General features: G+C 32.9%; 84 protein-coding genes and 1 pseudogene (1 of these 85 cut by a window edge). 57 read left to right on the top strand and 28 right to left on the bottom strand.

From position 1 onward, the window contains the following. Positions 1–851: 851 nt before the first annotated feature. From J1D01_RS08720 to J1D01_RS08670, 11 genes and pseudogenes are all read left to right on the top strand, one after another. Positions 852–1,916: an endonuclease gene (locus J1D01_RS08720; protein WP_421150561.1), complete on the top strand. Its 1,065-nt coding sequence runs from the start codon at positions 852–854 to the stop codon at positions 1,914–1,916. A 618-nt stretch (positions 1,917–2,534) separates the two neighbouring features. Further along, positions 2,535–3,676 (top strand): IS3 family transposase gene (locus tag J1D01_RS08715; RefSeq protein WP_421150560.1). Its coding sequence is split into 2 segments (ribosomal slippage): positions 2,535–2,796 and positions 2,796–3,676, totalling 1,143 coding nucleotides; the frame shifts between segments, so codons are not numbered across the junction. Positions 3,677–3,808: 132 nt separating this feature from the next. Further along, positions 3,809–3,913: pseudogene (locus J1D01_RS08710) on the top strand (two-component regulator propeller domain-containing protein); the annotation flags it as partial. A 396-nt stretch (positions 3,914–4,309) separates the two neighbouring features. After that, entirely contained in the window at positions 4,310–5,746 is a 1,437-nt protein-coding gene (locus tag J1D01_RS08705) for a sialate O-acetylesterase (protein ID WP_421150559.1), read from the top strand. 118 nt (positions 5,747–5,864) lie between these two features. After that, the gene (locus tag J1D01_RS08700) at positions 5,865–9,980 is read left to right on the top strand and encodes a hybrid sensor histidine kinase/response regulator transcription factor (RefSeq protein ID WP_421150558.1); all 4,116 of its coding nucleotides are present in this window, start codon (positions 5,865–5,867) and stop codon (positions 9,978–9,980) included. A gap of 352 nt (positions 9,981–10,332) precedes the next feature. Then, positions 10,333–11,379, top strand: a complete 1,047-nt coding sequence (locus J1D01_RS08695) for a T9SS type A sorting domain-containing protein (protein ID WP_421150557.1) — start codon at positions 10,333–10,335, stop codon at positions 11,377–11,379. A 201-nt stretch (positions 11,380–11,580) separates the two neighbouring features. Continuing rightward, positions 11,581–13,788 (top strand): DUF2334 domain-containing protein, encoded by a 2,208-nt coding sequence (locus J1D01_RS08690; RefSeq protein WP_421150556.1) that lies wholly within the window; start codon positions 11,581–11,583, stop codon positions 13,786–13,788. Positions 13,789–13,821: 33 nt separating this feature from the next. Beyond that, the gene (locus J1D01_RS08685) at positions 13,822–16,857 is read left to right on the top strand and encodes a SusC/RagA family TonB-linked outer membrane protein (protein WP_421150555.1); all 3,036 of its coding nucleotides are present in this window, start codon (positions 13,822–13,824) and stop codon (positions 16,855–16,857) included. Positions 16,858–16,870: 13 nt separating this feature from the next. Then, complete coding sequence (locus J1D01_RS08680) at positions 16,871–18,373, top strand: RagB/SusD family nutrient uptake outer membrane protein (RefSeq protein ID WP_421150554.1); 1,503 nt, start codon at positions 16,871–16,873, stop codon at positions 18,371–18,373. A 123-nt stretch (positions 18,374–18,496) separates the two neighbouring features. Continuing rightward, positions 18,497–19,666 (top strand): glycoside hydrolase family 88 protein, encoded by a 1,170-nt coding sequence (locus J1D01_RS08675; RefSeq protein WP_421150553.1) that lies wholly within the window; start codon positions 18,497–18,499, stop codon positions 19,664–19,666. A 3-nt stretch (positions 19,667–19,669) separates the two neighbouring features. Then, on the top strand, positions 19,670–22,084 hold the full coding sequence (locus J1D01_RS08670; RefSeq protein ID WP_421150552.1) for a glycoside hydrolase family 2 protein: 2,415 nt from the start codon (positions 19,670–19,672) through the stop codon (positions 22,082–22,084). A gap of 90 nt (positions 22,085–22,174) precedes the next feature. Here the strand turns inward: J1D01_RS08670 and J1D01_RS08665 are convergent, their stop codons facing one another. The 3 genes from J1D01_RS08665 to J1D01_RS08655 form a co-directional block, all read right to left on the bottom strand. Next, positions 22,175–23,371, bottom strand: a complete 1,197-nt coding sequence (locus J1D01_RS08665) for an IS256 family transposase (protein ID WP_421150551.1) — start codon at positions 23,369–23,371, stop codon at positions 22,175–22,177. 289 nt (positions 23,372–23,660) lie between these two features. Next, positions 23,661–23,936 carry a hypothetical protein gene (locus tag J1D01_RS08660; protein ID WP_421150550.1) on the bottom strand — a complete coding sequence of 92 codons (276 nt, stop codon included), beginning with the start codon at positions 23,934–23,936 and terminating at the stop codon, positions 23,661–23,663. A 373-nt stretch (positions 23,937–24,309) separates the two neighbouring features. Continuing rightward, complete coding sequence (locus tag J1D01_RS08655; protein WP_421150549.1) at positions 24,310–25,536, bottom strand: phage integrase SAM-like domain-containing protein; 1,227 nt, start codon at positions 25,534–25,536, stop codon at positions 24,310–24,312. A gap of 483 nt (positions 25,537–26,019) precedes the next feature. Between J1D01_RS08655 and J1D01_RS08650 the strand changes: the two genes are divergently transcribed. The 23 genes from J1D01_RS08650 to J1D01_RS08540 all read left to right on the top strand — a co-directional run bounded on the left by J1D01_RS08650 (position 26,020) and on the right by J1D01_RS08540 (position 56,607). Next, the gene (locus J1D01_RS08650) at positions 26,020–27,600 is read left to right on the top strand and encodes a hypothetical protein (RefSeq protein WP_421150548.1); all 1,581 of its coding nucleotides are present in this window, start codon (positions 26,020–26,022) and stop codon (positions 27,598–27,600) included. Continuing rightward, positions 27,597–29,282 (top strand): hypothetical protein, encoded by a 1,686-nt coding sequence (locus J1D01_RS08645; RefSeq protein ID WP_421150547.1) that lies wholly within the window; start codon positions 27,597–27,599, stop codon positions 29,280–29,282. Before J1D01_RS08650 ends, J1D01_RS08645 begins: the two co-directional genes overlap by 4 nt. 4 nt (positions 29,283–29,286) lie before the next feature. Next, on the top strand, positions 29,287–30,390 hold the full coding sequence (locus J1D01_RS08640) for a DUF4238 domain-containing protein (RefSeq protein WP_421150546.1): 1,104 nt from the start codon (positions 29,287–29,289) through the stop codon (positions 30,388–30,390). 89 nt (positions 30,391–30,479) lie between these two features. Next, positions 30,480–30,893, top strand: coding sequence for an HYC_CC_PP family protein (locus J1D01_RS08635; protein ID WP_203255973.1), 414 nt, complete (start codon positions 30,480–30,482; stop codon positions 30,891–30,893). Positions 30,894–31,001: 108 nt separating this feature from the next. Continuing rightward, on the top strand, positions 31,002–34,730 hold the full coding sequence (locus tag J1D01_RS08630; protein ID WP_421150545.1) for an efflux RND transporter permease subunit: 3,729 nt from the start codon (positions 31,002–31,004) through the stop codon (positions 34,728–34,730). Continuing rightward, entirely contained in the window at positions 34,727–35,947 is a 1,221-nt protein-coding gene (locus tag J1D01_RS08625; RefSeq protein WP_421150544.1) for a TolC family protein, read from the top strand. The genes J1D01_RS08630 and J1D01_RS08625 overlap by 4 nt, the downstream gene beginning before the upstream one ends. Next, complete coding sequence (locus J1D01_RS08620; protein WP_421150543.1) at positions 35,947–38,445, top strand: heavy metal translocating P-type ATPase; 2,499 nt, start codon at positions 35,947–35,949, stop codon at positions 38,443–38,445. Before J1D01_RS08625 ends, J1D01_RS08620 begins: the two co-directional genes overlap by 1 nt. Positions 38,446–38,448: 3 nt before the next feature. Beyond that, positions 38,449–40,221: an efflux RND transporter periplasmic adaptor subunit gene (locus tag J1D01_RS08615; protein ID WP_421150542.1), complete on the top strand. Its 1,773-nt coding sequence runs from the start codon at positions 38,449–38,451 to the stop codon at positions 40,219–40,221. 35 nt (positions 40,222–40,256) lie between these two features. Next, entirely contained in the window at positions 40,257–40,655 is a 399-nt protein-coding gene (locus J1D01_RS08610; RefSeq protein WP_203255968.1) for a heavy-metal-associated domain-containing protein, read from the top strand. Between the two features lie 147 nt (positions 40,656–40,802). Next, positions 40,803–41,114: a DUF6660 family protein gene (locus J1D01_RS08605; RefSeq protein WP_173280017.1), complete on the top strand. Its 312-nt coding sequence runs from the start codon at positions 40,803–40,805 to the stop codon at positions 41,112–41,114. 97 nt (positions 41,115–41,211) lie between these two features. Then, positions 41,212–45,546, top strand: coding sequence for a CusA/CzcA family heavy metal efflux RND transporter (locus tag J1D01_RS08600; RefSeq protein ID WP_421150541.1), 4,335 nt, complete (start codon positions 41,212–41,214; stop codon positions 45,544–45,546). 4 nt (positions 45,547–45,550) lie between these two features. Beyond that, the gene (locus J1D01_RS08595) at positions 45,551–46,756 is read left to right on the top strand and encodes an efflux RND transporter periplasmic adaptor subunit (RefSeq protein ID WP_421150540.1); all 1,206 of its coding nucleotides are present in this window, start codon (positions 45,551–45,553) and stop codon (positions 46,754–46,756) included. A gap of 2 nt (positions 46,757–46,758) precedes the next feature. Next, positions 46,759–47,172, top strand: a complete 414-nt coding sequence (locus J1D01_RS08590; RefSeq protein ID WP_421150539.1) for a Fur family transcriptional regulator — start codon at positions 46,759–46,761, stop codon at positions 47,170–47,172. Between the two features lie 55 nt (positions 47,173–47,227). Beyond that, positions 47,228–47,812, top strand: a complete 585-nt coding sequence (locus tag J1D01_RS08585; protein WP_421150538.1) for a methyltransferase family protein — start codon at positions 47,228–47,230, stop codon at positions 47,810–47,812. A 29-nt stretch (positions 47,813–47,841) separates the two neighbouring features. Next, a complete protein-coding gene (locus J1D01_RS08580; RefSeq protein ID WP_421150563.1) occupies positions 47,842–49,797 on the top strand; it encodes a heavy metal translocating P-type ATPase in 1,956 nt (651 codons plus the stop codon). A gap of 301 nt (positions 49,798–50,098) precedes the next feature. Then, entirely contained in the window at positions 50,099–50,935 is an 837-nt protein-coding gene (locus J1D01_RS08575) for a DUF932 domain-containing protein (protein ID WP_372938767.1), read from the top strand. A 259-nt stretch (positions 50,936–51,194) separates the two neighbouring features. Then, a complete protein-coding gene (locus tag J1D01_RS08570) occupies positions 51,195–52,991 on the top strand; it encodes a ParB/RepB/Spo0J family partition protein (RefSeq protein WP_421150537.1) in 1,797 nt (598 codons plus the stop codon). A gap of 256 nt (positions 52,992–53,247) precedes the next feature. Continuing rightward, positions 53,248–53,415, top strand: coding sequence for a hypothetical protein (locus tag J1D01_RS08565; RefSeq protein ID WP_193744009.1), 168 nt, complete (start codon positions 53,248–53,250; stop codon positions 53,413–53,415). A gap of 11 nt (positions 53,416–53,426) precedes the next feature. Beyond that, entirely contained in the window at positions 53,427–53,972 is a 546-nt protein-coding gene (locus J1D01_RS08560; RefSeq protein WP_421150536.1) for a hypothetical protein, read from the top strand. A 624-nt stretch (positions 53,973–54,596) separates the two neighbouring features. Continuing rightward, the gene (locus J1D01_RS08555; RefSeq protein WP_069831868.1) at positions 54,597–54,953 is read left to right on the top strand and encodes a single-stranded DNA-binding protein; all 357 of its coding nucleotides are present in this window, start codon (positions 54,597–54,599) and stop codon (positions 54,951–54,953) included. Positions 54,954–55,029: 76 nt separating this feature from the next. Further along, the gene (locus tag J1D01_RS08550; RefSeq protein WP_203255961.1) at positions 55,030–55,479 is read left to right on the top strand and encodes a JAB domain-containing protein; all 450 of its coding nucleotides are present in this window, start codon (positions 55,030–55,032) and stop codon (positions 55,477–55,479) included. Between the two features lie 11 nt (positions 55,480–55,490). After that, complete coding sequence (locus tag J1D01_RS08545; RefSeq protein WP_421150535.1) at positions 55,491–55,622, top strand: hypothetical protein; 132 nt, start codon at positions 55,491–55,493, stop codon at positions 55,620–55,622. Positions 55,623–56,055: 433 nt separating this feature from the next. Further along, positions 56,056–56,607 (top strand): BfmA/BtgA family mobilization protein, encoded by a 552-nt coding sequence (locus J1D01_RS08540; protein ID WP_421150534.1) that lies wholly within the window; start codon positions 56,056–56,058, stop codon positions 56,605–56,607. A gap of 218 nt (positions 56,608–56,825) precedes the next feature. Here the strand turns inward: J1D01_RS08540 and J1D01_RS08535 are convergent, their stop codons facing one another. Then, entirely contained in the window at positions 56,826–57,008 is a 183-nt protein-coding gene (locus J1D01_RS08535; RefSeq protein WP_421150533.1) for a helix-turn-helix domain-containing protein, read from the bottom strand. 436 nt (positions 57,009–57,444) lie between these two features. Between J1D01_RS08535 and J1D01_RS08530 the strand changes: the two genes are divergently transcribed. From J1D01_RS08530 to J1D01_RS08500, 7 genes are all read left to right on the top strand, one after another. After that, complete coding sequence (locus tag J1D01_RS08530; protein WP_421150532.1) at positions 57,445–57,987, top strand: RNA polymerase sigma-70 factor; 543 nt, start codon at positions 57,445–57,447, stop codon at positions 57,985–57,987. Between the two features lie 348 nt (positions 57,988–58,335). Continuing rightward, a complete protein-coding gene (locus tag J1D01_RS08525; RefSeq protein WP_421150531.1) occupies positions 58,336–58,614 on the top strand; it encodes a helix-turn-helix domain-containing protein in 279 nt (92 codons plus the stop codon). Continuing rightward, positions 58,611–59,156 (top strand): hypothetical protein, encoded by a 546-nt coding sequence (locus J1D01_RS08520; protein ID WP_421150530.1) that lies wholly within the window; start codon positions 58,611–58,613, stop codon positions 59,154–59,156. Before J1D01_RS08525 ends, J1D01_RS08520 begins: the two co-directional genes overlap by 4 nt. Beyond that, positions 59,153–59,815 carry an ATPase gene (locus J1D01_RS08515; protein ID WP_421150529.1) on the top strand — a complete coding sequence of 221 codons (663 nt, stop codon included), beginning with the start codon at positions 59,153–59,155 and terminating at the stop codon, positions 59,813–59,815. The genes J1D01_RS08520 and J1D01_RS08515 overlap by 4 nt, the downstream gene beginning before the upstream one ends. Positions 59,816–60,174: 359 nt before the next feature. After that, positions 60,175–60,435 (top strand): hypothetical protein, encoded by a 261-nt coding sequence (locus J1D01_RS08510; RefSeq protein ID WP_421150528.1) that lies wholly within the window; start codon positions 60,175–60,177, stop codon positions 60,433–60,435. A gap of 375 nt (positions 60,436–60,810) precedes the next feature. Next, positions 60,811–61,764, top strand: coding sequence for a transposase (locus tag J1D01_RS08505; protein WP_421150527.1), 954 nt, complete (start codon positions 60,811–60,813; stop codon positions 61,762–61,764). Beyond that, a complete protein-coding gene (locus tag J1D01_RS08500; protein WP_421150526.1) occupies positions 61,728–62,009 on the top strand; it encodes a transposase in 282 nt (93 codons plus the stop codon). The genes J1D01_RS08505 and J1D01_RS08500 overlap by 37 nt, the downstream gene beginning before the upstream one ends. 219 nt (positions 62,010–62,228) lie before the next feature. On the opposite strand, the gene J1D01_RS08495 is transcribed toward J1D01_RS08500, so the two are convergent. The 3 genes from J1D01_RS08495 to J1D01_RS08485 are packed head-to-tail and all read right to left on the bottom strand — an operon-like array spanning position 62,229 to position 65,992. Then, positions 62,229–64,187 carry a hypothetical protein gene (locus tag J1D01_RS08495; RefSeq protein WP_421150525.1) on the bottom strand — a complete coding sequence of 653 codons (1,959 nt, stop codon included), beginning with the start codon at positions 64,185–64,187 and terminating at the stop codon, positions 62,229–62,231. Between the two features lies 1 nt (position 64,188). Next, positions 64,189–65,175 carry a hypothetical protein gene (locus tag J1D01_RS08490; RefSeq protein ID WP_421150524.1) on the bottom strand — a complete coding sequence of 329 codons (987 nt, stop codon included), beginning with the start codon at positions 65,173–65,175 and terminating at the stop codon, positions 64,189–64,191. 49 nt (positions 65,176–65,224) lie between these two features. After that, complete coding sequence (locus J1D01_RS08485; protein WP_421150523.1) at positions 65,225–65,992, bottom strand: trypsin-like serine peptidase; 768 nt, start codon at positions 65,990–65,992, stop codon at positions 65,225–65,227. 398 nt (positions 65,993–66,390) lie between these two features. On the opposite strand from J1D01_RS08485, the gene J1D01_RS08480 reads away from it, so the two are divergent. Further along, positions 66,391–67,125 carry an SOS response-associated peptidase gene (locus tag J1D01_RS08480; protein WP_421150522.1) on the top strand — a complete coding sequence of 245 codons (735 nt, stop codon included), beginning with the start codon at positions 66,391–66,393 and terminating at the stop codon, positions 67,123–67,125. A 4-nt stretch (positions 67,126–67,129) separates the two neighbouring features. Here J1D01_RS08480 and J1D01_RS08475 read toward each other — a convergent pair whose 3' ends face one another. Continuing rightward, positions 67,130–67,903 (bottom strand): XRE family transcriptional regulator, encoded by a 774-nt coding sequence (locus J1D01_RS08475; protein WP_226544720.1) that lies wholly within the window; start codon positions 67,901–67,903, stop codon positions 67,130–67,132. Positions 67,904–68,002: 99 nt separating this feature from the next. Between J1D01_RS08475 and dinB the strand changes: the two genes are divergently transcribed. From dinB to J1D01_RS08430, 9 genes are all read left to right on the top strand, one after another. Beyond that, positions 68,003–69,217 (top strand): DNA polymerase IV, encoded by a 1,215-nt coding sequence (dinB, locus tag J1D01_RS08470; RefSeq protein ID WP_421150521.1) that lies wholly within the window; start codon positions 68,003–68,005, stop codon positions 69,215–69,217. Positions 69,218–69,234: 17 nt separating this feature from the next. Next, the gene (locus tag J1D01_RS08465; RefSeq protein WP_421150520.1) at positions 69,235–72,189 is read left to right on the top strand and encodes a DNA polymerase III subunit alpha; all 2,955 of its coding nucleotides are present in this window, start codon (positions 69,235–69,237) and stop codon (positions 72,187–72,189) included. A gap of 153 nt (positions 72,190–72,342) precedes the next feature. After that, a complete protein-coding gene (locus tag J1D01_RS08460; RefSeq protein WP_421150519.1) occupies positions 72,343–72,606 on the top strand; it encodes a helix-turn-helix domain-containing protein in 264 nt (87 codons plus the stop codon). 3 nt (positions 72,607–72,609) lie between these two features. Beyond that, positions 72,610–73,881, top strand: coding sequence for a type II toxin-antitoxin system HipA family toxin (locus J1D01_RS08455; protein ID WP_421150518.1), 1,272 nt, complete (start codon positions 72,610–72,612; stop codon positions 73,879–73,881). A gap of 201 nt (positions 73,882–74,082) precedes the next feature. Further along, positions 74,083–75,696, top strand: coding sequence for a type I restriction-modification system subunit M (locus J1D01_RS08450; RefSeq protein WP_421150517.1), 1,614 nt, complete (start codon positions 74,083–74,085; stop codon positions 75,694–75,696). Next, positions 75,693–76,853 (top strand): restriction endonuclease subunit S, encoded by a 1,161-nt coding sequence (locus tag J1D01_RS08445; RefSeq protein WP_421150516.1) that lies wholly within the window; start codon positions 75,693–75,695, stop codon positions 76,851–76,853. The genes J1D01_RS08450 and J1D01_RS08445 overlap by 4 nt, the downstream gene beginning before the upstream one ends. 118 nt (positions 76,854–76,971) lie before the next feature. Continuing rightward, the gene (locus J1D01_RS08440) at positions 76,972–78,426 is read left to right on the top strand and encodes an ATP-binding protein (protein ID WP_421150515.1); all 1,455 of its coding nucleotides are present in this window, start codon (positions 76,972–76,974) and stop codon (positions 78,424–78,426) included. Then, a complete protein-coding gene (locus J1D01_RS08435; RefSeq protein ID WP_421150514.1) occupies positions 78,426–81,548 on the top strand; it encodes a type I restriction endonuclease subunit R in 3,123 nt (1,040 codons plus the stop codon). Before J1D01_RS08440 ends, J1D01_RS08435 begins: the two co-directional genes overlap by 1 nt. A 25-nt stretch (positions 81,549–81,573) precedes the next feature. After that, entirely contained in the window at positions 81,574–81,957 is a 384-nt protein-coding gene (locus J1D01_RS08430) for a hypothetical protein (protein ID WP_421150513.1), read from the top strand. 453 nt (positions 81,958–82,410) lie between these two features. Here J1D01_RS08430 and J1D01_RS08425 read toward each other — a convergent pair whose 3' ends face one another. Beyond that, positions 82,411–82,662 carry a hypothetical protein gene (locus tag J1D01_RS08425; protein ID WP_421150512.1) on the bottom strand — a complete coding sequence of 84 codons (252 nt, stop codon included), beginning with the start codon at positions 82,660–82,662 and terminating at the stop codon, positions 82,411–82,413. A 389-nt stretch (positions 82,663–83,051) separates the two neighbouring features. On the opposite strand from J1D01_RS08425, the gene J1D01_RS08420 reads away from it, so the two are divergent. Further along, on the top strand, positions 83,052–83,273 hold the full coding sequence (locus J1D01_RS08420) for a DUF6943 family protein (RefSeq protein ID WP_421150511.1): 222 nt from the start codon (positions 83,052–83,054) through the stop codon (positions 83,271–83,273). A 143-nt stretch (positions 83,274–83,416) separates the two neighbouring features. Here J1D01_RS08420 and J1D01_RS08415 read toward each other — a convergent pair whose 3' ends face one another. The 4 genes from J1D01_RS08415 to rhaD all read right to left on the bottom strand — a co-directional run bounded on the left by J1D01_RS08415 (position 83,417) and on the right by rhaD (position 89,134). Continuing rightward, on the bottom strand, positions 83,417–84,748 hold the full coding sequence (locus J1D01_RS08415) for a tyrosine-type recombinase/integrase (RefSeq protein WP_421150510.1): 1,332 nt from the start codon (positions 84,746–84,748) through the stop codon (positions 83,417–83,419). A gap of 353 nt (positions 84,749–85,101) precedes the next feature. Next, entirely contained in the window at positions 85,102–86,418 is a 1,317-nt protein-coding gene (locus J1D01_RS08410; RefSeq protein ID WP_421150509.1) for an FGGY family carbohydrate kinase, read from the bottom strand. Positions 86,419–86,521: 103 nt separating this feature from the next. Next, complete coding sequence (locus J1D01_RS08405; RefSeq protein ID WP_372937766.1) at positions 86,522–88,306, bottom strand: L-fucose isomerase; 1,785 nt, start codon at positions 88,304–88,306, stop codon at positions 86,522–86,524. A gap of 24 nt (positions 88,307–88,330) precedes the next feature. After that, positions 88,331–89,134, bottom strand: coding sequence for a rhamnulose-1-phosphate aldolase (rhaD, locus tag J1D01_RS08400; RefSeq protein WP_372937765.1), 804 nt, complete (start codon positions 89,132–89,134; stop codon positions 88,331–88,333). 108 nt (positions 89,135–89,242) lie between these two features. Here rhaD and J1D01_RS08395 point away from each other — a divergent pair, with 108 nt between their 5' ends. Together J1D01_RS08395 and aldA are read left to right on the top strand one after the other, a co-directional pair. Beyond that, positions 89,243–90,145 carry an AraC family transcriptional regulator gene (locus J1D01_RS08395; protein WP_372937764.1) on the top strand — a complete coding sequence of 301 codons (903 nt, stop codon included), beginning with the start codon at positions 89,243–89,245 and terminating at the stop codon, positions 90,143–90,145. Positions 90,146–90,369: 224 nt separating this feature from the next. Then, positions 90,370–91,809, top strand: a complete 1,440-nt coding sequence (aldA, locus tag J1D01_RS08390) for an aldehyde dehydrogenase (protein WP_372937763.1) — start codon at positions 90,370–90,372, stop codon at positions 91,807–91,809. A gap of 170 nt (positions 91,810–91,979) precedes the next feature. Here the strand turns inward: aldA and J1D01_RS08385 are convergent, their stop codons facing one another. The 12 genes from J1D01_RS08385 to J1D01_RS08330 all read right to left on the bottom strand — a co-directional run bounded on the left by J1D01_RS08385 (position 91,980) and on the right by J1D01_RS08330 (position 104,450). After that, positions 91,980–92,114 carry a hypothetical protein gene (locus J1D01_RS08385; RefSeq protein ID WP_256371294.1) on the bottom strand — a complete coding sequence of 45 codons (135 nt, stop codon included), beginning with the start codon at positions 92,112–92,114 and terminating at the stop codon, positions 91,980–91,982. 21 nt (positions 92,115–92,135) lie between these two features. Beyond that, positions 92,136–93,593, bottom strand: coding sequence for an NAD(P)/FAD-dependent oxidoreductase (locus tag J1D01_RS08380; protein WP_421150508.1), 1,458 nt, complete (start codon positions 93,591–93,593; stop codon positions 92,136–92,138). Positions 93,594–93,676: 83 nt separating this feature from the next. Beyond that, positions 93,677–93,976, bottom strand: a complete 300-nt coding sequence (locus J1D01_RS08375) for a hypothetical protein (protein ID WP_372936421.1) — start codon at positions 93,974–93,976, stop codon at positions 93,677–93,679. A gap of 18 nt (positions 93,977–93,994) precedes the next feature. Continuing rightward, complete coding sequence (gene cydB, locus J1D01_RS08370) at positions 93,995–95,071, bottom strand: cytochrome d ubiquinol oxidase subunit II (protein ID WP_421150507.1); 1,077 nt, start codon at positions 95,069–95,071, stop codon at positions 93,995–93,997. A 2-nt stretch (positions 95,072–95,073) separates the two neighbouring features. After that, on the bottom strand, positions 95,074–96,408 hold the full coding sequence (locus J1D01_RS08365; RefSeq protein WP_421150506.1) for a cytochrome ubiquinol oxidase subunit I: 1,335 nt from the start codon (positions 96,406–96,408) through the stop codon (positions 95,074–95,076). Positions 96,409–96,505: 97 nt separating this feature from the next. Continuing rightward, the gene (locus J1D01_RS08360; protein ID WP_421150505.1) at positions 96,506–96,943 is read right to left on the bottom strand and encodes an OsmC family protein; all 438 of its coding nucleotides are present in this window, start codon (positions 96,941–96,943) and stop codon (positions 96,506–96,508) included. 119 nt (positions 96,944–97,062) lie between these two features. Continuing rightward, positions 97,063–97,653 (bottom strand): peroxiredoxin, encoded by a 591-nt coding sequence (locus tag J1D01_RS08355; protein ID WP_421150562.1) that lies wholly within the window; start codon positions 97,651–97,653, stop codon positions 97,063–97,065. A 3-nt stretch (positions 97,654–97,656) separates the two neighbouring features. Further along, positions 97,657–97,785: a hypothetical protein gene (locus J1D01_RS08350; protein ID WP_421150504.1), complete on the bottom strand. Its 129-nt coding sequence runs from the start codon at positions 97,783–97,785 to the stop codon at positions 97,657–97,659. Between the two features lie 148 nt (positions 97,786–97,933). Then, positions 97,934–98,230 (bottom strand): thioredoxin, encoded by a 297-nt coding sequence (gene trxA / locus J1D01_RS08345; protein WP_372936431.1) that lies wholly within the window; start codon positions 98,228–98,230, stop codon positions 97,934–97,936. Positions 98,231–98,243: 13 nt separating this feature from the next. Next, positions 98,244–99,200, bottom strand: coding sequence for a c-type heme family protein (locus J1D01_RS08340; RefSeq protein ID WP_421150503.1), 957 nt, complete (start codon positions 99,198–99,200; stop codon positions 98,244–98,246). Between the two features lie 210 nt (positions 99,201–99,410). Beyond that, the gene (locus J1D01_RS08335; protein ID WP_421150502.1) at positions 99,411–101,198 is read right to left on the bottom strand and encodes a RagB/SusD family nutrient uptake outer membrane protein; all 1,788 of its coding nucleotides are present in this window, start codon (positions 101,196–101,198) and stop codon (positions 99,411–99,413) included. Between the two features lie 33 nt (positions 101,199–101,231). Further along, entirely contained in the window at positions 101,232–104,450 is a 3,219-nt protein-coding gene (locus J1D01_RS08330; RefSeq protein WP_421150501.1) for a SusC/RagA family TonB-linked outer membrane protein, read from the bottom strand. 544 nt (positions 104,451–104,994) lie between these two features. On the opposite strand from J1D01_RS08330, the gene J1D01_RS08325 reads away from it, so the two are divergent. After that, positions 104,995–106,227 (top strand): glycoside hydrolase family 88 protein, encoded by a 1,233-nt coding sequence (locus tag J1D01_RS08325; RefSeq protein WP_421150500.1) that lies wholly within the window; start codon positions 104,995–104,997, stop codon positions 106,225–106,227. 165 nt (positions 106,228–106,392) lie between these two features. Here J1D01_RS08325 and J1D01_RS08320 read toward each other — a convergent pair whose 3' ends face one another. The 3 genes from J1D01_RS08320 to kduI are packed head-to-tail and all read right to left on the bottom strand — an operon-like array spanning position 106,393 to position 109,236. Then, complete coding sequence (locus tag J1D01_RS08320) at positions 106,393–107,568, bottom strand: DUF4861 family protein (RefSeq protein ID WP_372936441.1); 1,176 nt, start codon at positions 107,566–107,568, stop codon at positions 106,393–106,395. A gap of 17 nt (positions 107,569–107,585) precedes the next feature. Continuing rightward, positions 107,586–108,377, bottom strand: coding sequence for a gluconate 5-dehydrogenase (locus tag J1D01_RS08315; protein ID WP_372936443.1), 792 nt, complete (start codon positions 108,375–108,377; stop codon positions 107,586–107,588). A 16-nt stretch (positions 108,378–108,393) separates the two neighbouring features. After that, entirely contained in the window at positions 108,394–109,236 is an 843-nt protein-coding gene (gene kduI / locus J1D01_RS08310; protein ID WP_372936445.1) for a 5-dehydro-4-deoxy-D-glucuronate isomerase, read from the bottom strand. Between the two features lie 137 nt (positions 109,237–109,373). Here kduI and J1D01_RS08305 point away from each other — a divergent pair, with 137 nt between their 5' ends. After that, entirely contained in the window at positions 109,374–110,393 is a 1,020-nt protein-coding gene (locus J1D01_RS08305) for a LacI family DNA-binding transcriptional regulator (protein ID WP_372936448.1), read from the top strand. A 167-nt stretch (positions 110,394–110,560) separates the two neighbouring features. Next, positions 110,561–113,117, top strand: the 5' portion of a protein-coding gene (locus J1D01_RS08300) for a hybrid sensor histidine kinase/response regulator transcription factor (protein WP_421150499.1). Its footprint extends 1,640 nt past the window's final position; the window shows 2,557 of its 4,197 coding nt (coding positions 1–2,557); it begins with the start codon at positions 110,561–110,563; its stop codon lies beyond the right edge, outside the window.

Below are 113,117 nucleotides of genomic sequence, written 5' to 3'. Positions count from 1 at the left end.
AGTACCTGGATATGGCTTTTTTAACAAAGTCTTTGTCCGCCCTTTAGTTAATCAGAAGAAAACTCCTTAACCTTCTCGTAACAATCCGAAAAAATTGTCCTTGCGAAATGAACTATTGCACCACAACAGTTGAATAAACACAATTGTGTTTATCTACATTATATTTATCTCAGTAAATATAATTATTTTTCTTACAAATCAAATGAGTTTTTATAAAATAAAAACTGCTTTTTGCTACATGGGTATAGGTTTCTGTAGTTTTAGTTGAATTGTGTCCCAATAAAAGTTGAATGAAGCTTATGTCTGTTCAATACATAAAAATTGCTTTTTTTATTTAGACTCGTGGAGGGATTAATTTAAAATGCTAGTTCAAAATTAAAGAAACAGAAGACATAACAAATCAACTTTGGGATGTTTTTGAAAAAACGATTTAGTATTAATATTTTATACCTAATTAAGGTATTGCAAAATAGTAAATTAGGAGAAAAAGTTTTTAATAGCATTCTGTAAAAGAGGAAAGGCATAAAAGGCTTATAAAAAGAAATAAAAAATGATGAGGATTTTGAATATTTTAAAAAAGTTTAGTAATACGCCATAGCACATTGCTTTTTCTCATTCACCTTGTCTCTAGCCCCAGTCGAGAGCTCAAAAAAGCAATAAGCTATTAGCTAAAAGTCCTGTATAAGTAGCTTGTTTAAATGCTGTTTTACCAAACAACTATTTAAAACGCTACCCATACAATCGCTTCATCCAACGCTCAATAAAAAACAAAACCTATTTTTTTAAGAGAAAATCCCCCTTAATTATAGTATTTGCTTAACTTTACTTCCACCCAAATCTTATTTTTAGTTATGCGTTTATTAAGGCTATATAGTTCTATTTTAGTATTATTTTTTTCAATAACAGTAATTGCTCAAATTCCCACTTATTACGATAATATAGATTTCTCTCAAACAGATGATGCTCTTAAAAATCAAATAAGTACATTAATAACAACCACACATACAAACCAATTACCATATACAAGCACTTCTACAGATACTTGGGATATTATTAAAACAGCAGATTTAAACCCTTCAGATAACCAAAATGTGCTTTTAGTTTATGGTTATGATGATTTAGATAATACCTATAAAACAGATAGAACACGAAGTAAAGACTTAAATTGTACCTCAAACTCATGTATAGGTTTGTGGAATAGAGAACATGTATTTGCAAAATCATTAGCAAACCCAAGTTTAGACACAAGTTATCCCAGTGCAGGTACAGATGTACATAATTTACACGCTTCAGATTCACAAATGAATTCTTCAAGAAATAACAGAGTATATGCATCAGGTAGTGGTAACGCCACCATAACAGCACAAGGTTATTTTTATCCAGGCGACGAATGGAAAGGTGATATTGCACGCATCATTATGTATATGTATGTACGTTACCCCAATCAATGTTTAGCAAATGATGTAGCTTTTAGCTCAAACAGTACACATTCTAATATGCCCGATGTTTTTCTTCAATGGAATAAAGATGACCCTGTTTCTGATTATGAAATACAAAGAAATAATGAAATTGCACATGCCCAAGGCAACAGAAATCCGTTTATTGATAACCCTTATATAGCTACATTAATTTGGGGAGGTACACCTGCAGTAGATAGTTGGCAAGTACTCGCTTTACCAGAATTATATAATCAGGAATCTGTTTCAATATACCCAACTATTTCTACTAATTATTTAAATATAGTATCTAATAAAACAAATAACTATCAATATACAATTGTAGATTATAGTGGTAGAGTATTACTTAATTCAACTGTAGCCAATAAAGTTGATATTTCAATACTAAATGCAGGTAGTTATATACTACATTTAAAATCTAATCAATCTGAAAATATTTTTAGGTTCATTAAAAAATAAAAGCATTAATAAAGTCTAGTCCTGAAATATGGTTACAGGTAAATAAATTGACTTACACTGTTTTTAAATATACCATATTTGGTATTTTGAAGTCTAAAGATAAATGAATCTTAGACACTTTGTGGGATAGTGTTGTTAAGATAGCTCCTCTCAAAATTATTTGATATCATTTAGCACTAAATGATTATCTTTACAATCTATGATTCCAGACACTATAAATCGGTCTGTAATTCGGTTAGTAATAAAAGCATAAACAAGGAGAAACCCAGTAAATATGAGGGCTAAAGAAATAGGTTCGAATTCCTTCGCGTAAGATGAGAAATATAAAACGCTTCTTGATTTGATAAAATATCACAATGAAAATATGCAGGGAGTCCTAAAACCTGGCACTTTGAAGGAATTGAATAGGGGTAGACAAGTGAAATTATTAACAAAAATAAGACGTTGAAGGTTTGATTTCAAGTGTTTTTATATGAGTTATTGGTCTAGTTATAAATCATGATTGCTCTGAAATTAATAGCCCTCAAGTTTACTATGTTTATTGTAATTGTTTATGTAAGCTTCCCTTAATTAGAACTGTTTAAAAGAGTAAAAAAGTATTAACTTTAAACAGTAATTATGAAAAAAAGTAAATTTAGTCCGACCCAAATTTCAAAGATTTTAAAAGAGTTTGATTTAGGTAAGTCCGTATCCGATATCACACGCGAACATGGTGTTAGTTCATCCGCTTTTTATAAGTGGCGCGAGCGTTATGCAGGCATGAATTCACAAGAGCTTAAGCGCTTAAAAGCCTTAGAAGAAGAAAACCGCAAACTCAAGCAAATGTATGCGACTCTAGCTTTAGATCACCAAATGGCAAAAGAGATTATCGAAAAAAAGCTATAAAGCCCTACCGTAAACGAATTATAGCAAAAGAACTTATTCATTACGGTATTAGTAGGGCGTGTCGCGTTTTAAATATGAGTAAGAGTGTGTATTATTATAAACCATTACCAAAAGATGACACAGAGATTGAAGTTGCTCTAAAAGAAAAAGTAGAGCAACATTCAGAAGAAGGGTTTTGGAAAGCTTATGATCGTTTACGAAATGAAGGAAAACCATGGAATCATAAACGTGTTTATAGGGTTTATAAAGCATTAGGCTTGCCACTACGCAGAAAAGTAAAGAAACGCTTGCCAGCAAGAGATAAAGAATCTTTAGAAGTTCCTGAAGAGTTAAATCATACATGGAGTATGGATTTTGTAACCGATGTTTTAGAAAATAGTAGACGTTTTAGAGGGTTCAACGTCATTGATGATTATAACCGAGAAGTTCTTTTTATAGAAATAGATTATTCCTTACCCAGTAACCGTATTATTTGGGTGCTCAATCATTTAATAAATAAAAGAGGAAAGCCCAAACGAATACGAATGGATAATGGCCCTGAATTTATAGCTAAAATAACAGCCAATTGGAGTTTAATGTATGATATAGAGTTTAAATACATACAACCTGGAAAACCAACACAAAATGCTTTTGTAGAACGTTTCAATGGAAGCTACAGAAGAGGTGTTTTGAACAAATATATTTTTGAGAGCCTAGAACAAGTTAGAGAGCAAACAAAAATTTGGATGGATGATTACAATCATTTTAGACCTCATGATGCACTAGGAAAATTATCACCAATAAAATATGCAGAAATTAATTCTAATCCATTTAGATCCATTCCTATTAAATATAATAAATTTGATAATATTAGAAATTTAAACAGTTCTAATTAAGGGAAGCCTACATTTATAATTAATAAAGAAACTACGTATAATTCTTGTTTACTTTTTATATAAACAAAAAACTTAATGCTATCCCTGTTCTAGCTCAAAAGTAAATATCTAACGAATGCAGATGGATTATTTTCTAATAGAATAAATGCTATACAAAAAGATGGCGAAGGGTTTATTTGGTTAGCAACAGAGGATGGGCTTAACCAATTTGATGGAATTATAATAGAGTTTTTATGAGAAAGTTACTAGTATGGTATTGCATTCAAAAACTTAAAATATTATAGTTGGAACATGAAATTGGTTGAAAGTATTGATTGTATAAAACTTTATTATATTGTTTGCAGGTATATTGAAAAAGAAACCAGAGTAAGAAGCTTTTTTTAATATAAAACTATAGACAAATTTGAATTAAAAGCGTTTATAAACTAGTGGTTAATTGTTTGGCTATTAATATTTTTAACTTTTTTGAGAAACTTCTGAAAAAGACAATTGGTACACCATTTATGAATTATTTAATTTAATTTAATTTCTATTTTTGAAAAATTAAGTTTAGTTGCAAAGCTTTAAAATAGAAGGCTTTATAGTTAATGAATTATTGAACATTAATTTGTTAAAATAAAACAATATTTAATTATGTATTTAAGAATCCTGTTAGTGTTTTTCGTGAACGCTATTTGTTTCTCGCAAGTTAGATTGCCCGCATTTTTTAGTGATAACATGGTATTACAACAAAATGATAGCGTAGCTATATGGGGAGTAGATAAGCCTAATACACCCATATCTATAGAAGTTGGTTGGGGAGAAAAATCATTAACTAAATCTGATGAAAATGGCCATTGGAAATTTAAAATAAAAACTCCTAAAGCTTCTTATAATTCATATGATTTAATTATTAAAGGCTCATCCACGACAAAAATAAATAACGTTTTAATAGGTGAAGTTTGGTTTGCTTCAGGACAATCAAACATGGAAATGCCTATTAAAGGTTTTTCAAACTCACCTGTTTCGGGGTATAATGAATTTATTTTAAATTCTAAAAATCAAAATATCAGGCTTTTTAGAGTTAGAAGAAGTGCTAGCGTAACTCCAGAAAAAGATGTTGTTGGGGAATGGGAACAAGCAAACCCAAATACTATTGATAACTTTAGTGCAATAGGGTATTTGTTTGCTAAAAAATTGCAAAAGACACTTAAAATTCCCATTGGTATTATTAGTTCATGCTGGGGAGGAACAGGAATAAAAGCATGGTCGCCTAAAGAGGCCTTAAAAGGTTTTAGTTTTATAAAATTTCCTAAAAAACTACCATCAAGAGATAATGAAAAAAGAGGAACTCCAACATTATTATATAATGCAATGATTCATCCTTTTTTAGGGTATAATATTAAAGGGTTTTTATGGTATCAAGGGGAGTCTGATAGATTTCACGCTGATAAGTACAAACTATTATTTCCTAATATGGTAAAGTTTTGGAGAAAAAAATGGAGCCTAAAAACTGAAATACCATTTTATTATGTACAAATAGCACCATATGATTATAGTGCTAGAGATAGAACAAAAAAGCCAAATGGAGCTTTACTAAGAGAAGCACAATTGCTTTCGCTATCAAAAATAAATAATTCAGAAATGGTAGTTACAGCCGATGTAGGAGACTGCAATGACATCCATCCATCAAGAAAAGAACAAATAGCAAATAGGTTGGCATATATAGCATTAAATAAAGATTATAACTTTAAAACTATTAAGTATAAAAGTCCTATTTATAAATCAATGGAAATCAAAGGAGATTCTATTGAACTGTTTTTTGATAGTATTACTAGCTCAAAAGGTAATGGTTTTAATAGCTACGGAAAACAATTAAAAGGGTTTTATATTGCAGGAGAAGATAAGGTTTTCTACCCTGCTAAAGTAATAATTACAAAAGAAAGAACTTTAAAGGTGTTTAGTGAAAAAGTAAAATCGCCAAAGGCAGTAAGGTATGGTTTTGAGAATTGTTTTGAGGTAACCTTGTTTAATGCCTATGGATTACCTGCTTCACCTTTTAGAACAGATCAATGGGAAGTAAGCTATTAAATTCAGTAAAATAACAGGTCTAAGAGTTTAACCATTTTGTTCTTTGAAGCCTTATGTTGTGCTTGTCAAAACATGATTAAATAACTTTGTGAGTTACATTTTAGTTTTATTTGTAAAAATGAGAGATAAAAATACAAGACTTGTTTTAGGTTTAGGTTTTAAAATTCTATTAACCCTAAATGTTTTAGCTTTAATTATTGTTACAAATGTTAGCGCTCAAAATGTAAATTATAAGTTCAAAACTTTTTCTACAAAACAGGGGCTTTCTCAAAGTACAGTAATGGCTATTCATCAAGACAGAATGGGGCAAATGTGGTTTGGTACCAGAGATGGATTAAACAGATTTGATGGTAGTGAATTTAAAGTTTATAGAAATATAGCAAATGACTCATTGTCTATTAGTAGTAATCATATTTTATCTATAACTCAAGACAAAGAAGGTTACATTTGGGTAGGCACTTATAATGGTTTAAACAAATTTAACCCAGAAAAAAATACTTTTGCTAGATTTTTTCGTAACAATAGCTCCAATTCTATTGTTGGTAATAGAGTTTGGTCTATTTATGAAATTGATAATGAAATATGGGTTGGTACTACAAATGGACTTTCAATTTTCGATAAAATTAAGAATGAATTTATCAATGTTAATTTCTTAGATAAAGAATCAATTAGTATTAAAAATAATTTTATTACTAAAATTTTAAGAACTAGTGATGGTAGTGTGCTAATTGGTACATCAACTGGTTTGTATAAATTAATAAAAAGAAATAAAAATAGCTTTTCATTTAAAAAGTATTATACAGATATCACCGAAATCTTTAATAATTATATAATTCAAGATATTATAGAAGATACAAAAAATAATATATGGGTTGCAACTAGAAAAAATGGAGTGCTTCTTATTAAAAAAGATAGTAACAAGTTAACTAAACTTAATAAAGGAATAACTTCTGTAGATTTTAGAGCTTTAACTCTAGATAAAGAAGGTAATGTTTGGTTGGGTGCTAATAATGGGGTTTATATAGTTTATTCAAACGGTGATTTTCAATATTTAGAAGATGATAGTTTAAATAAAGTGAAATCTATTTTTTTAGATAAGAAGGGATCTGTGTGGGTAGGAACATACTATGATGGTTTAAGTCTATGGGATGAGAATAATTTGAGTTTTAGAAGTATAAATGATAAGGAAGGACAACATAGACTAAGTTATAAGGTTGTGAGTTCAATAGAAAAAGATTTTAAAGACAATATTTATGTTGGAACTGAAGGTGCGGGAATAACAATTTTTAATCAATCTAATGAAAGGATAGGGGAGATTAACGATGGACAATTAACAAATTATGTGAAATCTCTTTTAGTTTTAGATAATACATATTTATTAGTAGGTACTTTCGCAAAAGGAATATCTGTTTTTGATATTAATACTAGAAAATATATATCAGATTATTTTCCTAAAGAATTAACACAAATAATTGAGAAATCTAGTATATACTGTTTAAAAAAAGAAAAAGCAAACACGTTGCTAATTGGAGCTTTTGGAAAAGGTTTAATAAGATATAATACAATTGATAAATCTTTTCAAATTTTTAATGCTCAAGAGAAAGAAAATAAGTCAATTACAAGTAACGGAATAAGAACAGTTTTATATGATAGTAAAAAAAGAATATGGGTTGGTACTATAAAAGGGCTTAACTTAATTACGTTTAATAACCATTTAAACTCTTTTGAGATAGAGTATTTCTTTTTTAATCCTAAAATTAACTCTGGAGACGATATACTAACCCTTTTTGAGGATAATATAGGTAATATTTGGGTAGGAACAAAATCTCAAGGCTTATATAAGTTTAATGGAGTGTCTTTTAAAAAGATTAGGGTAGTTAGTGAAGATAATAAAACCGAGATAAAATCTATACATGCCATACTAGAAGATGAGGAAAAAGGACTGTTATGGATAAGTTCAAATTCTGGAATTGCTAGATTTAATCAAAACTCTAATAAAACTATAATTTATAATCAAACAGATGGTTTAATAGATAATGAATTTAATGACAATGCAGCTCTAAAAATGCCTAATAATAAATTTTATTTTGGAGGACCATCCGGAATTTCTTTTTTTGATTCTGAAAAAATATATCTTAATACATTTAGCCCTCAAGTAATACTTACAGATTTTAAAATAGAAAATAAATCAGTCAATATTCAAGATGAAGGTATTTTAAAAAAACATATTTCCTTTACTAAAAGCATTACACTATCACATGACAATGCTAATTTTTCTGTAAATTTTTCCATACCAAACTTTATTAACCCAAATAATAATTTGTATTCATATAGGTTAATAGGTGTGCAAGACAAATGGTTAACAACACCAAATAGAGAAGCTACCTATACAATACAAAAACCAGGAACCTATACTTTTGAAGTAAAAGGAGCTAATAACAGCAAAGTATGGAATGATAAACCTACTATCTTAGAGATAAACATTAAGCCAGCTCCATGGCGAACTTGGTGGGCGTTCACAATATATTCATTGTTAATTTTAGCTACCTTATTTATGTTGTTAAGGTTTATTAAATCTAAGGCAAAATTAAAACATAAATTAGAGCTAGAACATATAGAGAATGTGAGGAAAGAAGAATTAACCAAAGCCAAATTAGATTTTTTTACAAATATTTCCCATGAATTTAGAACACCACTAACTTTAATTTTAGGACCCTTACAACAAATACTTGCCAATTATGACGGAAGTAGTAAAATGTATAAAAAATTACTAACAGTAGAAAGTAGTGCAAATCATTTATTTAAATTAATAAATAGGTTAATGAATTTTAGAAAACTTGAAGGAGACCATTTTAAGTTAGAGGCCGCAGAGGGTAATATCTTAAAATTTCTGAAAGAAATTTACTATTCATTCACCGAGCACGCAAAAAATGGTGGGTATGATTATAGTTTTAATACAGAATACGATAAAATTAATGTTTATTACGATAGAGATAAGTTAGAATCGGTATTTTATAACCTTATTTCCAATGCATTTAAATATACTCCAAAAGGTGGAGATATAAGGGTAAATGTAAAAAAAGATGACGATAACATTTACATAGAAGTAGAAGATAACGGCGTAGGAATTCCTGAAAAATATTTAGACAAGATATTTGACCGCTTTTTTGAAATGCCTAAAAAACAAAAATCTCAAAATAATTACAAAGATGGTACAGGCATTGGTTTAGCCATTGCTAAACATATAGTGAAATTGCACAAAGGTCAAATTGAAGTAAAAAACAAAGAAAGCAGAGGAGTTATTTTTAAAGTGTCATTAAAGTTAGGAAGACATCATCTTACTGATGAGGAAATTTTATCAAATTTTAAAATGAGTGATGATGTTAGTTTATATGAATCGCAATTAAAACAATCAGATTTTAAACTTCCAGATGATACACTAGACCATTTAGAAATTAAAGAAGATAAACCTATCATTCTAATTGTTGAAGACCATAAACCATTACGTTCTTTTATAAAGAATTTGTTAAAAGAAAATTATAATATTAAAGAAGCCGATAATGGTGAAGATGCCATGAAAAAAGCATTAAAAATTGTTCCAGATTTAATCATCAGTGATGTTATGATGCCTGTTATGTCAGGAACAGAGTTATGTGTAAAAATAAAAGAAAATTTAAAAACAAGCCATATTCCATTTGTATTATTAACTTCAAGGTCGTCGTTAATCTATAGGTTAGAAGGTTTAGAGTTAGGAGCTGATGAATACATAAGTAAACCTTTTAATGTAAAGGAATTTAAGCTAAAAATAAAGAATATATTAGAGTTTAATAATAGGTTAAAAAATAAGTTTACTAGTAATGATTATACGTCCTTAGATGAGATATCATTTTCATCATTAGATGAGAAACTATTAAAAAAGGCTTTTAAAATTGTTGAAGATAATATTTCCAATGAACAGTTTAATATACCTGCTTTTTATTCTGAATTAGGTGTTAGTAGAACTGTTTTATTTGAAAAAATAAAAGCATGGGCAAATGTAACACCAAATGAATTTATTCTACAAATTAGGATGAAGAAGGCTACACAATTATTAGAACAAGACAAGTTTAAAATATCTGAAATTTGCTATAAAGTAGGATTTAAGAATCCAAGATATTTTAGCAAATCTTTTCAAAAAAGATATGGATTAACACCTTCAGAATACCGTGATAAGTTTTTTGAAACTAATGTTTAGATAATTATGGACTTTTGGAGTACTATTACAGAACAATAAGTTCTATCTTCATTACTACTTTAGTCTTATGAAATTTTATAAAAATAAGACCAATTTCATCGAATTTATTCTTGTAATAATAATAATAAGCTTGAGCTTGTTAATTATTTACCTAAGTTAAAGCTTATTTATGCTTTTGTTGAAAAATAAAGCATAATTATAGTTAGTATATGGGTTAATTAACAAGTTCTTTGTGAAATTAGCACTATTATACACCTATTTCAGAATTATTTTTCTTTAGAGGTTTCTAATTTTATGTCATTGTTAAACAACTATAGGTATAAAATTAGTGTCTACTAAAAACTAAATAATTATGAAACTAAAATTACTTTTAAAACTAAAAATTTCCCTTTTAATGTCTCTAGGCATGTTGGTTGGGTATAGTCAAACAGTTGCTACTTTGCCTGCTTATGAGGGGTTTGATTATGTTTTAGACTCTAAACTGATTGAAGATAATGCCACTACAGGACAAGGGAGTTGGGGAACCACAGATCCTAGAGCAGGTGATATTTTAACCGTTACTTCTCCTTCTTGGTCAACTTTATCAGGTATTGATACTCCCCAAGGTAATGCCATAGAGTTTGGCGCTTCGGGTTTAAATCCTGAATTTTATTTTACTCCACAAGTAGGTAGTTTTGGAACTATTTATATGTCTTGTTTAATTAAAGTAACAGATGTTTCGTCTGTAGACGTATCTCCTGCAAGAGTTTTTGGCTTTGCTAAACAAAATACTAGTGGGTCAATTTCTGGAGCTACACATTTGTTTGTAAGAAAAGATATAGGAAATTTAGGATATAATTTAGGGGTTAATGAAACTAATAGTACTAGTGGTATCACTTGGGATACAACGGTGTATAATACAGATCAAGAGTTAATGATTGTGCTTTATTTTGATGATACAAACACCGGAACTACTGCAAAAATGTGGATTAATCCAACTTTGGGAGGAGCAGAACCAACACCAACACTTACCGATGCAGATTCAAGAGATTTAGATGTAGATAGAATTCAAATTTTTCAGCATAATTCTACAAATACGCCCGTAATAATATTTGACGAGTTAAGGGTAGGAAAAACTTGGACTGCAGCCACAAAACAATCTTTATTAAATACATCAAATTCTGAAATAACTCATTTGAAAATTTATCCAAACCCATTATCAGGAAATAAAGTTTTGTCTATAAAATCTCAAATTGAAAAATTTAAGGAAATTACCATTTATAGTTTATTAGGGGAGGTATTATATCAAAAAATAACTTCTTCAAATACAATTAATTTAGAACATATTGCTTCAGGTGCTTATGTGATAAAAGTTGTAGATAATAATAAAACTGTTACTAAAAGATTGATAGTTCAATAAAGCTTAGTGTATCCTTTTTATAAAAGTTAGTTTATCATTTAAAATGATGAAATGTTAAATTTAATGATGTTTTAAAATATTTGTTTAGTCTCAATTTTAAAGGGTTTGTACAATTTACCCCCTAAACACGAATTTTTAAAAGCTTCTATTCATTTAAGTTTGGCTCATCAACGTTTAATCAAGTGTAATGGTTATATTATTATGAAATTTATATTAAGTTTTTTATTACTATTAAGTTCTATTTTTACAAATGCACATGTTTATAATTGTGACTCTACAGAAGATATTCTATTAGCTCTTAGTAAAGTTAAAGCTGGAGATGAAATAATAATAAACTCAGGAGTTTATGTAGGTAAATTGTTAAAAAACGGGGCATATTATTATTCAAATTCTAATGGTACAGAAAATAGCCCTATAGTCATTAAAAAGAAAGAAAAAGCAGGTGTAGTTAAACTAAAGGGATTTGATGTTAATAGAGGTGCAATACTGAGAATCTCTGGTAACCATTGGGTTATTGATGGTTTAGATTTATCAGTTGGTCAAAAAGGATTAGTATTTGATAAAGCAAATAATAATAAGGTAATTAATTGTAGAATTTATAAAATAGGTAATGAAGCAATACACATAAGAGATGGCTCAAACCATACAATAATTGATAGTTGTAAAATATTTGATACAGGTAATTTAAACGCTGGTTTTGGAGAAGGAATTTATATAGGAACAGATAGAAAAGCTTGGAAAAAATACAATCCAAGTTGTAATAATACAATTGTACAGAATTGTGAGATTGGTCCTAATGTAAGGGCAGAAGCTATAGATATAAAAGAAGGGACTCAAGAATCTATTATTCAAAATAATTTATTTAACGGTTTAGGTATTTCTGGCCATAATTCTGCAAACTCATTTATAAGTGTTAAAGGTGTTAACAATATTATTAGAGAAAATGTTTTTGATACAAAAGGAAATTCAAACATAGAAAAAGCTATTGCAATTACATATAGGTACACTGTTTTGTCTGGGTATAAAAATAGAATTTATGATAATATTTTTAACATGAACAGCAAAATAGGGAAAATTGTTCAGGCTAATTTTGGTACTACCGATACATACGTATGGAATAATACTAGAAACCCCGAAGGTGAACTTTATAGTAGTAATGTAAGACATGCCCAATCAAAGTTTAATAATGATAGTACAGTAGTATATAATGATGATTTTAAAAGTGAAAAATCTAAATTTTTAGGATCAACATTAACCAAAAACATTAACCTATCTGTACCTAAAGAAGGAGAGGTTAAATTAGAAATGAAACCAGAAGCTACCCTGCCTCCTTACAGCCCCATTATGTATAGGTTCCCTAAACCTTTAGATTTTTCTAATAATGCTAAAATTGTTGTGAGAGTAAAAAGTTTAAAAAGTTTTAAGCTAAGGTTTGACTTACATGATGGTACAAATGCTACCAACGGGTCTAGAGGGCGAGTAACAAGAGTAATTCCTGCTGGATTGAATAAATGGACAGATTTAGAGTTTACATACCCAGAAGAGGCTTTTTTAGACAATAATGTAAATAAGTCTAGCATTAAAAGAATAAATATCCAATTAGATTCTGGTAAAGAAAATTTTCCAAGTGCACTCTATGTAGATTTTATAAAAGTAATACAAGCTTCAAAAGAAACTAAATCAACTAAAAATAAAATAGTTTTTAAACCTTCAAAAAAATATGTAATTCTTAAAATGGATGATTTAAGAGCTAATACAAATCATTCATACAATAAAAATTGGCAAGAGCTTGTAAATACTATTCGTCGTTATAAAATAAAAGCTGCTCTGGGTTTGATTGCAGAAGACCTCCCAAAGGCATCACAAAGTTATAAAGATTCTCTCAAGCAATGGCATGACAGTGAGTTTTTTGAAATATGGAATCATGGTTGGAATCATAAAAGGAAAAATTATCCACCATATTACAATAATAAGAGTGAATATAGTGGTACTTCTTATGAATTTCAAAAAGAATGCTTTGAAAAAAGTATGGCATTAGCTAAGTCTGAGTTAGGAATTACAATGAAAACTTTTGGGGCTCCCTTTAATCAAACCGATGACAGTTTCTTTAAAGTTATTGAAGAAAGTAAGGATATAAAAGTATGGCTCTATGGTCGTAATAATTCTTATTCTGGTTTAATACTAAAAAGAGGAACCAAAAACCAGCTGGAATCAGCAACAGGTGTGGTTAGTTATAATAGTTTTTTAACGGCATTTCAAAATAATAAAACTCCATATTTAGTCTTACAGGGGCATCCAGGAAGGTGGGATGAAAACAGTTTTTTAGAATTTGACCGAGTGATTAACTTTTTAAAGAAACAAGAAGTGATTTTTGTATTACCACATGAATATTATGAAATTATAAATTAAGCTAAAAAAACAAAACCAATTAAAACTAAATATATGAAAACTAAAAAAACTAAAGTTTATATTTTTATTCAACTACTACTGCTTTTTTGTATTGGTTACTTAAATGCACAAAAAACAGTAACAGGTACTGTGATTTCTAAGGATTTACAGCCAGTACCAGGAGTAAATGTACTTCTTGAAGATACAACAAACGGTGTTGTAACTGATTTTGATGGAAAATATACGATAACAATTAATAAAAAAAATGCTGTTTTGGTGTTTAGTTATTTAGGTTATGTAACACAAAGAATAACAATTGGAAGTAAAAATAAGATTGATGTTGTATTAGTTGAAGATTTAGCAAAACTAGATGAAGTAGTTGTAATAGGTTACGGAAGTAGTTTAAAGAAAGATTTAACTAGTTCAGTTGCGGTTGTTGATGTAAAAGATATGGGGACAGGGCAAACTCCGCGTATGGAGCAAATGTTAACAGGTAGAGTGTCTGGTGTTAATGTTTCCAGTACAAATACAGAACCAGGTGCAGCATTGAAGATTAGAATTAGAGGAGATAATTCCATTAACGGAAATAACGATCCTTTACTTGTTATTGATGGTGTTATTGGTGGAGATTTTGAGTCTTTAAACCCCAATGATATTGAATCAATGCAAATATTAAAGGATGCATCTGCAACATCCATTTATGGTTCTCAAGGAGCAAATGGTGTTATCATTGTAACTACCAAACAAGGTACATCAGGAAAACTTTCAGTAGAAGTTTTAGGTACTACAGGAATACAAAGGGTTAGAAAGAGACTAGATCTTTTAACAGCAGAAGAGCATATACAAGTACTTATAGACGATCCAAATTTCGATTTCCCTGATGACGTAACGGGTGTTGAAAATCCAATTTTAAGTGGTAAAGGAACAGATTGGCAAGATGAAATTTTTCAAGAGGCTTTGTACCAAAATTATCATGTTTCAGTAAGAGGAGGTTCAAATAACTTAAGAGGTTTTATGTCTGTTGATTATTTAGACCAAGAAGGGGTTATTAAAAAATCTAATTACAATAAATTATCAGGAAGAACAAATCTAAGTTTCAAAGCTTCAGATAAGCTCACAATTAGAAATAATTTTACTTTCTTTAAAACAAAGTCTAATCAAGTTAAAACTAATGAAGGGTATGGGTCGTTAGGTGGGCCGGTAACTATTAACGCAGCTTTGTTTTCTCCCATTATTCCAGTTTATGCTGAGGATGGCTCTTACAATGGACCATTAAATACCACTTTTGTAAGAGATAACCCTGTAGCTTCAATTAATAATTTATTCGATTTATACGAAACAGATTTTATACGAAACGTGTTTTCAACGCAATGGAAAATTTCAAAAAATATCACCCATGATTTTGCAGTTAATTTTAGTAACCGTACCTACAATAATAGGCGTTATACCAGTAAAATATTACTAAGGTCATTAAATAGGGGAGAAGCATTTTTAGATAACTTAGAGCGCAATACTTGGCAAATAAAAAATACATTAACATATAAAAATACCTTTGGAGATAACCATAATGTTTCTCTACTATTGGGGCATGAAGTGCTTGAAGACAAAAGGTTTAGGTCTAGTATTACAGCACAAGGTTTTTCAACAGAAGCTTTAGGATATAATGATATAGGTTTAGCAGAAGAAGTTACAGGGGCAACATCAGAAAGTATATCATTTGGATTGGTATCATTCTTTTCAAGGTTAACCTATGGGTTTAAAGATAAATATCTATTTTCCCTTTCTGCAAGAGCAGATGGGTCTACAAAATTTGCAGAGAATAATAAATGGGGGTATTTCCCAGCAGGTTCTTTTGCATGGGTTGTTAGTGAAGAGCCTTTTTTAACAGATAGTAATACCATAAGCTTCTTAAAATTTAGAACTAGTTATGGTAAAACAGGAAGTCAAGCAATTAATCCGTATCAATCTTTAGCGTCTTATGATACAGGATTAAGATACTCTTACGGTGATGAAGATTTAGTAAACGGAGCTATAATAAATAGAGTAGCAAACCCAAATTTAAAATGGGAAACAACCGCACAGTTTGATGCAGGTATAGATTTAGATTTATTTGATGGTAGAATAGGAATAGTAGCAGATTATTATAAGAAGAATACAACAGATTTATTGTTTGCCAAAAGACTATTAGCCTACACAGGAATAAGTAGTCAAATACAAAATATTGGTGAAATGGAAAACCAAGGTTATGAGTTTACCTTAAAAGCCAAAGTATTTGATAAAAAATTTAAGTGGGAAACCTCAGGTAATATTAGTTTTCTAGAAAACAAGGTAGTAGATTTAGGAGGAGATACAGATTTATTTTTAGCACCACCAAGTGGCTCAAGAGGTTCTGGTTTTTCAACAACAGGAGTTTTAAGAGTAGGAGAACCCATAGGTAACTTTTTTGGTTATGTAGCAGATGGAATTTTTAAAACAGATGAAGATATAGAGGCTATTAACCAGCCAGGAGCTGTTTTAGGAACCGTTAGGTACAAAGATATTAGTGGTCCAGATGGTGTCCCAGATGGAACTATAGATGATGATGATAGAACCATTATAGGCAATGCTTTGCCAGATTATACTTTTGGTTTAGTAAATAACTTTAGCTATGGGAATTTTGATTTAGACATAGTGGTGCAAGGTTCTATGGGCTTTGATGTTGTTAGGTTTGATAAAGGATTAGTACTTACCAAAGAAAAATTTGAAGGATGGTCTGTTGATAATCCGGATAGTGATATACCAACTAATGGGCTTTTGGGAACAGTGTCAAATTCCAATTATGTAGAAGATGCATCTTTTGTGAAATTTAAAAATATATCGCTTGGTTATAATTTTCCAGAGGAAACCCTAAAGAAACTAGGTTTAAATGGACTAAGATTATATGTGTCCGCAATAGATGCTATTGTAATTACAGATTATTCAGGATATGATCCTGAAGTTAATTCTTTCGGTCAAAGTGATACATTTCAGCAAAATGTATCTATAGGGTATGATTCTGGTTCGTATCCAGGTGTAAGCCAATATGTAGTTGGTTTAAATTTAACTTTTTAAAAAACATAGCAAAATGAAAATATTTAATCAACATAAAAATAAATTAAGAGTATTAAGTATATATACTCTTTTTATAAGTGTTTTTGGATGTCAAGACTTTCTTGAAGAAAATCCAGAAAGCCTTTTGTCCCCTTCAAACTTCCCGCAATCAGCAGAAGATGCAAATTTAATTTTAGGAGGGATAAGTAATAATTTAGCATCTTCAGATTTTGGGAATAGATCAATAATCTTTTTAGCAGAGACCTCTAGTGACGAAGGAACCACAAGATACACTTCTGGAGATAGGTATTCTATAGATCATTATGAATATGTTAATAGTAATCAGTATATAACAAATGTATATAATACGTGTTATAAAATTATTAATCAAGCCAATGCATTAATTACATATTTGCCAAATGATGAAGATTGGGCAAAGCCATATGTTGCTGCAGGTAAATTTTATAGAGCTTGGATGTATTCTTATTTAGTACGCCTTTATGGGCCTGCAATAATAAGAGATACTCCAACAGAAGTTGTAAACCCAGACGAGGTTGTTGTTAGAGTTTCTGAAGAAGAAGTTTATAATTTTATTATTTCAGATCTGGAAGAAGCTCAAAACGATTTACCTCTTAATTGGACAGGAGATGACTATAACGATGATGGTAGGCCTACACAAGGAGCTGCAAAAATACTTTTGGCAAAAATGTACATTAGTATGGCAGGCTATCCTGTAAATGATACCTCAAAATGGGAACTAGGTTTAAACAAAGCTCAAGAGGTTATAGACTCTGGTGTTTATCAACTAAAATCAAATTTTTCCGATTTATTCTTAATCGCTAATAAAAATCAAGAAGAGAGCATTTTATCCATTCAAATGGCAGAAGTTGATGGTCAACTAAGTATTCAACATCGTCCAACTGGTGGAGGCATTTCCAATGGGGGGTGGTATCTTTTTAGTGCCTCAGAAAAATTAATGAACTCTTTTGATGATAATGATGACCGTAAAGAGGGTACTTTTGTTATAAACTTTGTTCAAGAAACAGGAACAACTAATTACACAAGTTTTAGTAGAAACAGAAATTATGGACCTGTACCAGCTGTTCAAAAATTTCAAGACTTTAACAGAGAAGATATAACAGAAAATGCAAGAAGAACTTCTTTAGGATTACCTATATTCAGATTTGCAGAAGCCTATTTAATTAAAGCAGAAGCTGAAAATGAAGTAAATGGACCAACAGAAGAGGCTATTGAGGCTATTAACATATTAAGAAGAAGAGCCCATGCTGACGAAATACCAGAAGAGGGACTTACTAAAGATGAGTTAAGAGATATTATACAACAAGAGTGGAGTTTTGAATTAGCTTTTGAGCTTAAAAGGCGTTTTAATATTTTACGTTGGGGTATTATGGATGAGGTTTTAGGTAATGATGAGAGAGCATCATTAGGTTATCAATCGTACAAACAATATTACCCAATACCACAGGCTGAATTCGATTCTGGTTTAGATCCTAGTCTTCAAAATCCTGGATATTAGTATGTAATTAATAAATAATAGAGTTTTAGTTTAGAATTCCCTTCAAACAGATTCAAATATTAATAAAGAAATTTAAAAATTAATGTTTGAAGGGAATATTGTTATTCCTTAAAATAAATTTTTGTGCGTAAAGTATTATTGTTAGTAGGGTGTTTTCTGTTTTGTTTAAGTTGTAAAAAATCAAATAATATATCTTCAGATTTAGAAGAAATTAATGCCTTATTAGAATCTAGATATAAATATTTGTTAAGTTATCCGCAAGATTCTTTAGGATTTCCTAGAAGTGCTTCACTTAACCCAGAGCATATTGTTAAAGTATCATCAAAAGATTGGACTAGTGGTTTTTTTGTAGGGAATTTATGGCAGCTTTACAAGCTGACTAATAATAAAGAATTTATGAAAAAAGCAGTTAATTGGACGCCTTTAATGGAAAAAGAAAAGAATAACAAGGGCACTCATGATATGGGCTTTAAAATTTTATGTAGTTATGGACAAGGGTATCAAATAACTAAAAACAATAAGTATAAAGATGTTATTGTTAAAAGTGCTAAAACATTAATAACAAGATTTAATGATAGTGTTAACTCCATTAGATCATGGGATTTTAATAAAGAGACTTGGAGTTTTCCTGTCATTATAGATAATATGATGAATTTAGAATTATTGTTTGAGGCTACAAAAATTACAGGAGATAGTCTTTATCATAAAATAGCTGTAAAACATGCAAATACAACTTTAAAAAACCACTTTAGAGAAAATGCTAGTACGTTTCATGTTGTTGATTATAACCCTAAAAATGGAGCAGTGAGAATGAAAGTTACACACCAAGGTTATAATAATAACTCTTCATGGGCAAGAGGTCAGGCATGGGCAATTTACGGTTTTACCATGGCATATCGTTATACTAAAAATATTAATTATTTAGAACAAGCAAAAGCAACTGCATATTTTTATCTTCATCATAAAAACCTGCCAAAGGATGCAATCCCATTTTGGGATTTTGATGCGTCAAACATACCAAATGAGCCACGAGATGTTTCTGCGGCAACTATAACCTCTTCTGCACTTGTTGAATTATATAAGTATACAAAAAATAGAGAATACTTAAATTATAGTAAAAAGGTAATACAGACGTTAAAATCAAAAGAGTATATTTTGAACTCTAATTTAAAAGTTCCATTTATTTTAAATCATAGTACTGGTAATTGGCCCAAAAATGATGAAATAGATCAGCCAATTGTTTATGCCGATTATTATTTTTTAGAAACTTTACTAAGGCTTAATTCAATTTAATTTATGAAACAAAAAAAAATAAATTTCGTAATTTACATTATTATAATTCTTTTTTACTGCTCATGTGAATCGAACATTTCTGAAGTTTCCCTAAGAACAAAAACCAATATAAATTCAAATTGGTTTTATCTAGAAAACAACACCGAAGAAATAGAAGAAGCATTACAACAAAAAAATTGGGAAAAAATAGATTTGCCACATACTTGGAACTCATTAGACGCAACAGATATAACACCAGGGTACAGGCGTAATGCTAGTTGGTATAAAAAAAACTTTTCAATACCTAAAGTTGAGAATCAACTTTATAAACTAAGCTTTGAAGGTGTTAATATAGAAAGCGAAGTTTATGTTAACGGTAAAAAAGTAGGAGGCCATGTTGGTGGCTATATAGGTTTTTCTATTGATATTACCAATGTTATTCATGAAGGCGAAAATGAAATTTTAGTTCGGGTAGATAATAGTTATAATCCCGAAGTAATACCTTCACAAAAAAGTGATTTTTTTATTTTTGGAGGTATAACAAGAGATGTTTGGTTAGAAACGCTTCCTAAAGAGCATTTATCTAACTTAATGATAACCACCCCACAAGTATCAAATGAAAATGCAGAATTATTAGCAACAGTAAAAATTAATAATTTTAATGATGACCTAAATTTACAGGTAAAAGCATCCTTATTGGATAGTGACGGAAACTCAGTTGTTTCATCACTTGTAGAAATATCTGAAGAAACATTTACAATTAAATTTAAGAATATTCAAAACCCTAAACTTTGGCACCCAGATACTCCAAATTTATATACATTAAAACTTCAGCTAATTCAAGACCAGATAATAAAAGACGAAATAGAAGAACGTGTAGGTTTTAGGTGGTTTGAATTTAAAGATTACGGAGCGTTTTATTTAAACGGTAAACGCTTGTTGTTAAGAGGAACTCATCGCCATGAAGAGCATGCGGGGGTAGGTGCAGCTATGAGTAATGAACAACACAGAGCAGATATGGAACTTATAAAAGATATGGGCGCTAATTTTGTAAGGTTAGCTCATTATCCGCAAGACCCAGAGGTTTATAAAGCTTGTGATGAATTAGGCTTATTGGTTTGGGATGAATTACCATGGTGTAGAGGTGGAGTAGGAAATGACACTTGGAGAGCAAACACCAAAAATATGCTAGGAGAAATAATAAACCAAAATTATAACCACCCCAGTATTATTATTTGGTCTTTAGGAAACGAAATTTATTGGTTGCCAGATTTTGAAAATGGCGATGATAGAGAGCAGATTAATAAGTACTTAAAGGAGTTGAATGATTATGCTCATAAACTAGACCCTTCAAGAAAAACAGCCATTAGAAAATATTACGAAGGCGCTGATATTGTTGATGTGTTTTCGCCATCTATATGGTCTGGGTGGTATTCAGGAAGTTATAAAAGCTACCAAAAAGCAATTAATACTTATAAAAAGCAGTATCCTCATTTTTTACATGCTGAATACGGTGGCTCTAGCCATTTAGGTAGGCATACAGAGAATCCTATTACTGGTGAAGGTAAAATAAAATCCGACGGTTGGGAAGAAGCCATAGTACAAACCGATGTAGCCAATATTGCACAAATAGGAGATTGGAGTGAAAATTATATAGTTGATTTGTTCGATTGGCACCTTCGAATTTCAGAAAACGATTCCACTTTTGTAGGTAATGTACAATGGGCATTTAAAGACTTTGGCACACCCTTGCGACCAGAAAATGCTATCCCGTACATGAATCAAAAAGGACTGGTAGATAGAGCAGGCAACCCTAAAGATGCTTTTTATGTGTTTAAAAGTTATTGGAGCAGAGAACCATTTACTTATATAGAATCCCATACCTGGACAGAGCGTCAAGGACCTAAGGGCAAACCACGAAATATTAGTGTTTATAGTAATTGTCCAGAAGTAGAACTGTTTTTAAACGGAAAAAGTTTAGGGGTTAAAAAACGAGATACAAAACAGTTTCCTGCTTCAGGATTAAATTGGGAGGTTTATTTTAAAGAAGGGATAAATACACTTGTTTCAAAAGGAGAAAACATTGATGGTACTTTTGTACAAGACGAATTAAAGATAAATTATAGGTATAAAAAAAATGGTAAAGCAAGGGCTTTAGAACTCAGTTATGAAAATTTAGATAATGGAAACTATTTAATTACAGCAACAGCTATTGATAAAAATGGACTTAGATGTCTCGATTATGAAAACAGAGTATATTTTCAATGTTTAAGTGGAGGCGAAGCTATTGTGAGTCAGGGTACTCCTACAGGAAGTGAAATTATAGAAATGTCCAATGGTAAAGCTTCAATAGAAGTAAAAAGATTTGAAAAAGAAGAGTCCTTACAAATTATGGTGTTAAACCAGAGTTTTAAAGGAACCTATTTAACAATTGAGTAAATTAAAATGGTATTACTTGTAATAGTTAAGATTTAATCGACACTATCTCGTAAAGTGTGTAAACAAAATTTATCGAGGGTTTAATTTTTTCTAAAGTTGCCCCCTTTTTTCAAATATAGTTAAAAATTGGTTTAAAATAATGCCCCAGTTTCTAATGGGCATCGACCATTTTTTTGTGGCCTCTCTAAGGGCTAAAAAAGTGGACTTCATAACGGCTTCGTCCGTTGGGATCGAGAGCTTGTTTTTAGTGTATTTCCTGATTTTTCCATTAAGGTTTTCAATAAGGTTGGTGATGTAAATGATTTTTCTAATCTCTACAGGGAACTCATAAAATACGGTAAGTTCGTCCCAGTTGTCCCTCCAGCTTTTAACGGCATATGAGTATTTAGTCTCCCATGTTTTTGCAAAGTCGTTCAAAGCAGCTTTAGCCGCTTGTTTGGTAGGCGCATTATATATTTCTTTCATATCCTTAGAGAAGGCCTTTTTATCTTTCCATACCACATATCTGCTAGCATTCCTGATTTGATGCACTACGCATATTTGGGTAGTTGATTTAGGAAATACATTTTTGATGGTTTGAGTAAATCCATTAAGATTGTCTGTAGCGGTTATGAGCAGGTCTTGAACACCACGAGCCTTTATATCTGTGAGTACACTCATCCAAAAGGCAGCAGATTCATTCTTGCCGAGCCAAAGTCCCAAGACCTCTTTTTTACCGTCCCTACGCAGACCTACAGCAATGTACATGGTTTTGTTGACCACTTTGGAGTTTTCCCTGACCTTGAACACAATACCGTCCATCCAAGTAATTAAATATACTGGTTCTAAGGGTCTGTTCTGCCATGCGACAATGTCGTTGGTGACTTTATCCGTAATACGCGAAATAGTGGATGTGGACACATCAAAACCGTAGACTTCACGGATCTGTTCTTCTATGTCGGAGTTGCCCATGCCCTTTGCATACAGACTGATAATGACATTTTCGATGCCATCAGCCATATTGGTGCGTTTGGGAACTAACATAGGATTGAATGAAGCGTCCCTGTCTCTAGGTACTTTTATGCTGGTCTCACCAAGTGAGGTCTTTACCTTTTTTGATCTATAACCATTACGGGAGTTCGTGTTGTTGGAAACTTCATGTTTTGAATAGTCCAGGTGGGCATCAAGCTCGCCTTCGAGCATCTTTTCTATACCTCGCTTTTGAATGGATTTTAAAAATGAGGTAAGCTCTTCGCCCGTTTTGAATTGTTTTAAAAATTCATCGTTTAATAAATCTTCTTTCTTCATAAGTGCATAAAATTTAAAATTAATCAAAAAAATATCGAGGGTTGCAACCCTCGATATTTTTTTACTTTACACACTTGGAGAGATACTATCTTTAAAACTATTTTTAATAGGTTGTGCAACGGTTACCGATGTTGTAGGTAGTTTTTATTCCGCTATTTTTGTAATTCTATTATATTTTTCTTTTAAAGTTAAATATTCTTTTTCTCCGATTTTTTCTGTTTCAAATTCTATTCCCTTTAATTCCTTCTTTTATTTTTCAAGATTACTGTTTTCAAAAACTTTAATCTTTCTAGTCTATTTTTTTGTATATTAAAACGTCTTTTCCGCTAATAATTTCCGCAAATATTAATTCTCCATTTTCATAAAAATTAATATCAATATCCATTAATTTTCCATATTTGTATTTGACGTTAGATTTTGTTTCTTTTCCAGTAGAATATTTTCTAAAAATAGTTATTCCGTCTTTGTCTTTTTTCTCAAATTTATTTTCTAATTTTCCTTTTTGATTTATTCGAGATATAGATTTTTCAATATTTTCTGTCCAATCTGATTGGATAAAAATCAATAATATAATGGATAAAATATATTTTATTTATTTTAGGTTTTTAAAGTCTAGTCCTGAAATATGGTTACAGGTAAATAAATTGACTTACACTGTTTTTAAATATACCATATTTGGTATTTTGAAGTCTAAAGATAAATGAATCTTAGACACTTTGTGGGATAGTGTTGTTAAGATAGCTCCTCTCAAAATTATTTGATATCATTTAGCACTAAATGATTATCTTTACAATCTATGATTCCAGACACTATAAATCGGTCTGTAATTCGGTTAGTAATAAAAGCATAAACAAGGAGAAACCCAGTAAATATGAGGGCTAAAGAAATAGGTTCGAATCCCTTCGCTATTAATTATATATACTAGACTTTTTTAATACTCAACTAACCTTGCATATAACATTTTCTAGAGCTTCATCGGCCTCCTTATGCATAAAATTAGCTTGATAATTTATTGTAGTCTTTAAATCACTATGACGATATAGCTTTTGGAGCATTATTGGGTGTATCGTATCGCTAGCGATGTTGCCAAAACTATGTCTGGCAATATGCATGGTAAGCTTCTTGTCTATTCTTGCCTTTTCTGCGATAGATTTAAGGTAATAGTTTAATTTTTTATTTGCTGTTTTAATTTTTCTAAAGACATCTTTTGGATCTTTCATGTTGGCCTTTTTTAGTTCAGGAAATATGAAATCGTTGTTATGTCTTTTATTTTTTTCATAGGATTTTAGTATTTCATAGACTTTTTCAGGGATTTTCAAGGATAATAATTTTGAATTTTTGCCCATTCTATATTGAAGTCTACCGTCTTTTATGTTACTCCATTTAGTGCGAAGAACATCAGAAACCCGAACACCTGCAAAATTGAAGCTATATAGCCAAATATTTCTGGTATGTACCTCTCCATAGGAGAGGTTATTGAGATTCTCTATACGAAGGATTTCATTTGCATTTAAACCTATCTTTTCACTTTCAGGAAATTTAATTTTTATTCGGTCTCCTCCAAAGGGATAAAGTTTCTTTTTTATAATTCTAGCTTTAATAGCTCTATTGTAAAGAAGTCTTATTAAAACGAGAACATTCATTATTGAGGTTTCGCAGAGTTTATGTTCCTTTATGAGAAATACTTTAAGCTTTTTTAAAAACCGCTCATCTATTTCCAGAAAACTTAATTGTTTAGACTTGTTGAATTTCAAAATATATCCAACATAGGCTGAATCGCAGGAGAGTCTATTAAACTTGTTTAATACTTCTAATTCATCTAAATGTTCTTGCGCGAGTTCAAAGAAAGTCGTTTTTTTGGAAGCTCTGTCTCTGTAAATATCTTTCTTGATTTGTACAGTAGTGGCATCCATATCCTTAGCTTGCAATGCAATAAGTTCTTTGTTTACTTGCTTAATTTTGTTCTTAATAAGTCCATTAATTTCTTTTGAATTAGGGTGGTTTTTATTTACTGATTTGTTTTTGTCATCCCAGTCTTCAATTTGGATATAGATACCAATATGCTTGTAGGTCGAACAACGATTTTTTGTTATTCTTATGGCGAGTGGGTAAAGTCCTTGTTTGTTGGGCTTTTTTCTTAGGGTTATTTGAGCACTAACTGCCATTGCTGTCCTGTTTTAATAGTGAAAGTCAAATCAGGTACAACATTTCGATTAAAATATGTCATAAAGATAGTGAAAACCTAAGATTTTTGGGTACAACATAGGTACAACATTTATTGATTTTGAGTGATTTTAATTGTATTTAAAAGAAATCAATAAAAATGTAACTAATTAAAAATCAACTTATTTGCGTTTCTTTAGGCAAATATACGCTAGACTTAGGATCTAATGCCGCGAGGTGTGCGAGTTCGAGTCTCGCCGCCTGTACAAAAGTCGAAGAGAAATCTTCGGCTTTTTTTATTTAAAATAAGCTCGGAAAAATGTTTGGATACAACATAGGTACAACATTTTGTTTCTTTTTGTCCATTTAATAGTATTTGATATAGTTTGATTTCTTTTGGTAGAATGGAAAAAAACTTTGTTACTCTTTTACAGAACGGTATCAATTCTTTTTTAACTTTAGTCAAAAATTATAACCCTTTTCATTTGCAATTTCTACAAGACTTATTAGACAATAAAGAGCCTTCCAATCGATGGCAAGATTATAGAACCTTTTGTGACAATATTAAAAATGTTGATATAGACCTTTATGTTAAGGCACTACCAGAATTGCTTAAAAACTTAAAAAGTAACTATCCTGTAAGAAATCTTCAAATAGCCATTACTCGCGAAGCAAAAGAGGATGCTTCTTTTGGTAAAGAAATTTATTTAAAAACACTTGAAACGAAAAATCCTGATTCGTATTTTACATTAATGGATATTCTATCCGGATTATATCATTCAGACCAAAAGTTTTCAATAGATGAAATTAAACGCCTAATCGAAGATGATAACATAAGCTTAAATGAAATAGGAATAAAATCTATCGTCAAAATTGATTTGATAGCGAAAACAACACCAAAAACATTTGTGAGCTGGATTGAGAAACAATTCAATAGTATTATTAATAATAAGACTCTTGAGGAGTTATGGCCATCCGTTTTCTTTACCATTAGAAATAAAAGAAATGAATTAAAAAATGCAGATAAAATTATAGATAAGCTATCAAGTATTAAGACTATTGAAATTCAATTAGAGCTCATTTACTTTTTGGATTACAATATAGATTTAGGCAACGAAATACACCTCTTTAAAAAATATCTTCCATTGTTGCTTCACATTGATATAGAACATGCAGGAGCGTATAATCAATTGGCTTATCGATTGGAAAATATGGCTAAAACCAATTTAGATTTGGTAGTTGGTTTTATTACAGATTGGGTAGGGATAAGTCCAAAAAATGCTAGAAAAATAGAATATTTCAGCCATTTGCTGAATACACTTTGCGATGATTTTTATTCAGATTTCCAAAAGCTATATACAAATTGGTTAAATAAAGACAATCCAAATTTTCATATTGCCATTTTTGAAATGAATAGTGCTAGATATATGAGAGATTTATCAGGATTGACGGTTTCAGAAGTTCTAATAAAGGACTTTTCAGATTACGATATTGAATATATCACGTACAAAATACTTGCCTATGTTTATGATAAAGACACCTCTCTGTCTTTGGTATATTCTATACTTGAACAAAAAGTAGATAATAAAGAGGTTGTAGTTTTCTTAGCTGATTTGTTTATTAACCACTTAATTTTTAATTATTATTCAACTATTGAATTTTTAAATTTAAAAAAGAAGACGGCCAATAGGAAATTAAAAAAAATAATAAAAGATATTGTTGAAGAAGGAGAAGATAAATACAAGGCGTATTCAGATTTAGAAAACCTAAAAGAATTTGCGCCTTCAGAGAGAAGAATGATATATTATAATAAAATTCAGAATAGAAAATTTAATAAATCCTATAAAGAGAGTGAGTCAGAAAGTTCATCATTTTTAAGTATGATTACGAATATCAATTACAGAACGGGAAAGTCTACATTTTCAAAATACCAAGGCAAATACACCGAAAAGATGACACCAGCACTTATTTCGCATAGTGGCGAAATGCCAAGAGGCGAATTTATAGATCCCATAGGTCAAGCAACAGAACGGTTACTATGGCAAAATTTTAAAAGAAGGCAATGAGATTTTTACTGAGTGAATATATTAATCTTTTAAAAGAAGATAATGAACTTGATGTGTTGCTGACTGATCTGCTAGTTGGAATGAAATTTACAACTATCTCAAAGCCAATGAAAGGTCGTCAATTTGGTGTAGATATTTCAGCTGTAGGTATTGATCCAGAAGATAGTATTAAGAAGGTGTTTTTGTTCGCTGTAAAACAAGGTAATCTAACAAGAACCACTTGGGATGGAGATGTCAACGCCATACGCTCAACTCTAAACCAAATTAAAGACACGTTTATTCCAACATCACTTACAAATCGTTTAAAAAAACTTCCTAAAAAAATAATAGTTTGTACTAATGGTGTTATAAATCAAAATGTTTTAGTTGATTGGACACAATATATCGACCAGAATACTACAGATGCTGTTGAATATGATTTTTGGGGTACAGGCGAAATAACTGCAATGCTTGACGACTATCTTGTTAGTGAAAAACTATTTCCACAAGAATATCAATCATTATTAAGAAAGTCTTTGGCATTTTTAGATTTACCTGATTATGATTTATCACATTTCTATACGCTGATTCAAAAAATTTTAGACAAGCAACCCAAACAAAAAAGACAAATATTAAAAAAGTTAAGACTGGTACGATTATGCCTTAACATTATATATAAATGGTCTCAAGACAATAATAATTTGAAACCTTCAATTTATGCAAGTGAACGATGTTTGTTACTAAGCTGGCACTTTATGCAAGAAGGTAATCATTTGGAGAAAAATTTTGTAAGACAGGAATTTTACAAAATCCATTCTTTAAAAAGAAATATAGGTGTCTATTATTTTAACAAAGTTGCTAAACATTACAAAACAGAGCACAGTATATATAAATACAGCAGAAATAGTCTAGAGTACAGTCTTAATGTTTGGGAAGAAATAGGAATTATAGCAACAATAGGGTTAACGGAAATACAAGAGTTTAGAATCCATTATAGAGAAGGTAATGAAGAGCATGCTCAAACATATTACCAAAGCGCTCTTTCAATTAGTAACGGATTATGTTTGTTTATAAAAAACAATCCACCTTCAAAATATCCAGAATACGATGTGCATAGTATTGAAATAGCTTTAGCACTTAACTTAATGAATTTTACAAGAAACTTTAACCCAGCCAAAAAATGGATTTCTGAAATGACTTTAGGTTTTAATAACAGATATAAAATAAATAAGTTTTTCCCATTGTTTAGAAAAAGTTATGATAAGCTGGTGGATATTCATAATGGAGATGAAGAATGTGAAATTCAGTCTTCAATGATAGTTCTTATATTGGCAGAATACACTTTAGTTTTAAAGGATGAAGACCTATATCAGTTTGTTCGTAAGATCCCTACTGAACTTTTTCCAGATTTGAACTTACAAATATGGTTTCCACTTGAAGAAATGGAAAATAAAATATGTGTTCAGGATTATAGTCGTGGCGAAGGAACACTAAAACATTCTGTAACACTATACGAGAATGTAGAAGAGTACAAAAAAGAAATGGTATCAGAAATGGAACTCTTCGGACCAGAAAAGGACTTTAAAATTTTTAAACATAGTTTCGATATTGTTGCTCACGTTGCAAGTAGGCACTACAAAAGCCAACCTTTTCCTTTAACGTGGCGAGTTTTAATGAAACAAGAAGTCTCAACAAAAGAATAGAATAATGTCAAATCCAATAAAGCAACATTATATACCACGTTCATATTTAAAGAACTTTGCAGTTGAAGGAAGAAAAAGAAATTATTTTGTCGATGTTTATAAAATGGACAATGATATGCTTTTAGAGCAAATAAGCACAAAAGATATTTGTTTTGAAAAAAACATTTATACAATTCCTGCTGAATCAGATGAAGTAAAATACGCCTTAGAAAAACATTATGCTGAAAATGTTGATAGCGAGTTTCCAAAAATATATAAATTACTTGTTGATGAAAAGGTATTGACAGTTAGTCAAGAGCAAAAAATTCAAATACTATATGTATGCCTATCATTATATTTTCGTACACCAAGAATTTTAAATCTTCAAAAAGGTATGAATAAACAAATCTTTGATAGGGCAGCTCAAACAGCAAATGAACATGGTTTGATAAAAATGAATTTATTTGGAGAGAAAATGGAATTTCATGTTGATGAAATAGAGGAGGTTAAAAAACAGTACGATGAACGTTCAAGAACTGCCTTCTTAGTTAACCACCTTGAACAATGGGGAAACTTTGTTAAATACAAATACGATTGTACAATAAATGTAATTAAAATAGAAGATTCAAATGCGCCAATAATTACTTGCGATAATCCAGTTTCAATTAGGCATTTTGAAACTAATAAATTTCAAGGTTTATATGATCCCAAAGCAGTTATTACTTTACCCTTGGATCGTTCACATTATTTAGAGATTCATCCTAATGATTACGCAGATGGACAAACGAGAATTAATAGACTTACTCAAGACAGAGACTATGTATTTACAACAAATGGCGTTACACAACAGAATGCTGAAAACTTATTAGTAGCATACAAAGGAGATATTGATAAACATTTTGATATTCAAAACCATTATGAAAACCCAGACAATGGAGAAGAGTTTTTGAAAAAAGCTAAATACAGGGCAGAGCAAGCCCTCGTTTTATTTGATGTTTTAAAGAAAAAAGGGTTTGTTTCAAAAGAGTTTATAGGTAAACTTAAAGAACTTTTAGAACATCCATATTGTAAAGACGATATCCAAATGTTGAAGTACAAAAAGGTGCTATCAAAAATGGGTAAGTGGTAAATTGGTTATTTGTTTTTTGCAGTTTTATATCTAAACTTCTGTTAAACAAAATTTAGGAGTTGTTAAAATTTTATACCTTTGTACTCAATATGAAACAAGTATTCCATAAAGCAATGTCTTTGGCAATGGCTTTTGTAGTGTTACTCTCTACAATGTCATTTACGCTCAGTATGCATTATTGTGGAGATACTTTGGTAGAAACTGCTATGTTCCATAAAGCTGAAGGATGCGGAATGGAAATGGATAATCCTTCAACTGAAGGTTGTTCTATTACAAAAAAGAATTGTTGTAATGATGAACAATTGGTAGTTGATGGTCAAGACGAACTACAATTACAAGTTGACAAAATTTCTTTTGAACAACAAGTATTCATCGCTTCATTTGTTTATACCTATATTAATCTTTTTGAAGGTTTAGATAACAATGTGTCTTCTTTTGAAGAATACAAACCGCCACTCGTCATAAGGCAACTCTACAAAATTGACGAGACGTATTTAATTTGATTTTTAAACAATAGACTGACTTATCCTATGACTTTATGTCATAAGGATAATTTGCTGTATTCGGTGTTTTCTTAACGCCAATGTCTAACTGTTTAATAATCAAAGCCAATGCTAAATAAAAGCATCAAATTTTTAATAGAAAATAAACTCGTAGCAGTTCTGTTACTCGTCCTTTTTGTAGGATGGGGAACTGTAAACGCACCTTTTAATTGGGATACAGGATTTTTGCCAAGCAACCCTGTAGCGGTTGACGCCATTCCAGATATTGGAGAAAACCAACAAATTGTATTCACAAAGTGGGATGGTCGTTCGCCACAAGATATAGAAGACCAAATCACTTATCCATTAACGACTTCTTTACTCGGTATTCCAGGAGTAAAAACCATTCGTAGTTCTTCTATGTTTGGGTTTTCAAGTATCTATATCATTTTTGAAGAAGATATAGAATTCTATTGGAGTCGCAGTCGTATTCTAGAAAAACTCAATTCATTACCAAGTGGATTATTACCAGAAGGTGTTAATCCTGCATTGGGACCAGATGCCACAGGTTTGGGACAAATATTTTGGTACACTCTTGAAGGTCGAGATGAAAATGGAAATGTTACTGGTGGTTGGGATTTACACGAACTGCGTAGCATTCAAGATTATTACGTAAAATATGCTTTATCTACTGCAAGCGGTGTTTCTGAAGTAGCTTCCATTGGTGGTTATGTTCAGGAGTATCAAGTTGATGTCAATCCAGAGTTGATGCGTCAATATAACATTAGTTTAAACCAGATTGTAAAAGCGGTTAAAAGTAGCAATCAAGATATTGGTGCGCAGACTATAGAAATTAATCAAGCTGAATATTTAGTACGTGGTTTGGGTTATGTGAAATCTGTTGAAGATATTGAAAATACTGTAGTTACTTCAGAGGATTTTACTTCAATTAAGATTAAAGACATTGGTAAAGTATCATTAGGTCCAGCAACACGAAGAGGTTTATTGGATAAAGAAGGTGCGGAAGTCGTTGGTGGTGTTGTAGTTGCACGATATGGTGCAAATCCAATGGAAGTCATTAATAATGTAAAGGCGCAAATTGAGGAGCTGAAAGGCGGATTACCTTCAAAGGTATTGGCAGATGGACGAACATCTCAATTAACAGTTGTTCCTTTCTATGATCGTACCGAGCTTATTGAAGAAACATTAGACACGCTTAATGAAGCGTTGACACTAGAAATATTAATTACCATTTTGGTTATTATTGTTATGGTTTTCAATTTAAGAGCTTCTATTTTAATTTCTGGATTGTTGCCTGTTGCAGTATTAATGGTATTTGTAACCATGAAACTGTTTAACGTAGATGCCAATATTGTAGCACTTTCTGGTATTGCTATTGCAATTGGAACTATGGTAGATGTAGGCGTCATTCTCGCAGAAAATATGATTCGCCATCTCGATGATGACAAATTACGATTACGAGAAGATGGTACAGAGTTAACTACGAATGAAGTAGTTTATAATGCGACTTCCGAAGTTTCTGGAGCGATTTTAACTGCGGTATTAACTACAATTATCAGCTTTGTTCCTGTATTTACAATGATTGGTGCAGAAGGAAAATTGTTTAGACCATTAGCATTTACCAAAACGATGGCGTTATCAGCATCTTTGGTTATTGCCTTATTTCTAATCCCACCATTAGCAGCTTATTTATTCAGAAAAACATCACTTAAAAAGTCATTTAAATACATCATAAATGGTGCTTTAATAATTGCTGGAATAGCAATTATGGTTACTGGATATTGGTTAGGGATTATTTTAATTGCTTTTGGTATTACTGGTTTACTTGGAGTCTTTGGTAAACTAAATAAGAAAAACAGCAATCTTGTAAATATTATTATTTCGTGTACTGCCATTATATTTTTACTTGCCGAATATTGGAGACCACTAGGCTTTGACAGAAGTATTTTAGTCAATCTTATTTTTGTAGCTATTATTTGCTTCGGAATTTTAGGAATATTTTCAATTTTCAGAAAGTATTATGGTCAAATTTTAAATTGGGCTTTAGCAAACAAGTTATTGTTTTTAATTATTCCGGCAACTGTGCTTGTTTCTGGAGGATGGATTATGAACAATACAGGAAAAGAATTTATGCCATCTCTAAACGAAGGTTCTTTTCTATTAATGCCAACCTCATTACCACACTCAGGTGTTGAGGAAAATAAACGTGTGCTTCAGCAATTGGATATGGCTGTAGCCACTATTCCAGAAATTGAAACCGTAGTAGGAAAGTCTGGTAGAACAGAATCTGCATTAGATCCTGCGCCTTTATCTATGTACGAAAACATGATTCAGTATAAGTCTGAATACATGCGTAACTCAAAAGGAAAAAGACAACGTTACAAAGTAAACGATGATGGTGCTTTTGAATTGAAAGATGGAACATTTATCGCCAATCCTAATAATTCCGAAAATGTTGTTTTTACAAAAGTTATACATGCTCAACTTATCGAAGATAATGATGGCGAATTCTATCGTAATTGGCGACCAGAAATTAATAGTCCTGATGATATTTGGAATGAAATAGTTAGAGTTACCAAATTACCAGGAGTTACTTCTGCACCAAAATTACAACCGATAGAAACCAGATTGGTAATGCTTCAAACAGGAATGCGTGCACCAATGGGAATAAAAGTAAAAGGACAAGATTTAAAACAAATTGAAGCGTTTGGATTGCAGCTAGAAACCATTCTTAAACAAGCAGAAGGTGTAAAAGAGCAAGCTGTTTTTGCAGATAGAATTGTAGGGAAACCTTATCTACTTATTGATATTGATAGAGAAAAAATAGCACGTTATGGTGTATCTATAGAAGATGTACAAAGTGTGCTGAAAGTAGCAATTGGCGGTATGGCTATTACTCAAACTGTAGAAGGAAGAGAACGCTATGCTGTTAGAGTGCGATACCCTAGAGAGCTACGAGGTAATCCAGAAGATATAAAAGGCATCTATATTCCTGTTGAAAAAGGAAGTCCTATTCCATTAAGTGAATTAGCGACGATTCGGTATGAGCAAGGTCCACAAGTCATAAAAAGTGAAGATACCTTTTTAGTTGGCTATGTGTTGTTTGATAAATTAGATGGGTTTGCAGAAGTTGATGTTGTTGAAAATGCGCAAGCTTTATTTCAACAGAAAATAGATTCAGGAGAATTAACTGTTCCAAAGGGCATCAGCTATAAATTTACAGGCACTTATGAAAATCAGTTACGAGCAGAAAAAACGCTTTCTGTTGTCGTTCCATTAGCACTTGCTATTATTTTCTTGATTCTATATTTCCAATTCAAATCTGTTACTACGTCACTCATGGTTTTTACAGGAATAACAGTTGCTTTTGCGGGTGGTTTTATAATGATATGGCTTTACGGCCAAGATTGGTTTTTCAATTTTAGTTTGTTTGGAGAGAATATGCGAGACCTATTCAATATGAAAACTATCAATTTAAGTGTTGCGGTTTGGGTAGGTTTTATAGCATTATTTGGTATTGCTACAGATGATGGTGTCGTTATGGCAACATACCTCACGCAAACTTTTGAGCGTGAAAAACCTTCTGATAAAAAGAGTATTAGAGCTTCCGCATTACAAGCAGCCGAAAAACGTATTCGTCCGTGTTTAATGACTACTGTAACTACCATTTTGGCGCTGTTACCAGTATTGACATCCACAGGAAAAGGAAGTGATATTATGATACCTATGGCAATTCCAATATTTGGCGGAATGGTTATAGATATTACCTCTTATTTTATTGTACCAGTATTATACAGCTGGAGAGAAGAGTTTAAATTGAAAAGAGCAAACAAATGAAAAGAATAATTTATACACTCATAGGTTTATTAACTTTTAGTGTTTCTAATGCACAAGAATTAGAAACGCTTATTAATGAAGCATTAAATAACAATCCTGTAATTCAAAAGTTTGAATTACAGTATAGTATTGCTTCCGAAAAAGTGAATGAAGTAAATACATTGCCTAATACCGAATTTGGTGTGGGTTACTTTGTAAGCGAGCCAGAAACCCGAACAGGAGCGCAACGCTTCAAAGTATCAGCAAAACAAATGTTGCCTTGGTTTGGTAATATTACCACAAGAGAAAACTATGTGAGTGCTTTGGCAGATGCTAAATACGAGGACATTGTTATTGCCAAAAGAAAACTGATGGCTTCTGTATCGCAATCCTATTATAATCTCTACGCTAATAAAGCAAAACAAGACGTTTTAAACGAGAATATTAAACTACTTAAAACCTACGAAACGTTAGCATTAACATCGGTTGAAGTTGGCAAAGCTTCAGCTGTAGATGTTTTACGATTGCAAATGCGTCAAAATGAAATGCAACAGTTATTAGATGTTTTAAGTCAACAATTTTTAGCAGAACAAACTACTTTTAATAAGCTTTTAAATCGTGATAAGGATGTACAAGTTTCTGTTATTAATGAGTTAATAATTCCTTCAGAAGATTTTGAAATCAATTCTGGAAATTTATCTCTACATCCTGAATTACTAAAATTCGATAAACTCTATCAGTCTGTAGAGCAATCTGAATTATTGAATCAAAAAGAAAGTAGTCCAATGATTGGTTTCGGTTTAGATTATATCAATGTTGATAAACGTCCTAACATGGATTTTAGTGACAATGGAAAAGATATAATTATGCCAATGGTATCAGTATCAATTCCCATATTTAATAATAAGTACAAATCCCAAACCAAACAAAATGAGTTGCAACAGCAAGAGATTTTGGCACAAAAACAAGAGCGCACAAATGCATTAGAAATACTATTGGATAAAGCAGTAAACGATAAGATTTCAGCAAGAATAAGTTATGCAACCCAAACGAAGAACTTAAAGCAAGCTAAAGATGCTGAAGAGATTCTTATTAAAAATTACGAAACAGGAACGATTGATTTTAATGACGTTTTGGACATACAAGAATTGCAACTGAAGTTTCAAATAAATCAAATTGAGTCTGTTAAAACCTACTATGTGCAAACTACAATTATTAATTATTTAACACAGCAATAATGAAACATACATATCACATACACGGAATGACTTGCAACGGTTGTCGCAGTCACGTAGAAGAAACACTTTCAAAAGTGAAAGGTGTTTCAAAGGCTTCTGTTGATTTAGAAAAAGCAGAAGCAGTAATCGAAATGGAATCTCATATTCCAATAGAAAGGTTTCAAGAAGCCTTAAAGAAAGATGGCGGAAAATATAGTATTCAAAAATTAGGAGAACACCATCATACCAAAGTAGAAATGGAAAAACAGCCAAAAGGTAAAGGTACGGGTACATTTTATTGCCCAATGCATTGTGAAGGAGATAAGACCTATGATAAACCGGGCGATTGCCCAGTCTGCGGAATGGATTTAGTTGAAGAACAAAATCTATCCACAACTTCATCACAGCAATGGACATGCCCGATGCATCCAGAAATTATAAAAGATGAAGCAGGTGCTTGTCCTAAATGCGGAATGGATTTAGTTCCAATGGAAGCAGATAGTTCAGCAGAAGAGAAGACCTATAAAAAATTATTAAAGAAGTTTAAGATTGCAGTTGCTTTTACATTACCAATTTTTTTAATGGCAATGAGTGAAATGCTGACCAATAATCCATTGTATGACATCATGGAACAAAAATATTGGAATTGGATTCAGTTCGCATTATCCATTCCAGTTGTGTTTTATGCTACTTGGATGTTCTTTGAACGTGCCTATAAGAGTATAAAAACATGGAATCTTAATATGTTTACACTTATTGGAATAGGTGCAGGTGTCGCTTGGTTATTTAGTGTTTTTGGTATGTTTTTTCCAGATATTTTTCCAAGTCAGTTCAAAACGGAATCTGGAGCAGTACACGTTTATTTTGAAGCAGCAACCGTCATTCTAACATTGGTGCTTCTAGGTCAACTTTTAGAAGCTCGTGCGCATAGTAAAACGAATTCGGCAGTAAAAGAATTATTAAAGTTAGCACCCAATAAAGCTATAAAAATAGTAGATGGCGAAGATGTTGAAGTAACCATCGATGCTATTGAATTAAATGATATTCTAAAAGTAAAACCAGGCGATAAGATTCCTGTGGATGGCTCGATAACAGAAGGAGATACAACCATTGATGAGTCAATGATTACTGGAGAGCCAATTCCTGTTAATAAAACAGTAAATGATAAAGTAAGTAGCGGAACAATAAACGGCAACCAATCTTTTTTAATGAAAGCTGAAAAAGTGGGGAGTGATACACTACTCTCTCAAATCATCCACATGGTTAATAATGCCAGTAGAAGTCGTGCGCCAATTCAAAATTTAGCCGATAAAGTATCAGGTTATTTTGTGCCTGTTGTGGTCATTATCTCATTACTAACTTTTGCGGTTTGGGCAATTTGGGGACCAGAACCAGTTTATGTTTATGCCTTTGTGAATGCTATTGCTGTTTTGATAATAGCTTGTCCTTGTGCTTTGGGATTGGCAACACCTATGTCTGTAATGGTTGGTGTTGGTAAAGGTGCTCAAAATGGTGTATTGATTAAAAATGCCGAAGCACTTGAAAAAATGGATAAGGTTACGTCGCTAATTATAGATAAGACAGGAACAATTACAGAAGGAAAACCAACCGTTGAAACAGTAGGTTCTTTTGATGCTGATTTTAGCGAAAATGACATTCTGAAATATATTGTTTCGTTGAACAATAACAGCGAACATCCATTAGCAGAAGCTACGGTTAAATATGGAAAAGTACAAAATTCTGAAATTTTAAAATCAGATGCATTTAGCGCAGTTACAGGTAAAGGTGTAGAAGCTACTATTGATAATAAAAAAATAGCATTGGGAAATCCTAAGATGATGGATTATGCTAATGCAGAGATAACCTCGCAAATGGAGGAAGAAGCTAAAACTTATCAAAAACAAGGTAAAACGGTTTCATACTTATCCATAGCTGAAACGGTTACTGGTTATGTAGTTATAGGAGATAAAATTAAGGGGACTAGCGCCAAAGCCATTAAGGAACTTCAAGACAAAGGTATTGAAGTCATCATGTTAACAGGCGATAATCACGACACAGCGCAAGCAGTAGCAACAGAATTAAATCTTACAGATTTTAAAGCAAGTATGTTGCCTGAGGATAAACTCAAAGAAGTCGAGAAACTACAAGAAAAAGGAAAAGTTGTTGCTATGGCGGGCGATGGTATTAATGATGCACCAGCACTTGCTAAAAGTGATGTAGGTATCGCAATGGGAACAGGAACAGATGTTGCTATAGAAAGTGCTATGATAACCTTGGTAAAAGGAGATTTACACGGTATTGTCAAGGCAAGGAATTTGAGTGATGCCGTAATGAAGAATATTAAACAAAATCTGTTTTTCGCTCTCATCTATAACACATTAGGGGTGCCTATTGCAGCAGGTGTTTTGTTTCCGTTTTTCGGAATTTTACTCTCGCCTATGATTGCAGCGTTAGCCATGAGTTTTAGTTCGGTGTCAGTAATAGTGAATGCATTAAGATTAAGAAATATTAAAATATAGAAAATGAAAAAATATATAATTTACATAGGAATATTAGCTGTGGGACTTCTATTAGGATGGTTCCTTTTTGGTGGTTCGTCAAATACAGAAACAGAACACAATCATGATGCAGTAACAGAAACCAATCAAATGTGGACGTGTTCTATGCATCCACAGATTATGCAACCAGAAGCTGGAGATTGCCCAATTTGCGGTATGGATTTAATTCCTGCTGCAAATGGAAGTGAAGGATTATTAGCAGACCAATTCAAGCTTACAGAAAACGCTATGGCATTGGCAAATATTCAAACCTCTATAGTTGGCAATGGCAAAGTAGAAGATAATACAGTTAAATTATCTGGAAAAATTGTAGAGAATGAAGAAGCCAATGCCGTTCAAGTCAGTTATTTTTCAGGAAGAATAGAACGTCTAAATGTGAGTTTTACAGGCGAGGAAGTTAGAAAAGGACAGTTATTGGCAACTATCTATTCGCCCGAATTATATGCAGCGCAACAAGAACTCATTACAGCAGCTTCATTAAAAGAATCACAACCTGCATTATATAAAGCTGTGCGCAACAAATTAAAATTATGGAAGCTCTCTGAAAATCAAATTAATCAAATTGAAACTTCTGGTAAGGTTAAAGAAAACTTTCCTGTCTATGCAACGGTTTCAGGAACAGTTTTTGAAAAATTAGTAGAACAAGGCGATTATATCAAACAAGGCCAACCTTTGCTCAAAATAGCAAATCTAAGTACAGTTTGGGCAAATTTTGATGTGTATGAAAATCAAATCGATTTATTTAAAAAAGGACAAAAGATTTTAGTCACTACCAATGCTTATGCTAATAAAGAATTTGAAGCTAAAGTAGATTTTATAGACCCTGTTTTAGATACCAGAACAAGAACTGTAAAATTACGAGCGATACTTAATAATAAACAGGATGTTTTTAAGCCAGGAATGTTTGTTGAAGGAAAAGTTAAAGGGATGACTTCAAGTAAAGAACAAGCATTAACCATTCCATCCACAGCCGTTTTATGGACTGGAGAACGTTCAGTTGTCTATATAAAAACAGACCCTACTCAACCTGTTTTTGAAATGCGAAAAATTACATTAGGGAATCAAATTGGCGATAATTATGAAGTGTTAGAGGGTTTGAAAATGGATGATGAGATAGTAACAAATGGAACATTTACCGTTGATGCAGCAGCGCAATTACAAGGTAAAAAATCAATGATGAATAAAGAAGGTGGAAAAGTTATGACTGGTCATGAAGGACATCTTGGAATGGAAAATAATCCTTCAGCAAATAACGCGAATCATTCTAATATGAATGAGAGGGTAAAAGTGTCCAAGGGTTTTCAGAATCAATTGAAAGTCGTTTTTAATGATTATATCAAATTAAAAGATGCTTTACTTAAAGATGAATCTAATAACGTAATAACTGAATCAAAAAGACTACTGGGTAATTTATCTAAAGTTGAAATGAAGCTATTAAAAGATAAAGAGGCTCATGGTCATTGGATGTCATTAGAAAAAGAAATAAAAGCATCTGCCACATCAATTTCAAATGCATCAAATATTGAATCACAACGAAATCATTTTAAGCATCTTTCATCACATTTAATTAGCGCGATTCAGACATTTGGTATCAATGAAAAAGTCTTTGTTGAGTTTTGTCCGATGGTAGACGATAACAACGGTGCGTACTGGTTGAGCAGGGAAGAAAAAGTAATCAATCCATATTTTGGTGGCGCAATGCTAACCTGTGGAGAAGTAAAACAAGTAATAGAATAATAAAAATCAAATAATAACAATTAAATTTTTTAACAATGAAAAAAGTAATTTTAAGTGTAGCTGTAATTATGGCTATAGGTTTAACGAGTTGTAAAAACGAAACCAAGCAAGAAACAACAGAAACAAAAACGGAAGTATCTAAAGACATGGCTATGGTAGACATATCTTTTGGTGTTAGAGGTAATTGTGGAATGTGTAAAAAAACCATCGAAAAAGCTGCTAACAAAGTTGAAGGTGTTGCTAATGCAACATGGGATGTCGATAAAAAGAAAATAGATGTGTCTTTTGATGATGCTAAAACAGATGCAATGGCAATTCACAAGGCAATAGCAGCATCAGGTTACGATACAGAAAAAGTTTCAGGAGATGAAGATGCTTACAGTAACCTACCTGGATGTTGTCAATACGACCACGAAATGATGATGAATCAATAAGGAGATAAAGGAAGCGGATCATTCAGACCATGACCATTAATAATAAATATAGAAGAGCCTTGTTATTTAAGGCTCTTCTAATATAGAAAAATCATACTAACGTTATTTGCAATACCATTGCATTAAATAATTTATATCTTTGCTACGATGAAATTTTTAGCTTTTATATTATCAATTTATATTTTCGCGCTTAATTTAGCACCCTGCGAAGATAATGTTACGCTTGATAATGAGGTTCAAACAGAAATTTCACAAGGAATGGACAATGACCATCAACATCAAGATTCAGATTTATGTTCGCCTTTTTGTATTTGTCAATGCTGCCATGTAAGTGCTGTGCATTTTGATATTCCAGATTTAAAATTAGGAATATCTTTTATTTCCACAAAAGATGTTTTATACCTAAGCGGTTCAGAAAAAGACTTCACGAATTCCGTTTTACAACCACCACAAGTGTAATGAATACCTGCTACGCAGGTGTATTATAAATCTATGCTACCATCGATACTCTTTGGTAACTATTCTTTATTTATAAATTCATTATAACTATAATTCTATGATTAATAAAATCATTGATTTTTCAATCAATAACAAATTCATAATTGGTTTGCTTACGCTAACCATAATTGGAGCAGGTATTTGGAGTATGACCAAAGTACCAATAGATGCTGTTCCAGATGTAACCAATAACCAGGTACAGGTTATTACACAATCCCCCAATTTAGGTACAGAGGACATTGAACAGTGTGTAACATACCCTATTGAGGTAGTAATGAGCAATCTTCCTGATGTTCAAGAAATAAGGTCAATTTCTCGTTTTGGTTTATCAGTTGTTACCATAGTATTTGATGATGATATGGGAACGTATCTACCACGTCAATTAGTAGCTGAAAAGCTAAACGAAGTTAAAGAACAAATTCCAAGTGGCTTTGGCGAACCTACAATGGGACCTATTTCAACAGGTTTAGGAGAGATTTACCAATATACATTAAAAGTAGCACCAGAATATAAAGACAAATACGATATTGCAGATTTACGCTCAATGCAAGATTGGATTGTACAGCGTCAAATGGCAATGGTTCCTGGTGTGGTAGAAGTAAACGCTATTGGTGGTAAAATTAAACAGTACGAAGTAGCAGTTGATCCAAACGATTTAAATGCTATTGGTCTAACAATTACAGATGTGTTTAATGCTCTTGAAGCCAATAATCAAAATACAGGAGGTGCATATATTGAGAAGAACCATCAAGCTAACTTTATTCGAGGAGAAGGCTTAGTACGAAATTTAGATGATATTAAAAAAATCACTGTCAAGAATATTAATAACATTCCTGTTACTATTGGCGATATTGCCAAAGTACAATTTGGTTCAGCTATTCGTTATGGTGCATTAACACAAGATGGAGAAGGCGAAGTAGTAGGTGGTTTGGTTATGATGCTAAAAGGAGCAAATTCCAATGATGTTATTGCAAACGTAAAAGAGCGAATGTCTCAAATTGAAAAGTCATTACCCGAAGGCGTAATTATTGAGCCATTATTAGACCGAAGTAAATTAATTAGCGAAACAACTTCTACGGTTACAACTAATCTTATTGAAGGCGCATTAATTGTCATTTTTGTGTTGGTTTTTTTGTTAGGTAATTGGCGAGGTGGTTTAATAGTGGCTTCTACTATTCCATTATCCTTATTATTCGCTTTTATTTTAATGGACGTTTTTGATGTTTGGGTAAACTTAATGAGTTTAGGAGCAATAGATTTTGGAATCATTGTAGATGGAGCTGTAATTATTGTCGAAAGTACTGTTTTTCTTATAGCATCACAAGTTTTGAAAAAGAAACAACTTACATCCAAAGAAAGAGATAAAGTTGCTACTAATGCTTCAAAAAAGATGATGAATGCTGCGTTCTTCGGTCAATTAATTATCCTTATCGTTTTTCTTCCCATTTTAGCCTTGCAAGGTATAGAAGGAAAAATGTTTAAACCAATGGCTTTGACTTTTATTTTTGCTATGATTGGAGCAATGGTACTGTGTTTAACCTATGTACCAATGATGTCAGCTTTAATATTAAGAGCTCCAAAAAATGATAAAAAATCCTATGGAGATAGATTTGTAAATTGGGTTGAAGACAAATATCAACCTTTATTGGTTAGAGCCTTACGAAAAGGTAAATGGGTAATTGGTGTTGCAGTTGTATTGTTCGGAATTACAGTTTTTATGTTTTCTCGAATGGGTGGTGAGTTTATCCCGCAATTGGATGAAGGGGATATTGCATTTCACGCTATTTTAAAACCAGGTAGTTCCCTTACAGAAACCATTGAAACTACCACTAAAATAGAACAAATAGTAAAAGCAAAATTTCCAGAAGTCGATAAAATTGTTAGTCGTATTGGGGTTGCTGAAATTCCAACAGACCCAATGCCAATGGATATTGCCGATGTTTTTGTGATTCTGAAACCCAAAAGCGAATGGACAACAGTAGAGTCAAAGGATGAATTAATTGAGGCTATGAAAGAAGCAATTGAAATGGTTCCTGGTGTTAATTATGAGTTTACACAACCTATCGAGATGCGTTTCAATGAATTGCTTGAAGGAGTTCGTGAAGATATTGCCATAAAGCTCTATGGTGAAGATATTGACATTCTATCTCAAAAAGCAGAAGAAATATCTAAAATTATTGCAGGTACTGAAGGTATTGGAGATATGAAAGCGGAAGCCACAACAGGTCTACCACAAATGACTATTAATTACAATAGAAATAAATTGGCACAATACGGACTTCAAATAAATACGCTTAATCAAACCATACAATCTGCATTTGCAGGTGGTATAGCAGGTGTTATTTTTGAAGGTGAAAAACGTTTCGATTTGGTAGTACGTTTAAGTGCTCAAAACCGAAAAGATATTTCCGATGTTCAAAACTTGTATATCAACCTACCTTCTGGCTCTCAAATTCCATTACGTGAAATTGCGGATGTTAGCTACAAAGCTGGTCCAATGCAAATCAGTAGAGACAATACAAACAGAAGAACCTACGTAGGTGTCAATGTTAGAGGGCGTGACGTAAAATCGTTAGTTACAGAAATTAAATCAAAATTAGATGCACAATTAAAACTTCCATCAGGTTATTTTATTCGCTATGGTGGTGCTTTTGAAAATTTAGAACGTGCCAGTAACCGTTTACAAACAGTTGTGCCTATTGCCTTGTTACTCATTTTTGTGCTAATTTATTTTGCTCTAAAATCCTTACCACAAACCTTGATGATTTACATCGCAATCCCAATGGCAACCATTGGTGGTGTTGTAGCGTTGTGGTTACGAGATATGCCATTTAGTATCTCGGCAGGTGTTGGTTTTATTGTGTTGTTTGGTGTTGCAGTATTAAACGGATTAGTAATGATTAGTGGTCTGAATGAGTTAAAAGAAGAGGGAATTACCAATCTAAAAGATAGAATTATAGAAGGTACTAAACGAAGAATCAGACCTATTATGCTAACTGCCTTTACAGATGTATTAGGCTTTTTACCAATGGCTATTTCATCATCAGCAGGTGCAGAAGTACAACGACCTTTAGCAACCGTTGTAATTGGTGGTTTGTTAACCTCTACATTATTAACATTATTCGTTTTACCTATATTGTATCATTGGGTAGAAAACAAATCATTTAAGTTTAGAGCAAATAAAAAAGTAATTACAGTTACTGCTGTCATAGCTTTTATGTTTTTGTTGCCAATAACAGGAGATGCGCAACAAATAAATGATTCTTTACCAATTATTTCGATGCAAGAAGCTGTAAAATTGGCTAAAGAAAACTATCCAAGTTTAAAACAACAACAACTCGAAATTGTTAAGCAACAACAATTAAAAGGAACTGCTTTCGATTTTGGTACTACCCAAATTTTTACGGGAGGTGAAGAAATTAATAACGGAAATGGTATTTACACCACTATTGGAGTTGGTCAATCAAATATTGATGTATTTGGTATAGCGCCAAAAAGAAAATTACAGGAGCAACGCATTCAGTTAGCTCAAAAAGCGTTTAAGCTTTCAGAATTAGATTTAGAACTGGAGGTAAAGAAAGCGTGGGCAAATGCTTTACAGAGTAAAAGGAATTATAATTTATACAAAGAGTTAGATTCCATCTATACCAACTTTGAAAAAGCAGTTGCTTTAAATTATGAAGTAGAAGCCATTTCTAAACTGGAATATGCAGCAGCCAAAAATCAAGCCTTACAGATTCAGAATAAATTTTTGCAATCAAAAAGTGAATATGCTATTGCTTTACAACAATTAAACTTGTGGTTGATTTCAGATGTTTTTTATACGGTTTCAGATGAAATTGATATAGCGAGCGAAATAAATGTAGAATCCTTTACTTTAGAAACACACCCTTTATATAGTTTTTCTCAACTTCAATTCGCAGAGGCAGAAGCAAACTTTAAAGCTGCCAAAGCTGAAAATTTACCAAAGTTAAACCTTCAAGGTGGTTTACAAAAAGTAAATGGAAATTCAGGGTTTTATACCTATCAAGCTGGTATTTCCATACCGTTTTTATCTGGTACAACAAAAGCACAAGTTAGAACTGCAAAAATTGATAGGCAAATTGCCGAATCAAATATGCAGTTCAAGCAAAAGGAAGTGCAATCTAAATTTAATCAAGCCAAAGAAAATCACCAAAAATGGAAAACATCTTGGCTGTTCTATAAGGATGAAGTATTACCACTTATTAAAGAACAAAAAACTGGTGCTTTGTTTGCTTATAAAGAAGGAGAGATTGATTACACAGCGTTTACACAACTTATAAAAGAAGCTATTCAATCTGAATTACAATCTCAAGAAGCATTAATAAATTATTTAGAAAGCACATTTCAACTACAATATTTTAATCAATAAGACAATGAAAAACACACGATATATAATTTTAGCACTACTAACAGTTTCATTTTTAGTTGTTGCTTGCGGAAATAAAGAAAGCCATAAAGAAGGTGATGGTCATTTCCATAACGAAGAACAAAAAACTGAAGAAAACGATGACCATAGCGAAGGCGAAGAAGTATTGCTTTCACAACAACAGTTTGAGACCTTAAAAATGAAGATAGACACCATTGCATTGCGTAATATGAGTGGTTATGTAGAAGCAAATGGTACATTGGAAGTACCACCACAAAGTGAAGCAGCAATAACTTCTGTAGTTGGTGCAAATGTGTTATCCATAAAAGTGATTGAAGGAGACAAAGTGAATAAAGGTCAAGTTGTGGCATATCTTTCACATCCAAATATTATTCAAATGCAAACCGATTATTTGAATGCTTTTAGCAATAGTAGTTTTTTAAAGAAGAACTTTGAGCGTCAACAAAAATTATATGATGCAGGAGTTGGCTCTGGTGCAAATTTTCAAAAGGCCGAAGCCGAATATATTGCCTCTAAAGCAATGGTAAATGGATTGGAAGCCCAATTGAAACTATTAAATATAAACACGTCATCAGTACGAAATGGAACAATTGCTCAAAGTATATCATTACGCAGTCCTATTGAAGGCTACGTGCAAAAGGTAGAAGTAAAAACAGGACAGTATGTTGAACCTCAAACCGAACTTTTTGAAATAGTAAATACACATCACGTTCACGCCGACTTAATGGTGTTTGAAAAAGATGTTTATAAGGTACAGAAAGGTCAAAAAGTAAACTTTACAGTTCAATCCATTCCAGATACAGAGCTTACCGCAGAAATCTATTCCGTAAGTAAAACATTTGAAGATAACCCTAAAGCAGTACACCTACACGCTGAAATTGAAAACAAGAAAGGTAACTTAATTCCTGGAATGTATATTCAAGGAAAAATTCAAACAGAAAACACACAAACTATGGCATTGCCCGAAAGTGCGATAGTAAAAGAAGGTGATAAATTTTTTGTGTTTTCGGCAGAAAAAGAAAATGACGATTGGAGTTTTAAACCAGTTGAAGTGCTTTTAGGAGCAAAAGATGGCAATTGGATAGCTATTCAATTTTCTGAAGATATAAAACCAAATATAAACTTTGCTTATAATAATGCCTATTATTTAATAGCCGAAATGAAAAAAGGAGAAGCAGAACACGAACATTAATTATGCAAACCATAGAACAATTATTAGAGTCAAAAAATATACGTGTTACGGCAATGCGTTTATTAATTTATAAGTTTCTTGCTGAGAAACAAATAGCAGTAACATTAAGTGATATCGAAAGTGCTTTTGATAAAGCAGATAGAACTACATTGTATAGAACAGTAAAAACATTTGAAGATAAGGGTATCGTCCATCAAATAGACGATGGTACAGGAATTACAAAATATGCGCTTTGTGAAAAAGGATGTAATTGCGAAATTGAAACCGATTTACATTTACATTTTCATTGTAACAACTGTAACGAAACCGTTTGTTTAACAGAACATAAAATCCCGAAAATTAAAGTGCCTGATGGTTTTGTTTCAGAAAATGTAAACTTGGTAGTAAAGGGTATTTGCGATAAATGCAGCAGTTAATAATGCACTTCCATTGCATTGGTTTTTTGAGCATTTTTACATAAAATTAGAAACGATGTTGTTATTCGCATATCTCATATTATATTTTTTTCTAGTCTTTGTAATCAGATCAATTTTACTTTGGAAAAAAACTGGAATTAACCCAATAACTTTTAATAAAATAGATGATGCTCACGGTTATAATGGTAAGGTTTTTACATTTATCACATTGTTTGAGATTATCATTGTAGGTATTTATGCTTTTAAAAACAATTGGTATGATTATCTGCTTCCATTTTGGTATTTAGAAAATAATATCTTGTCTAAAATAGGTTGGGGATTTTTATTTCTTTCTCTAATTGTAGTTTGTATTGCTCAATCACAAATGGCCAATTCATGGAGAATTGGGATCGATGAGAAAAACAAGACAAAATTAGTTATCAAAGGATTGTTTTCAATTTCAAGAAACCCAATATTTTTAGGAATAATGATTGCAAATATTGGATTGTTTTTAGTGATTCCAAACGCTTTTACATTATTGATAATCTCATTATCGACAATAAGTATAAATACCCAAATTCGATTAGAAGAAGAGTTTTTAAAAAGAGAATTCGAGAATGATTATTTAGAGTATGCAAAAAAAGTAAGACGTTGGATATAAATATATCTTATCTAAAGAATTAAATAATGATGAAAAAAAAGAAAATCAATTTAAGAGATTTAAAACCAAATTCAGAAGAACAACATAGTCACGATGATGGTCACAATCATAGTGGCAACTCTAGTAAGATTAATACCTATATTCCAGCTATCATTAGTTTTACAATGCTAATTATTGGTATTGGGTTAGACTATTTTGATGTTACCTTTTTCAAGGATTGGATTCGCATTATATGGTATGGTATTGCTTATTTGCCAGTTGGACTTCCTGTTGTAAAGGAAGGTTGGGAAAGTATTAAAAAAGGCGATGTGTTTACAGAGTTCTTTTTAATGTCCATTGCTACTATTGGTGCGTTTATTATTGGCGAATATCCTGAGGGTGTTGCAGTCATGTTGTTTTACGCAGTTGGGGAATTATTCCAAAATGCAGCAGTTAACAGAGCAAAAGGGAATATAAAAGCTTTGTTAGATGTACGTCCTAATGAAGCATTGGTATATCGCAATAGTGATTACATTTCTGTTAGTCCAGAAACCGTTGAAATTGGCGAAAAAGTTCAAGTACGTGTTGGAGAAAAAATTCCTTTAGATGGTATTCTGCTTTCCGAAAAAGGCTCATTTAATAAAGCGGCATTGACAGGCGAAAGCAAACCTGATACGATTGCAAAAGGCGAAAAAGTATTTGCAGGAAGTATTAATATGGATGGAGTTATTGAAATAGAAACCACCAAAGAATTTAAGGATAGTTCCATTGCACGTATACTCGATATGGTGCAGAATGCAACAGCTCGTAAATCGAAAACAGAATTATTCATTAGACAATTTGCTCGAATTTATACGCCAATAGTTGTGTTTCTGGCTATTGCAGTTACATTTTTACCGTACTTTTTTGTAGATGATTATGTTTTTAGAGATTGGTTATATCGTGCCTTGATTTTTCTTGTGATTTCTTGTCCTTGTGCTTTGGTTATATCCATTCCGTTGGGTTATTTCGGGGGATTAGGAGCAGCTTCAAAAAACGGAATTTTGTTTAAAGGCGCTTCATTTTTAGATGTCATGACCAAGATAAATACATTGGTAATGGATAAGACAGGGACGGTTACGAAAGGCGTCTTTAAAATTAAAAAGATTGAAGCTATCAATTGGGATGAGAAAGAGTTTATGAAATACCTAATGGCGATGGAAGAACAATCCACACATCCAATCGCAAAAGCCATTTTAGAATATAAAGATGAAGGTACAGATTATGAAGCTTCAGAAGTATCCGAAATAGCAGGTAAAGGCCTAAAAGGTATCGTAAACGGTAAGACTGTTTTAGTTGGTAACAAAGCCCTAATGACAGCCAATAATATTAATGTTTTAGAAGAAACAGAAACTATTGTAGAATCGATTGTTTTGGTATCTATAGACAATACATTTGCAGGCTATGTGGTTATTGCTGATGAATTAAAAGAGGATGCAAAAGAAACGATTACTGCATTGCATAAAGTAGGTGTCAAGAATATAATGATGCTCTCTGGCGACAAGGATTCCATAACTCAAAAAGTAGCTTCCAAATTAAATATCGAAATTGCTAAAGGTGGTTTATTACCAGAAGACAAATTGAATGAAGTTGAAATTTTAAAACAAAACCCCAATAATAAGATTGCTTTTATAGGCGATGGCATTAATGATGCACCAGTTTTAGCAGCAAGTGATGTAGGAATTGCAATGGGTGGATTGGGAAGTGATGTCGCAATAGAAACCGCAGATGTTATTATTCAAACAGACCAACCTTCAAAAGTAGTTAGGGCTATTAAAATTAGTCGTTCCACTCGCAAAATTGTTTGGCAAAATATCATATTAGCATTCGGTGTAAAAGTAATTGTTCTAATATTAGGTGCAGGTGGTTTAGCAACTATGTGGGAAGCGGTTTTTGCAGATGTTGGTGTTGCATTGTTAGCAATATTGAATGCTGTTAGATTACAGCGCATGAAATGGGTTGATTAAAGCTTATTGAAGCGTATTTTTGTAAACTAAAAACCCTCACAATTGTGAGGGTTTTTAGTTTTTAAATTATACCTGATTTTTATTTTATTAATCTATATTTAGTAACAAGAGCGTTATTAAAAAAAAGAGTTATTCATACAATATGTGAAGCAAGTTAAACTCGTAAAATACACCCATCAAAAGACTACGGCATAAAGCCATTGCAATATCCAACGCTTATTTATTCCGTTTCCTTTTGAGCTGTGATTTCAGCTTCCGTTTGGTTCTAGCTTAAATATTGTTTAATCTAAAATCAAATATTATGTATTTAAGTAATTTACAACAAGATGAGATTTTTGTTTCTTCAGAAATGAAATCCTTAAAAAGCCTCACGCAGATGGAATCTCGTAGAGGACTTGAAAATGCCATTATCTCAAATGGTAAAATCGTTAATGTGGTATCAAACAGTTATGGCCATATTCCCAATCAATTATTCTTCAAAAAAGCGGAACAGATGCTTTTGGATGCTGGACTAAACTATCACAAACGAAGCGTTAATAGAAATGATAGGTCTTTCATAATAGATTTTATCATTGAAGATAGCAATCAGTTTAAATTGAAAAACAAGGAAGATTTAATACTACCCATGCTACGATTTAAAAATTCTTATGATGGTAGTGAGAAGACTTCCGGACATTTTGGTTTTTACAGAAAAGTATGCTCAAATGGACTGCACGTTTCGCAAGCAGAAATTGAGTTTTCCATAAAGCATAGCAAAAATAATACAGAATTGATTATGCCAAGAATGAATGGCTTATTCGATAAGTTCCTGAACAATGAGTTTTATACCATCGTCAAGAAATTTGAAAAGATGAAAGACTTTAAAATCATCGACACAAAAGAATTTGTAAAAGCAATTTTGGATAAAACTAAGCTGTTCAAATATGAATGTAGTGATAAAAACGAAGAGCCTTCAAAGAAATCCCGTGAAGTTCTTGAAACCTTGAACTACGAAGCACTACTGCTAAACGAGGAACCGAATTTATGGTTAGGCTACAATGCCTTCAATTCCATGTTACACAATACATTGAAGAAGACATTTTCACAACAAGAAAAGTGGGATAAAAAACTATTCAATGAAATATATGAAATGGTTTAATATCCAATAATTAAAGGTTGCTCTAGTACCTTAAAACTAGAGCATTTTTTAGATTCATACTTTATTTCTGCTAAAAAAGGGGAGAGATATCTATATCAATATTGGTACAAAGATAAACTCGCAAAATATTATCATCAAAAGACTACGGCATAAAGCCAACGCTTCGCCCACAACTCATTTATTCCGTTTCCTTTTGAGCAGAAATTTTGTCTTCTGTTTGGTTCTGCAAAAATATTGTTTAATCTAAAATTTATGTATTATGACAACAAAAGCAAGTACTACAAGCAAAAACGGAAAGGCAACAGCCACCATGAAAAATGAAGTCAAGAAGAAATTGACACAAGGCGCCATTGGACTTCAAGTTCAAGAACTATCTATCGGAAGGATTATTCCTGACCCAATGCAACCAAGAAAAACCTTTAACGAGGAAGCTCTAAAACAACTGGCTGAAAGCATCGAAGAACACGGTGTCCTACAACCTATTACGGTCCGAAAATCTGGAAAAGATTACATCATCGTCATAGGCGAACGTCGATATCGCGCAAGTAAATTGGCGAAAAAGAAAACCATTCCGAGCATCGTTAGAGCATTCGATAATAATGATGTTCTGGAAATTCAAATTATCGAAAATCTGCAAAGACAAGATGTTGAACCTACTGAAGAAGCTGAAGCTGTAGCATTCCTGAGCGAAAAATATGCGCCAACGGAGATTTCAAAGCGGTTGGGAAGAACAGAAAACTTTGTAAGGCAACGTTTAAAATTAGCAGGTCTAATTGAAGGTTTTAAAGTCTTTGTTCGTAATGGCGAAATGGCGATTTCGTTAGGTGTAGGTGTGGCGCTTTTCGAGCCAGAGGAACAGCAAATGATGCTGGAAACAATGGGAGAGGATTTTAATGCCCATCAAATTAATCAGATGATTAAAAACCAGACTTATGATTTGGAGAATGCACCTTTCGATGTGGTCGATGAAAAATTAATAACAAAAGCTGGTGCCTGTACAACATGTCCGTTCAACGCAGCAAATCAAGGGAATTTATTCGGCGATAGTAAAATGGTGTGTACAAAATCAGCTTGTTATGAAACAAAGAAAAGCAAGTCATTCTTGAACCTGATTGAAAAATCGAAGAAAGAAAACATTCTGTTGATTCCTGAAATTCGCAAATACTGGGTAGATGACGAGAATAACCAGCTCATTATTTCGCAATTGGAAAAAAATGGATTGAAAGTCTATCTTCTGGACGATGTTGAAATAATCGAGGAACCTATTGAACCTACAATGGAAGCAATTAAGACAGAATACCAACATTACGACTATTCTGAAGATGAGCTGAAAGATGAACTTGAAGAAGCGGTTGATAATTACAAGGAAGAATTGGAAGTGTATAATTCCGCAAAAGAAAACGGATTCGTAAAAGGTATTATGTTTCATCCAAAAACGTATGTTCACAAAGCAATCTTTGTGAAGGTAATAGAAGATTCAAAAACTGTAAATTCTATATACTCTGAACCGTTAGCAAATAGAAAAATGGCAGAGTGTTCGCCTGAAGAGCAAATCGTTAAAATCAATGAAAGGGAAATCAGAAAGCGACATATCGAGTACAATAAGGAATTTGAGGACATTGTTCAGATGATTCGTGGAACCGATTATATTGAAAAGAAGAAATCACTTTCGGTAGATGAAATGGTGGCTTTTTCATTAACTTTATTTGAAAACAATGTGGACTATGTAGGTCGACAAAAACACTTTTCAAAATTATTGGGTAACACATCCAAGAAGACTGATGTTGAAACTGTCGAGAACTTCAAAAAGAATTTCAAAAAAGAAACCTTTTATAAGTTGATTCGGTACATCCTTACCAAGCAAGTACATTTTGGCGAAAGCAATCACGTTAATAACTTAACGAACATTTCATTCTACAATGCGATGCAAGGGTATTATAAAACCAAAATTGCCAATATTGAAAAGGAATATGCAGAAGAGAGAAACAAGCGTGAAGCACGTTTGAAAGAGCGAATAGGAAATCTTGAAAAGAAAATTCAGGAATTAAACGATTAGCTTTTGTTGTTGGAAGTAAGGGTCAGCATTCGTGCTGGCTCTTATTTTTTTATATAGTCCTTTAAAAAAAGGTAAGTAGAACCTATTCAATCAATATCAGCGCAAAGGTAAACTCGTAAAATACACCCATCAAAAGACTACGGCATAAAGCATACGCATCATCCAACGCTTATTTATTCCGTTTCCTTTTGAGCTGTGATTTTAGCTTCCGTTTGGGTACTGCTCAAATATTGTTTAATCAAAAAATCTTAGAATTATGAAACAAGTATCTGAAAAACCCAGCATCTCATTACAAGAAGCAGAAGAACATTATCGAGTAAGTAGTGAAAATTACGATGTCGATAGTGGAGAAAGTCATTTGGCTTATTACAGAGAAAAGCATCCTGAAAATTACCAGGTATTATTAACTAATTGTTTAAGCTAAAATCTCACATCATGGAAAATTTAAAAGTAGTTCAGTTCGATTTCGGTTTTGAATCTAAGCCGATTTTAGCAAAAGAAAAAGTAGTAAAACCAACTAAAAAGGATAAGAGCGATTTCGTCTTCGATTTTATGGATTGCCTTGCGAGTCCAATCATTGTTTTTAAATCGGCATGGCAAGATATTATACCAAAGGATATTCTTGGTAGAATCAAATTATCACGAATAATATGCTCAATGACTGGAGATAAAACGGCATCACTAACAGAGACTTTAGCCTATATGATGCCAAGAACTTACGAAGCACCCATGCAAACAGAATGGGCAAACATTTACACATGGTTAGGGCTTCAATATGCAATGCAGACTAAAAGTAAAGACCAGTTAGAAGCTATGATTGAAATAGCACCAAAAGAACTGTCAGATTATGAAAAAGGACTCTTAAAAAATCTGAGATTATGGATTTATGATAAGCGAAGAAAAGCGCTTAAGAGTATTTTGAAAAAGAACAAAGTGTCAAAAGATGATGGTATTTTGGATATTCAAGAGAAACTGTTTTGAAATAATATTCAGCTAACAAGGGAGGATTATCTTATTATTCCATTCAGCACATTTCCTTTCATTCCGTAAAAACTTCATTCCTGAAAAAGAACTTCATTATAATAAGTCTTGGACATAATCCACACTTTTGACTTTTCATTCCGTTAACCCTTTCCGTTGCTCTGGAAAGGAACACTTCATTTCCAAGTAAAAAGTGCGAATCAAGTCCGCCAGACAAGGAAAATGTATTTGCATTTTGTTCCACTTCCTATGATTTTGTATTTCACAAAGACTTTAGAATCACTTCCGTAATCCAACACCGTCATACCTTTTTTTGACAGCAAAATAACAACATTCAGCTTTGAACGACAGCATAACCAGGCTCGTGCCTCGCACTTTTTATATGTCTAAACAAAGCTGAATATCGAAAGCACTAAGCAACAAAAAGAAGGTAACAGCGTCGGCTCTATGGGAAGTAAATCTAAAATGAATCTTATGAAATCTTACAAAATCAATAAAAAGGAAGCGGAACAAAAGTTAAAAAAACAAAAAAAGGAAAACGCTCTGGATATAATAAGTAAATCAATAACAAAGCCTTTCTGAATAGTTCAGATAGGTCAATATTAATCTTTAAATTTTTTAATTATGAGTACTCTAAGAAACAAAGTACAGTTAATTGGCAACGTCGGAAACGAGCCAGAAATCACAAACCTTGAAAGCGGAAAGAAAGTTGCAAAATTTTCAATCGCAACCAATGAATCTTATAAAGATTCTAAGGGAGAAAAAGTGACAAACACCCAATGGCACAATATTGTAGCATGGGGAAAGATTGCCGAAATTGTTGAGAAATATGTAGGCAAAGGAAAAGAAGTAGCATTAGAGGGAAAATTGACCTCACGCTCTTATGAAACCAAAGAGGGAGAAAAAAGATATGTTACCGAAGTGGTAATTGATGAAATTCTGCTTTTGGGAATTAAAGGCGAGGATAACGCTACTGAATAATTGAAATTAAAAGAGGGCGTTCCTGTGGAAAGATGCGCCCTCTTTTTCATTCTCACTATAACTAATAATAGAAACAATGAAGAACAAAGTTAATGAAATAAAAATTAGCTACAAAGGCGGTTTAAAATCATCTATGTGGCAAAAAATAAACAGTTCTCAAGATGCAGCCGAATTGTTGTTTGAGGATTGGGATAAAGATACTATTGCACTACACGAAGTATTTAAAATTGTACTTCTAAATAATAGCAATAAGGTAAAAGGCGTATATCAAATTTCACAAGGTGGAATTGTCGGAACGTTGGTAGATTTGAGAATTTTATTTGCGGTCATTTTAAAATCGCTATCGGTAGCAATCATTTTAACGCACAATCATCCAAGTGGAAAATTGATGCCTAGTGAAGCTGATAAAAGCCTTACGAAGAAGATTAAAAATGCTGCAAAATTATTTGATATTAAGCTTCTCGACCATTTGATTTTTGCACCTGATGGAGATTATTATAGTTTTTCAGATAACGGAATTTTATAAAACGAAAAGCTATGATTTATATAAATTTTACCGATTTGAGTGAAGAAGCGCAAGAGCGTTTGCTTAACAATTCTAAAGAAGATGTTAAGCATAAATATGGAAAGGACATTATCGAATATGCATCTGCTAATAATCAAAATTAGGACAAGATGCTAGACGAAGAAGCAATAAGAAATTTGTATAGTTACACATACGTGTTTAATATATAAACGCTCTTAAAAGTTGTAAGACCTTTGAAAATTTCAGAGGTCTTTTTTTATATTCTGCAACAAAAAGAGCGGTTTGTTAAAGATACTTTTAAACTTCAATAATAACACTCTTAAAAAATCTAATTTCAATTTGTATTACAGAAAAAGCCATTACATTTTTGGATGTAATGGTATTTTTTTTGTCCCGATAAATCGGGACGAAAAGGAATAGCAAGAGGGTAACACGCTGCGCGATGTTTCGGTTTAGTTTTCACGATTAAACAATTGATATTCAAGTGTTTGAAAAATATTTAATTGAGCTGATTTTCAGAGGTTTGCAGCAAATCCTTTGAAACCCATTATAAACAGGTCAAATTTTGCAGCAAAAGTGAAGAAATTTTCAACATATGACTTTTCGGGAATCAATGTTAAGAAAGATGTAGCTAAGCGTTTTCGGGCATTTTCTAAAGATGTTTCAAAATCACATTCGGAGACGCTGGAGACCATGTTAAACTTCTTTAAGTGGAATCATCTTAACCCAAATGATAATCTCGAAGTTAAAGCCGATGATACTAAAAAGCGTATCAATGCGCTGATAGCCATAGTCCGTAATATAGAGCAACAACAGACGCTGCCTACTAAAGCAATGCTGGATACGCTCTTTAAGGAAATAGCACAAGTGGAACAAGGAGGCGTGGAGGAAGAGGTATTTGAATTTGGTACGCCAGAAACCTTAACCCAGGATGCTGAATTGAAACATTACCAAAACCGCTATGAAGCGATGCAACGACAACTCAGTGATTATAAAAATACAATGGAAACATTATTGAACCGATTACAGCATGTGAGAAATACTTTTGGTAAGGATTATCATAAACTGGATATGGATAAAAAAGAATTGGAGGATTTTAAAACGAATTTGTATAGTGTCATACACTAAAGTTAATTCTTTTTAGATAAAATATAAAGCTCTAGTTTTTTAGTGAAGTATAAATAGTTAATATTAAAAAAGCGAGTTTATAAAACTATAAAACAGAGGGTTTATTTCTTTTTTAATTCTTTGATATAATTATCTACATCAATTTCTAGGTCAAAGATGTTTACTTTTTTGGGTGAAAAAATTAACTTATCCGATAAAGCTTTAAAGCTAGATTTATATCAAATAGGAAGATCTGGCCAAAAATCTTTTGGAGAACAATTAAATATTTTTGCAATCTCGTTAAGGTGATTCACATTATATTTTGCTCTTCTTTTAACCGATTCAACATGGGAAACAAAACTACTGCTCATCCCAAGAGACTGAGATAAGGCAACCTGAGAAATTTTTCTTTCTAGTCTCATTTCTCTGACTTTGAGGATTATATGTTTTTCAATTTTGGTTCCCAATGAACATTTTATAGCTCCCAAATTCTTTTAAATTTTTAATAAAAGCAACGGTACTGGTACAGGTAATTATTTTTTATTATCTTTGATTAGATTTATTAAATTTGCGATTCTTCGTATAAAAAATATTTGAAGCTATCGCTTTGAGTCTCACGTTAGAAAACTGGTACTTTTTTGCAGACGAGATGATAAGCAGAATGGCTCACGACCCGGGCGTGGGCTCTCTTATCGTTTGCATGGTATACCAGTACCCCTAATGTGGTAAGTAGAGTGCTGCGCCCAATTTTTTCTCATTTTATTTAGTTTAAATTTTAGGGTGTTATATATGAATGCTAAAAACCAGTAAGTTCAGTGTTCATAGAGGTTTAAGGTGTTTTCCTTTAACATTAATGTTATGTCTAAAAACAAGCTACATCCCATAAGTTTAGAAGGGTATAAAACGTTGTTTAATACGCTTTACCCACCCTTATGCCTTTTTGCTAGTAAATATTTAGGAGATATAGAGGTGTCTAAAGACATTGTACAAGAAGTCTTTATTAAAATTTGGGAAAAGAATCCTCAATTTAAAAGCCAATATGCCATTAAAGGGTATTTTTATAATGCTGTTAAAAACCGTTGTTTAGACTATTTAAAAAGTAAACACGTTAAAGTTTTAAATGAGGCTACTCCAGCTCATTTACTACAAATAGAGTCTGAAGATTATTTTCTCTCACAAGTAACAATGGTTGAAACCTATGCACAATTGTATAAAGCCATAAAGACGCTGCCCAAAAAGATGGGCAAGGTTATGGAACTCACCCTTAATAACTATAGTACCAACGAGATTGCCGAGGAGTTATCGGTAACAGCAAGTACCGTAAGATCGCAAAAGGTTGCCGCCATTCATACACTAAGAAAAACCATGAAGAGTTTATTGCTACTTTTTACTACGTTCTAAAATTGGGATTTTGTTCTCTATATGGAACAGGATCAAACCTATTTAGACCAGAAATATTTCACAAGCTATATATACGTAATTACGAACAGATAACGATATGTGATTTTCTAAAGAACTAGAAAAAAACAGTTGCTCAATTTGGTAAAATTTGCTATTAAAAAGCGTTAATTGCTTAAAAATTTGTCAATTTTTAAAATGTTAAAATTATTACGTAATTACGTATAGCTTGTGAATAAAATCCAAGGATTCCCAACAATTTTGTAGAACGAAAGTCAAATCAATGCAAGGCTATTGGATGTTAAGAAGTTTATCATGTTCAATAGTCTTGTTTTTAAAAAACATTTACAAATGGGAGCAACAATTATTACGACCGAAGATCTCATGGATTTTAAACTAGAACTACTTGAAGAGATTAAACTATTACTTCAAAATCACAATGGGCACACTACCAAAAAGTGGCTCAAATCTCCTGAAGTTATGAAACTTCTAGGGGTATCACCAGGAACATTACAGAATCTCAGAATTAATGGAACCTTACCTTATACCAAAGTAGGAGGGATTCTATACTATGACTACAAGGATATTGTAAGTGTGCTTGAAAATAACCGGGTTCACAATAAATTATGATTGTTAGAGAGATTAACTATATCAAACATCTTAACGGTATATTTGAACAATTTTCTAAAGATAATAGACTTAACCCTACCCATATTAGCCTCTATATAGCCCTTTTTCAGTGTTGGAACAACAACTATTTTCAAGAAGAATTTTTCATCAATCGTCAAGAAGTCATGTGCTTGTCTAAAATAGGATCAACGGCAACCTATCATAAGTGTATTAAAGCATTGGGTGCATGGGGATATCTTATGTACAAGCCGTCACATAATCCATTTAAAGGAAGCCAAATCAGGATGTTTAATTTTGAACCAAGTACAGAACAAGCAGTAAACAACAGCCATACTAAAAATCAAACAAGTGTTAAACAAGCGTTAATACCTATAAACAAACATAAACAAACTATAGAAAACTTTAAAAACAATAACAAACAGCAAATTTTTGATAAATCGAATTTTAACACAACAAAAAACGGAGACAAAATATCAGAAGTTGTTCATTTTCAAGACAATTTAAAAACAACTTCAGAAAAAAATTACAACGAGCCCTTATGAAGCTAGACCATCCACATATCATCATAGAAGGCGGCGTTGAATTCTGCTTGGGGATACCCAAAAAAGGATATGTTCAGTATGATTTTGATAAAATGCTGATCTATCTAGAAGCTAAAGGAAAGCTTCTGTTTGGTAAAAAGTTTAAAATCTACAAAGAAGACCATAAGGTACTATACAAGCTTTGTTGCTATTTTATCAAAGACAAATCTAGTTGTGAAAAGTTTAGAATAGACATCAACAAAGGCGTACTGTTAAGCGGCCCTGTGGGTTGTGGTAAAACGTCGCTCATGCGGTTATTAAAACATATGGTACCGCATTTTCGTCCCTATGAAGTGATTCCTTCAAGGAACATTGTTTTTGGATTTAATAGCATAGGCTATCGAATTATCGAACAATATGGCGATCATCAATTTTATTGTTTTGACGATTTGGGTGTGGAACCCACGGGAAGATATTTTGGAAAAGATTGTAATGTTATGGGAGAAATTTTACTCTCTCGATACGATCTTTTTCTAAAGCATAAATTAATAACACATGCTACCACTAATTTGAATGCCGATGAATTGGAAGCGCGTTACGGAAATAGGGTGCGATCTAGAATGCGAGAATTGTTTAACCTAGTGGCTTTTGATAAGGGAAGTAAGGACAAGAGAAATTAATTTTTTGTAACAAAGCAAATATGATTTATGAAGGGTTTCTTTTGTAATAATTATAAAAACCTCTTAGGTTATTTTATTTGAAGTTTCAGGATCTAAAAAATAATGAAGACTAAGACAAGGAATTTAGAGCAATACGTTCCCTATTGACGGTTTAGGCATTTTATATTTCACTCCAGTTTTAACTTATCAACATACGCTTCCCATTTCATAATTAAAATTAAGCTAGTTTATTATCATTTAACAACAATCAGTTTTAAATAATATTTTACTCACAAATAACTGATAAACAGTAAATAGAATAGGTTGTTTTGCTAACTTTTGAATGTCAAAATCAAACCCATTTTAAATTCATTTTTGATATGAAAAAAGCAACTTATATCACGCTCTTATTACTTCTGGTTTCAAATGCTCTTTTTGCCCGAGTTGGAGGCATTGAAGATTCTGTTAATGATATTTCCGATACCATTCGGTCCATCTTTCCTATTGTTCTCGGTGTTATCTTTTTAGTAGGGTTTCTTTTCAATGCGGGTCATTTCTTTGGGGAAAATGCAGATCTAAAAAAAGGAATCACTCGGGTACTGGTTTTTAACACAGTACCTATGAGTAGTTGCGTGGTTTAGCACTTAACTTTGCAAGCACACACCAAACTGAAAATCCGCGAGGATTTTCAAAAGTAGGCGAGAACAAGCAATTACTTATAGCCATTGTGCCTGTTGCACAACGCCTTGCTAAATATACAGAAATTTCGTATATTTAATAATGCAAGGCACAAAAATATTTCAAGAAAAACTGTTCAACAATTTCCAGTTGAGTAGACGAATACCCAAGGACAATTTTTATCGTAGGCTATCAGCCGTTTTAGATTTAGAATTTCTAAGTAAAAAAACGAAGATGTATTATGGCAACTGAGGACAAAAAAGCATAGACCCTGTTGTATTTTTTAAGTTTAGTCTGGTAGGTTATTTAGAAAATGTAAATTAATCAACCATTGCAGTTTGCGATTAGACATTCTGTATTTTCTAGGCTATGATATCGACGAAGCGCTCCCATGGCACTCTACAATAAGTAGAACGCGCCAGTTGTTTCCAGAATCTGTTTTTGAAGATTTGTTTACCCATGTTTTTCAAAAGTGTGTGGCCATGCAAATGGTAAGCGGCCATACCCAAGTTATCGATTCTGCACCAGTCAAAGCCAATGCCTCCATGGATAGTTTAGATCTTAAAGTTCCTGAAGAAGATTTAGAAGTTCATTTACGAGCCATACGCCATATAAGCCATAGAGATAAAACGGTAGACTATCGACCAGCTAAAGTTAATAAAGCCTCCCCATCACAACAATCGGTATCCGCAACTAAGCAAGAATTACAAGCTATAAAGAGCCGAAACAAAAAATGGTCAAAAGATCAGAATCATCGCTCAGGAACAGGGAATAAAGGGTCGCGCTATACGAGCAATAAAACGCATTACAGCCCTACAGATCCAGATGCTCGCATAAGTGTAAAACCGGGCAAGGCAAGAAAGCTTAATTATTTAAGTCAGCTCACGGTAGATGGTGCTCATCATGTCATAAGCGATATCAGGGCGTGTCATGCCGATGGAAAGGACAGCCAACATATACCAGATATAGTAACACGAGTAAAACAACGCTTATGGCAGAGTGGACTGACCATGGAAACCTGTGTAGCCGATACAGGTTACAGCAGTGGTGAAAACTATACCTTTCTGGAGCACCAAGATATTGAGAGTTACATTCCGCCACACGGCACCTATAAAGGCGGTCCAGATGGATTTGTATACAATGAAAACAACGATTATTACATCTGTACTCAAGGTAAGACCATCCCATTTAAAAAGGTGTTTTATGAAAAGAAGAACCATACAAAGAAGAAGGAATACCGGGGCTCAAAACAGCTTTGTTCAGACTGCCCCCCGTACGCAGAGCTTGTTTAGGAAAAGCGGCACAGGAAAAGAAGTTTACGGTAACCTATTACCGCGCAGAATACCAGCGTAACATAGCCCGAGTAAACAGTAAAAAAGGCAGTTACATGAAAGGGAAACGGCAAAGCACTGTAGAACCTGTATTTGGCACGCTCACCCAGTTTTTAGGTATGGGAAAAGTAAATACCCTTGGCATAAACCAAGTCAATAAATGCATGCACCTGGCGGCATCGGCTACAATCTTAAAAAATATTTAAAATACATGAAAAACATCCCTGAAAGCATAGCAGGCATGCTATGTTTTATTGGTGGTAAGAGAAAAGATGAAATAGGCGTAATAATTAAAGGTTTTAAGCTACTTATATTTTAGAGAAAATGTGAGAGCACTGAAAACAAAAAAACCTTAAATCAAGTGTTTAAAGGTTTTTTTTTACCTTTTTAAAGGGTTGTGCAACGGTTACCATTGTTGGCAACTGTTATTTCTTTTTACTTTTCGCTATATTTAATAATGGTATGTCCCATCCAAGTCTAAGAAAATATCTATTTCCATTTGGCATTATCGAATTACCATTATCTAATGTTACTTCTCTTAATTCTGGTGTGTATTGATATCCTAATCCGATAGTGACTGGTGAATTCTTAAACCCATAAGTTATAGAGACTCCAGGTGAAAAAATCTGACTAAATTCTATTGTGTCTGGAAGAGTTGATGTCTCATCAGAAACTCGAAAATTTAACATAGCTCCTAAATCAATGACTTGAGCAAAAACACCTAATGAGGCGCTGTTGTCTTGACCATGATTTAATTTGAATGTTGCTTCTAAACCTAAAGGAAGAGTTATTCCTGATACAAATCCCCATTCACCCTCTAAGTATTCTCCACTTACAAAGTAACCCGGTTGTCCAGTTACAGAAAGAGTAAATGCATACTCTCGTTTAAGCATAAAACTAGCAGGTGGTGCAACATGTTTCTTTATTACTTCTTTTACTTCATCCGAATCCTTACTATCGATTACATCAGTCATAAAAGAACCGTATTGATCAATCTTTTGAATCGTTTCTAGATATGAAGCATTATCTCCTAGGAATTCATTTAAAATCAATGTTAAATAATGAATTGAATTGCTATATTCTTTGCTTCTTGCATTGTCATATAAATGCAATGCATAGTTTGAAATACTCAAGAACTTTGATATATCAGAATTATTATAATTAGCACTTTTGAAAACATTTGTGACAATTTTCATATACTCAAGATAATTATCATTTAAGTTATCTTCTGTTAAGTTATTTCTGAATTCTTGTATTTCATTTAATGAGGAAAGAAGCAGATTATACTTTTCTTTTATAGACTTAATTTGTGTTACGGAAAAACTGAATCCAGCTTTATTGGGATCAAATAATATTTTTTTAAAAAAAGTTTTGTCTTGCTGGTAAATAAGTCCTGCAAAATAACTCCATTCTTGTACTGTATTAATTTTATTGAATTTTTCGTGATTCAGCCAAACATTTGAAAATTGTTCTTTTTTAACTTTAGTGGTATCCATTATATTTCTTTGAAATATATTCACACCATGTATTATTACACCTAATTGTTCATCTAACACTTTGCTCCCGATATAATTTTCTTTATAATGCTTGTCATCTAAGAAGTTAAATAAGTCCACTGGATGATAATTATTGATAAGTTTAGAACCAATATCAGCAGATAATTTTAATGAGCCATAAAAAGGTGTGCCCTTTATTGTATTTATATTAGAACTAGTTAAGAATTTTAATTTGCTTTCTAATTCTGTATCAGTACTTTTATGTGTATCGATATGTTTTGTTAGATTGTATATCAAGTTTTTAAGGTCTTGATTGAATATTTCTTTGTATTCATCACCTAATTCAGGAAATTTTGAAGGATTAGTATTTTTAAGTTTGTCGTAAGTGTTTGGAAATAAAACTTGTAATTCACCAATTTCACCAATTATGCTTTCAAAGGTCTGCATATAGGTTAGCAATTGTGCCTTTTTAAATTCTTCAGCATAATATTTTGTTAAGCCATCCAGTATTTTTGTTTGGTCTTCTGAATTTAATGAGAAATCTCCTGATATAGCGTTTGCTATAATTCCTAATGCTCCTCCATCAAGAAAACCCAAACCGTCTGTAATTTCGAAAACTTTATTGTATTTATTTATCGCACTTCTTACGGATGAAACATCAAAATCAGTACTAAAATCTTTAAATGGGTTTCTTAAAAAATCTTTTGCATAATCAATCTGTATTTTTTCTTCATCGGAAAGAAATATTCCTTGACCATCAGTATTTTTAACTTCATCTAAACTAGCTGAACTTAAGGTTTTTAAAAATAGCGCATCGTAATATGCGTTTTGGGATTTAACATGCTGAAATGTAAGGATAGTGATAATTAATAGCAGTATTTTTTTCATGTTAGTTGATTTTAGTTCCTAATTTTATTGGTATTCCTATTTGATTCATAGAATAAATAATTCCATCTTCAATTTTATATGTTGAAGTGTCAATTTTTAAAAATTCAAATTTTGCATCAGGATAGGGTTTAATAATGACTCCTATTTTTTCGTTTGTTGCGAGGTCAAAAATTTCATCATTTTTATTTGAAATTATTATACTTCCTAAAAAATTATATAGCTCCAGTTTAATACTTATTTCAAGACTGAGTATGCCATTTTTTTCGAAGTCATTTTTATTGAAACCTTTAAAGTCTTTATTTAATTTGGTTACCTCTTGAAAAGCATACATGATTTCAGCATTTTGCAGTAAACTGTCTCTTTCTATATATTTAGTTTCATTGAAAACCCTAATACTTGCATCTATATAACCTGCTTCTATTTCTTTCATTCGTGTAAATTTATTTGGATGTGTATTAGTATCTTCATCATCACCAAAATGTTTCATAGCAGCAATACTTTCTTCTAAAGTTGCACCTAAAAGTCTCATTTGAAATCCAGAAAATCTATCAGCTTGTAACTCATATCTTTTTATTTCTCTTCTTCTTATTAATGGGTGTCTATATAAATGATGACCTATCTCATGGTAACATATACTTTTTATGGGTGTATATGAATTAGTAACAGCAACTACCGAATCAAAAAAAGCTTCGTTATATAAGAAAAATCTCCTTTTACAGTTCTTTGAAATTGACGCATAAGCACCAAAACGTCTAGTTTTTCTAATTTCAATATCTGCGTCAGGCAGTCCTATTAAACTTAAAGTTTTTTTAATAATTGAATCATACTTAATTGTTGATTTTTCGACTTCTTCTCTTACTTTTAGTTCAGTGTTATTATAGCTACTATAATATTCAGTTTCAATTATTTCTTTTTCGGTTTCTTGTCCACAACAAGAAAGAACAAAAAAAAGTAAAAAGTAGCTTCTGAGTTTTAATAGAGTTTTCATAGTTGTTTTATCATAGTGTTATTGAACAAAACACATTTAAAAAGTCATGTTAGTTATACTTATCAAAAATCCATTTTTCGACTTGTGGTGTAATCAAAATACTTGAATTCATAGTTGTATTTTGTTCCTTTTTTATATTCTTTTTTCCATGATGTATGCCTAACAAATAAAATTTATTATCGCTTTGATACCATAAAGGCGCTCCACTATCCCCTTTACATGTATATAAATTATTGTAACCTATTATATTATTAGAATTATCTAATACAAATTCACTCGAAGAACCACTTTTGTCTACCAAAATATTTGGACGATCAGAAGGGAAACCTGTTGTATGAAAATCGTTTTTTTCATTGGTTGGAATACTTGCATATGGTTTAATATTAAAATTGGTTATATTAAGACCTTCGAGTACACTAACATTTTTTATTTTTATAATTGCGATATCTTTATTTCTATTATGAAATATTCCTTGGTGGTAATGATAGATTCTTACATTTCTCTTTTTTAATTTAATCCATTTATTATTAACGAAAATTTCAATTCTAGTAATAAATGGACTACACATTACATTATGATTTGCTGTTATTATTAAATCGTTTTTAATAAATGAAGCTGTTGAAAGATTACTTCTACTAAATAGTCTCTTAATTTTTAAATGAATAATTCCATTGTATGGACTGGTAAGCTCTTTTCCATCCATAATATTAATTCTTTTATTTTCCAGCCCAAGTCCATGAGGTCCACAATTTTTATCTTGCGAAAATGATAAGGAACAAATTAAAATCAAGATGTATGTCAAAATAGTTTTATTCATAGTAGTAGTTTTTAATTGTTGCCAACCCGTATTATCATTAATTTCATGCCTATTATCCAACTCAACCCAACAAATAATAACCAATAAACTTCGGTCATTATAAAGCTAGCCCATCAAGATAGAATACAAATCACCAAAGGCAAAATGGTAAACTATAGCAATATCAGGTGAGGTGCATACACACCTAAAGTAACCCAATAGGGGATAATCGGTAAAAGTGCTATTGTAATAAAAAGGAAGAGTTTAAATCTACAACTTTTTTGCGTACAAAAAAAAATAAATATCTGATTTTTAGCTTATTAAGGGGTATTGGTCTAGTTTTGTTATTTAAAATTCTACAAAAAAGAGCATAAAAGTAATGTTGCTTTTCATTATATTTAATAAGTAAAACAATTATAATGTGCTTCCATACAGCAGCAACAGCTAAAACCAACATTTTAGAAAAACACTTTAAGGTTAAATTAAGCTCAGAAAACCTCAGGCAGATTTTCGATAAGCCGCAATACCACCTTAACGGATTCTCACACCCCAATATGCTAGTTATACCACAGCAAAATAAAGAGGTGCTAGCACCAGGCGTATGGGGCATAGTGCCAAGCGATAAACTAAGCAATCAAATTTTAGACTATTATAAAGGGGCTGTAAAGTATGGTGGCGGATTAAATGCCAGGTCAGAAAAACTTACTAGCCATTTTATATATAAAGAAGCCATACACCAACAGCGGTGTATCATACCGGTTACTGGCTTTTTCGAGCCTCACGAACATAACAAAAAGAAATACCCCGTATTTATAAAAGATAAAAAAGAGCAACCTTTAGCCTTAGCAGGTATTTACACGGTAATAGACACCTACATAACCTTTGCCATCATAACAAAAGAAGCGTCTCCATTACTGACAAAAGTACACAACCTAAAAAAAAGGCAACCACTAATGCTTAATCAAGAATTAGCAAACCAGTGGTTACAGCCCAATCTTAATGAAAACGATATAACCGACATAACAAAATACAATTACCCCGATAGCCATTTAAAAGCCTACACAGTAAGCAAAGACTTATTCAGCCCTAAGGTCGATAGCAACTATAAAGAAATTAGCGATGAGGTGCAGTACGAAGGCGTAAACTTTAACTAAAATACTATTCTACTAAGCGTTCTAAAGCTTTTAGCTCCACACCAAGATTCGTAAAAAGCTGAATGATACTGCTAATCTTCAATTCCTTTTCATCATACTCTTGGGTGTTTATACTACAGGTAAACTCCCAAAGTTCTAGCACATCATCAATAGATACCTCATAAGGGGCATAGGCGGTATTATCAGACACCAAACGCAAGGTGTTATTATCAGCAATCTGGTTATACACACGCTTATAAACCATACCCTCATCTTTGGTAATTAATACATAAGTACGCCCACTAGTAATATCCTGCCTGCTTTCCACAAAACGCCCTATAACATAAGCCCCAGGTTTCATGGGCAACATCGAATCCCCTTTAATAGGAAAAGCACGATGCTTGCCGGTAGGCAAAAACGGCAATTTTATTTTCTGTAGCTGCTCAATATACTCAGGGTCATCATAACCGGCCAAATACCCAGCACTAGCTTTTACGGGTACCACTTCAATCAAATCATCATCATCACTATCCACCGTAATGGGGAAAAGTACACGCTGCTGTCCAACTTCTATAAACGAGGCATCACGACCCTTCGTTAAATCGTTACGCAACAAAATATCAATAGGCAGTTTAAAATAATCCGATACCGCAATTAAAAAGTCTATCGTTGGGGCCGACCGTCCTTCCTCATACGAGCTTATACGCGAGCGAGTCACCTGTAAATCTTCTGCAAGAACCTCTTGTGTTAAGCCTTTTAAATGCCGTAAATGCTTTAAGTTTTTGGTTATCATAGACATGTGTGAAACAGATTTAAATGATGTGCTTTGATTGTTAAAAAAGCTTTTTTGCTACAAATATAAGCAATAAAAGATTGTATTTGTAGCTAATTTTGTAACGTGAAGAAAAATATTTTACATATGGATCTCGACACCTTTTTTGTGTCTTGCGAACGCTTGATGGATAGCCGTTTACAAAAACGACCCATTTTAGTTGGGGGTACTGGTGATAGGGGGGTGGTTTCCGCTTGCAGTTACGAAACTCGTAAGTTTGGGGTGCATTCTGGTATGGCCATGAAAGTAGCTCGTCGTTTATGCCCCGAAGCTGTGGTTATTCGTGGTAATGCCGCCATATACTCCCAATATTCTCACCAGGTTACAGACATCATTAAGCAAAATGTACCCCTGTTTGAAAAAGCCAGTATTGACGAATTCTATGCCGATTTAACCGGAATGGATAAATTCTATGGTTGTTATAAATATGCTTCCGAACTACGGCATACCATTATTAAAGAAACCGGCCTCCCAATTTCCTTTGGGCTTTCGGCGAATAAAATAGTGTCTAAAGTAGCTACTGGCGAAGCGAAACCCAACAATAGGTTGTGCATAGATCAAGGTTTCGAAAAACCTTTTTTAGCACCCCTATCTATTAAAAAAATCCCTTCCGTAGGTAATAAAACGTATCAAATACTTCGGAATCTGGGTATCGATAAAATAAGCACCATTCAGCAAATGCCTGTGGAAATGTTAACCAGTGTGCTTGGGGTAAACGGACGTACCATTTGGAAACGTGCCTTGGGTATCGATAATCCACCGCTTATTCCGTTTCACGAACGTAAATCCATATCCATGGAGCGCACCTTTGGTAAAGATACCATCGATATGAAAATGCTTAGAACCACCATTTTTGCCATGGCCGAAAGTTTAGCCTATCAGTTAAGAAACGGAAATAAATTAGCCGCTTGCATTAGTATTAAAATCAGGTATTCAGATTTTAATACCTACTCCAAACAAATGAAAATTCCTTATTCTAGTGCAGACCACGTTATTATACCTCGTGTTTTAGAACTGTTTGAAAAACTTTACCAACGCCGACTATTAATTAGGCTTGTGGGCGTAAAGCTTAGTAACCTGGTATCAGGGAGCTATCAAATTGATTTGTTTGACGATACTCAAGAAATGCTAAACCTCTATAATGCCATGGATAAAATTCGCAATCGTTTTGGCGAACACAGCGTAAAAAAAGCGTCAGCCTTAGGGGCAAAATCCATTGGCGGTGTACAAAACCCATTTAATGGCGAACCTCCTATTGTATTAGCACATCGTACACAATAAATCTGTAATCCATAGCCTTGTATCTTAATTGTCATACATATTATTCCTTACGCTTCGGAACCTTTTCCGAAATTGAGCTTTTAGAGTTAGCCTCACAATACGGTTGCTCTTCCATAGCCCTAACCGATATAAATAATACCTCAGCGTGCTTAAATTTTTGTCGTAAAGCACAAGAATTCAATATAAAGCCGGTTGTAGGTATCGATTTTAGAAATGGAGCAGCACAAAAATTTGTAGGGATAGCTAAAAATAATCAAGGGTTTTACGAGCTAAATAGCTTAAGTGCGTCCTATAATCACAATAACGTTACTGTACCTAACCGTGCGCCTGAGCTTAAAAACAGCGTTATCATCTATCCGTTTGAAACGGTTTTAGAGGAAAACGTCACACACTTTAAATCTTACGAGTATATTGGTGTATCGGTTAACGAACTCCGTAAACTACCCTTTACCAAATACATAAACTTTAAAGATAAGCTCGTTATACAGCAGCAAGTAACCCTTCGTAATAAAAAAGATTTTAATGCACACCGCTTACTAAGGGCTATCGATAAGAATACTTTACTTAGCAAACTCGATAAAGCAGAGGAGTGTAACCCTACCGATATCATGTGGCCACTAAGCGAACTAAAGCAAGCCTATGCTCAATACCCATACATCTGGGAAAATACAAAACACCTTTTCGAGCAATGCAATATCATGTTTGCGTTTGGCGAAAACCGGGTAGCTCAAAACCAACAAACGTATTTAGGGTCTAAAAAAGAGGATGTTAAGTATTTAAAGCAACTGTGTTATAATAACCTAGCTAAACGCTATAGCAATCCATCTCATAAAGTAAAACAGCGTTTGAAAACAGAGTTGGAAACCATTGAGGCTATGGATTTTGTGTCCTATTTTCTCATCAATTACGATATTATTAGCTATGCCAAATCCAAAGGTTATATACATGTAGGGCGGGGTAGTGGTGCTAATAGTATTGTTGCCTATATTATTGGTATTACTAATGTTGATCCTATTGAACTCGATTTATATTTCGAACGCTTCATAAATCCATACCGAGCCTCTCCACCCGATTTCGATATCGATTTCTCCTGGAAAGACCGCGAAGATATCACCCAATATATCTTTAAACGCTTCAATCACGTGGCCTTATTAGCCACTTATAATACCTTTAAATATCGGGCTGTAGTGCGCGAATTAGGCAAAGTATTCGGCTTGCCTAAAGAGGAAATCGATCGTTTAGCTGCAGAGAAACAGAGTACTAAACCCCTCGATACTATGGCTAGTCTTGTGGTGAAATATGGTAAACTCATTCAAGGCTTTCCTAACTATGTTAGTGTACACTCTTGTGGCATTCTCATTTTACAAAAACCGGTACACTATTATTCCGCAACAAATATGCCGCCTAAAGGCTTTCCTACCGTGCAATTCGATATGATTATTGCGGAAGATGCAGGCATCTTTAAATTCGATATTTTAGGCCAACGCGGACTAGCAAAAATTAAAGAGGCACTTGAAATTATTAAATACAACCAACCCCAGGCACTACCCATCGATATCAACCAAATTGAAACTTTTAAAAAAGACCCTAATATTAACGCCCTTTTAAAAAACGGGCGCGCTATTGGGGCCTACTATGTCGAATCTCCTGCCATGCGCGGACTCATGCAAAAACTACAAACTCAAGATTATTTGGGGCTTGTAGCAGCCAGCTCTATCATTCGCCCCGGTGTATCTAGTTCGGGTATGAAACAGGAATTTATCAAGCGCCAACGCTACCCCGAAACCAGATCGCAGGCCAACCCTAAACTCCTTGAAATTATGCCTGAAACCTATGGTATCATGGTCTATCAAGAAGATGTGCTTAAAGTAGCCAACCAGTTTGCCGATTTAACCCTAGGGGAAGCCGATGTACTTCGTCGTGGTATGAGCGGTAAGTTTCGCTCCAGAGCCGAGTTTAACGCTGTCGAACAAAAATTCATTGCCAATTGTAAAGCCAAAGGCTATACCCAAGAACTCACCCTAACCGTATGGAACCAAATTAAAAGCTTCGCAGGCTACGCTTTTGCTAAAGGCCATTCGGCCTCTTATGCGGTAGAGAGTTATCAAAGCCTCTTTTTAAAATGCTATTATCCCCTCGAATTTATGGTTGCTGTGCTAAATAATGGCGGAGGCTTTTACAGTGCAGAGCATTACATACATGAGGCTAAAATGTGTGGAGCTAGCATACAACCTCCCTGTATTAATACCAGCCAATTCGAAAATAGCATACAACATAAAACCATCTACCTCGGTTTGGGCTACCTTAAAAGCCTCGAAAAAATAGTTATAAAAAGACTGCTCACCGAACGTAATTTTAATGGAGCATACAAATCTTTAGACGATCTTATAGACCGCGTGCCTATAAGCATCGAGCAACTCACTATCTTAATTCGTAGCAATGCTTTGCGCTTTACGGGGCAACCCAAAACAGAACTGCTATGGCAAGCCATTTTTAAATGCAATGCCAATAAAGCAAATACACCACAGGCAAAACTGTTCAAGCCCCAACAAAAACAATTTACCTTACCAACCTTAAAAACCACTGCTATCGAAGAGGCTTACGACCAAATGGAACTCCTGGGCTTCCCATTATGCTCGTACTTCCAGCTAATTAACGAAAAACTACAACCACACATTAAAGCCAAACAACTAAAGCAGTTTAACAATAAAAAGGTATTGCTCTATGGCAGTTTGGTAAATACCCGCTTTCATAAAACAAGCCAAGGCAAACGCATTCGCTTTTGCACCTTTATAGATCAAGAGGGGCAATATTTCGATACCGTACATTTCACTAAGGTAGTCGAAAAATATCCCATCCACGGTTTAGGGGTGTATGCTTGCTATGGTAAAGTGACCGCCGATTTCGATTTCTATAGCCTCGATATCACCTGGTCCAGAAAACTACAAATCATTCCAGACCCTAGAGGCTAAGGCAAGTTAAAAATGGGGTCATACGTTCTCCAAAGTATCTATAATTAAAAACGTATTCATAAAGTTATACTAATAGTGAAATCAATATTTTAACCAATAAATTGGTTATTTTTACACAAAAACCATATATTTAACCAATATAATGGTAATAATATGTTAGAGGTAATAACAATAAAAGGGGTGAAAATTAAGATTGGTGAGGCGTGTAAAGCACTTCGTAAATCAAACAACCTGTCTCGAGAAGATTTAGCGGAGGCTCTAGAGGTCTCAAGCACAACCATTCAAAACATCGAAAATGGTAAAAATGCTACACTCGACAATGTATTAAAAGTAGCAAATCATTTTGGGCTGTTGCAAGCTATTACAAAAGAAATAGATAAAACCATTACAAACCAAAACAATATATCACTCTATTAATAAATGGCCAGAGATAAAATTATAGAGCTTATGGCCTTTGGCCTAGAAATAGGAAAATTAGGCTACGATCCAGATCAAGGTAAATCCGTTTTTCAATATAACCCTGAATTCTTAGATTCGGGTAAGTATTCAAAACTATTTCCCTTTATTTTCAAACGTACTAAACAAGTGCAAGTATTCACAGAATTCCAACAAGACACCTTTCAAGGCTTACCGCCTATGATTGCGGATTCCTTACCGGATACTTTTGGGAATATAATATTCCAAGAATGGCTTACATCACGAGGAATTCAAAAAGTAACACCCCTTGAGCAACTGGCCTATGTGGCAGACCGTGGTATGGGCGCACTAGAATATAAACCGGTCAAAGAGTTGCCTAACGCAACAAAGGTTAACTTAGATGAGGTAATTACTATTTTAGAAAAAGTTCTAAAACTAAAAGAAGACACAACCGGTAAAAACCTCAGCGAATTAGCCCTACTTAATGTATTCAAAATAGGAACCTCAGCGGGTGGGGCAAGACCTAAAATATTAATATCTGAACATAAAGAAACTGGTGAAATTATTGCTGGTGATAGAGCATTTAGCGACGCCTATAATCACTATTTAGTAAAATTACATATAGATGATGGCGATGGGTATAATAAAGAAAAAGTAGAATATGCCTATTACCTATTAGCCCAAGAAGCAGGCATAAATATGATGCCATCAAAGCTTATAGAAAACAAACATTTTGCAACCCTTAGATACGACAGACAAAACGGTGAAAAACAGCACGTGCTTACAGTAACTGGTTTAACGGGATGGGACTTTAAAAGTCAACCTGAAAATTCATCTTATGAAAATGTTTTTAAAGTAGCCTTAAGTCTAGAGGTGCCTCATAAAGATATACAGCAACTATTCAAACGTATGGTGTTTAATCTCGTGTTTAAGAATGTAGACGACCATTTAAAAAATCATAGCTTTATCTATAATAAAGATAATAATACCTGGAATTTAGCCCCTGCATACGATCTAACTTATGCCCTAAATCCGCTATTCACGTTTAAAACTACATCCAGAGCCTTATCCATTAACGGTAAACGTACAAATATTACAATAAATGACCTATTAACCATGGCTGAGGAGTTTGCCATTAAAAACCCTAAAGGAATTATTAAAGAGGTCCAAGCCCTAATTCCACAATGGTCAGCACTTGCAACGGAGTTAGAAATACCCGAAAAGATTACTAAAGCCATTCAAAAAGAATTAACAGTAATAGAATATAGTAAATAAATCACTCACGCATATTTTAGAGATAACAGACCAAACGAACCAATTAAATAAAGCTTGCCTTAGCCAAATCATATCTATTTGTAATAGAAAAACAAATACTTGGAATACAAATCTTACAAATTTTATCATTTTGTATATTGATTATTTATTTAAGATGTTTACATTTAATAATTCAACCAATCAATTAACATATAATCATAAATGCCAAAAACAGACACCAGTTTCGAGAAGAAACTATTTAAAGCTGCCGATAAACTACGTAAAAACATTGATGCTGCCGAATACAAGCACGTAGTACTCGGTTTAATTTTCTTAAAATACATTTCAGAATCTTTTACAGAGCTCTATCACAAACTACAGGAAGACGAATGGAGCGACCCAGAAGATAGAGACGAGTACATCGCCGAAAACACCTTTTTTGTGCCTAAACTAGCGCGTTGGAGCCACATACACGCTCAAGCCAAATTGCCTTCTATTGGGCAAACTATAGATGAAGCTATGGAAGCCATAGAAAAAGAAAACACAGAGCTTAAAAACGTATTACCACAAGTATATGGTAAAGCCAACTTAGATAAAACTTCGTTAGGAGAACTTATAGATTTAATCTCTAATACAGAGTTACAAGCCGAAAACGAAAACTCTAAAGACCTTTTTGGTAGAGTTTACGAATACTTCTTGGGCGAATTTGCGAATGCCGAAGGTAAAAAAGGTGGACAATTCTACACACCAAAAGCCATTGTAAAATTAATGGTAGAAATGATAGAACCCTACAAAGGGCGTGTGTACGATCCTGCAAGTGGTTCTGGTGGTATGTTTGTAATGAGTGAAAAATTCGTTACCGAACACCAAGGGAACATAAAAGACATTACCGTGTACGGACAAGAAAGCAACCATACCACGTGGAAACTCTCTAAAATGAACCTTGCCATACGTAACATAAACAGTAAGTTTGTGGTGTGGAATAACGAAGGAACCTTTTTAAAAGATGCACACCCAGATTTAAAAGCCGACTTTATCCTTGCCAATCCACCGTTTAACCAAAAAGATTGGGGCGTAGATATTTTAGCAGATGATGCCCGTTGGAAATACGGAACACCACCCAACGGAAACGCCAATTACGGTTGGATGCAACATATGTTGTATCACTTATCACCAAGAGGTGTAATGGCAACCGTTTTATCTAATGGGTCTTTAAGTTCTAATACTTCTGGTGAAGGTGATATACGTCAAAATTTGGTCGATAACGATTTGGTAGAGTGTATCGTGGCTTTACCAAAACAACTGTTTTACAACACAGGGATTCCTGCTTGTATTTGGTTTTTACGCAGAGAAAAAAGCAACCACAGCAAAGAAGTACTTTTTATAGATGCTTCCGAAATGGGCTATATGAAATCTCGTGTACACCGAGACTTCACCGAAGAAGACATCGCCAAAATACGAGACACCTATTTAAACTGGAGAAATAAAACTGTCACCTCGAGCGTGTCACCTCGAGCGCAGTCGAGAGGCGAGAGGTCTCAAAACGATAGCCAAGAGACTCACCTTGTCACATCGAGTGATTCACGAGGCACGAACGAATTGTATCGAGATGAAAAAGGCTTCTGTAAATCTGCAACGCTTGAAGCGATACAAAAACACAGCTACGTACTCACACCTGGGCGTTATGTAGGCATTCCAGATGAAGAAGACGATGGAATACCATTTGAAGATAAAATGCAGTCGTTGACAGCTACTTTAAAAGAACAAATGGACAAAGAGCAACAACTAAATCAAGAAATTGCGACACAACTGGCTAAAATTGGAATGCGTTTATGAGTAATGTAACTGACATACCTAATGGTTGGATACAAACCACAATTGGGCAGTTGGTAGAACTTGCACAAGGAGTTGCTATTAATGCAAAGACTAAACACGTTTTATCAAGTGAGAATGAAGGTATTCCTTTGTTGAAAATAAATAATCTAATAAATGAAACAATAGACCAATATGCAAATCCTGATTTAGTTCCTGAAAAAAGTATTATTCATAAAAATGATGTGATTTTTACAAGAACAGGACAAGTTGGTGAAGTTTTTAAAAACAAGTTTGGGATTTTACATAATAATAGCTTCAAGGTCATACCAAATGAAAAATTACATTGGAGTTATTTATACTGGTATTTAAAAGATAGACGTGTATACAATTATGTCCAAAAAGTTGCAGCTGGTTCAGTTCAAAAGGATTTAAATCACGGAGCATTTAAAACCATTGAGTTTAAATACCCAAAAGACATTGAAGAACAAAAAGAAATAGCCAACATCCTCAGTGCTTTTGATGATAAAATAGAAAACCTACAAGCCCAAAACAACACCCTAGAGCAAACCGCACAAACTATTTTTAAAGAATGGTTTGGCAAATATCAAGTTGGTGATGAATTACCTGAGGGGTGGGATTATAAAACTTTAGATGAAGTATCTATATTATCTGCTGGAGGAGATAAACCAAAAAAGGTTTCTGAAGAAAGAACTGATTTTTTTAATACACCTATATACTCTAATGGTATAAATAATAAGGGGCTTTATGGTTTTACAGATAAACCTAAAATTGAAAAGGAGAGTGTAACTGTTTCTGCAAGAGGAACAATAGGGTATGTTTGTATAAGATTTGAGCCATTTGTACCAATTGTTCGTTTAGTAGTTGCTATTCCTGTACAAGAGTTTATTTCAAGTAAATATTTGTATTTATATCTAAAGAATATAAATATTTTAAGTACTGGTACTACTCAACAGCAACTAACTGTGCCAGCTTTTAAACAAGAGAAAATATTAATTCCAAAAGCTAGTGTTATGAAAGAATTCACCTCAATTTGTGATTCTCTTTTCAGTAAAATATTAGTAAATGAGTCTCAAATCCAAACCCTCAAACAAACCAGAGATACCTTGTTACCCAAATTAATGAGTGGGCAAATTAGGGTAAATGAGTTTAAAAGTTAATGAGATGGTATAATTAAGTGTTTTGAAACACAATAAAACACTTAAATATATAAAAATGTAAAAATAAGTTGTTTTAATAATGCTTATTATTACATTTGTGTTGTAAATAAGAAATATTATGGCTTTTGATACTGTTATTCCTACATCAAAACGTATAGAGCGTTTACGTTACGAAAACCCTTGGTGGGTTACGGGTACTGTGCAAGAGGTGTATCAAAATATGTCGCGCCGCTTGTATTTTGATTTGTTTTACCCCTTTGTAAAAGAAACTAACATAAAACGGGCGGTAGTACTTATGGGACCGCGTCGTGTGGGTAAAACTGTTATGATGTATCACAGCATACACGCCTTGCTAGAAGAAGGTGTGCCTCGTAAAAATGTTTTTTTTATAGGTATAGATAATCCTATCTATATGCACCTTGGGCTAGAAGACGTATTATTATTAGCACAAGAAGCCGTGCAGCTAGACCATCTTGAGGGTTGTTTTGTATTTTTTGATGAAATACAATATTTAAAAGATTGGGAGCGCCACCTTAAAGTACTGGTAGATAGCTACCCAAAAACCAAGTTTGTAGTTTCGGGTTCTGCTGCTGCAGCATTACGCTTACAAAGCACAGAAAGTGGCGCAGGTAGGTTTACAGATTTTATGTTGCCACCGCTTACTTTTCACGAGTATATACACCTTAAAGGTTTACAAGACCTAGTACAACAAAAAACCATACGGTATAACCAGCAAGACATTCCGTTTTACACCACACATAATATAAAAGAGCTTAACAAGGCGTTTTTTCATTATTTAAATTATGGCGGTTATCCAGAGGTAGTACTATCAGAACATATACAAAGTGATATGGGACGCTATGTAAAAAGTGATATTGTAGACAAGGTCTTACTACGAGATTTACCGAGTTTATACGGTATTAAAGATGTACAGGAACTCAACAGTTTTTTTACCTACATTGCTTATAATTCTGGTAATGAGTTTTCGTATGAACGTCTTGCAAAAGATAGTGGGATTACAAAAGATTTATTGAAAAAGTATCTAGAATATCTAGAAGCGGCTTTTCTTATAAAAGTCATTCATAAAGTAAATGAAACCGCAAAAAAACTAAAACGCATTACGAGTTTTAAAGTCTATTTAACCAATTCATCTTTACGTACTGCCTTGTTTTCACCAATTATTGAGACTGATAATGAAACAGGCAATATGATAGAAACGGCTATTTTTTCGCAGTGGATGCATAGAGAGCATCTAGATTTAAAATATGCACGCTGGAAAATGGGACGCAAAGAGGGCGAAGTTGACATCGTATTACTAGATAATAAACTGTTTAAACCACAATGGTGTGTAGAGATAAAATGGAGTAACCGTTTTGTAGATAAACCGCAAGAGTTAAAAAGTTTACGTCATTTCTGTAAAGAAAATAATTTTACAGCAACTCTTGTAACCACCATAGATGTGATGGATAATAAAACAGTAGATGATGTACACATCACTTTTGTACCTGCCGCAGTCTATGCCTATAACATAGGTGTAAATACCATAGAACTAAAATCTAATAACTGGAATTAATGCTTAACGAAAACACCATAGAACTTGCTTTAATAGACCAATTAGTCAATCAAGGCTATAGCTATTACAACGGTACAGCCATTTCACCTATTGGTGATAATCCAAAACGAGAGAGTTTTAGTTCGGTAATCTTAGAAACTCAGTTTAAAGAGTCGTTAAAAAAACTAAACCCAACACTTCCAGAATCAGCACGTTTAGAAGCTTACCAAAAGGTCATCAATTTGGGTACAGAAGATATAATGGAAAACAACGAGCGTTTCCATACCTTACTTACCAATGGTGTAACTGTAGAATATACTAAAGAAGGCAGAACCAAAGGAATTAATGTAAAATTACTAGATGTTGCGCAACCCGAAAATAACAACTTTTGGGTAGTTAATCAATTGGTAGTTAAAGAAAATAACAATGAAAAACGTTTTGATGTTGTTATTTATATTAACGGGTTACCTTTAGTATTTATAGAGCTCAAAAGCGCCACAAGCGAAAAAGCAACTCTACGAAGAGCCTATGACCAAATACAGAATTACAAAAAGGCAGTACCAAGCATTTTTTATTACAATGCCATTTGTGTGATTTCAGATGGTATAGATGCAACAACATCTAGTGTATCTGCACCGTTTTCACGTTTCCTTGCTTGGAAAGCACCAAAAGAAGAGCCAAACGAGGTAAGAACGCAATTGCAAATTCTTACCGAGTATATGCTGAACAAAAAAACATTAGTAGAGCTAATACGCTATTGTACGGTATTTGAAAAAGAGGAAAAGAAAAATGAAGACACAGGTATTGTATCGCAAATAAAAATTAAAAAAGTAGCAGCTTATCATCAATATTACGCAGTTCAAAAAGCAGTAACACAAACCTTACGAGCAACTCATTCTGAAGATGGTGATAGAAAAGTAGGTGTCGTTTGGCATACACAAGGTTCAGGTAAATCCTTGTCTATGGTGTTTTATAGCGGACAAATTATTACGCATCCGCAAATGGAAAACCCAACCATTGTTATATTAACAGACCGTAACGATTTGGACGACCAACTGTTTGGTACGTTTGGGAATTGTATTGGCTTATTAAGGCAAACACCTGTACAAGCCGATAGTAGAGAACACATCAAACAATTATTAAAAGTCTCTGGTGGTGGTGTAATTTTCACAACCATTCAAAAATTTGCACCAGCAGAAGGTAACGTGCACGAAACCTTATCCGATAGAACAAATATCGTGGTAGTGGCAGACGAAGCGCACCGTAGTCAATATGGTTTTTCGGGTCGTGTAGTAGAAACTGATGATGGTTCAGAAATAAGATACGGAAATGCCAAATATTTGCGTGATGCGTTAACAAATGCATCTTACATTGGCTTTACAGGAACACCTATTGAAAAAGAAGACAAATCTACACCAGCAGTTTTTGGTGATTATATTGATGTGTATGATATTAAACAAGCGGTAGATGATGGTGCAACGGTTCCTATTAGCTACGAATCCCGTTTAATTAAAATTAAACTCGACGAAGAAACATCTAAACAGTTAGATGATGAAATAAACGATATTGAAGGGGCAACCGAAGAGCAAATAGAAAAAGCCAAAAAGAAAACTGCTACTATTGATGCGGTAGTTGGGCATCCAGACCGATTGAAAGATGTGGCGAAAGATATAGTCACCCATTTTGAAGCACGCCAAAAGGTATTTGAAGGAAAAGCAATGATTGTAGGTATGACACGAAATATCTGTGTTCGCTTGTACAATGAAATTATAGCTTTAAAACCAGAATGGCACAATGACGATTTAGATAAGGGAACGATTAAAGTAATAATGACAAGTTCTACAGATGACCCAGAAATATTTCAACCACACCATACCACCAAAAATCAAAGAAAAGATTTAGCAACAAGAATGAAAGACACCAATGATGAACTAAAATTGGTGATTGTTCGTGATATGTGGTTAACAGGTTTTGATGCACCAATTATGCATACATTGTATGTGGATAAAAAAATGCAAGGCGCAAATTTAATGCAGGCTATTGCAAGAGTTAATAGAGTGTATAAAGATAAGCCAGGTGGTTTAGTAGTAGATTATATTGGAATTGGCCAAGACCTACGTAAAGCAATGGCAACGTATTTACAAAGTGGTGGTGAAGGTTCACCCGTTGTAGATATAAAAGAAGCGATTGCAGGTATGAAAGAGAAGTTTGAAATCGTAGAGCAAATGTTTAATGGTTTCGATTTTAAACGATATTTTAAAGTTGATACAGCCCAAAAGTTACAAGTGTTGTTGGGAGCACAAAACTTCATTTTAGCAGACCAAAAACTAAAAGACCGCTTTTTAAAAGAAGTGACCCTATTGTCAAAGTTATTCGCAATGTCAATTCCAAGTCCAGAAGCTGAAAAACTAAAAGATGGTGTCGCATTTTTTCAAGCTGTAAAAGCAAGATTGAATAAGTTTTCGAGTAATGGTGTAAAATCAGATTACGAGGTAGAAACAGCTATTAAGCAAATTGTAGATGATGCATTGTCTAGCGATGGTGTTATAGATGTATTTGAAGCAGCAGGTGTAAAAGCACCATCAGTAGGTATATTATCAGATGAGTTTTTGTTGGAAGTAAAAAATATGCAACAAAAAAATATTGCATTTGAATTGCTTAAAAAACTATTGAGTGATGAAGTAAGTATACGTAAAACAAAAAACTTAGCCCAAGGAAAAAAGTTTTCTGAAATGTTAGAATATGTTGTAAAACGTTATCATAACAATCAAATAGATTCAGCTCAAGTATTAGCTGAATTATCAGAAATCGCAAAAGAAATGCGACTTGAAGATAGCAAATCAGAAGATTTAGGTTTAACACCAGAAGAATATGCGTTTTATAGCGTCTTAAAACAAAACGAATCAACTAACTTTTTAGAAGACGATAAAATGAAAGAGTTGATTCACACTATTGTTGATGTTATCAGAAAAAATGCTACAGTCGATTGGAGTAAAAGAGACGATGTGAGAGCAAAATTAAGATTAACCGTAAAGAAAATACTAATGCGTTACGGTTACCCACCAGATATAGCCAAAATGGAAGCCGATAAAGTATTAGCCCAAGGAGAAGCTTTGGCTGAAATGTTTTCAAATGGCATATAAGTTTAATGCATTAATAAAATAAAAAATGATATCTAAATACGGTAAAGCTTATTTTAAAAAGTTAACAAATCATTTGAAGAAGGATATTAAGAATACGTCATTCGTTGCTGCGGATAGTTACGTTTTTACTAAATGTTTTCCAATATTAGAATTTGATGTGCTCATTACCAAGGATACTATAACTTTAAAATATCCACTTTCCAATTTGGGTGAAGATATTGCTTCTAGTATAACAACGCTTTTAAATAATTCTATATTTGCTAAGGTTAATAATATATGTTTTGTACTGCATAAGCATTATACGCAACCTAATAAAGTCTACTATTTTTATTGGGATGTGGATATATCAAACTTATCTTTCGAACAAATTTCTGTTTTATATTCTAATATTCTTAAAATGAAACTTTAGTTATATATGTATAAGTAATCATGTGTTTAGCAGGTAAAGCGGTGTTCCGCCTTCGGTCGTTGGCAAAACCTGCGCCAAACCTGTATAGCACTTGTTTTATACCATATTATTTTAAAAGTTAAAACAAGAGCTATAAAGCCCTCGGGGTGTTTTTATTAAAGTCAGGCAAACCCCACCAAGCGTAAATCCAATTGCGTTTGCCCAAAGTGTAATTAAAACAGTTGGGCACACGTTTTTCGCACCTCGGTCAGTTGTCACGGTAGTTCCTTTACTTGTGTTGCAACGCCATTCCGTACCTCCAGGCGTCCCAAAACAAGCAACCACTACCCATAATTTGGCTCGCCTACAGGGCGCCACGGGCTTCGGCTTTCACGCTTAGGTCGCCGCCGCCATCCCTTTCTAAATCCCTTACTGGGCTCTGGCAAGTCTAAGGTAAGCCTCGTGTACATGCTGCTACGCACCGCCTTTTTGTGTAAAAAAAATTACAAAAAGCCTAAGCTTCGCAGCAAACATAGCTACAAACCACCTTTGGCAAAAGTCTGCCTTTTGTACCACCCTAGCGCCACTCGCTAGGCGGCTCGCAAGCTTTGTACAAAATTTAAAACCAATACGCTCCACACTAAAACCTAAACCGCGCATCGGTTTTAAATCTTGTCCAGCCGAATAGCTCAAGGCTGTTTTACCTGCGCTATCATCAAAAAGCATAGTCTATAACAGTATCTAATAAACCACTAAATTCATTATAAAAGATGCTGAGGTAACCTTGGTAATAGCGTTGGGTTTTACACGATATAATTGTCAAAATACCAATCCCAAAAAAGCAAGCAAAGGTATGTGGCGCACCTCGGCCAGCGCTTTAAGCTGTAAAGTTCAAGCCCTCCGGGTATTTCAAAAAATCTCCACTTAGTAAAGCGGTTATAAGTAGTAATAATTATGGTGTAATAAGCCAAATGGGTAAAAGCATAGGTTTGTATTCAGTAGTATTTTTTGAAAAAAACTGGACAGCTTTCCCACGCCACAAATGCAGAGGCTGTCTTTTTTAGGGTGCTGATGAAAAATGATGCGCGAGGCGCTTAATTTTAAATTGGATACCCATGCAAACGTTTATCATCAAAACCCATCAACCCGGAAAGACTTATCTTCAACCGCATTTTTTTGTGCTTAATAAAGGATTAAATGCCGGTAAGCCTCTAAAAAAGCCCTGTCCCAATTGCTTTGTTATTATTGCCAAGTCAGTGCATAGTTGTAACCACCTGTTTCACCTCACCTTAATGTTACAAATCGGACAATTTTTTAAAGTGGACTTGCTATATTAGATCCTGTTTATTCCGGTAGAGCGTTTTACGGAATGTTAGATCATCTTAAAATAATAAGATAGAGAAAAACGCCACTATCCTTTTTTGGCATACTGGTGGATTACCAGCAAATTTTTATTATTCTGAAGAACTTTTAAAATAATTTAGAAATTAATCACTTTTTCCAAAGCATCATCAGCTTCTTCATGTATAAAGTTGGCTTGATAAATCAAAGTCGTTTTTAGGTCACTATGTCTGTATAGTTTTTGAAGCATTCTAGGATGAATCTTATTTCCTGCAATATTTCCAAAACTATGGCGAGCGATGTGATTTGAGAGATTTTTGTCTATTTCACAAATTCCAGCAATTCGCTTTAAATATTTGTTCAGTAACTTGGTGGCGTTTCTTGTTTTTCTGAAAATATCTTCTGGATCAGATTCATTTACATTTTTAAGAAAAGGGAATACAAAGCCATTGTTTTCGTCTTTTCCCTTTTTGTAATAGTCTAATATTGCTTTAGCTTTTTCTGAAACTTTAAGACTTAATGGCTTTTCATTTTTGTTCATGACATAGAATAAACGACCATCTTTAAAATCTGACCATTTTAACTTTATAGCATCAGAGATTCTAATTCCAGCAAAATAGAAAGTGAATAGCCATAAATTTTGAGTATGAAATATGGAAGAATCTTTTTCTGTTTCTAAACTTTCTATTTTTTGGATTTCTAATGATGATAATCCTATTTTATTACCTGATCTAATCTTAATTTTTTCTTTTTCGCCACCAAAAGGGTAGAATTTTTTATCTATAATTCCATCATTAATAGCAGAGTTAAATAGTGTTCTAATAAAGATTAATTGATTTGTTTTAGTTCTTGTCTTATGCTTTAAATACAATCCACAGAATGTCTTATATTTTTCGATGAAGGATTTATTTATATCTTCAAAATAGAGTGTGTTATTTTTCTTGAAATATGTGATTGCGTCTGTCCAATGATATTCAGATTTACGTCCTTTAGATACGCGTTCTTTACGCCTTTGTTTAATATCTTTTTTTGCAACTTCAATAGGTAGAGTTTCATCTAGATTCATAAACTCTTCTAAATTGTATAGTATAGACAGTTCAGATTTTGCTACTGAAAACACGCCTCTTTTAAACTTCATTTCAATTCTGAGGGCAGCAATTTTATAGAAGGAATTTCTAGTTTGTGAGCCTTGAAGTTTCTTTTTTAATAGTTTACTTGAAGTAGTGTCGTTTTTTTCAAATGACAAATCATTTGCTTCAGTAATTTTTTTGAGTAAAAAATTATTAAGCTTTTTCGAATTAGGATGCGATTTTTTTACTCTACCAGCATCGGCATTCCAATCTTTTTCTAGTACGTACTGTCCTATAAAACAATAATTAGTTTTGTAATCTTTGCTTATTCTTAGAGCTAAAGGAGCTGTGCCATCCTTGCGCTGTTTGTTTTTTCGTCTTACTATTTTTATACTAGCCATAATTCTCTCATCTTTGTAAAGTTAATGAATATTATTAAATGGGTACAGAATAGGTACAGAATATATTGCATTTAATTAATGTTATTTAACATCAAACTAATTTTAAAGTACTAAAAAACCTCAATTTTATTGGGGTTTAGCGTGTTTTGGTTATTAAGATAATAAAGCTCATAACCCGAAGGTCACTGGTTCGAGTCCAGTTCCCGCTACTAAAAAAGACCCAACTACATTTTGTAGTTGGGTCTTTTCTTTGTTGTAAACACAAAATAATTGATGGCTTCTACAAATTCTTAAAAAGCTATCTAATAAAAAGAGTTTTTTAAAATTTAATAAAACCTAAATCATTTTTAGGCCTAATTTAAATAGTTTTTCATTAGCATAGCAGCACCTAAAGCGCTTGCGTTTTTTTCTTGCGGAAACTTAATGTTTTGCTCTGGCATCATTAATTTCAGAAACTCAACAAAAATATCATTTTTATTAAAACCACCCGAAATATAGATGTCTTCAAGTTTATTGTCTGTGTCTAAAATATTTTGAATGCCTTTATAAACACGGTGAGTTATTTCATATATTAATTGATAGTATGCAACTTCATAACTAAAGTAATGAGTAAGATGATCTAGATTTCCTTTAAAATCTTCAGGTATTTTATTTGTAAAAAAGTCATTTTGAGCTTTATGGAAAATATTTAAGCATAATTGCTTATTCAATTCTAAATTCATGTATTGTTCTTTGTCAACATCAAAATGTTTGCTAATAGCTATGGCGTTGACTTCGTGTACACGCCCCAAAAATTGCATTGATGATTTAATTTGCTTTTTATCTGGCGTCATAAAACATAGGCAATCGTTCTTTAGCTGTTTGTTAGTTAAGGTTTCTTTACTAAAAGGATTCATGCAAATAATCCATGTTCCTGTAGATAACAAAATAAATTCTTTATTAGAATTTCTGTTGTTTTCTAGTAATGGAATAATAGAAGAAGAACTATCATGCAAACCTTTGCCTATAGCAATTTCTTGCCCATTTACAGTTGCTAATATGGCATTTTTACCAGGTTTAGGTTCTGGTAGTTTTATATTTTCTTTTTCTAACCATTTGTGGTATTTCATGTTGTCAAAATCCCAAATGGCTGTGTGGGCACCAACCGAGGTAAAGTCTGAAGTAATTGTGTTTGAAAAAAGATAACTTAGGTATTGGGGGTAGTGTAAAATGGTATTTACTTTAGACCAATAGTGAGGTTTAGAGTGTTTTAACCAATACATTTGAAGCCCAGAATTAAGCATGCCATATGCAGGTGAAGCTGTTTTTCTTGAAAATTCTTCTACGCCACCATTAGCGTTATAAAGTGGGTTAAAATCAATATCTAGAGGTTTTAAATAGTTGTAAAGCGGGGTAATTCTTTTTCCGTCTTTATCTAAGTAAACCAAAGTAGCTCCATGAGTAGAAAAATTAATAGCTTTAATTAAAAATTCACCTTTTTCTTGAATGGTTTTAACTTCAGATTGTATCCAATTCTCAATAGCATTAATATCATCACAGGGATAATTATCGTCATCAACACATTCTTTAAAGCGAATAGAATTTGAGTAAACAACATTAAAATCTTTATCAAATAAAAATATTTTTTTGTTGGTTTTTCCAATATCAAAAACAGCTATAACCTTTTTCATTTTGTTGGTTTTAAGTTTAGAATGAGGAGTAAACTCCCCCAAATTATTTTTAAAATTTATAATTGGGGGAGGTGTTTAATATTTGCTTTTTTTAAACTAGATTTTATTTAAATCCATATAATGGCCCGTAATTATTACAGGCTCTGTAATCTGCAGATTCTAAGTTTTCTCCAAAAGCAGACCATGCACTTGGACGGAAAACATCATCATCTGAAATATTGTGCATATTTACAGGGATTCTTAAAATTGATGCTAATGAAATTAAATCGGCACCAATATGACCGTGAGAAATAGCTCCGTGATTAGCACCCCATTTAGCCATTACAGTGTACACATCTTTGAAGAAACCTTTACCTGTAGTTCTTGGTACAAACCAAGTTGTAGGCCAAGTAGGATCTGTTCTTTCATTTAATACTTGATGTATATCTTCTGGTAACTCAACACTCCATCCTTCAACAATTTGTAATACCGGACCAATACCTTTAACTAGGTTTATTCTGCACATGGTTAAAGGCATAGTGCCTTTTGTTTTAAACTGTGATGAAAATCCACCACCTCTAAAATATTCACCAATAGCAGGTGGCCATTTTGTATTGTCTAAACATTTTTGAACTTCTTCTTCTGTAATGTCCCAAAAAGGTTTCATTACAGGATTTCCGTCTTTGTCTGATTGTTGCCCAGTAGCATCTAGAGTAGTAGAGCCAGAATTGATTAAATGGATAATACCATCTTTAGCAATGCCTGTTAATTTTTTTCCTGTAACACGTTCTACAGATTCTGGACTCCAATAAGTTCTTACATCAGAGAACATTTGAGCTGTATTGGTTAAAAGATGTCCAAATAGCATTGAAACGGCATTTAAGCAATCATTTTCGGTTGCAAAAACAAAGGCTTCACGAATACCATTCCAATCAAAAGATGAGTTTAATATAGATTCTGTAAAATCTGCGTTTGGTTGGTAGTCTGTCCATTGGCGTTGACCTTGAAAACCGCCCATAATAGCATTTCTACCTTTTGATTCTTCTCCAAAACCTAGTTCTTTTAGTTTAGGGTTTCCAATCATTAAATCACGACAAATAAGTGTCATTTTAACAACTTTTTCCCATTCTTTTTCTTTTACTTCGGCAGATTTTTGAGCTTCTGGACTGTTATGGTCTTTACCTTCTTTACAGTTTTCTTTGGTCCATGCTAAAGCCTTTTCATATTCATCTTTATCATAGATACCTTCATCCATTCTTCGTAATAATTCAACAGACTCAACAAATTCAGCTCTAATTCCAAAATAGTCTTGTAAAAAATTAACATCAACCATAGAACCCGCAATACCCATAGAACTGTATCCAATTGATAAGTATGATTTTCCTTTCATTTGTGCAACGGCTAATGCTGCTCTAGAAAAGCGTAATAATTTTTCGGCTACATCATCTGGGATACTGGTGTCTCCTGCATCTTGCACTTCTTTTCCGTAGATACCAAATGCGGGTAACCCCTTTTGAGAATATCCTGCTAGAGCAGCAGCTAAATAAACGGCTCCTGGTCTTTCTGTACCATTAAAACCCCAAACGGCTTTTGGGATTAGAGGGTCTGTGTCCATAACTTCTGTACCATAACACCAACAAGGGGTTACAGTTATTGAAACTTCTACGCCTTCTTTTTTAAATTTATCGGCACATGCAGCAGCATCGGCTACACCTCCAATAGTAGTGTCTGCAATAACGCATTCTACTTTTTCTCCACTAGGAAAACGTAAATTGCTTTCAATTAAATTTGCGGCGGCTTTTGCCATATCCATGCATTGGTCTTCCAATGACTCTCTTACACCAAGTTCACGTCCGTCAATTACGGGGCGAATGCCTATTTTGGGTAATCTACCTATAAGTCTGTTCATTGTATTTGTTTTAAGTTTAGTGGTTTATGTAAATTGTTCTAATTCTTTTAATTGCTCATTAGATAAGCCTGCTGGTTTAAATCCTGATGCCCAACACATTAATAGTAATTTAGCGCCTTTGTTTGCTACGTCTAGGTAGTCCCAAGCTTTTTCTACATCTTCTCCTGTAGCTGTAGCACCGTGTTTTTCCCAAAGTGATACATTTCGGGTTTTAAAGGCCTCTATAGTTACTTTTGCTAGTGCTTCTGTACTAGAAAGTGCATATGGTGTGCAGTGAATACCTTTAGGAACAAACACACGTACTTCTGGGCACATCATCCAAATTTGTCTGTTTAGCTCTTCTTCGTCATTAAATAATGGATGATGACTCATCACAATTAATTCAAGTGGGTGCGTGTGTAAAATGGCTAAATGTGTTGGATTATTTTTAGCATTAAACAGATGAATACTTGAATGCGAAATTAGCTCACATGTAGGTGCAAATCCTTCTCTTTTACCTCCCCAAATAATGGTGTATCCAGTAGCGTCTTCATTAATGTATAAAATACAAGCAGCTTCTTCAATCTTATCTACTAAACTTCTTAAGTAGCATCCCGTACCGGTTATAAATAATACATAGCCCTCGGTCCCCTTAGGAAAATCAAAAGGTGTAAAGGTTTTGTTTTTTGTTTTTTCAAGAATATCTTCTTTATTAAAGAAAGAAGTTAAATTCATAGAAATGTTTCCTGCATTTCTTTCGGCCCATTCTCTTTGCCATAAATAGCCGGCAACCCTTGAGATTTTGTCTAGTTCTTTCTGTACCTCAAGAGGTAATTTTATATCGCTCATGCTAAAAGATTTTTATTGTGTTTGATTACAAATTTAGTTTTAGAACCCTGAAAAAGCTATATTTAAAATTCGTATATTTGTGTATAATTTAAACATGTGTTTTTTTAGGTGGAATTTGTAAAGAATATAGAATTAGGAGATCCTTCATCAAAAAATCAAAACTTCATAGATTTTAATTTAAAGGTTTTATGCTGCAGATATTGGTATTTAGATTTGTGGGATTGCCATGATATGGTTTTTCCTTTTTGGAGGGTGTATTGGAATAAAAATGAAGGAGGAACGCTAACTTTGCAAGATGAAGTTTATGAAATGGATTCAAACCATTTATATATAATATCTCCTTTTACATCGTTTTCAACGCGCTATAAAAAACATCATATTTACGATACAGGTATTCATGTTTCTGGGGAAAACTTAACTGAAAAGCACAACGAAACCTATTACAAGAATAATTATTTGATTCATTTTTTTACACATTTTAATTTAGGAGCTCCATTTGATAATGTGTTTCCGGGGATTTTTAAAGTAGAACTTACAGAACATCTTAAAGACCGGTTAATTTATTTAACTGAAAGGTTAAAGATTGAAAATCAAAATTTTAAAATGACTTTTAATTTAAAGTTACAAGCCTTTATAAAAGAAGCCGTTTCTAATATAGGACCTGAACTTTGGAAAACTATAAACATTGATAACCGTGTGTTAACGGTGCATAGGTTTATAGAAGCAAACATTACTCAAAAATTAAGTAACGCACAATTAGCAGCTATTGTTAATATGGCTCCTAACTCTTTTGCAAGGTTATTTAAAGAGGAAATGAATATAACGTTGCACAATTTTATTCAAAATAGAAAAGTAGCAAAAGCATGTGAGCTTTTTGAACACACCAATGAGTCTATTGAGGGGCTTGCTTTTAAATTAGGTTTTTCAGATAGGTTTCATTTTTCTCGGGTTTTTAAGTCGGTAACTGGTATTTCACCTGCGCTTTATAAATCTGGAAAATATACTTCCTAGAAAATTTTCTGGTTTTTTAAAACAGATTTAGATTATGTAAAATATAATCATGTTTATTTTTTACATAAACAAGTTTATTATGGATAAATATAACCTCGTTTTTAATTTTAATATTTGTACAATGCTTTTTATGCCACACAGTAAATTTAAATTAAGAGAAGTACTTATTTAAGGTTGCTGTTAAAAAGTAATTTGTTGTTTACTAAACTAAATACACAGTAATTATGAAAGAATTTAATCAATACATTAATGGTAAATTCGTAAAATCTACCTCTACGGAAACCATTGAAGTTTTAAACCCATGTACAGAAGAAGTTATATCTCTTATTCCAAAAGGATCTGTTGAAGATGCTAACTTGTCTTTAGAAGCTGCCAAAGCTGCACAACATAATTGGAAATCATTAACAGCTATAGAACGCGCAAGTTACTTGCATAAAATGGCAGATGTAATTAGAGAGAATAGAGTGTTTTTAGCAGAAACTTTAGCTAAAGAACAAGCAAAAGTTCTTGGTTTAGCTCAAGTTGAAATAGACGTTACAGCAGATTATTTTGATTACAATGCTGCGTGGGCAAGAAGAATTGAAGGAGAAATTATTCAAAGTGATAGAAAAAAAGAACATATATTTTTACATAAAGCACCTATTGGTGTTGCAGTAGGAATATTGCCATGGAACTTTCCATTCTTTGTAATGGCTAGAAAAATTGCACCATCTTTAGTAACGGGTAACACTTGTATTATCAATCCTAGCTCAGTAGCACCAAATACTGTTATGGAGTTTGCTAAACTTATAGAAGCTATTAATGTGCCTGTTGGTGTGTTAAACTTTGTTTGTGGTAAAGGTAGTATTGTTGGTAATGCGCTTTCTAAAAGTCCTATAACTGGTATTATTAGTTTAACGGGTAGTGTAGGTGCAGGTCAAAAAATTATGGAAGCTGCAGCAGAAAATATTACAAAAGTGTCTTTAGAGTTAGGAGGTAAAGCACCTGCCATTGTTTGTGCCGATGCTAATTTAGATTTAGCGGTTGAAGCAGTTGTATCATCAAGAGTTATTTTTAGCGGGCAAGTTTGTAACTGTGCAGAACGTGTATATGTTGAAGATGCTATTTATGACCAGTTTATGGAAAAAATAACTAAGAAAATGGCAAATGTTAAGGTAGACGATGCTTTTTCAAACAATAATCCAGACATGAGTAGTTTGGTGTCTAAAGACCAAATAGATAAAGTTGAAGAAATGGTTGAGTTTGCTAAAAAGGAAGGTGCTGAGGTTGTTTTAGGAGGAGGTAAACCAAGTCAATTTGATAAAGGATATTTTTACCAACCAACATTACTTACTAATGTGAAACAGGAAATGCAAATTATTCAAGAAGAAGTTTTTGGTCCTGTTTTACCAGTAATGAAGTTTAGTACTTTAGATGAAGCTATAGCACTTTCAAATGATTGTGAATATGGTTTAACCTCATCAATATTCTCAGAGAATTTTAACAAGATTATGTATGCTTGCGATCAATTAGAGTTTGGAGAAACTTACGTAAATAGAGAACATTTTGAAGCCATTCAAGGATTTCATGCAGGTTGGAAAAAATCTGGAATAGGAGGAGCAGATGGTAAACACGGTATGGAAGAGTATTTGCAAACCAAAGTGATATACGCACAATATAGGTAGTTAGTATTGGGTTAACATTAGTTTTAGTTTTTTAAAAGTATGCTTTATTAAATGATAGAGTATGCTTTTTACTTTTTAATTAAACTTTCAATTAATATTTTATTAAAAAAAGGTATTTGTAACTAATTACAAATACCTTTAAAAACCAACCAAAAACACTGATAACTACATCAGTTTACTTTTCTAGTACCACCATGTCCTCCAGCTACAATAACCATAATTTTAATACTTAAAATTATAAATTTAAAAAACTGAAGTACCGGATTCATCATTCTAAACCGCATTCTAGGAGATATTCTTTTCATGTTCTTTTCTATTTAATATTATTACTCAGGAATTAGCCACCAAAAAGGTTTCATTTTTGCTTTCCATAAAAAGGCATGGTGTAGCATTAATTTAAGCCAATGACCTGCTAGCCCAATAGAACCAAAGGTTTTTCCTAAATGGCGCCCATGACTATCTGGATATTTTACAAAATCTGGTACAATAGGGTAGGTTGTAATACTTACCCCGCTACCATTCCAAAAACCAAAACCAGCAGAAGCTATACAAGCAGCTCCCATGTTGCCCATAGAGCCTTTGTGGTGTAAAGTTTTGTCACCTTTTTTAATAGCATCAATTATATTATCGGCTACTAACTTAGCTGTAATTCCAGAGGGCATACCCGTTCTAGGAGGTGCAGGGAAAATATCTGTTCCGTTTTTACTTTTTCTAGGCTTTGAAATGGTGTGTGGTGGTGCAAATGCTATTCCTGGAGCAAAAATGTTTTTATAACTAGGGTTTTGATAGGTTTCAGGCCAATCTTGAATGGTCCATTCTTCATAAGGTTTAGGGGTGTAATCTGCATCTACAATCATGAAACCCCTAAAAAGCTTATTAGTAATATCTTGATTGTTTTTATCATAGGCTTTAAAACCATGTCCTGAAAATGCTGGAATTAACATGGCAAAATCAAAAGTTTCTACTTTATGTTCGCCTTCTAAATTTTCATAATAAGCTATACCATCTTCAATTTTATTTACTCCTGCTCCTAAAATCCATTTTATGTCTCTATCTTCAAAAATCATTTCTACTAGCTCGCTAGATTTCATAATCATATCACCATAGCTCATTAACATACCATCCATTCCAAAATCACCAAGGCTGTACTCGTTAGAAATCCAAGTAATTTCAGCCATATCACGTACTTTATGACGTTTCAATTCTTTTTCTACGTTTAAAATATATTCAAAAGCAGCTCCTTGGCATGTAGATTTTGCATGCCCTGTACCAATTAATATTTTGGCTTTTTTACCTTTTTTCATACTTTCAATTAAAGAACTTAATCCTTCCCAAGCATGATTGGCATGTGTGTATGTGCAAACTGAATAAGTTTTATTTTCGCCAGGTATTAAGCCTTCTGTGGCTTCAAAATTAAGTTTTGGTCCTGTGGCATTAATTAGGTAATCATATGTTACTTTTTCTTGTTGTCCTTTTTTTTCGCCAGTAACATACTCGGCTACAACATACGGTTTTTGTTCTTTTTTATCACCTTCTGGGTGAAATGTTACAGCTTTGGCTTGTTTGTAATTAATACCTTTTTTTTTGTACAGTGGTGCTAACGGAAATAATATTTTTTTAGATTTCATTCTGCCGACTCCCACCCAAATATTTGATGGAATCCATTGGTAATTACTGTTAGGAGAAACAACAATAACTTCGTGTTTTTTTGGTAGTTTTCTACGTAAATGTGTAGCAGCTACATGTCCTGAAATACCTGCCCCTAGAATGACAATTTTAGCCATGACCTTAATTTTTATTAAAGGTACTTAGCTTTTTTATAGTTAATGGTAACTTAGGTTACACAAGAAAAGGCCTTTATTTAGAGCTATTTTTTATTCATTTTAAAGTAAACTTTTTTTACAGCAATAAGTCCTAATATACCTCCTAAAGCAGACATCATGATATTAATAGTTAATCGTAAACCATTAAAATCTCCGTTGTTCATAATTGACCAAGGATCAAAACCTAATCTACCAAAAGTTTTAACAAGCAAAATGCTACCAAATACGCCAACTAAAGTATTTCCTGTAAGGCCAAAAGAATATTTCTTTTTGAAATGCCCTGTTAAATTCGCCCCAATAATACCTACAAAAACACTTATTAAAGAAATTAAAGTGCCTGTCATAATTTGGTGAGTTTTTAATTAATGTTCTCCGTAGCCAACATCATCCATCTTACCTTTAAAAACACGGTATTGAATGGTGAAATATGCAATTACTAAAATAACAGCAATAACAAACCAAGAAATACCAACAGATAATCCGTAGTCATCTGCAGCAACATTGTATAATGTTAAATCTGGATTAACATTATTTGTTGATGGTAAAACTTTAGGAAAAATTGATGCTACCGTAGATGTTAACCCTCCAAATAAAAACAAAGAAGAAAATAAGAATCCTTTTCCGTGTTTTTTAAATGATTTTACTTTAAATAACCCAAATAAACCGGTAAATGTAATGATTGGAAAAACCCATAGCCAAGGGTATTTAAAAAAATTATGGAATGGTTTTGGTTCTATAATATGCCAAATGAAAAGAGAAATAATAACTAATACTAATAGAACAAAACTAAGAGTGAAAACTACTTTCTTAAGTTTTTCGTTTAGGCCTGAGTTTGTTTTAAAAATAATCCAATTAGCACCATGTATGGTTAGTGCAATAACGCCAATAATTCCTAATAAAAGTGTAAACCAGTCTATGATGCCTAGTTGTTCGGTTTGCGGACTAAATGTAGGGTTCCACAATGGTAAAAAGAAATAATGAGCCTCTTGTGTAGAAACACCATTTACAACATTACCTAAATTAACACCTCTAACAACATTACCTAAAGCAATACCAAAAAATAAAGCAAGTAATAAGCTAGAAATTCCGAAAGCTTTATCCCAAATGCTTGCCCACATTTTGTTGTGTATTTGTCCTCTTAATTCTAAACCAATAGCTCTAAAAAGGAGTAACCACAAAATCATGATTAGAGGTAAATAAAAACCGCTAAAAGAGGAAGCATATAACGTAGGGAATGCAAAAAACAAGACGCCTCCAGCAGCAATCAGCCATACTTCGTTAGCATCCCAAAAAGGGCCTATAGCATTTGTAATGGCCTTTTTATCTTTTTCTTTTTTCGCAAAAAATAAATGAATAATGCCTGCGCCAAAATCGTAACCATCTAAAATTACATAAATGGCTAGCATGGTCATTAAAACGATATACCAAAATAATTCCATAATTAGTGTTGTTGATTTAGTTGTGGGCCTTTGTTAATTATTTTTCCTGCTAACATTAAAAACAGTAATCCTAAAAGTAAGTATAAGCCTATAAAGCCAAGTAGGGTAAATAATGTATTACCAGAGGAGACTGTTGGAGAAGCGCCTTCGGTTGTGCGCAGTAAATTATAAACTAGCCAAGGCTGTCTGCCTAATTCTGCGGTGTACCAGCCTGTTGTGTTGGCTATATAAGGAAATGGCAACATAAACATTAGTGCCCATAAAATCCATTTAGTTTTGTAAAGTTTTTTTCTGTAAAGTTGAATTGCAGCTAAAAGCATTAAACCAATAAAAATGGTTCCTAAGCCTACCATTATGTGATATGAATAATATAAACCAGGAATATTTGTAGGGTAATTTTTTTCATTAAATTCATTTAAACCTTTAATTTCTGCATTCCAATCTTGATAGGTTAAGAAGCTTAAAATATTAGGAACAGCAATTTTGTTGTCGAGTTTTTTTTCTAGCATGTTAGGTTGACCAATAAGAACAATTTCAGAGCCTCCGTCTTCCGTTTCAAAAATACCTTCCATAGCAGCAAAGGTTACGGGTTGGTGTTTTGCTACATTTTTAGCAGCCCAATCTCCGGTAGGAAAAGCAACAAGTACGCTAGATATTAAACCAAAAATAACCCCAGTTTTTACAAACAACTTTCCAAATTCACTGTGTTTATTATTTAAAATATAAAAAGCGCCAATGGCGGCAACTACAAAAGCTGATGTGATGATAGAGGCAAACTGATTATGTAAATAAGCAGGTAGTAACCAAGGGTTTGAAAAGAGTGCTCCAAAATTGTTTAGAACAAACTTTCCGTTTTCAACTATTTCATAACCAACAGGGTATTGCATCCATGAATGGGTAGCAATAATTAGATAACCACTGGCCCATGAACCTAAAAAGACTAAAAAGCCTGTAATAAAATGAAGCTTATGCCCTAATAATTTTTCGCCAAATAAAAAGAGTCCTAAAAAGGATGATTCTAAAAAGAAAGAAAACATACCTTCCATTGCTAATGTTTGTCCTATTACACCTCCTGTTAACTCTGAAAATTTAGCCCAATTTGTGCCAAATTGAAACTCCATTGGGATGCCTGTTACAACACCCATAGCAAAATTAAGTGCAAAAATTTTCATCCAAAATTTTGCCGCATCATTATACTTTTCAACCTTAGATTGTAAAAATTTCCATTTAAAATAGACTATCATTAAAGATAATCCCATGGTTAATTGCGGAAATAAGTAGTGAAAAGTGATAGTAAAAGCAAATTGCATTCTATCATAAAAGAGCATATCTTCCATAAAAAAACCTTTTTAGTTTTTTGTAAATTGTTTGTTGAGTTTATTGTATATAAAAATACATGATTTAGTATTTATAGACTATTTTAAATACTAGTTTTTATACTAATTTTATAGTAATATTCATTTTAATTTTAGATTTAACAGAGTTTGTTATTAAGCAGGCTTTTTCAGATTTTTCTAGAACTTTAATAGCCAGTGCTTTTTGGCTTTCATTAGAAATTGTTACTACGGGGTTTAAAATAACTTCACTCATTACAAACTTTCTATCTATCATTTCTAACTTACCTACTGCATCTGATTCAAAATCAATAAAATCAAGTTTAAAATTTTCAGCTACAGCTAAAAAGGTGGTCATTAAACAGCCGTTTATTGCAGCAACAAAGTAATGCTCTGGAGACCAAATATTGGCTTCGCCTTTAGGGAATTCTGGAGGCGTTGCAATGGTTATTTTTTCGTTTAGATTATTGGATGTAAGAATGCCATTTCGATTTTTGTTCCAATTTACATTTACTTGGTAGTAATGTTCTGTAGCCATAATATTGTTTTTTGGATGAAGCAAAATTATTGTCTTTTATTGAGGTTGCTTGTAACAAATATTACAGAAGAGGCTGTTAAAAATAACAGCCTCTTGAAAAATTAAATTATGAGAGTTTTTTAATTTTTTAAAACTTCTCCTAAAACCAAATCTTTATCTAGTTTTTTAGTGCAGAAAAACCAGTCTTCACATTTTAAATCGTCTGTACTTTCCATTCGTTCTTCAGCAACACCACATGAGCCGGCAGGAGAGATTATAACATCTTTTCCAGGTTCCCAATCGGCAGGGGTAGCTACATTAAATTTATCTGAAGTTTGCATAGCAATTAGTGCTCTATATATTTCGTCAAAATTACGTCCTAAACTTAAGGGGTAGTAAATAATGGCTCTAACGGTGCTTTCTGGGTCAATGAAAAACACAGCTCTCACCGCTTGTGTTTTGTGTTCTCCTGGTTGAATCATACCATATTTTTTGGCAACTTCCATTGTAATGTCTTCAATTAAAGGGAATTTAACCTCAATATTTTCCATGCCGTTGAATTTAATTTTGTCTTTTATGGTTCTTAACCAAGCAATATGGCTATATAATCCATCAACAGATAATCCAACTAATTTGCAATTGGCTTTTTTGAATTTATCTTCAAGATGAGCAAAGGTCATAAACTCTGAAGTACAAACTGGTGTAAAATCGGCAGGGTGACTAAATAAGATAGCTCATTCGCCTTTGTAGTCTGAAGGGAAGTTAATTTCTCCTTGGGTAGTTACTGCTTTAAATTCTGGTGCTTTGTCGCCAATTTTAGGCATTGAAAACCCGGTTTCTTTTGTTGTTTCTGAATTATTCATGATATATTACTATTAAATTAATTTATTGTAAATGTAGTTGTTAATAGTAATTCTCAATGTAACATGAGTTACCGTAAAGGTGTTTTTTAAAAGAAATTTATGTTGAAATTCTATATTGAATTACTTTTTAAGTGTTTTAATGAAGTTATCAAAAATAAGAAGTGATTACGTTTACAATATCATTTTTTTGAAGCACCCCAGATTGCCTCCACACTTGTTGTCCATTTTTAAACAATATGAGTGTTGGCACTCCTCTAACTTGATATTTGGCGGCTAAGGTTTGGTTTTTATCAACATCTATTTTAATGATGGAAACACGGTCTCCTAAACCATCTTTGACTTGTTTTAAAATAGGACTCATCATTTTACATGGACCACACCATTCTGCAAAAAAATCTACTAAAACAGGTTTGTCTTGATTTATTATTTCTGAAAATTTGCTCATACCTGACTTGATTTTATTTTTCAAAAGAAATACTCCAAATACCTCTTACCTCATTAATATTATACCCAACGGCTTTATCATTTGGGTATAAAGTGTTGATTTTGTTTAAGGTAGCTTTTTCTATAGTTTTATTAGGTTTGCCGTGGCACTGTAAACACATGTTGTTTGTAATAATAGGATAATATACATGTGCATTATTTTCTGTTTCTTTAACAATGGGTTGAGGTTCATCTCCTTTTGAAATTACTTGTTTAAAAGTATTAATGTAATTTAATTCTTCTAAATTTGCTTTATTGTTAGGATTTCTGGGTTTGTCAGAAACTCGTTTTATATTGGCTTTATGTACTATTGCCATACTGTCTGTTAAGGGGTAGGCTCTTTCGTTACAAAAGGATAGTGCTTCAATAGTTCCTTTTTTTTGTATGGTACCCATTAAGTTTTTGCCTAAAACAGCTTTGGTAGTAAGTGCATATTTTAATCCTCTATCGGCATATGGTAAGTTTTTAAAATTGGCTGTTGTTGGCTGTTTTGGCGTATTATTTTTATTGCTGCTTTTATACCAATTAGGTTGTTCTATTTCAAAATCATACAAATATTCGGCAATTTGTGCTATGGTTTTTTCTGGATAGTATTGTTTAGGCATTACTCCAAAACGTTTTACTTCATTAGGCATTTTTGCATTTTTTGAATTAGGATTTTTTATCCAATCTTGAATAGATGTTATAAAATCTTCCTTAGAAATATTATTAACCTTATAATGTTCTTTAATTGCAATCATAGGTGGGCCAATTCTATCTTGGTTACTAGCTGTGGGGCTATGACATAAATAGCAATTGGTTTCCATGAGTTTTTTTCCAGGATGATTATTAGTTTTATTTTGAATATCAAAAGCAGATAGTTTCTCTTTTTTTGAGTTATTGCAACTAAAAATCAATCCTGTAAATAAGAGTATTGCAAATAATTTATTCATTTAAAATCAATGTTTTTTGAATTATGATATTCATAACAATTAGTGTTTAATAAGGTAATAATTTTTAAAATTAAAATAATAGTAACTAAAGTAGAGTGACCTAGGTTACATATTTTAATATATAAAAAAAACAGCCGCAGTTTATCTGCGGCTGTTAAAACTAATTTAACTAAAACTAAATTGTTCTTAAATAAATTATATTAACCATTGTTAGTATCCTGGGTTTTGTAACAGATTATTGTTTAAATTTATTTGTGATGTAGGAAGTGGGAATAAATAGTTAGATCTTGAAAAATTACGGATAGAAGCTGGTTGAATAACCAAACATTCTCTGCTTTCTCCATTTCCTACAACCGTTGTTTCGGGAGTATAATTATATGATTCAGGGGAGTATAAGGCGTCATTATCTTCATAAATAGTACCTTCAATAACGGCTCCATAAACTGCTTCTCCAAGTTCATCCTCGGCAATTCCCCAACGTTTAAGGTCGGCAAATCTAGAAGCGCCTTCAGCGTAAAGTTCTATGGCTCGCTCCCTTCTTATTTCCGTTTGAATATCCATGTTGTGTTCGGCTAAAAAAGCATTGGAAATAGGTGGTAAACCGGCTCTGGCTTTGATTAAATTTATAGATTCGTCCATTTCGGTATCAGTAAGACTTCCGTTTAATTCATATAAAGCTTCAGCATACATTAAATATACTTCTGCTAAACGTATTAAAGGAATATCATAAGATTCGGTCTTTGTTGCTCTATAAGCATCGGTTGTTCCCCAGTTCCAGCTCATGAACTTTGAATTAAAGTAGCCATAATTAGTACCTCCATTCAATAGCACATCCCCATTCTGTGGGATTTCGCCAAGGGTTTGGTGATAGGTAAAATACGCCCGCATTCTAAAATCCCTATTTTCGAACTCATCTGGTGTATTTGTATAGCCTTTGAATTCGGTAGATTGGTCTATAGGTAATCCATCGGTGCATAAGAATAAATCTATCATTTTTCTACTAGGCTTCAATCTTCCTTCGTAAACATGGCTTACTAAAGTACCTGCTTGTCTGTATGTGAAATCGTATTTACCGTATAAAATAAACTCTTTATTGGTTGACTTGTCTAATCCAGCAGGGTTTGATCCACTATCTTCTAAATTAAACAAGAAATTGGAACTTAGATCATCCAAAACATCATTATAGTTCCATAACTCAAAAGAGCTGGAATTCATCACTGATTTTGTAAGGGAAACTACTTCTTCTAGATAAGGTGTAATGTTAGAGGCGTCATAGCCAGCGCTACCAGCACCGTTACTGATGCCATCACCATCTGTTGTAGTTCCTACATATTTCATCCAAGTAGCTTCATGTAATAAAACTTCTGCTTTAAAAGCCATAGCAGCTTCCTTGCTAAATTTACCTTTGTCTTCACTACCAATGTTGGCTTCATAAGGTAATCCTGCAATGGCATCATCCAAATCAGCTAAAATTTGGGCAACAACTTCATATCTACTATTTCGTGGACCATATAACTCTTCAGAATCTACATCTAAAGAGTGTGTTATTAAGGGTACGCCGCCAAAACGCTGTACTAAAAAGAAATACTGCCAAGCTCTATGCATTTTAGTAGCTGCTACATATTCCACGATGCTTTCCTCTCCGTCATAATCCTCTGCACGTTCCAATAAAAGGTTTATGTCTCGCAGATATTCATAAGTATCTGTATAATAATCATCATCTACGGGGGCTATAATTTCTCCCCTTGCATATTCCTGCATATCACTTCCTTCTTCATAACCAACTAAATCGGAGCCATGATCTGAAAATATCGGTTGATCATCCCACCCCATCAAGTAGGGATAGAATCTATTGGAACCTGTTAAAAAGTGATCAGCTTCAGTATAATAAACATCATCTGTGATGGAAGAAGGGGGTGTTAAGTCTATAAATTCATCTTCACAAGAGGTGAAGAATACCATAATACATGGTAATATTGTATATATTATTTTTTTCATCTGTATATTTTTTAATTTAAAAATTTATATATCTTATAGTGATACTTTTAGACCCAAAGCCCATGTTCTCATAAATGGATATGTAGCGTTATTTGTACCAGCACCAGCTTCAGGATCATACCCATCCTTAATACTTGTAAATTCAAATAAATCATTTCCAGAAAAATACAGCCTTAGATTATCGATATCTGTACCTCCAATTTTTAGACCTTTAAAATTATAACCTAGGATAAGTGATTTTAACCTGATGTACCTGTTGTTTTGCAACATAAAATCTTTATTAACATAATTCCATGATGTTACATTTCTTTGTGTAGTAGATCTAGGGTATGGTGCATTCGGATTATCGGGTGTCCATGTGGTACCTAGCCAAGTAGTTGCTTGATTTTGCCATATTTGCTGAAAAGGAGCTGAGAAGTATCCAGTTCTAAGAATATTTTGATCTAGAACACCTTGGAAAAAAGCGTTGAAATCCCAATTTTTATACTTTAAATCCATATTGAATCCATAGGTATAATGAGGTGCGCTATCGCCATGATAGGTTAGGTCGTCCGTATTAATAACACCGTCTCCATTGGAATCTACAATTCTAGTGTCTCCAGGAACTAAACCAGCAGCATTGTCTTGATCATATAGAATACTGTTGTCTTTACCTCCATAAAGTGCATAATATTCATCTACTTCTTCTTGTGTTTGGAAGTAACCATCTGTTTCGTATAAATAATAGGAGTTAATAGGTTTTCCTAAAATATTTTCATCATCATCTACATCATTTAAACCAGCTTGTATAGACTCTGCGCCATCGTATTTTATAATTTTATTTCTAGAATCACTCATATTAGCACTCACGCTAACATCTAAATCTCCAACTTTTCCTCTCCAACCTAATTGAATTTCCCATCCTTTGGTTTCTAAGGTGCCTGAATTGGTAACAGGAGCTCCGGTTCCAAGTAAATCGGGGTATACTAGGCTAACCAACATGTCTTTATTATCTTTTTTATATAAATCTATAGAACCGAATATATGATTATCTAATAACCTAAAATCTACACCAATTTCTTTAGTTATAATACGCTCCCAAGTTGTTGTGTCACTAAACAAGCTGCTGGCTCTGGTTGTTACTTGTTGCCCTGCATTGGTTTGACCAAAAACCGTAGTTCCAAAGCTAACTGTGGATAAGTAGCCAAAGTTACCGAAACCAGATGTACTACCTAATTCTCCATAACCACCCCTTAATTTTAAGAAGGAAATGATTTTGTTATCTTCAAGAAATTTTTCTGAACTTATAACCCAACCACCAGATGCACTAAAGTAATTGGACCATTTTTGTCCATCTGCAAATTTTGATGATCCGTCTCTTCTACCTTGGATTTCTAATAAATACTTGCTTTTGTAATCATAGTTGATACGTCCAATATACCCAAAAGCACCCCAGGTACTACCACCACCTTTTGTTGTGATATTTCCATCGGTTGAACCTAAATTTAAATCATAGACACCATAGTCTACAAAATTGGTTCTTTTGGCGTAAAGTCCATTGTTTTCGTTTTTTTCAGCTTCTATGGCTAATAACCCAGAAACATTATGATCTCCGAAAGAGTTATTGTAATTTAAAGTGGTTTTATAGTTTTTATAGACAATATTACCGGTTTCTTCCTCTATATAAGTGTTACTTTGATCGGTTATTGTGGTGGCGAGGTTACCATCCCAATCATATAAGGGGACAGACAATGTGTATGCTTGATCTTCGCTGTTTTGTTTGCTTATGGCATATGAGGCTGTAATATTTAAATGGTCAGTTATTTTATAATCTAATAGGGCAGCTATTTTAAACTGTTCATCGATTTCATTAGTACGACCTCCATCGATGACCTGTGCTACGGCGTTTCTTCTACCAGCAATATTTACACCTCCGAAAACAGAATAATACTGTCCATATTGGTTATAAGAAGGGAACAAAGGCGCATCATAGGTTGCGGCATCGCTTCCTAAACCTCCTGTAGGTCCTGAAATATGTCTGTGGAAATAAGAGACATTGGTGTTTAAGCTTAATCTATCAGAAATATTAACATTATAATTTAATGAAAAATTATACCTTTTTGAAGAGTCATCAGCTATTTTTAAACCACCCACATTTTCATCATAACCTGCAGAAATACGGAAATTACTTTTATCATTGCCACCAGATAAACTAAAATTGTGTTGATTAGAGTAAGAATTACCAAACATTTCATCAAATCTATTTCCTTCGGCTATCCATACTCTTCCGTTTATAGGTAGATCATAATAGCCTTCTTCTCCGGCTGCAATTCTTTCTAAGGTTTCGTAATTATCCCAAAAGAAATAACGAGGAGCTTTACCAGCAACCAAATCAGCATCTACGGCTTCAAGATATAATTGTCCATACTGTTCCATAGTTGGAGATGGAGGGCGAATACCTATAGTTCCCATGCGCATAATAGTACTAACATCAACTTTAATGTCACCTTTTCCTTTTTTAGTAGTCACCAAAATGACACCACCAGCGGCACGTGAACCGTAAACTGAAGCAGAACCGCCTTTTAGTACACTAATACTTTCAATGTCATTTGGATTCATATCTGTAAAAGAGGTAGTGTTTATGGCTGGGATACCATCAATAACTATAAGAGGGTCTATACCATTCACAGAAGAAACCCCTCTAACAGAAAAGTTTAGATCCTCATTCCCTGGTCTTGAAGATGTACGAGTAACTACTAAACCAGGAGTTCTACCTTGTAGCGCTAAGGCAGGACTTCCTGTTGCTATATCTTCAAAGACTTCTGATTTAACTTGTTCAACAGAACCTGTTAAAGTTTCCTTTTTTGCAGTACCATAACCTACTATTACAACTTCATCTAGCTGAGCAAGATCTGATTTTAGAGTTACATTAATTGTTGTTTGGTTACCTACAACGATTTCTTGAGTAACAAAACCAATATAAGAAAACACCAATGTAGCACCTACAGGAGCATTAATAGAATAATTTCCATCAAAGTCTGTAACAGCACCAGTAGATGTTCCTTTTACAAGAACATTCACTCCAGGAATCCCCATATTGTCATCTGCGCTAATAACGGTTCCTGTGATAGTATTGGTTTGTATAGCATCAGATTTTAATGTTGTGTTAACAGCATTTGCATCTGTTGGTAAAGCAGAAAGCACAAATGCTAAAATCCATAATAGACTTATGGAATTTCTCAGTCTGAACTGATAATGTCTAAGTTTAGTCATAAATTCTTAGTTTATAAAATTAATCATTAAGTTAATTTGAGTTATGCAAAATAGATAATCATTAAAACTCAATTCAATATTAAAAATTAAGAAGTTGGTTTTTGATAAATTATTATTCAAATGCTTTAAACTATTACTCATTTATAATTTTTCACATTATTATTTATGAATAGGGTGCTTGTTTTGTGTTTTGTTGTGGTTTTGGTAAATGACTAAAATTGAGAGATGTTACAAAAAATATGGTTTATTTATATAAAAAAGTTGATTGACTATTACATTAAACACTTCTTTTAAAAACTCGATTTTAGTACGGTAAAAGTTTAAAAAGTAATCTGTATAATGTTTGTGTTGATTCAATATAAGCAAAGAAAAAGGCTAATAAAACTACAAATGAGCTATAGTTTATAGTATTTGAATTATAATTTAATACTTGTATAGGGTTTAATTCATAAAATTGTATTGAATTTATTAAACATATTTTGTGGAATTATTAAAAAAATATTAATTCCGTTCAATTAATATTAAAAAACATAATAAAAAAACAATGAGTATAGTAAAACCTTCGTTAATTGCTGCATTATTTTTAATGTTAGCTTGTAATTCAACTAAAAAAGAAGTTTCTGTAAAGGAGGTGTCCGAATTTCAGTCAGAAAAAGTTTTACAATCTAATGTTACCAAAGTAAAAGAGGTTGCAAAAGCATTGACTGTTGCAGATAGTTTTCCAAGAAACATTAAAACCAATAAAACTAAGTGGGATTTTGTAGGTGTTAGAGATTGGTGTAGCGGATTTTGGCCTGGAGTTTTATGGTATGCTTATGAAGCTTCAAATGATACTGAATTAAAAGAGCAAGCTGAAAGATTTACAGAACCACTTAAAACAATAGCTTATTCACCAGCAGACAATCATGATATTGGTTTTATGGTTTACTGTAGTTATGGTAATGGTTATAGGTTAACTGGTAATGAAGCGTATAAAGAGGTCTTGCTATCTGCAGCAGATACATTGGCTACATTGTATAGCCCAAAAGTGGGTACTATTTTGTCATGGCCAAGTCAAAAACATAAATTTAAGTACAATACTATTATAGATAATATGATGAACTTAGAGCTTCTTTTTTGGGCTGCTAAAAATGGAAGTAATAAAGGATTATACGATATTGCTGTGAGTCATGCTGAAAAAACTATGAACCATATTGTACGTAAGGATAATGCCGTTTATCATGTAGGTTCTTTTGATGAAGAAACTGGCGAGTTTTTACGAGGATATACACATCAAGGTTATGCGCATGAGTCTATGTGGGCAAGAGGCCAAGGATGGGGTGTTTACGGGTTTGCTATGGCTTACAGAGAAACTGGTAATAAAGCATTTTTAGAAACCTCTGAAAAATTAGCAAATCATTTTTTAGATAGGTTGCCAGAAGATGGTATTCCTTATTGGGATTTTGATGATCCAAAAATTCCAGATGCGCCAAAAGATGCTTCGGCTGCTGCTGTGGTAGCTTGTGGGTTGTTTGAATTAGTTAATGTAGTTGAAGATGATGCTTTAAAAGCTAAGTATTTTAATGCTGCCAAAAAGTTGGTAGAAACCTTAAGTTCTCCTAAGTATTTAAGTGGAGATACAAATGATGCATTATTGTTGCATTCTACAGGACATTATCCTAAAAACTCTGAAATTGATGTGCCTATTGTTTATGCCGATTATTATTATATGGAAGCGTTGTTAAGATTAAAAAAGCTAGAGGAAAAAGGAGCAACAACAACAGTTGCTAAAAATTAAAATAGATTAGTTTAGAATTAGTTAAAAAAGCTCGTAGTATAATTTATTTATTACGAGTTTTTGTTTGCCAATTTGTTTGGTTAAAAATTATTATTAACAAAAAATCCGAGAAAGAATAATTTCAATCTCGGATTTTTTTAGTTTATTAAATTTATTACTTAAAATTTACTCATTTAAACTAACCTGTAAAGGATTGTTTATTTGCTTAGAGAACGTATTTAAGTAGTTTTCCCACTCAGTAGGTGTTGTATATTGATTAGCTTCTTTCCAAGCAAAACCAGCATAGTATACAACCTTGTTATTATTAACTTTTAAATGAGCATACGCATTGCTTAAGTCTTTTGCATTGGTATCATAAGTTTCAAAATCTATAAAGGTATGTTCTGGTGCAACAATGGCTAATCCTATTTCAGAATCGAAATGAGGTTCCCAATAGCTTACCCAACCGCGTTCAGTATTACCTGTTACATCACCGTCTTTTTCGTGTAAAGTTAATCCAGCCGAAATAGTATCAGTGCCTTCAATATGAGTAGTAAACTTAGATAGATTGTTACCCAAATCTAAACTAATAACTTTAGATTCTTTAATGGTTTTTCCGCCAGCATCCCAGGATTCGTATTCTAAATAAAAACTAGTACGAATAGGACCTGTAGTAATGGTGCGCCACTTAGTATAATTTTTAGAGAAATAATAAGTAGTATCTTGCTTTACGGCAATACCACCAACACCTCTACTAATTCCTACATGGAAATTATCTAAACCTTCAGGTGAAGGTTCATGGTAGGCGCCTGGTTTTTCTGTGTTTTTCTTATACCAATTGTTAATAATAGGGTATTCTACCTTTTTTAACCATGCGTCAACCCCGCTAGATAGTGTGCCTCCTGGTGTACCATCTTCAACCATTTTTTGGGCTACAGGGCCATAAACACGAAAAGCTACTTTGTTGTTTTCCCACGTATAATCATCTGTACGTTCTGGTACAAACCTAGAATAACAAAGCGTATCGGCTTTTGGTTTTTCGGCTTCTGTAATTGTTACTATGTTAAAAGTTTTTTCAGAATTAGCAGCAATTACAGGTTGAAATAATATTTCATCCATAATACCATCGCCATCATTATCTACAGTTTGAGTAACTTGTAACTTACCACTTTCAGCATCTTTAATGCCAATTGTGTTTAGGTCTTCAACCTTTAAAAATGACTTTGTTAGCTCAACAGTTTCAGAAGTTCTTTCAAAATCTAAGGTGTTTTTAATTACAATAGATTTTAAATTTTCTTTTTGGTTACAAGAAGAAAATATAGCAGCACACACAAGGCATACTATCCATAGGGTTTTATTCATAATGTATTGATTTTTAATTAATCTTCGTTTGAAGGTTTTCCAATGGTTGCTAAAATACCACCATCTACATAAATTACCTGACCGTTAACAAAATCACTGGCCTTTGAACTTAAAAATACTGCAGCTCCTTCTAAATCGCTTGGGTCTCCCCAGCGTGCTGCAGGTGTTCTGTTAATAATGAAATCGTTAAACGGATGTCCGTCTACTCTAATTGGTGCTGTTTGGCTTGTAGCAAAGTAACCTGGGCCAATACCATTAGCTTGAATATTGTATTTTGCCCATTCTGTAGCCATATTTTGAGTAAGCATTTTTAAGCCTCCTTTGGCAGCAGCATAAGCTCCAACGGTATTTCTACCAAGTTCACTCATCATTGAGCAGATGTTTATAATTTTTCCGCCGCCTCTTTCAATCATTCCTTTTACAACTGCTTTAGAAACAATAAAAGGAGCTACTAAATCTACTTGAATTACAGCATTAAAATCTTCAACCTCCATTTCAACTAAAGGCGTTCTTTTTATAATACCTGCGTTGTTAATAAGGATATCAATAGGGCCTATTTCTTTTTCAATTTTCTCAACAGCTTCAATGACTGCTTTTTCATCGGTAACATCAAATACAAAACCATGGGCGTCAAGTCCGCAAGCTTTATATTCTTCTACAGCACTTTGAAGTTTATCTTCAGAATAATTATTAACAACAATGGTTGCTCCAGCATTTCCTAATCCTTTTGCCATTGCCATTCCTAATCCGTGAACAGCTCCGGTAATTAAGGCAACTTTTCCTTTTAAATCAAATAAGTTTTGTGACATAATATGTTTTGGTTTTTTATTTTAGTTCGTTTATTTTACAATGATCCATATCTCCGTAGTCTAAGTTTTCACCAGCCATTCCCCAAATAAATGTGTAGTTGCTTGTACCAGAACCAGAGTGTATAGACCATGCTGGAGAAATTACAGCTTGATGGTTTTGCATCCAGATGTGTCTGGTTTCTTGAGGTTGCCCCATAAAATGACATACTGCTTGATCTTCTGGAACATCAAAATAGAAATATACTTCCATTCTTCTGTCATGTACGTGTGCAGGCATTGTGTTCCATACGCTACCAGTTTTTAACTCTGTCATACCCATTTGTAATTGGCAAACATCAACAACACTGTTTACAATGTATTTTCTTAGGGTTCTTGCGTTTGCAGTTTCTGGTGCTCCTAACTGAACAACTTCAACATCATCAATTCCTATTTTTTTATTAGGGTATTCTTTATGAGCAGGTGTAGAGTTTAAGTAGAACAAGGCAGGTTCGTTAGCCGATTTACTTGTAAAGGTTATCTCTTTGTTGCCTCTACCAACGTATAAAGCTTCTCTGTTGTTTAATTCATACTCTGTACCATCAACATTTACGGTTCCAGAACCTCCAATATTTATAATCCCTAATTCGCGTCTTTCAAGAAAGTAATCTGCTTTTAGCGGATCAATAGCTTCTAACTTTAAAGAAGATTTAACAGGAACAGCACTTCCAGATATAAACCTGTCATAATGAGAGTAAACTAAGTTTAGTTCATCTGGTTGCATTAAATTGTCAATTAAAAATTCGTCTCTTAATCTAGTTGTGTCGTATGATTTAACATCTTGTGGAGATGCTGCATATCTTACTTCATAATTGTTTTTCATGATATTTAGCTTTTGTAAATTTTAATTCAATTTTTGATAAGAAAAAAACTGTGTAAATATATGAAAAAATATCCAAATACAATCGATTGTATTTTATTATATTTGTAATCGTAAAACTAAACTTTTTAACTTGAATTTTGAATAATAAGCCAACAATACACGACATTGCTAAAGCTTTGGGTATTGATAGTTCTACGGTTTCTAGAGCTTTAAATGATAGTCCGCGAGTAACAAAAAGTACTAAAGCTAAAATTTTAGCAAAGGCCCAAGAATTAGGTTACCGGCGTAATATGCTGGCCTCTAATTTACGTAAAAATGTAACCAATACTATTGGGGTGGTGGTTCCTAGAATATCGCGTCATTTTTTTTCGTCAGCAATACAAGGTATTGAAGAAACAGCTTATTTGGCAGGTTATAATGTTATAATCTGTCAATCTTTAGAGCAGTTTGAACGCGAAAAGAAAATAATTGAAGGGTTAGTTGCTAATAGAGTAGATGGTTTGTTGGTTTCAGTTTCAATGGAAACCTTAAATTATAATCATTTAGAAGTGGCTAAAAAAAGCAATATTCCGCTTGTTTTTTTTGATAGGCATTGTAACCTGCCGGGGTATAGTAGTGTTCTAATAGATGATTTTAAGGGAGGATTTGATGCCACTGAGCATTTAATAATTAAAGGTTGTAGAAATATAGTGCATTTTTCTGGGCCTCAAGAATTAGAAATTTACAAAAACAGATTTAATGGTTATAAAGCAGCACTAGAAAAACACAAAATTCCATTTAAAAAAGAATTGGTTATAACTTCTAGGTTAATGGAACAAGATGGTTATAGTAACATGCAAAATGTTTTAGATAGTAAACAAACTGTTGATGGTGTTTTTTCTGCAAATGATGTTGCAGCTATTGGGGCTATGAAATATATTAAAGAACAGCAAATAAAAATACCAGATGAAATTGCAATAGTAGGCTTTAGTAATGAGCCTATTTCAACGGTTATAGAGCCGTCATTAACAACAATAGATCAGTCTGGTTTAGAAATTGGAAAAATAGCAACACGTTTATTGTTAGAATATATTGTAAAAAAAGAAATACCAGATAAAGGACAAACCATTACCCTAGCAACAAGCTTAATAGAAAGAAATTCATCAAAAAAAACTTGAAGCTAGATTTTTATAGTTGAACTTTAGCCTTTGTATAATTTTTTAAATTCTCATTATAATAGTTATATTTTTTGTTAATTTAAGTCTGTTAAATAAGGCTTGTATAATTAACATTGTAAGTTTAATTTAATAATACTCTAAAAAATAACTAATAGTTTTAAATAGAAATGCTTTTAAAAAAATACATTATTGCTGTATACTGTTTAGTAGCTAATTTGTGCTTTAGTCAGTTTAAAAACTTAAAGTTTGAAAATTTAGATACATATAACGGTCTGTCAAGTAGTACGTGTGTTGAAATATTTCAAGATAAAGAAGGCTTTTTATGGTTTGGAACTATTGATGGGCTTAATAAATATAACGGTTATGAATTTGAAGTTTTTAGATCTATTTTAAATGATTCTACTTCTATAAGTAATAATAGAATAAATGCAATTGAAGAAGATAATCAGGGTAATTTATGGGTAGGCACAACTAACGGATTAAACTTATTTAATAAGCAAACCAATAAGTTTACTAGAATTAACTTATATGGCAGGTTATCATTACCTTCTAGTTCGCAAAAAATTATTAATGATTTATTATATGATGGAATTAGCAATACCTTATGGGTAGCAACCAATATTGGTGTAATAAAAATAATGCTAAGCGATTATATAGCAAATGAAGAAAACTATAAATTCTCATACTATATAAATGATGAATCTAATATAAACTCTATAGATAATAACAGTGTTAATGTTATAACAAAAGATGAAAATAACGACATCTGGATAGGTACTAATGGAGAACATCTAAATAGATACAATGCTAAAAAGGATAATTTTGATAGAGTTTACATTAAGAAAGAAGAACCTTATGAGTTAAACCATATACCAAAAAAAGTTTTTATAGATACCGATGGCGATTTTTGGATAGGAAATGACCTTTCTAATTTAATTTTATGGAATAGAAAGCGTAATACTTTTAAGCATATTAGGTTGGCAAAAAAAAGAGTTCCAATTTATGATATTTATCAAGACAAAGAAGGTTTGTTTTGGGTGTCTACAGATGTGTTTGGATTGTATTTATTTGAGAAAAATAACGGTAAAGCAGAACTAAAACAACACATCTTAAATAATCATTCAGATCCTTTCTCACTCCCTAATAATAAGCCAACCAAAATAATAGAAGACAGAAGTGGTGTTTTTTGGATTGGGAGCTATGATAAGGGGGTAAGTATGTTAGATCTCTCTAACTCATTTGGGCACTACTATTATCAGCCTAATACACCTAATGGCTTAAGTCAAAAAACAGTACAATCTGTTCTGCAAGACTCTAAGGGTAGAATTTGGATTAGCGCTTATACAGGAGGGCTTAATCTTTTTGACGAGGAAACGCAATCTTTTAAACACTATTCAAGTAACCCTAATAACCCTAAGGGGCTTAGTTCAAATAAAATCTTATATACTTTTGAAAGTCATGATGGCTACATATGGGTATGTACTTTAGATGGTGGAGTGAATAAATTTAATCCAGAAACTGGTACTTTTCAATCTTTTTTACATGATGATAAAAATCCATATTCTATAGGCCAAAGTTCTGTATGGACTGGAGTTGAAGATTCTAAAAAAAGAATATGGTTTGGTTTAAGAACAGAAGGTATTAGCCTTTATGACCCTAAAACAAAACGTTTTACAAACTATAAAAATGAATATAATAAAGAAAATGGTTTAATTAGTAATGCCATTATTTGCTCGTTTATAGACTCTAAAAACCGCCTTTATATAGGAACTTCACTTGGGTTAAATGTGGTAGATTTAAATAATTTAGAAGCATATATTCCTGAAAACATTGATTTTAAACTGGTTAAAGAAAAAGGGTTAGATGGCGCAGGAATAAATTATGTTACAGAAGACCATAATGGTAATATTTGGGTAGGTTCAGATAATGGAGTTTACAAGCTTAATTCAGATTTAAGTTTAGTAAAATCATATTCTTCTAAAAATGGTTTACCAAATAATTTGGTGGTTGGTATTCAAGAAGACGATAATTATAATTTATGGATAGCTACTAAAGGAGGGCTATCTATGTTAAACCCAGACACGCATCAGTTTAAAAATTTCAATGCTCATGATGGCTTGCAAGGGCCAGAATTTCAAAGTAAATCTATATATAAAACCAATAATGGACGCATTATTGTTGGAGGAATAAATGGCTTTAATATTTTCCATCCAAACGAAATTGTTTTGCCAGAATCGGTAGATATAAAACCTCAAATAACTAAATTTAAGTTAAACAATAGGCTTATTGTTGCCGGCGATTCTTTAAACGGTAGGGTACTTTTAAATAAAGGAATATCTGAGGTAAAAGATATAACCTTAAAATATGATGAAAACTATATTTCATTTGAGTTTGTTGGACTTTATTTAGAAAATCCAGAACGAGTTCAGTATGCATACAGAATGAAAGGACTTGATGATGAATTCATAAATATAGGCTCTAATAGAGTGGTAAATCTCTCAAATTTAGAGTCTGGTAGTTATACTTTTGAAGTTAAAGCATCAACTAACGGCAAGTGGGATGAAGCTCAAACAACATCTGTAAATGTTAAAATATTACCACCAATATGGCGAACATGGTGGGCTTATTTAATTTATTTTGTGATAGGTGCTTTGGTTTTTTGGCTTATAATGTACTACTATACTTTAAAAGTGCAAGAAGAACAAAAAAGAGAGTTAGACCAAA

Origin of the sequence: Seonamhaeicola sp. NFXS20 (genome assembly GCF_049132085.1) — a bacterium.
Classification (GTDB): domain Bacteria; phylum Bacteroidota; class Bacteroidia; order Flavobacteriales; family Flavobacteriaceae; genus Seonamhaeicola.
This window is presented reverse-complemented; position numbering and strand designations above follow the sequence as displayed.

Excerpts from the sequence above, each read along its gene's own strand:
- J1D01_RS08720 (WP_421150561.1), top strand. The coding sequence starts at position 852 with ATGCGTTTATTAAGGCTATATAGTTCTATTTTAGTATTATTTTTTTCA.
- J1D01_RS08705 (WP_421150559.1), top strand. The coding sequence starts at position 4,310 with ATGTATTTAAGAATCCTGTTAGTGTTTTTCGTGAACGCTATTTGTTTC.
- J1D01_RS08700 (WP_421150558.1), top strand. The coding sequence starts at position 5,865 with ATGAGAGATAAAAATACAAGACTTGTTTTAGGTTTAGGTTTTAAAATT.
- J1D01_RS08695 (WP_421150557.1), top strand. The coding sequence starts at position 10,333 with ATGAAACTAAAATTACTTTTAAAACTAAAAATTTCCCTTTTAATGTCT.
- J1D01_RS08690 (WP_421150556.1), top strand. The coding sequence starts at position 11,581 with ATGAAATTTATATTAAGTTTTTTATTACTATTAAGTTCTATTTTTACA.
- J1D01_RS08685 (WP_421150555.1), top strand. The coding sequence starts at position 13,822 with ATGAAAACTAAAAAAACTAAAGTTTATATTTTTATTCAACTACTACTG.
- J1D01_RS08680 (WP_421150554.1), top strand. The coding sequence starts at position 16,871 with ATGAAAATATTTAATCAACATAAAAATAAATTAAGAGTATTAAGTATA.
- J1D01_RS08670 (WP_421150552.1), top strand. The coding sequence starts at position 19,670 with ATGAAACAAAAAAAAATAAATTTCGTAATTTACATTATTATAATTCTT.
- J1D01_RS08665 (WP_421150551.1), bottom strand. The coding sequence starts at position 23,371 with ATGAAGAAAGAAGATTTATTAAACGATGAATTTTTAAAACAATTCAAA.
- J1D01_RS08655 (WP_421150549.1), bottom strand. The coding sequence starts at position 25,536 with ATGGCAGTTAGTGCTCAAATAACCCTAAGAAAAAAGCCCAACAAACAA.
- J1D01_RS08645 (WP_421150547.1), top strand. The coding sequence starts at position 27,597 with ATGAGATTTTTACTGAGTGAATATATTAATCTTTTAAAAGAAGATAAT.
- J1D01_RS08640 (WP_421150546.1), top strand. The coding sequence starts at position 29,287 with ATGTCAAATCCAATAAAGCAACATTATATACCACGTTCATATTTAAAG.
- J1D01_RS08635 (WP_203255973.1), top strand. The coding sequence starts at position 30,480 with ATGAAACAAGTATTCCATAAAGCAATGTCTTTGGCAATGGCTTTTGTA.
- J1D01_RS08630 (WP_421150545.1), top strand. The coding sequence starts at position 31,002 with ATGCTAAATAAAAGCATCAAATTTTTAATAGAAAATAAACTCGTAGCA.
- J1D01_RS08625 (WP_421150544.1), top strand. The coding sequence starts at position 34,727 with ATGAAAAGAATAATTTATACACTCATAGGTTTATTAACTTTTAGTGTT.
- J1D01_RS08620 (WP_421150543.1), top strand. The coding sequence starts at position 35,947 with ATGAAACATACATATCACATACACGGAATGACTTGCAACGGTTGTCGC.
- J1D01_RS08615 (WP_421150542.1), top strand. The coding sequence starts at position 38,449 with ATGAAAAAATATATAATTTACATAGGAATATTAGCTGTGGGACTTCTA.
- J1D01_RS08610 (WP_203255968.1), top strand. The coding sequence starts at position 40,257 with ATGAAAAAAGTAATTTTAAGTGTAGCTGTAATTATGGCTATAGGTTTA.
- J1D01_RS08605 (WP_173280017.1), top strand. The coding sequence starts at position 40,803 with ATGAAATTTTTAGCTTTTATATTATCAATTTATATTTTCGCGCTTAAT.
- J1D01_RS08600 (WP_421150541.1), top strand. The coding sequence starts at position 41,212 with ATGATTAATAAAATCATTGATTTTTCAATCAATAACAAATTCATAATT.
- J1D01_RS08595 (WP_421150540.1), top strand. The coding sequence starts at position 45,551 with ATGAAAAACACACGATATATAATTTTAGCACTACTAACAGTTTCATTT.
- J1D01_RS08590 (WP_421150539.1), top strand. The coding sequence starts at position 46,759 with ATGCAAACCATAGAACAATTATTAGAGTCAAAAAATATACGTGTTACG.
- J1D01_RS08585 (WP_421150538.1), top strand. The coding sequence starts at position 47,228 with ATGTTGTTATTCGCATATCTCATATTATATTTTTTTCTAGTCTTTGTA.
- J1D01_RS08580 (WP_421150563.1), top strand. The coding sequence starts at position 47,842 with ATGAAAAAAAAGAAAATCAATTTAAGAGATTTAAAACCAAATTCAGAA.
- J1D01_RS08575 (WP_372938767.1), top strand. The coding sequence starts at position 50,099 with ATGTATTTAAGTAATTTACAACAAGATGAGATTTTTGTTTCTTCAGAA.
- J1D01_RS08570 (WP_421150537.1), top strand. The coding sequence starts at position 51,195 with ATGACAACAAAAGCAAGTACTACAAGCAAAAACGGAAAGGCAACAGCC.
- J1D01_RS08565 (WP_193744009.1), top strand. The coding sequence starts at position 53,248 with ATGAAACAAGTATCTGAAAAACCCAGCATCTCATTACAAGAAGCAGAA.
- J1D01_RS08560 (WP_421150536.1), top strand. The coding sequence starts at position 53,427 with ATGGAAAATTTAAAAGTAGTTCAGTTCGATTTCGGTTTTGAATCTAAG.
- J1D01_RS08555 (WP_069831868.1), top strand. The coding sequence starts at position 54,597 with ATGAGTACTCTAAGAAACAAAGTACAGTTAATTGGCAACGTCGGAAAC.
- J1D01_RS08550 (WP_203255961.1), top strand. The coding sequence starts at position 55,030 with ATGAAGAACAAAGTTAATGAAATAAAAATTAGCTACAAAGGCGGTTTA.
- J1D01_RS08545 (WP_421150535.1), top strand. The coding sequence starts at position 55,491 with ATGATTTATATAAATTTTACCGATTTGAGTGAAGAAGCGCAAGAGCGT.
- J1D01_RS08535 (WP_421150533.1), bottom strand. The coding sequence starts at position 57,008 with ATGAGACTAGAAAGAAAAATTTCTCAGGTTGCCTTATCTCAGTCTCTT.
- J1D01_RS08530 (WP_421150532.1), top strand. The coding sequence starts at position 57,445 with ATGTCTAAAAACAAGCTACATCCCATAAGTTTAGAAGGGTATAAAACG.
- J1D01_RS08525 (WP_421150531.1), top strand. The coding sequence starts at position 58,336 with ATGGGAGCAACAATTATTACGACCGAAGATCTCATGGATTTTAAACTA.
- J1D01_RS08520 (WP_421150530.1), top strand. The coding sequence starts at position 58,611 with ATGATTGTTAGAGAGATTAACTATATCAAACATCTTAACGGTATATTT.
- J1D01_RS08515 (WP_421150529.1), top strand. The coding sequence starts at position 59,153 with ATGAAGCTAGACCATCCACATATCATCATAGAAGGCGGCGTTGAATTC.
- J1D01_RS08510 (WP_421150528.1), top strand. The coding sequence starts at position 60,175 with ATGAAAAAAGCAACTTATATCACGCTCTTATTACTTCTGGTTTCAAAT.
- J1D01_RS08495 (WP_421150525.1), bottom strand. The coding sequence starts at position 64,187 with ATGAAAAAAATACTGCTATTAATTATCACTATCCTTACATTTCAGCAT.
- J1D01_RS08490 (WP_421150524.1), bottom strand. The coding sequence starts at position 65,175 with ATGAAAACTCTATTAAAACTCAGAAGCTACTTTTTACTTTTTTTTGTT.
- J1D01_RS08485 (WP_421150523.1), bottom strand. The coding sequence starts at position 65,992 with ATGAATAAAACTATTTTGACATACATCTTGATTTTAATTTGTTCCTTA.
- J1D01_RS08480 (WP_421150522.1), top strand. The coding sequence starts at position 66,391 with ATGTGCTTCCATACAGCAGCAACAGCTAAAACCAACATTTTAGAAAAA.
- J1D01_RS08475 (WP_226544720.1), bottom strand. The coding sequence starts at position 67,903 with ATGTCTATGATAACCAAAAACTTAAAGCATTTACGGCATTTAAAAGGC.
- J1D01_RS08460 (WP_421150519.1), top strand. The coding sequence starts at position 72,343 with ATGTTAGAGGTAATAACAATAAAAGGGGTGAAAATTAAGATTGGTGAG.
- J1D01_RS08455 (WP_421150518.1), top strand. The coding sequence starts at position 72,610 with ATGGCCAGAGATAAAATTATAGAGCTTATGGCCTTTGGCCTAGAAATA.
- J1D01_RS08450 (WP_421150517.1), top strand. The coding sequence starts at position 74,083 with ATGCCAAAAACAGACACCAGTTTCGAGAAGAAACTATTTAAAGCTGCC.
- J1D01_RS08445 (WP_421150516.1), top strand. The coding sequence starts at position 75,693 with ATGAGTAATGTAACTGACATACCTAATGGTTGGATACAAACCACAATT.
- J1D01_RS08440 (WP_421150515.1), top strand. The coding sequence starts at position 76,972 with ATGGCTTTTGATACTGTTATTCCTACATCAAAACGTATAGAGCGTTTA.
- J1D01_RS08435 (WP_421150514.1), top strand. The coding sequence starts at position 78,426 with ATGCTTAACGAAAACACCATAGAACTTGCTTTAATAGACCAATTAGTC.
- J1D01_RS08430 (WP_421150513.1), top strand. The coding sequence starts at position 81,574 with ATGATATCTAAATACGGTAAAGCTTATTTTAAAAAGTTAACAAATCAT.
- J1D01_RS08425 (WP_421150512.1), bottom strand. The coding sequence starts at position 82,662 with ATGCTTTTTGATGATAGCGCAGGTAAAACAGCCTTGAGCTATTCGGCT.
- J1D01_RS08420 (WP_421150511.1), top strand. The coding sequence starts at position 83,052 with ATGCAAACGTTTATCATCAAAACCCATCAACCCGGAAAGACTTATCTT.
- J1D01_RS08415 (WP_421150510.1), bottom strand. The coding sequence starts at position 84,748 with ATGGCTAGTATAAAAATAGTAAGACGAAAAAACAAACAGCGCAAGGAT.
- J1D01_RS08410 (WP_421150509.1), bottom strand. The coding sequence starts at position 86,418 with ATGAAAAAGGTTATAGCTGTTTTTGATATTGGAAAAACCAACAAAAAA.
- J1D01_RS08405 (WP_372937766.1), bottom strand. The coding sequence starts at position 88,306 with ATGAACAGACTTATAGGTAGATTACCCAAAATAGGCATTCGCCCCGTA.
- rhaD (WP_372937765.1), bottom strand. The coding sequence starts at position 89,134 with ATGAGCGATATAAAATTACCTCTTGAGGTACAGAAAGAACTAGACAAA.
- aldA (WP_372937763.1), top strand. The coding sequence starts at position 90,370 with ATGAAAGAATTTAATCAATACATTAATGGTAAATTCGTAAAATCTACC.
- J1D01_RS08385 (WP_256371294.1), bottom strand. The coding sequence starts at position 92,114 with ATGAAAAGAATATCTCCTAGAATGCGGTTTAGAATGATGAATCCGGTA.
- J1D01_RS08380 (WP_421150508.1), bottom strand. The coding sequence starts at position 93,593 with ATGGCTAAAATTGTCATTCTAGGGGCAGGTATTTCAGGACATGTAGCT.
- J1D01_RS08375 (WP_372936421.1), bottom strand. The coding sequence starts at position 93,976 with ATGACAGGCACTTTAATTTCTTTAATAAGTGTTTTTGTAGGTATTATT.
- cydB (WP_421150507.1), bottom strand. The coding sequence starts at position 95,071 with ATGGAATTATTTTGGTATATCGTTTTAATGACCATGCTAGCCATTTAT.
- J1D01_RS08365 (WP_421150506.1), bottom strand. The coding sequence starts at position 96,408 with ATGGAAGATATGCTCTTTTATGATAGAATGCAATTTGCTTTTACTATC.
- J1D01_RS08360 (WP_421150505.1), bottom strand. The coding sequence starts at position 96,943 with ATGGCTACAGAACATTACTACCAAGTAAATGTAAATTGGAACAAAAAT.
- J1D01_RS08350 (WP_421150504.1), bottom strand. The coding sequence starts at position 97,785 with ATGAATAATTCAGAAACAACAAAAGAAACCGGGTTTTCAATGCCTAAA.
- trxA (WP_372936431.1), bottom strand. The coding sequence starts at position 98,230 with ATGAGCAAATTTTCAGAAATAATAAATCAAGACAAACCTGTTTTAGTA.
- J1D01_RS08340 (WP_421150503.1), bottom strand. The coding sequence starts at position 99,200 with ATGAATAAATTATTTGCAATACTCTTATTTACAGGATTGATTTTTAGT.
- J1D01_RS08335 (WP_421150502.1), bottom strand. The coding sequence starts at position 101,198 with ATGAAAAAAATAATATATACAATATTACCATGTATTATGGTATTCTTC.
- J1D01_RS08330 (WP_421150501.1), bottom strand. The coding sequence starts at position 104,450 with ATGACTAAACTTAGACATTATCAGTTCAGACTGAGAAATTCCATAAGT.
- J1D01_RS08325 (WP_421150500.1), top strand. The coding sequence starts at position 104,995 with ATGAGTATAGTAAAACCTTCGTTAATTGCTGCATTATTTTTAATGTTA.
- J1D01_RS08320 (WP_372936441.1), bottom strand. The coding sequence starts at position 107,568 with ATGAATAAAACCCTATGGATAGTATGCCTTGTGTGTGCTGCTATATTT.
- J1D01_RS08315 (WP_372936443.1), bottom strand. The coding sequence starts at position 108,377 with ATGTCACAAAACTTATTTGATTTAAAAGGAAAAGTTGCCTTAATTACC.
- kduI (WP_372936445.1), bottom strand. The coding sequence starts at position 109,236 with ATGAAAAACAATTATGAAGTAAGATATGCAGCATCTCCACAAGATGTT.